The organism is Micromonospora sp. DSM 45708, assembly GCF_039566955.1.
Taxonomy (GTDB): Bacteria; Actinomycetota; Actinomycetes; order Mycobacteriales; family Micromonosporaceae; genus Micromonospora.
In genome coordinates this window covers 3360493-3475835 of sequence record NZ_CP154796.1, presented here as the reverse complement: position 1 = coordinate 3475835, position 115343 = coordinate 3360493, and the positions used below count along the sequence as shown (strand labels likewise).

Genomic DNA, 115343 nt, shown 5'->3' with positions numbered 1-115343 from the left:
ACGGCGCCTGGGAGGGGCAGCCGCTGAAGAAGCTGGCGAAGGAGCCGCTCTGGCCGGTGGTCCAGCAGCATCCCAGCGCCGCCGCCTTCCCCGAGGGGGAGTCGATGGCGGCGATGTCCGCGCGGGCGGTCGCGGCGGTGCGGGCGTGGGACGCGCGGGTCACCGCCGAGCACGGGCCCGAGGCGGTGTGGCTGGCGTGCAGCCACGGCGACGTGATCAAGGCCATCGTGGCCGACGCGCTCGGCGTACACCTGGATCTGTTTCAGCGGATCGTGGCCGACCCGGCGTCGGTGACGGCGATCCGCTACACCCCGCTGCGGCCGTTCCTGGTGCGGCTCAACGACACCGGCGGCGACCTGTCGACGCTGGTCCCGCCGCCGCGCAAGCGGCGCCGGCGGGCGGTCCGGGCCACCGAGTCGGACGCGGCGGTGGGTGGCGGCGCGGGGGCGACACGGTGAGCCGGGCGGTCCAAACCGCGGCCGGACGGCGCGGCGCGGCGCGTTGCGCTCTGGGCGGATTCGGCGTCGGTGGGCTGCGCGGTGCTTCCGCGCTCCGGATAGGGTCGTGGGTATGACGCACCAGGTGCACGCGTTCGAGCCGCCGGAGCGGTTCGTCGCCGGAACGGTCGGCCCGCCGGGGGAGCGCACCTTCTTCCTCCAGGCGCGTGGCGGCGGCCGGCTGGTCAGCGTCGCGCTGGAGAAGGTCCAGGTGTCGCTGCTCGCCGAGAAGCTGGAGGAGCTGCTCTCCGAGGCGCAACGCCGGTTCGGGGTGAAGCTGCCGGAGGCCGCTCCGGTGGTGTTGGGTGACAACGAACCCCTCGACACCCCGGTCGACGAGGAGTTCCGGGTCGGCACGCTCGGCCTGGCCTTCGACGTGGACACCGCCACCGTGGTGATCGAGGCGATCGCCGTGGGCGAGGCGGAGGCCGAGGTCGGGCTGAGCGACGCGGACGACGACGAGGTCGAGATCGACGAGGAGCCGGACGAGCCCGACGACGACCTCGACCGGCTCCGGGTGCGGCTGACCCCCGAGGCGACCCGCGAGTTCATCGAGCGTGCCAAGCGGGTGGTCAACGCCGGCCGGCCACCCTGCCCGCTCTGTGGGCAGCCGCTCGACCCGGCCGGTCACCTCTGCCCCCGGCACAACGGCTATCACCGGTGACCTCGTCGGAACTGCAACCGCGACAGGACGGCGCGGAGGCGTTGCGGCTGCTCGCCGACGGCGAGCTGACCCTGGAGGGGCGGCTGGTCGACGCCTCCAACGCCACGCTGCGCGGGGTCGTCGCGCTCGGTGAGGTCACCGCGCACTGTGTCTACAAGCCGGTCCGCGGTGAGCGCCCGCTCTGGGACTTCCCGGACGGCACGTTGGCCGGCCGGGAGGTGGCCGCCTATCTGGTCTCCCGGGCCACCGGGTGGGACCTGGTGCCGCCGACCGTGCTGCGCGACGGCCCGTTCGGTCCCGGCTCCTGTCAACTCTGGATCGACGAGCCGGCGGACGCCGAGCCGCTTGTCGGCTTCGTCCCGGCCGAGTCGGTGCCGCCGCGCTGGTTCCCGATCGCCGCGGCCCGCGACGACGACGGGGCGGCGTACGCGCTGGCGCACGCCGACGACCCGCGGCTGGCCCGGTTGGCCGTGCTCGACGCGGTGATCAACAACGCCGACCGCAAGGGCGGGCACGTGCTCGTCGGCGCGGACGACCGCATCTACGGCGTGGACCACGGCGTCAGCTTCCACGTGGAGGAGAAGCTGCGCACGGTGCTCTGGGGCTGGGCGGGCCGGCTGCTCCCGGCGGACGCGGTGGAGATGCTCGACGCGCTGGTCGGCCCGCTCGCCGGCGCGCTCGGCGAGGAGCTGGCCGAGCACCTCACGCTCGGCGAGGTCGCGGCGGTCGCCGCCCGGGTGGAGCGCCTGCGGGACACCGGCCGGTTCCCGCTGCCGCCGGAGGAGTGGCCGGCCATGCCGTGGCCGCCCATGTGAACCGGTGTCGCGTTGATCACCCGAGGGGCGGCACCCGAGCGCCTGACGGATCGTTAGGCTGGCGGTCATGGAGTCTTGGACGGGACATGAGGTGCCACGGCTGCCCGGTGAAGGCGCACCGCTGAGGTTGTACGACTCGGCGCGGCAGGGCGTCCACCCCTCCCGGCCCGACGGCGTCGCCTCCCTGTACGTCTGCGGCATCACCCCGTACGACGCCACCCACCTGGGGCACGCCGCCACCATGATCACATTCGATCTGGTGCAGCGGATGTGGCGCGACGCCGGCCTGACCGTGCGGTACGTGCAGAACGTCACCGACATCGACGACCCGCTGCTGGAGCGCGCCGAGCGCGACGGCGAGGACTGGAAGGTCCTGGCCATGCGGGAGACGGCGCTGTTCCGCGAGGACATGGAGTCGCTGCGGATGATCCCGCCGGCGCACTACGTCGGCGCGGTCGAGTCGATCCCGGACATCGCCGACAAGGTGCTCGCCCTGGTCAAGGACGGTGCCGCGTACCGGCTCGACGACGGCACCGGTGACGTCTACTTCGACATCGCCGCCGCCCCCGCGTTCGGCTACGAGTCCAACCTGTCGCGGGCGCAGATGCGGGAGATCTTCCCGGAGCGTGGCGGCGACCCGGACCGCGCCGGCAAGCGGGACCCGCTCGACCCGCTGCTGTGGCGCGGCGCCCGCGAGGGTGAGCCGTCCTGGCCCGGCGGCGACCTGGGCCCCGGCCGTCCCGGCTGGCACATCGAGTGCGCGGTCATCGCGCTGAACCTGCTCGGCGACCGGGTCTCCGTGCAGGGCGGCGGCAACGACCTGATCTTCCCGCACCACGAGTGCTCCGCGGCGCACGCCGAGCGGCTGACCGGCGCGGCGCCGTTCGCCGACCACTACGTGCACGCCGGCATGATCGGCCTGGACGGCGAGAAGATGTCGAAGTCCAAGGGCAACCTGGTCTTCGTGTCCCGGCTGCGCGCCGACCGGGTCGACCCGATGGCGGTGCGGCTGGCGTTGCTCGCCGGCCACTACCGCAGTGACCGGTCCTGGACCGACGAGCTGCTCGCCGAGGCGTACGAGCGGCTGGACCGGTGGCGGCGGGCCGCCGCCGCGCCGTCCGGGCCGTCGGGTGAGGCGTTCCTGGCGGAGGTACGCGACCGCCTCGCCGACGATCTCGACACGCCGGGCGCGCTGGCCGCGGCCGACACCTGGGCCGCCGCGACGCTGGCCGGCGACGGCACCGACCCGGCCGCCCCCACCCTGTTCGCCCGCACCGTGGACGCCCTCCTCGGCATCGCCCTGTAACCCGCCGCGCTGATCTTGCACTTGGTGCCCCGGAGATGCCGGACATGTTCCGTCCGTCCGGGCCGAAGGTGCAAGATCGCGGGGAGCGGGGTCAGCCGAGGACGAGGCCCGGGTCGGGGTCCGGCTCGGGGGCCGGGGCGGGGATCCGGTACTCCTCGGTGAGCGTGGTCATCGGGCCCGGCCAGGTGGCCTGGGCGACCTCGATCGGTTTGCGCCGCTCGTCGTACGCGACGTGCAGCAGGTGCAGCACGGGGGTGTCCGGGCGGATCTGGAGGATCTCCGCCTCCTCCCGGCTGGGCTGGCGGGCGCTGATGGTGTCGGTGGCGGTGGCGTACCGACGGCCGGTGGCCTCCTCGGCCTCCTGGTAGAGCGGCCGGCCGAACGCCTCGGCCCGTTCCAGTGAGCTGCCGGCGGTGTCGGCGGGCAGGAACCAGGACGCGCCGACCTCGACCGGGGAGTCGTCGGTGCGGACCAGGTGCCGCCGGCAGAGCAGCTCGGTGCCGTCGGCCACGCCGAACGCGTCGGCGACCTCCGGCGGCGCGGCGACGCGACCGACGGAGACGAGTTGTTGGCGGTACCGGGCGGCCAGGTCGGTGTGGTAGCCGCGGAAGCCGCCGTACCGGCCCCGGGCCAGGCGGTTGAGCCGGCGCCGGGTGCCCCGGACGTACGTGCCGGATCCCGGTTTGGTGATCAGGACGCCCTCGACCCGGAGCTGGTCGACGGCGCGCTGGACGGTCTGCTTGGCCACGCCGAACATCTCGGCGATGGCCGGGATGGACGGCAGCCGCTCGCCCGGCCCCCAGTCGCCGCGACGCACCCGGTCCTTGAGCTGCGCGGCGATCTGCCGATGCGGGAACTCGGCCGCGCCGGGATTGATCTGCATGTCCGCCTCCTCAGAACAGCTAGGTTCCTAGGATGCCGTAGCGAACGTGACGCCGCCACCCCGGACACGAAGAAGCCGGGCCCACCCCGGACCCGGCCTTCGGACGAACGAGCTACCAGGAACCCGCGGTGGGCCCGGCGGAGCCGCCACGGCGGCGCAGGTACTTCTCGAACTCCTGCGCGATCTCGTCACCGGTCAACGGCGTGATGCCGGCGTCGCCGACGCGTTCCTCCAACTCCCGCACGTACTCGCCGAGCTCGGCGTCCTGCTCGGCGGCGCTGCGCACCCGCTGCTCCCACTCGGCGGCCTCCTCGGCCAGGTCGGCCATCGGCACCGGCAGGTCGAGCACCTCCTCGACGCGGTGCAGCAGCGCCAGCGTCGCCTTCGGGCAGGGCGGGTTGTTGGCGTAGTGCGGCACGTGCACCCAGAACGACACCGCGTCCACCTCGGCGCGGGTGCAGGCGTCGTGCAGCACCCCGACGATGCCGGTCGGCCCGTCGTAGCGGGTGGGGGTGAGCTGGTAGCGCTTGGCCGCGTCGGCGTCGGACGCGCTGCCGCTGATCGGCAGCGGCCGGGTGTAGGGCACGTCGGCCAGCAACGCGCCGAGCAGCACCACCCGCTCGACCTCCAGGCTGTGGCAGATCTCCAGCACCTGCTCGCAGAACGTGCGCCAGCGCATGCTCGGCTCGATGCCGCGGATCAGCACCACGTCCCGCTCGGTGCCCTCCGGGCTGGCCACCATGAAGCGGGTGGTGGGCCACTCGACCCGCCGGGTCTCCCCGTCGGCCATGGTGATGGTCGGCCGGCTCACCTGGAAGTCGTAGAAGTCCTCCGGGTCCAACTCGGTCACCTGCCGGGCCTGCCAGACCTGTTCGAGGTGCTCCACGGCGGCGGTGGAGGCGTCCGCGGCGTCGTTCCAGCCCTCGAAGGCCGCGATCGCGACCGGTGAGCGCAGTACCGGCAGCCCGTCGAACTCGGTCACGCCGTCACCCCACCCTGCTCGTCGGGAGCGGTCCCGCCCGGTCGCACGGTCGCGTCCCTGATGTCCTTCACGTCCGTCAGCCTACGTGTCGCCGCCGGAGCCGGCCCGTCGGCCGCGCCGGTCGCCCGGCGGGACCACCCGGACGAAACGGATGAAGGGTACGCGGTGATCCCGCCGACACTATGTGGGATGGCGTGATGGGAGTGACCGTTGCGTCGCTCGGCGCACTAACCTGACCATGTGGCTACTTCGTTGCGCGACCTGCTGGCGGACCGGATCCTCATCGCCGACGGGGCCATGGGGACGATGCTCCAGGCCGCTGATCTCACGATCGACGACTTCGACGGCCTCGAGGGCTGCAACGAGATTCTCAACGTCACCCGGCCGGACGTGGTCCGCGGCGTGCACGACGCCTACCTGGCCGCCGGCGCGGACTGCGTGGAGACCAACACGTTCGGCGCCAACCTGCCGAACCTCGCCGAGTACGGCATCGCCGAGCGCATCCGGGAGCTGTCCGAGGCCGCCGCGCGGATCGCCCGTGAGGCCGCCGACGCGCACGCGACGCCGGAGCGGCCCCGGTTCGTGCTCGGCTCGATGGGGCCGGGCACCAAGCTGCCCACGCTGGGCCACGCGAGCTACGCCTCGCTGCGCGACGCGTACCAGGAGAACGCCGCCGGCCTCATCGCCGGCGGGGCGGACGCGCTGATCATCGAAACCTGCCAGGACCTGCTCCAGGTCAAGGCCGCGGTGGTCGGCTCGAAGCGGGCCCGTGACGCCGCCGGCCGGGACGTGCCGATCATCTGCCAGGTGGCCGTGGAGACCACCGGCACCATGCTGCTGGGCAGCGAGATCGGCGCGGCGCTGACCGCGATCGAGCCGCTCGGCGTCGACCTGATCGGGCTCAACTGCTCCACCGGCCCGGCCGAGATGGGTGAGCACCTGCGCTACCTGTCCCGGCACTCACGCATCCCGGTGTCCGTGATGCCGAACGCCGGCCTGCCGGTGCTGACCGCCGACGGGGCGTACTTCCCGCTCGGCCCGCAGGAGATGGCCGACGCGCTGGAGCAGTTCGTCGACGACTACGGCGTGGGCCTGATCGGCGGCTGCTGCGGCACCACGCCGGAGCACATCCGGGTGCTGGTGGAACGGCTCGGCGGACGGCGTCCGTCGGCCCGGGAGCCCGAGCCGGAGGCGGGCGTCTCCTCGATCTACCACCACGTGCCGTTCGCCCAGGACGCCAGCGTCCTGATGGTGGGGGAGCGGACCAACGCCAACGGCTCGAAGGCGTTCCGCGAGGCGATGCTCGCCGGCGACTGGCAGGCCTGTGTGGAGATCGCCCGCAACCAGGCCCGGGACGGCTCGCACCTGCTCGACCTCTGCGTCGACTACGTCGGCCGCAACGGCACGCAGGACATGCGGGAGCTGGCCGGCCGGTTCGCCACCGCGTCCACGCTGCCGATCGTGCTGGACTCCACCGAGCCGGCGGTGATCGAGGCGGGCCTGGAGATGCTCGGCGGCCGGTGCGTGGTCAACTCCGTCAACTTCGAGGACGGCGACGGCCCCGACTCCCGCTACGCGCGGGTCATGCCGGTGGTGAAGGAGCACGGCGCCGCCGTGGTGGCGCTGCTCATCGACGAGGAGGGCCAGGCGCGCACCCGGGAGTGGAAGGTCCGGGTGGCCAGCCGGCTGATCGACGACCTGACCAGCCGCTGGGGGATGCGCCGGGAGGACATCCTCATCGACGCGTTGACGTTCCCGATCGCCACCGGGCAGGAGGAGACGCGCCGCGACGGCATCGAGACGATCGAGGCGATCCGGGAGATCGTCGCCCGCTATCCGGGGGTGAACTTCACCGCCGGCATCTCGAACGTCTCGTTCGGGCTCAACCCGGCGGCCCGGCAGGTGCTCAACTCGGTGTTCCTGCACGAGTGCGTCCAGGCCGGTCTGACCTCGGCCATCGTGCACGCCAGCAAGATCCTGCCGATGTCGAGGATCCCGGACGCGCAGCGCGAGGTGGCGCTCGACCTGGTCTACGACCGCCGCCGCGAGGGCTACGACCCGGTGCAGCGGTTCATCGAGGCGTTCGAGGGCGTCGACGCGGCGTCGGCGCGCGCCACCCGGGCCGAGGAGCTGGCCGCGCTGCCGTTGGAGGAGCGGCTCAAGCGGCGGATCATCGACGGCGAGCGCAACGGCCTGGAGGCCGACCTGGACACCGCGATGGCCGAGGGCCGCACGCCGCTGTCCATCATCAACGACCTGCTGCTGGACGGCATGAAGGTGGTCGGCGAGCTGTTCGGCTCGGGTCAGATGCAGCTGCCGTTCGTGCTCCAGTCCGCCGAGGTGATGAAGACCGCGGTGGCCTACCTGGAACCGCACATGGAGAAGGCCGACGACGACGGCAAGGGCCGGATCGTGCTCGCCACCGTCAAGGGCGACGTGCACGACATCGGCAAGAACCTGGTCGACATCATCCTGTCCAACAACGGCTACGACGTGGTCAACATCGGCATCAAGCAGCCGATCAACGCGATCCTCGACGCGGCCGAGGAGCACCGGGCCGACGCCATCGGCATGTCCGGGCTGCTGGTGAAGAGCACGGTCATCATGAAGGAGAACCTGGCCGAGATGGCGTCGCGCGGCGTCGCCGAACGGTGGCCGGTGCTGCTCGGCGGGGCGGCACTGACCCGGGCGTACGTCGAGGACGACCTGCGGGCGATCTACCCGGGGCAGGTGCACTACGCCCGGGACGCGTTTGAGGGCCTGTCGCTGATGGACCGGGTGATGACGGCCAAGCGGGCCGGCGCGCCGGTGGTGGACCCGGAGCGGGAGGCCGCGCTGGCGGCCCGCCGGGAGCGTCGGGAGCGGCAGCGCGCGCAGGTCCGCGAGGCGCTGCCCGAGCTGGACGACGCCTCGGTGCGCTCCGACGTGGCGGTGCAGCAGGCGGTGCCCACGCCGCCGTTTCTCGGCACCCGGGTGGTCAAGGGTGTGCCGCTGGCCGACTACGCGGCGCTGCTCGACGAGCGGGCCACGTTCCTGGGGCAGTGGGGGCTGCGCGGCGCCCGGGGCGGCACGGGTCCGACCTACGAGGAGCTGGTGGAGACCGAGGGCCGGCCCCGGCTGCGTTACTGGCTGGACCGGCTGATCGCCGACCAGGTGTTGGAGGCGGCCGTGGTGTACGGCTACTTCCCGGCGTACTCCGAGGGCAACGACCTGGTGGTGCTGGACGAGAACGGGCACAGCGAGCGCGCCCGGTTCTCCTTCCCCCGGCAGCGGCAGGAACGCCGGCTGTGCCTGGCGGACTTCTTCCGCCCCAAGGGCGACCAGTTGGACGTGGTGGCGTTGCAGCTCGTCACCGTGGGGCAGCCGATCAGCGAGTACACGGCGAAGATGTTCGCCGCGAACGAGTACCGCGACTACCTGGAGGTGCACGGCCTGTCGGTGCAGCTCACCGAGGCGCTGGCGGAGTACTGGCACCGGCGCATCCGGTCGGAGCTGGTGCTGCCGGGCGGCGGCACGGTCGCCGACGACGACCCGGCCGACCTGGCGGGCCTGCTGCGCACCGACTACCGCGGCTGCCGGTACGCGTTCGGCTATCCGGCCTGCCCGGACCTGGAGGACCGGGCGAAGATCGTGCAGTTGCTCGGCGCGGCGCGGATCGGCGTGCAGTTGTCGGAGGAGTTCCAGCTCGTGCCGGAGCAGGCCACCGACGCGATCGTGGTGCACCACCCGGAGGCGAACTACTTCAACGCCAAGTAGCCCGATCTCGGCGCTTGATCCACTCCACTTCGTCGAAGTGGCGGTATCCCGCTGTCCCGCATATCACCACCTCCCCGAGCCGGTGCGCATCAAGCGGTGGTCAGGTCACGCCGAGGGTCGCGGCGAGCTGGATGACGGTGACCGGGGCGTGGGGACTGCGGACCACCTCCGAGAGCACCGCGCGGGCGTGTGGCCGATGACGCAGTTCGTCCGGTGCGAGGTGAGCGGCGTCGGCCAGAGCGCGGCCCGCGCGGGCCGGTTGGTCGATCTGAAGGTACGCCCGGGCGGCCTGCACGAGGTGGCCGGCGCGGTGCTCAGCGGCCAGCCACCGCCAGCCGTCACGGGTGCAGGCCTTCTCGTGCCAGGCGACCGCGTCATGGCCGGCTCCCAGGTCGAGGGCCGTGTGTGCCCGAGCCAGCATGACGGTTGTCGGCCCGAAGCCGGGCCCGGTCGTCATGTCGGCGTACCAGAGAGCGTCGGATGTCGGTGACTCCTCGAAGGGGAACTCCGCCATGAGGTCAGGCTTCATCCCTCTCACCTCGGCCTCGTACGACGCGCAGGAGTGATGAGCGACCAGGCCCGCCAGACGCGGGGGGAAGCCCTGGCGGAGCAGCCATCGGGCACCGTCGAGCGCGTGGAAGCCGGTGTCCGCGACGGCCGGGGCATAGCCGACGTCATGCAGCCACCCGGCGGCGGCGAGCAGTTGCGCGTCCTCCCCGACCAGCCGGCCAAGGCGCTCAGCCTTCAGACCGACGGCGCGCACATGCTTCCACCTGCGCGGGAGCGCCACGGCCAGGCATCGCCCCGCAAGCTGCGCGGCGTGGTCAGCCAGAGGGGTCACGGTGCCAGGCTACGGGCCCGTGGAACACGTTGTCGGGATTGGGTTCGACCGCCTGAGTGGACATGATCGGCCCGGGTGGGCACCATGCGTGCGTGGCGGTGGAGGTGTGGGCGGCGGTGACGTCGTTGGGCGGCGTGGCCATCGGTGGCGGGCTCTCCTATCTGGTGCAGCATTCGACCCAGCGGATGGCGGCCCGGACCGAGGAGCGTAAACAGGATCTCGCCCGGGCGGAGGCCCGGCGGGCCGAGCGGCTGGCGCTGGTGGAACGGTTCGTCACGGTGGGGGCCGACGCCGAGCGCTGCGCGTTCACCCGCCCCGACTGGTGGGAGGACGGCGAGGAGTGGCCGACGCAGACGCAGTCGGTGATGAACCAGTTCTGGGTCGCGGAGCGGATGATCCGCCTACTGTTCCCGATCCCGGTGCACGACGCCGCCCGGGCGTACTTCCTGGTGCTCAACGGCGCCGTGTGGGAGGGAGTGCCGGACGGGCAGGACGCGCGGGACCTGTTCGAGCAGCCGCGTCTGGCCTTCCTGGACCCGGTGCGCGAGGCGCTCGGCGCCTGACGGGAGCCGCTCGTCCGCTTCGTCCAACGGTCGACGCTTCTGCGTCACTCGGAAGGGTTCTCACATACTGTTCCGGTTATCCGCGCGGGTGTCCGGTCCTAGCGTGAGGTCGCACGCCAACGGAGGGGCGTGACCCGATCGAGAGGCCACGACCATGCATGACATTTCGCGCCGCAAGCTGCTCCAGGCGACGGCCGCCGTGGGTGCCGGGGCGGTCGTCGCGCCGGCCGTGTTCGGCGGCCCCGCCCAGGCGGTCACCGGTACCGACGGCTCCGGGGCGCCCATCTGGGCCGAGTGCCCGCCGGCGCAGCTGACCGGCCGCATCGTGCGGTTCGGCGACCCCGACTATCCGACCGCGAGCCTCGGCTGGGACGAGTTGTTCGTCCGCAACCCGCTGGTCATCGTGTTCGCGCAGAACACCCAGGACGTGGTGAACGCCCTCGCCTGGTCGCGGCAGAACGACGTCGCGCTGCGGGTACGCAGCGGCCGGCACAGCCTTGAGGGCTGGTCGAACGTGGACAACGGCATCGTGATCGACGTCAGCGAGCTGAAGTCGGCCGACATCAACCGGCCCGCGCTCACCGCGCGCGTCGGCGCCGGGCTCAACCAGTTGGAGGCGGTCACCGCGCTCGCCCAGCAGGGTCTGGCGGTGACGACCGGCACGGAGGGCAGCGTGGGCCTGTCCGGGGCGACCCTGGGCGGGGGTTTCGGCTTCCTCACCCGGTGGCTCGGTATGGCCTGCGACAACCTGATCGGGGCGGAGATCGTCGTCGCGTCCGGGGCGAACGGCGCCAAGGCGATCGAGGTGGATCTGCGGAACCGCCGGGACCTGCTCTGGGCGTTGCGCGGGGCGGGTAACGGCAACTTCGGCATCGTCACCTCGCTGACCTACCGGGTGGCTCCGCTGCGCGGCGTCGCCTACCTTCAGGCGACCTGGTCGGGCCTGGACGACCTGCGGGAGGTCTTCGACCGGTGGCAGCGCACCGCGCCGTTCACCGACGTCCGCCTCGGCTCCCAGTTGGAGATCCACAAGTCGCAGCTCCTGCTGTTCGGCGTGCTCGCCGAGGGCACCGAGGCGGAGGTGCGGAGGCTGCTGGAGCCGGTCCTGTCGGTCGGCGCCCCGCAGGTCACCGTGCAGATCGGCGGGTGGGGCGACATCTACGCCGGGTTCCAGGTCCCGACTCAGGACGAGCCCGCGAACTGGAAGTTCTTCTCCCAGTTCACCCGCCAACCGTTCCCGCCCGAGGCGATCGAGATCATCCGCTCGTTCATGGCGGTCGCGCCCACCGATGCCAGCAACTTCTTCACCCAGGCGTTCGGTGTCGGCGCGCAGGCGCAGCAGCCGGTCGGCGGCTCGGCGTTCCCGCACCGCGACGCGATCTTCTACTCCGAGCCCGGCGCCGGCTGGGGGACCCGCGGCGTGCCGGACAGCGGCGACGCCCTCACCCCGGCCGCCCAGGCGTGGATCGCCGAGTTCAGCCAGGCGCTGCGTCCGTACGTGGACGGCGCCTACGTCAACGTGCCGAACATCGGCATGCAGGAGTGGGAGACCGCGTACTGGGGGCCGAACGTCGAGCGCCTCCGCAGGATCAAGGCGATGTACGACCCGCACAACGTCTTCCAGTACGAGCAGAGCATCCCGCCCGCGTCCTGCTGAGCCAGGGCCGTGCCTTGCCGGCTCGCCGCCCGGACTCCGCCTCGGCTCGACCACCCGTATGGAACGGGCTCTAGTCGCGCGCGGGCTCACCGTCCGGCATGTCGTCCCCGGGCGCCCGGGGAGCGGTGCGGAGGATGTCGCGGGCCTGTGCGGCGGCGCGGGTGATGTTCTCGCTGATGAAGTCGAGGAAGCGGGCGATGTTCTCCAGCCGGGCGGCGGCCGGGGTGTCGGGTCCGAGCAGGGCGACGCCCTGGCGGGCGACGGCGACGAGCTGGTCGTTGGCCCGTGCGCTGGCGATCGTCGCCTGGTAGAAGAGGTCGTCGTCGACGACGTAGCGCTCCCGGCGACTGTCGTCGCGTTCCCGGCGGACCAGGCTCTGCCCCGCGAGGAAGGCGATCGCCTTGGAGACGGAGGCGGGGCTGACCTGGAGGTGCCGGGTGAGGTCGGCCGCGGTGAGGCTGCCCTCGTCGCTGGTGAACAGGCAGGTCAGGACCCGGGCCGCCATCGTCGGCAGGCCCGAGGCCAGGAGGACGGTGGTCAGCGTCTCCTCGTACTCGGTCAAGGCCTCGGCGTCGCGCCCTCGCGGCTGGGAGAGTGACGCCGACCCCCGCGGGGCGGCGGTCGTGCGCCGCCGGGCGCGACGTTCGGTGGCGCGGTGGGCCAGCTCGGCGCGGTAGGCGGTGGGGCCGCCGTTGCGCATCACCTCCCGGGTGATCGTGGAGGTCGGACGGTCGAGTCGTCGGGCGATCTCCGCGTAGGCGAGGCTCTCGGCGAGCCCCGACGCGATCCGCTGGCGTTCCTGCTGGGTGAGTCTGCCTCCCGGCACGCCGATCTCCTCCCGTCCGACCTCGTCCGGTGGGCAGCATAGCGTTCACCACCAGGCTGTTGCAACGGAACCTGGCGGCATTGTTGCATTGCCTGGCGGGTCGTTGCAATGATTGAACTGGCGTGACCTGCATAAACGCCTCGTGAGTGCAACGATCTCGTTGCCTTGGCGCGGAAAGCAACGTAGCGTTTCCGGTGTTGGAAACAAGCACCGAAACCCTGGGAGAGCACCGTGCCGACGTTCGCCACCCCCGCCCCCATCTCCGCCGTCCTGGACGTCCCCGCCGGGCGTATCCAGGTCATCGCCGCGGACCGCGCCGACACCAGCGTCGAGGTCCGACCCGCGGACGCCGCCCGCAGCCGTGACGCCCGCAGCGCGGAGCAGGCGGTCGTCAGCTACGCCGACGGCGTCCTGCGGATCCACGTCCCCGAGCCCGCCAACCGGATCATCGGTGCCCCCGGGTCCGTCGAGGTCACCGTGCAGATGCCCGCCGGCTCCGACCTCCAGGCCACCTCCGGCGCCGTCGAGGTACGCGGCGTCGGCCGCCTCGGCGACGTCACCGTCGACGGCGCGTACCGGCAGGTCAAGATCGACGAGGCCGCGAGCGTGCACCTGACGGCGACCGACGGCGACGTCGAGGTCGGCCGGCTCACCGGCGCGGCGGAGATCAGCACCGCGCGGGGTGACATCCGGATCGCCGAGGCGGTACGCGGCACGGTCGTGCTCCGCACCCGCTCCGGCGACATCACCGTCGCCGCCGCCAGCGGTGTCCCGGCCACCCTGGACGCCGGCACCGACCACGGCCGCGTCAGCAACGCCCTGCGCAACGACGGCGCCGCCGTGCTCGACATCCGGGCCACCACCTCGCACGGCGACATCACCGCCCGCAGCCTCTGACACACCCCCACTCAACAGCAGGAGCAGGATCATGATGAAGAACGCGTGGACCGGGAACGTGTCCGTCGAGGACACCGCCCTGGCGGTCACCGACACCGGCGGCGCCGGCGTCCCCGTGCTGTACCTCAACGGCCAGTTCGCCACCCAGGGCTACTGGCGGCGGGTCATCGCCGACCTGGGCGACGGCTGGCGGCACATCACCTACGACGAACGGGCCCGCGGCCGGTCGCAGCGGTCGGCGGACTACTCCTTCGCCGCCGCCGTCCGCGACGTCGACGCCGTGCTCGCGGCGCGGGGCGTGGACCGGGCGCTGCTGGTGGGCTGGTCCTACGGCGCCGTCGTCGGCGCGCACTGGGCCGAGCGCAACCCCGACCGTACGGTGGGCGCGGTCCTGGTCGACGGCGCGTTTCCCTACGACTGGCTCGACGAGGCCATGGAACTGCGGATTCGAAAGCTGTTCAAGCGGATGGGCTGGTTCACGCCGCTGCTGCGCCCCACCGGCCTGACCCCGCGGATGAGCGCCGCGCAACAGGCCGAGAGCAACATCGAGCTCGGCCGGCTGTCCCGGGAACGCGAACTGGGCCCGGTGCTCGACCGGATCACCGTCCCGGTGCGGTACGTGGTCGCCTCGGGCACGTCTCTCGGCAGCCGCGGCGACGAGCAGGAACGGATCCGCGCCGGGCTCGACGCGGTGACCGCCCGCAACCCGAACATCCGGATCAGCGCGAAGGTCGCCAGCAACCACGGCGCGCTGCTCAAGAAGGACGCCCCGGCCATCGTCGCGGCCGTCCGCGAGGTCGCCGCCCTCGACGACGTGGCGACGACCGACCGGTGACGGGCGATCATGACGGTGGCGGTGGCGAGTCGGACGGCGGTCACCGCCACCGTCATGATCAGCGGTCAGGCGCGAAGTTGTCGCGGCGGTGGGGAGAGCCGGTGCTGGAGCCAGGTCACGACCAACTCGTCGAAGCCGGGCGCCCGCACGCCCCGTACCCGGATGCCGTGGTCGGCGCCCGGGAACACCACGATCGTGTGGTCGGTGTGCCGGGCGTCGACGAGGATCCGGTCGAGGGCGCGCACGCTGGCCTCGACCGGGACCTGCACGTCGTCGGCGCCGAAGATCGCCAGCAACGGGCAGCGCAGGGCGGCGAGCGCCGGCTCCGGGTCGTGGTCGGCGATGCCGGCGAGGAAGGCGATCGAGGCGGGCGAGGTGCCGGCGAGCAACGCGTACCAGGGCGCCTCGTGCCATCGAGCCTGCGCGGCGTGCACAGCGGCCGGGTCGTCGCCGGCCCGAACCCGATCGATCTGCTCCTGGAACAGGGCCAGCGCCTGACGGGCGTCGTCGGCGGTGAAGCCCGTCGCGGTGAGTTGGCGACCCAGCCGGTACTCCTCCTGCGCCACCACGCCGACGCCGGGACCGGACACGCTCACCACCGCGGCGACGGCGGCCGGGGAGCGGGACGCGGCGAGCGGCGCCACCCATCCACCCTGGCTGCCGCCGATCAGCGCGACCGCGTCCGCGCGCACGTCCGACCGTGCCCGCAGCGCGTTCACCCCGGCCAGGGTCTCGTCGGCCCGGTCGGTCAGCCGCTGCCGGGTCCAGTTGCCGGTGGACGCTCCGGAACCCGGCTTGTCGTAGGCGAGGCTGGCGAAGCCGGCGGCGGCCAGCCGGGTCTGCCAGTCCCGCTGGTCACGCCCGCCGGGCCCGGAGCCCTCGACGAAGACCACCGCCGGGTACGGCCCCGGCCAGGGTGGCCGGACCAGGTCGCCGACGAGCACGTCGTCGCCGTGCCGGAACGACAGCTCCCCGGTCTGTGGAAGGAACAGCATCGTGGTCAGCTCGCGCGCGGCGCGTACATGATGACCGCGACGCCGACCAGGCAGATGGCCGCGCCGACCAGGTCGTAGCGGTCGGGCCGGAACTTGTCGACGACCATGCCCCAGGCCAGCGACCCGGCGACGAAGACGCCGCCGTAGGCGGCCAGGATGCGCCCGAAGTTCGGGTCGGGCTGGAACGTGGCCACGAAGCCGTAGACGCCCAGCGCGATGATCCCGCCCGCGATCCAGAGCAGCCCACGGTTCTCCCGCCAGCCCTGCCAGACCAGCCAGGCGCCGCCGATCTCGGCCAGCGCGGCGACCAGGAACAGCAGGATCGAACGGGCGACGGTCATGGCTCCGACCGTACCGTCACGATCTTGCCGCCGGGTCGGCAGGCGCAGTCGCCGCCCGCGCAACCGGCGCGGTGGCCGCGCCGTGCGGCCCACCACCAGGACAGGGCGGCGAGCCCGGACAGGGCGACGGCGCGGCGAAGCGACAGCCGCGCGGTGGTGAACTCCTCGTGCTGCGCCATCGCCGGCCATCATCCCAGCGTCCCCGGGCCGCCTCCGGCCCGGGGCGCCGGAGGCGGTCAGTACGCGTAGGTGACCGAGATGGTGGCCGCCGGGCAGTTGTTCGCCCAACTGGACAGCGCGCTCTTCTCCGCGCTGTCCACGGTGAGCCGCCAGCGGATCTTGACCGCCACCCACTCGCCGACGTAGCGGCAGCGGGCCGAGGCGTACGGCGGCAGCCAGGTGGCCGGGTCCTGGTCGCCCTTGGCCTGGTTGACGTTGTCGGTCACCGCGGCCAGGGCGCGCGCGTCACCCAGGTCGTTCGCGTACGCCTGGCGGCGGCTGGTGGACCAGTTGCGGGCGCCGGAGTCCCAGGCTTCGGCGAGCGGGACCACGTGGTCGATGTCCAGGTCGCCGGTGGCCGTCCAGGTGGCGTCGTCGTAGTAGGAGTACCACCGGCCGCCGGAGAGCGTGCAGGTGCCGCTGATGGTGGGCTTCGTGGTGGCCTCGGTGTAGAGCACCTCGTTGCGGGTGTGGCAGCCGTCGCCGTCGGCGTCGATCCAGTGCGGGAACAGGTCACGGCTGTAGCCGGTGCGGACCTCGGTGGCGACCGGCAGGCTGGCGACCGCGGTGGTGAGCGACGCGGAGTAACCGGCGGCGGGGGCGGGCTGGGCGAGGCCGAGGGTGGTGGCCACGATCGCGGCGAGGCTGATGGCCGTGGCGCGCAGGGTGCGGGACATGGGACTCCGTCCGTACGGGAATGGCGACTGTCCCCACCCATATAGACAGATGTGGACGTCATGGTCCAGGTCGATCTCCGTGAACATCGCCTGACCATCGACGCTCGGCCCGATGACGACACGAATTCGGCTGTGCCGGCCGGCCCGGCGGGCTACCTTCGCAGAAGGGGCGGCAGTGCCGCGTCCACGCCCGCGCCGTCCGGTTGACGCGGCCGAGACGGCCGGTGACGAGCATGGGTACGACGAAAGGGGCGCCAGATGGCCGACGAGGTGACGTCGAAGGTGCCGCCCGATCCGGGCCCCGTGCTGGCCGCGCCGGTCGGGTCGGCAACGGTCGGCCCGCCGAGCAGCCTCGACCTGTGGGCCCGCGCCCAGGTCCTGCACCGCTGCTTCGGCGACGACGACGGCGAGCCGCACATCATGCGCGGCCTGGACTAGACGCCCGTCCCACGGCCCCGCACGACGGGGCCGGGCGAGGCCGGTCAGCGCACCGTCGCGCCCGCGCGGGCCAACGCGTCCCGCCAGGACCGGGTGTGGAACGCGGCAGCCCCGTTGAACGCCAGGTCGAGGAAGCCCGGCCCGTCACCGGCGGGCGGCGTCCGGTGCGCCCAGAACTCGTCCAGCCCGCGCCGCTGGTCCGGGCTGGGCGACGGCGAGATGTCCGACCCCCGCCCGACCACGTCGTACCGCCGGCCGTCGATGGTCAGCAGCAGCGTGCCCAGCCGGGTCAGCCGCCCCCGCACCTGGCCGACGGGCACCGCGAACACCTCCGCGCCGTGCCGGTCCCGGGCGCGCAGCAGACCCTGGTCGAGCGTCATCAGCACCGGCACGCACCGCCGACCGTTCCAGATGCTGCGCCGCCAGTAGACGACGCTGGCGAGCGTCACGTCGGGATCCACGGCCGGGACTGTACCGGGGGCGGTCCACGGTGGCCGGCGGTGGCTACCCTGCCGACGTGACCCGACGATCATGGTTCCTCGCGCTCGCCGCCGCGCTCGGCGTCGTGGTGCTGGCCGCCTGCGGCGGCGTGATCTGGCTGGCCCGGGCCGGTGACGGCGAGGAGCGCAACTGCGCGACGCGGGTCGCCGCCGAGGAGGCGAAGGTCCGCACCGACCGGCGGTGGACCGACGCCGACGTGCCGGGCATCGGCGCGTACCAGGAGATCCACTGGCAGGTCGACTACCCGAGCTTCGCCTGTTCCCGCGCGCCCGGCCCGACCGACCGGCGCTACCAGGCGGTGGTGCGGATGACGCCGGCCGACGCCCGCGCGCTGGCCGCCGCGTACACCTGGACGCCGGTGACCGGCGCGGCGCCCGAGGTGTGGCCGGCGCTGGCCGGGTACGTGCCGGACGGCGTGCGCTGGCACCGCGGCGCCGACCACGACGCGGGTGGCGCCGAGGTGCGCTTCGACCCCGGCGCGGCGCTGCTGCTGGTCACCGACGTCGACACCTGATGAACGTTCGCTGCCGCCGATACGTGAGAGCCGGTGGACGCCGGGGTACTGCGCAGGACACAGGGTTCGACAGCCGGGAGGAAACCGTGGGGGACAGGACGGGACATCGGCGGCTCGGACCGCTCGCCGGGCTGGTGGTGGCCGTGGTGGTGGCGGCCGGCTGCATGGGCGGCGGGCTCGACCAGGGCGAGCCGCAGCAGCCCGCCCCCGAGCGCAGCGGACGAGCGGCGTCCCCCGGCGCGGATACCACCCGGGCGGACGGCACCACCAGCGTCGCCGAGTTCAAGCAGGACTTCTCCGACGCGGTGGCCGGCGCCGAGCAGTACTGGACCGCGCAGTTCCGCTCCTCCGGGGAACGGTTCCAGCCGATCCGGCGGGTGGTGGCGTACACCCGGGCCGGTGAGGTGTCCTGCGGCGGGCAGCCGCTGCCGCGCAACAACGCCGTCTACTGCTCCGCCGGCGACTTCATCGCCTACGACGTGAACTGGTCGGTGTCGGCGTTCCGGCAGATCGGCGACGCGTTCCTGTTCTACCTGCTCGGCCACGAGTACGCGCACGGCGTGCAGACCCGGCTCGGCATCCGCTACACCTACACCATCCAGCAGGAGTTGCAGGCCGACTGCATGGCCGGGGCGTACCTCGGCGACAGCGTGCGCGCCGGGTCACTGAAGCTGGCCGACGGCGACCTGGACGAGTTCCGGGAAGGGCTGCTCGCGGTCGGCGACGACCCCGACCAGCCGTGGTTCGCCGAAGGCGCGCACGGCACCGCCGAGCAGCGCAGCGAGAAGTTCTTCGCCGGCTACGAGAACTCGCTGAAGGCGTGCGACCTCGGCTGATGCCGCACGTCACCCCGGCCGGCGGCGACGCCGGCCGGGCCGGGTCCGGCTGGCAGGATCGGCGGGGTACGCACATCGAAGGAGGCCCCCGCTGAGCAGCACACAACCCGCCGCCGTGCTCTTCGACATGGACGGCACGCTCGTCGACAGCGAGAAACTGTGGGACGTCGCGTTGCAGGAACTGGCCGCCGTCTACGGCGGCACCCTGTCCGACGACGCCCGCCAGGCCATCATCGGCACCGCGATGGCCGACTCCATGCGGATCGTGCACGACGACCTGGGCCAGCCGGAACGCGACCCGCAGGCCAGCGCCGACTGGATCAGCGCGCGGATCCTCGACCTGTTCCGCACCGGGCTGCGCTGGCGGCCCGGCGCGCTGGCGCTGCTGCGGGCGGTACGCGCCGCCGGCATCCCCACCGCGCTGGTCACCTCCAGCGGCCGGTCGCTGGTCGAGGTCGCCCTCGACACGCTGGGCCGCGACAGCTTCGACGCGGTGGTCTGCGGCGACGAGGTGGGCGAGGCCAAGCCGCACCCCGAGCCGTACCTGACCGCCGCGCGGCTGCTGGGCGTGCCGATCGCGCGGTGCGTGGCGATCGAGGACTCACCCACCGGCGTGGCGAGCGCGTTGGCCGCCGGCGCGGCGGTGCTGGCCGTACCGGCCGAGGTGCCGCTGCCACCGACCGACGGCGTACACCAGCTGGAGAGCCTGACCGCGGCGGACCTGGAACTGCTCGCCGCGCTGCTGAACCGGTAGGCGAAGGGGCCCCTCCCGACGGGAGGGGCCCCACCGTGCGCCTCAGTCGTGGGCGATGGCGCCGAGCACGTTGATCCGCGCGGCGCGGATCGCCGGCAGCACCGCCGCGACCACGCCGATGATCGCGGCCAGCACCAGGAACGTCACCATCTGGCCCCAGGGCAGGACCAGGTCGGTGATGCCCTCGTCCTTGAGCGCCCGGACCACGGCCGCGCCGAGACCGGTGCCGACCACCACGCCGAGCAGCGCGCCGAAGATCGAGATCACCACCGCCTCGACCGTGATCATGCGCATGGTCTGTGCCCGGCGCAGACCGATCGCCCGCAGCAGGCCCAGCTCACGGGTGCGCTCCAGCACCGACAGCGCGAGCGTGTTGATGATGCCCAGCACCGCGATCACGATGGCCAACGCCAACAGGATCTGGATCATCCGCAGCGGCGTGTCGAGCTGGCTGGTCTGCTGCTTGATGAACGCCGCCCGGTCCGCCACCGACACCTCCGGGCTGTCCGCCAGCAGCCGCTCGACCTGCGGCTGCACCGCGCCCACCGGGGTCCCCGGGGCGAGCTGCACGAAGCCCTGGATGGGCTGCGGGATGGCGAAGTCGGCGGTCGCCTGCGGCGGCAGCACCACCGGGTTGGTGAGCTGCGAACTGGAGTAGATGCCGCTGACCGTGTAGGTGCGCGCCTCACCCCGGGACAACTGCACCGGCACGGTCGAGCCGACCGACAGGTTGCGGGCCTTCGCGGTGTCCGAGCTGAGCAACATCTGGTCGGGGGCCAACCGGCTGATGTCACCGGCCGTGGCCGTCGCCCCGAAGATCCGCTCCAGCGCGGTCACGTCGCTCGACGCCGCCACCCAGGTCCGCTCGCCGCCCACCGTGGCCATGTCGCCGTACTCGCCGTCGACCAGCCGCACGCCCGGGATCGCGGCGGTCTTCGCCAGCACCGCCGGGTCGAAACTTGCCGGACGCGGCCCGGACGAGGCGCCGGAGATCACCAGCTCGGCCTTGATGGTGTCCTCGGCGAGCGCGCTGATGCTGCCCTTCGCCGAATCCAGGATCACCGTCACGCCGGTCACCAGCGCGATGCCCACCATCAGCGCGGCAGCGGTGATCGCGGTCCGGCGCGGGTTGCGGCCCGAGTTCAGCCGGCCCAGCTTGCCCGGCACCGACCAGGAGAAGATCGCGCCGAGCAGCGACACCACCGGCCGACTGATCAGCGGCGTCAACAGCGCCACCCCGATGAACGCGAACAGCACACCGCCGAGGATGGTCGCGAGGGTGTTGCCGCCGGCGTTGCCGCTGAGCCCGACGAAGAGCAGCACCGCGCCGATCCCGGTGACCACCGCGCCGCCCACCGTCACCTTGGTCAGCGGCCGGTCCGGCGTGGCCACGTCCTGCATCGCGGCGATCGGGGGAATGCGCGCCGCCCGCAACGCCGGCAGCAGCGCCGCGACCACCGTGATCAGCAGACCCACCGCGAACGCGCCGATCACCGCCGCCGGCGGCACCCCCAGCCCGGCCAGCGTGAGACCACCGGCCAGCTTCCCGAACAGGTACGCCAGCAGCGCGCCCACCCCGATGCCGGCGGCCAGGCCGAGCACCGAGGCGATCAGGCCGACCGCGACCGCCTCCAGCACCACCGATCCGATCACCTGCCGGCCGCTGGCGCCGATGGCCCGCATCAGGGCCAACTCGCGGGTGCGCTGAGCCACGATGATCGAGAAGGTGTTGAGGATCAGGAACGTGCCGACCAGCAGCGCCACCGCGGCGAAACCGAGCAGGATCTTGTTGAAGAACGACAGCCCCTCCTTCAGCCCGGCCGAGGCGTCGTCGGCGAGCTGGTCACCGGTCTTCACGTCGTACGCGCCGCCCAGCGCGCGGGACACCTCGTCGCGCAGCGCCTCCGGCGTGGTGCCGTCCGCCCGCGCGGTGACGGTGGAGAACACGTCCGGCTTGCCGAGCATCAACCGCTGCGCGACCGGCGTGGTGAAAGCGACCTCGTTCGCGCCACCGACGGAGTCCCGGCCACCGCTGTAACCGAACACGCCGACCAGCGTGAACTCCTGCTTCGGCGACAGCGTCAGCACGCCGACCCGGTCCCCGACCTTCACGTTGGCGGCCTTCGCCAGCGCGGCGTTGACCACGATCTCGTCGTCGGCCCGCGGCTCCCGCCCCTCGCGCAGCCTCACCAGGTCGCCCTCGCCCAGCCAGTTCTCGCCCAGCTGCGGCGGCCCGAACGAGGTGACCACCTTGCCGTTGCTGCCGATCAGCCGCGCGCCGTCGGCGGCGACCACGCCCCGCACGTCCGCGGCGCCCGGCACCGCCCGCACGCGCTCGACGAGCGACGCCGGCACCGGGGCGGCGACCTGCTCACCCTCGGTCTCGGAAACCTCCACCTTCGGCTTCGCCGCCACGTTCACGTCCACGTCGGCGTAGGCGTCGGCGAAGACCGCGTCGAACGAGCGGCCCAGCGTGTCGGTGAGCACGAACGCGCCCGAGACGAACATGACGCCGAGCACCACCGCCAGCCCGGACAGCAGCAGGCGCAGCTTGCGCGCCAGCAGGCTCTTCAGCGTTGCCCGGAACATCAGTTGCCCACCTCGACCGGCGCGTCCAGCTTCTTCATCGTGTCCAGCACCGTGTCGGCGGTCGGCTCGATCAGCTCCGAGACGATCTGCCCGTCGGCCAGGAAGACCACCCGGTCGGCGTACGCGGCGGCGGTCGGATCGTGGGTCACCATGACGATGGTCTGGCCGTGCTCGCGTACCGAGCTGCGCAGGAAGTTCAACACCTCGGCGCCGGACCGGGAGTCCAGGTTGCCGGTCGGCTCGTCGGCGAAGATGACCTCGGGCCGGGCGACAAGCGCCCGCGCGCACGCCACCCGCTGCTGCTGGCCGCCGGAGAGCTGCGCCGGGCGGTGCCCGAGCCGGTCCCGTAGCCCGACCGTGTCGATCACCGTGTCGTACCAGGCCGGGTCCGGCTTGCGGCCGGCGATCGACAGCGGCAGCAGGATGTTCTCCTGCGCGGTGAGCGTGGGCAGCAGGTTGAACTGCTGGAAGATGAAGCCGACCTTGTCCCGGCGCAGCTTCGTCAGGCCCGAGTCGTTCAGCCCGGTCACCGTCGTCTCGCCGATCGCCACCGTGCCCCGGGTCACCGAGTCCAGGCCGGCGAGGCAGTGCATCAACGTCGACTTGCCGGAACCCGACGGCCCCATGATCGCGGTGAACCGGCCGCGTTCGAACTCGGCGCTCACCCCCCGCAGCGCGATGACCTGCGCCTCGCCGCTGCCGTACACCTTCCACACGTCGCTCGCCCGGGCCGCGGCCTGCGCCTGCTGGCCTACCGTCGCGGTCACGTCATCTACCTCTTCCGTCTGGCTTGCTGATCCGCACCGCCCCCGCTGGTCGGTGCGGCAGTTCCATCCTCGGTGCCGCCGGCCACGGATCCGTCCGACCCCGGGCGGAATCCGTGCCGAATTTCCGGTGAGGGTCGCCCCCCAGACCGGCTCAGGGTGATCCCTGACCGACCGGCGGCGCCGACGGTAGGACCTCACGTCGCGTCATGGTCAACCATGCGCCGCCGCCGTTGGTCACGGTACGTGAGCGTCGCCACCTATTTCCCCGGCCGCACCAGCCCCGTCTCGTACGCCAGCACCACCGCCTGCACCCGGTCCCGCAGCCGCAGCTTGGTCAGCACGTGCCCGACGTGCGTCTTGACCGTGGTCTCGCTGACCGACAGCGCCCGGGCGATCTCGGCGTTGGACAGCCCACGCGCCACCTGCACCAGCACCTCCCGCTCCCGGTCGGTCAGCGGGTCCAGCACCCGCGGCGGGACGGCCGCCGGGTCCGGCAGCACGTCGGCGAAGCGGTCCAGCAGCCGGCGCAGGATCCGCGGCGCCACCACCGCCTCCCCGGCCGCCACCGTGCGGATCGCGGTCACCAGATCCTCCGCCGGGACGTCCTTGGCCAGGAAGCCGCTCGCCCCGGCGCGCAACGCGCCGACCACGTACTCGTCCAGCTCGAACGTGGTCAGCACCAGCACCCGCACCGGCAGCCGGGCGTCCACGATCGCCCGGGTCGCGGCCACCCCGTCCATCCGCGGCATCCGGATGTCCATCAACACCACGTCGGGCAGCAGCCGGCGGGACAGCTCCACCGCCTCCACGCCGTCGCCGGCCTCACCCACGATGTCCAGGTCGTCCTCGACCCCCAGCACCATCCGGAACCCGGTCCGCAGCAGCGGCTGGTCGTCGGCGAGCAGAACCCGAACCGGTCGGGGCGCGGCGGCGTCGGTCATCATGTCCCTCGTCGTGCTGGACGGCGGTCGGCCCGGGACCGGGCCGACCGGGTCCGGCGGGTGCCGGGCGGACACCCGGAAGCCGCCTCCCGGCGTCGGCCGGTCCGCAGGACCCCACCGTAGAGGGCGACCGGTCGCCGCACCCCGACCAGGCCGACCCGATCCGATCACCCACCCACCCCCGTCACCCACCACCCACCCACCCACCCCCGTCACCCCGCCACCCACCCGCATTCCCGGAAAGCGTGCCCATCGGGGCTCGCGTGCGCCCGCTTTCCCGGAAAGCGTGCTCATCGGCGTTCCCATGCGCCCGCTTCCCCGGAAAGTGCGCCCATCGGGTCTGCCTGCCCCTGCCCTGCGGGCGGAGCGTGCCCACCTCCGGTCCCGAGGGGCGACACTTTCACGGAAAGAGTGGCTAACGGCGCCTGCATGGCCCCGCTTTCCGTGAAAGTGGGCGGTGGCCGAGGGGGAGGAGGCGGCGAGCGGGCGGCGTGGGGTGGGGACGTGTGGGGCGTGGGGTTTGTGTTACTCCTGGCGGATCGGGGGCGCGGGCGGAACCGAAGCGGGGCTCACCCGGCGGGGACGAGCCTCACTCGTCGGCCCCGGGGGCGGCCGGCCGGGAACGGGCGTCCACCAGCGGGTCGGGCGCGGCGGCGGCCACCGGGAACGGCGGCGGCGTGCCGCCGAAGGTCGGGCAGAGCGCCTGGTGGCTGCACCAGTCGCAGAGCCGGCTCGGCCGGGGCCGGAAATCCTGCCGCGCGGTCGCCTGCTCGATCGCCCGCCACAGCGCCACCACCGTGCGCTCGAAGCGCACCAGCTCGTCGGCGTCGGGCGCGTAGTCGCAGACCTCGGCGTCCTTGAGGTAGAGCAGGCGCAGCACCCGCGGCACCACGCCCCGGGTGCGCCACAGCACCAGCGCGTAGAACTTGAGCTGGAACAGCGCCCGCGCCTCGAACGCCTCGCGCGGCGCGCCGCCGGTCTTGTAGTCGACCACCCGCAACGCGCCGTCCGGAGCCACGTCGAGCCGGTCGAGATAACCCCGGATGAGCAGCTCGTCGTCGACCACCGCGGAGATCAACGCCTCCCGCTCGGCCGGCTCCAGCCGGCGCGGGTCCTCCACCGCGAAGTAGCCCTCCAGCAGCCCCGCCGCCGAGTGGAGGAACCCCTGCACGCCGGCCGTGTCGCCGTCGGGGAACAGCGTCGCCAGCTCCGGCTCCTCGGTGACCAGCCGGTCCCACTGCGGGGCGACCAGGTCGCCGGCCGACTCCGGGGTGCGCGCCGGGGCCGGCAGGTCGAACAGCCGCTCCAGCACGGCGTGCACCAGCGTGCCCCGGGCCTGCTCGACCGTCGGGCGCTCCGGCAGCCGGTCGATGCTGCGGAACCGGTAGAGCAGCGGGCAGGTCTTGAAGTCGGCCGCCCGTGACGGCGACAGCGAGGCCCGCACCGTGACCGGCGCCGGCTCGGTCGTCGGGTCACCCTGCGTGTCGATCACCGGTTCCGCCGTCATGTCCGGAAGGTTAGGCCACCGGTGTGACACCTCCGCCGTCGCCGCACCGGACCATGATCAGGGCCGCGTAGCATCGCCGGGGTGGAGCAGCGCACCCGACCGCCGCGCCGGCCCGGGCTGAGCCTCGGCCGGGTCTTCGGGGTGCCGCTGCGCGCGAACGCCTCGATGCTGCTGCTCACCGTCGTGGTCACCGTGCTCTACGCGGCGCTGGCCCGCCGCCAGCTCGACCTCGGTCCGCTCGGCGGCTACCTGGTCGGCTTCGGCTTCGTCGTCTCGCTGCTCGGCTCCGTGCTGCTGCACGAGCTGGGGCACGCGCTCACCGCCCGCCGGTTCGGCATCGGTGTGCGGGGAATCACGCTCGAACTGCTCGGCGGCTACACCGAGATGGACTCCGACGCCCCCGACCCCCGGACCGAGCTGCTGATCTCCCTGGCCGGCCCGGCCGTGTCCGCCGTGCTCGGCGCCGGCGCGGTCGCCGCCACGCTCACGCTGCCGGCCGGCACGCTCGGCCACCAGCTCGCCTTCCAGCTCGCGGTCAGCAACGTGGTGGTGGCGATCTTCAACAGCCTGCCCGGGCTGCCGCTGGACGGCGGGCGCGCGCTGCGCGCCGCGGTCTGGGCGCTCACCCGGGACCGGCACCGGGGCACCGAGGTGGCCGGCTGGGTCGGCCGGGCCGTGGCGCTGGGCACGGTGGCCCTGGTGGTGGCGTTCACGCTGCGCCGGGCGCTCGCCCCGCTGGCGTTGCCGCTGCTCCTGCTGGTCGCGCTGACGCTGTGGCGCGGCGCCGGGCAGTCCATCCGGCTGGCCCGCATCGGCCGCCGGCTGCACCTGGTCGACCTGGCCCGGCTGGCCCGCCCACTGCTGCCGGTGCCCACCGGCACCCCGCTGGCGGAGGCGCAGCGCCGCCGTGCCGAGGCGGGCACGCCGGACGCCGTGCTCGCGGTGGTCGACTCCGCCGGCCGGACCGTGGCGCTGGTCGACCCGGCCCGCGCCGCCGCCGTACCCCCGGAACGGCGGCCGTGGCTCGCGGTGGACGAGGTGGCGCGCGGCCTGGCCGCGCTGCCCGCCCTGCCGGTCGCCGCGGACGGCGAGCGGGTGCTGGAGACCGTCCGCACCCACCCGGGCGCGCAGTACCTGGTGACGGCAGGCGAAGATGTGGTCGGCGTGCTCCACGTCGCGGACCTCGCCCAGCTCCTCGAACCGAAACGGAAGACGAACACGTGACCGCACAGAACCCCACCGTCCCGGCGCTGCCCCCGGTCCACCGCGGGCCGTTCCGGGTCGGCGACCGGGTCCAGCTCACCGACCCGAAGGGCCGGATGCACACCGTGACGCTGGAGCCCGGCAAGGAGTTCCACACCCACCGCGGCATTCTCAGGCACGACACGCTGATCGGCCTGCCCGACGGCAGCGTGGTCACCACCGCCGGTGGCGGCACCGCCTTCCTGGCGCTGCGACCGCTGCTCTCCGACTACGTGCTCTCCATGCCACGCGGCGCGCAGGTGATCTACCCGAAGGACTCGGCGCAGATCGTCGCGATGGGCGACATCTTCCCCGGCGCCAAGGTGCTGGAGGCCGGCGCCGGCTCCGGCGCGCTGTCCTGCTCGCTGCTGCGCGCCGTCGGCACCGAGGGGGAGCTGCACTCCTTCGAGCTGCGCGACGACTTCGCCCAGATCGCCCGGCGCAACGTCGAGGCGTTCTTCAACGGCCCGCACCCGGCCTGGCGGCTGCACGTCGGCGACGTCGCCGGGTGCGCCGAGACCGGTTTCGACCGGATCATCCTCGACATGCTGACCCCGTGGGAGATGCTCGACATGGTCGAGCGGGCGCTGGTCCCCGGCGGTGTGCTGATCGGCTACGTGGCCACCACGCCGCAGCTCTCCGAGCTGGTCGAGGCGCTGCGCGAACGGGGCGGCTGGACCGAGCCGCGCGCCTGGGAGTCGATGGTCCGCGACTGGCACGCCGAGGGCCTCGCGGTCCGGCCGGACCACCGCATGATCGCGCACACCGCGTTCCTGGTCTCCGCGCGCAAGCTGGCCCCCGGGGTCACCGCGCCGCCGCGCCGGCGCAAGCCCAGCAAGGGCGCCGAGGCGTATGCGCAGCGCCGCGACGCCCTGCGCGCCGCGGCGGCGGCGCGGCCGGTGGAGGAGCCCGAACAGTCCTGACCCCCGCCGCGCGAACCGCCACGGGCGGGCGGATCATGTGTGCCCGTGGGGACGACGACACCGGAGACGGTAAGCATGACAGAGCGGACCGGGGCGCGCGGCGGGCGCGTCCGTCCCGGCCCCGGCGGTACCGGTCGACGGGAGGTGGCGTGAGCAGTCCCGGCTACGGCAACGGCGAGATGCCCGCCGTCTTCCCCGACTGGTCGCCCTACGCCGACCTGGAATCGGCCGCCCGGGCCTACCTGCGGGACCCCGACATCGCCCTGGAGGCGCTCGGCGGGGTGCTGCGCGGCGCCTCCGTGCTCGGCTTCACGCTGGAACGCTTCGTCAACGAGGTGAACGGGGTGTGGCAGGAGGTCGTCGTCTGCGACGGCAGCCGGCTGGTGCTCTGGCACGGCGAGGACGTCCCGCCCGGGGAGGGGCCACCCGGCGCGATGACCTCGTCGCTGCGGGTGGTGCCGGTCTCCACGGTCACCGAGGTCGGCTGCCGGCGCCGGCTCACCCGCGCCGAGGACGGCACGGTCCGGGTCGACAGCATCGACGTGTACCTGCTGCTCAGCTCGCTGGACGAGGCGCCGCCGAGTGACGAGGCGGCCGGCACCCCGCGGCACGACGCGCTGCGTTTCGGCAAGACCCTCGACGACGGCGGCGCGGGGCAGATCACCCGGCTGGAGGAGTTCGCCCGGCTGGTGGCCTCGGTGGTCGGCCGACCCATGCTCTGAGCCGACGGGGGCACGGCGGCACGACGCGGGCCGGGGACGCCGTCCCCGGCCCGCGTCGTGCGTGCGTCAGTCCTCGGCCTCCGGGCCGGCCACCTCGACGCCGTCGCTGGCCCGCGTCACGTGGATGCACTCGCCCGGGCACTCCTTCGCCGAGTCGATCACCTCGAGGCGCAGGTGCTCCGGCACGTCCACCCGGGCGCCCGGGGCCTGTCGCAGCTCGCCGTCGGGGCCCTTGACGTACGCCAGGCCGTCGACGTCGAACTCGAAGACCTCCGGTGCGTACTGCACGCACAGCCCGTCACCCGTGCAGAGGTCCTGGTCGACCCAGACCTGCAACTGGTCGGTCGCGACGTCGGTCACGAAGCACCCCCCATGTTCTCCCGTCCCGGACTCCGACGGTACCCGAACGCCCGTACCCGCCCGTCGACCAGCCCTTGGCGATCAAGCTTCGGTGACGAGCGCGTTGCGGAGGACCGAATCGGGCTCATAGCGGCTAGTGTTAGCTCAGAACGTTCAAGCCCCCCGGGGAGGTGGGACGTGGCACGCAGCGACGACGCGGACTCGCGCGCCGCACGGTGGGAAAAGGAAGCCCACGATCTCTCCACGCAGGTCGCGTTCCTGCAAGAGGAACTCGCTCTGGTGCGGCGCAAGTTGACCGAAAGCCCCCGACACGTCCGGCAGCTCGAAGAGCGGCTGGCGGCCACCCAGGCGCAGTTGGCGCGGCTGACCGAGAACAACGAGCGACTCGTGAGCACCCTCAAGGAGGCTCGCGCGCAGATCGTGACGCTCAAGGAGGAGATCGACCGGCTCGCCCAGCCACCCAGTGGCTACGGCGTCTTCCTGGCGAAGCACGACGACGGCACGGTGGATGTGTTCACCGGCGGGCGCAAGCTCCGCGTCGCCGTCTCGCCCTCGCTGGAGGCCGACGAGCTGCGCCGTGGGCAGGAGGTGCTGCTCAACGACGCGCTCAACATCGTCGACGCGTTCGGCTTCGAGCGGGTCGGCGAGGTGGTGATGCTCAAGGAGATCCTGGTCGGTCCGGACGGCGCGCCGGGTGACCGCGCGCTGGTGGTCTCCCACTCGGACGAGGAGCGCATCGTGCACCTCGCCGAGACGCTGATCGGCAGCCCGATCCGGGCCGGCGACTCACTCATGATCGAGCCCCGCTCGGCGTACGCCTACGAGCGGATCCCGAAGAGCGAGGTCGAGGAGCTGGTCCTGGAGGAGGTGCCCGATGTCGACTACGAGGACATCGGTGGCCTCCAGGCGCAGATCGAGCAGATCCGCGACGCGGTGGAGCTGCCGTTCCTGCACGCCGACCTGTTCCGCGAGCACCAGCTCCGGCCGCCGAAGGGCATCCTGCTCTACGGTCCGCCCGGCTGTGGCAAGACGCTGATCGCCAAGGCGGTGGCCAACTCGCTCGCCAAGAAGATCGCCGAGCGGTTGGGTCAGGAGCGGCACACCAGCTTCTTCCTCAACATCAAGGGTCCCGAGCTGCTCAACAAGTACGTCGGGGAGACCGAGCGGCACATCCGGCTGATCTTCCAGCGCGCCCGGGAGAAGGCCGGCGAGGGCACCCCGGTGATCGTGTTCTTCGACGAGATGGACTCGATCTTCCGCACCCGCGGCTCCGGTGTCTCCTCCGACGTGGAGAACACCATCGTCCCCCAGCTGCTCAGCGAGATCGACGGCGTGGAGGGGCTGGAGAACGTCATCGTCATCGGCGCCTCCAACCGGGAAGACATGATCGACCCGGCGATCCTGCGCCCCGGCCGGCTCGATGTGAAGATCAAGATCGAGCGGCCGGACGCCGAGGCGGCCAAGGACATCTTTACGAAGTACGTCCTGGCCGACCTGCCGTTGCACGCGGATGACCTGGCCGAGCACGGCAGCGACCCGCAGGCCACCGTCGCCGCGATGATCGACGCCGTCGTCCTGCGGATGTACTCCGAGACCGAGGAGAACCGCTTCCTCGAGGTCACCTACGCCAACGGCGACAAGGAAGTCCTCTACTTCAAGGACTTCAACTCCGGCGCGATGATCCAGAACATCGTCGACCGGGGCAAGAAGATGGCCATCAAGGAGTTCCTCACCTCCGGGCGCAAGGGGCTGCGGTTGCAGCACCTGCTCGACGCGTGCGTCGACGAGTTCCGGGAGAACGAGGACCTGCCCAACACCACCAACCCGGACGACTGGGCCCGCATCTCCGGCAAGAAGGGCGAGCGGATCGTCTACATCCGCACGCTCGTCTCCGGCGGCAAGGGCACCGAGGCCGGCCGGTCCATCGAGACCGCCAGCAACACCGGCCAGTACCTCTGAGTTCGACCCCGACCGGGGCGGCGCCACACCGGCGCCGCCCCGGTCGGTCGTGTCCCGGGCACCCGGAGCGGGCGCGCCCCTTGAGGAACTGCTTCGGCCGGTCGTGACGGGGCCGCCGGACGGAGAAACCCCTGCTCCGGCCGTCCCGCCCGCCACGCCACCCCGCCCGCCGGGAGCCCGGCACGCCACCTGGCGTCGATGTGCCGACTACGCTCGACGTGACGGGGACCGGGACGGCGAGCGGAGCGGGCAGGTCGATGAGCGTCAGACGGATCATGGGCACCGAGGTCGAGTACGGCATCTCCGTGCCCGGCCAGGCCGGAGCCAACCCGATGGTCACCTCCTCGCAGGTGGTCAACGCCTACGGGGCGCGACCGGAACTCAACCGGGGCGGACGCGCCCGCTGGGACTACGAGGAGGAGTCGCCGCTGCGCGACGCCCGGGGATTCACCTACTCCGGGGCGGCGTACGACCCGGCCGAGGCGCTCGCCGACGAGGACCTCGGGCTGGCCAACGTGATACTCACCAACGGCGCCCGGCTCTACGTCGACCACGCCCACCCCGAATACTCCACCCCGGAGGTGACCACCCCGCTCGACGTGGTCCGCTGGGACAAGGCGGGCGAGCGGGTGATGGCCGAGGCGGCCCGGCGGGCCGCCACCATCCCGGGCACCCAACCGATCCACCTCTACAAGAACAACACCGACAACAAGGGCGCCAGCTACGGCGCGCACGAGAACTACCTGATGCGCCGGCAGACGCCGTTCGCCGACATCGTGGCGTACCTGACGCCGTTCTTCGTGACCCGGCAGATCGTCTGCGGCGCCGGCCGCGTGGGCATCGGCCAGGACGGCGGCCAGAGCGGCTTCCAGATCTCCCAACGTGCTGACTTCTTCGAGGTCGAGGTCGGACTGGAGACCACGCTCAAGCGGCCCATCATCAACACCCGCGACGAGCCGCACGCGGACGCCGACAAGTACCGCCGCCTGCACGTCATCATCGGCGACGCCAATCTCTCCGAGATCTCCACGTTCCTCAAGGTCGGCACCACGTCGCTGATCCTCGCGATGATCGAGGAGAAGGCGCTCGGCGCCGACCTGGGCATCGCGGACCCGGTGGGCGAGCTGCGCGCGGTCAGCCACGATCCGTCGCTGAAGCACCTGATGCGGATGCGCGACGGTCGCCGGCTCACCGCGCTGGACGTGCAGTGGGCCTACCTGGAACGGGTCCGTTCCTTCGTGGACGCCCGGTACGGCCCCGACGTGGACGCGCAGACCGCCGACGTCCTGGACCGCTGGGAGAGCGTGCTGGACCGGCTCGGCCGTGACGCCTTCGAGTGCGCCGACGAGTTGGACTGGGTGGCCAAGCTGCGGGTGCTGGAGGGCTACCGGGAGCGGGAGAAGCTCGGCTGGGGCTCGCACAAGCTGCAACTGGTCGACCTGCAGTACTCCGACGTCCGGCCGGAGAAGGGCCTCTACCACCGGCTGGTCCAGCGCGGCTCGATGAAGACGCTGCTCACCGAAGAGCAGACCCGCACCGCGATGACCGAGCCGCCGGAGGACACCCGGGCCTACTTCCGCGGCCGGTGCCTGGCCCAGTACGCCTCCGAGGTGGTCGCCGCGAGTTGGGACTCGGTCATCTTCGACGTGGGTCGGGAGTCGCTGGTCCGGGTGCCGATGATGGAGCCCGAGCGGGGCACCCGCGCGCACGTCGGCCAGCTCTTCGACAGGTGCGAGAGCGCCAAGGATCTGCTGGAGCTGCTGACCGGCGGCTGAGCCGGGTGCCGGAAGGCCCGTTGCGTGCCGAACCCGGCGCGCGGCGGGCTTTTCGTCGCCCGCGCGAGGTAAGTTGATCGCAGGCGATCGTGGAGGAGGCACCACCATGGCGACGCAAGAGGGTGGGCAGACCCAGTCCGGCAAGTCCCACGAGGAGGTCGAGGAGGTCACCGCGCAGGCCAATCCCGAGGTGGCCGAGCGGCACGCCGAGATCACCGAGGACGTCGACGACCTGCTCGACGAGATCGACTCCGTCCTGGAGGAGAACGCGGAGGAATTCGTGAGAGGCTATGTCCAAAAGGGCGGCGAGTAGGGCATAGTTGGGCAAATCAGACATGTCTGGGGTGCTCGACGAGTTCCGTGCCGACAGTCGGCGGCCCGATGGGTGCGGTAGCTACCGCCAACCGTGCTTCAACCTTCGTGCGAAGGCGAGCTGTGCCAAGCGCCTGAAGGAGAAGCACGGCCGAGAGGCGCGCGAGCTTCCGGCTGTTCGGGACGGCCACCGCCGTTGCCGGACGAGCGGCGAATGGAAACACGGCTGCGCCTGTACGGCGGCAGTCGCGAGTGCCACCTGCGTCGTCGCTACGGCGTCGGGGAGAAGGAGTTCCAGGAACTCCTGGCCGAGCCGGGCGGCGTGTGCGCGATCCGTCCGCGTCCCGATCCGGAACATCTGGACCACGATCATCGCACCGGATGGGTCCGCGGGATACTCTGCTTCAACTGCAACGGTGGCCTTGGTCAGTCCCGGGACAGTCCCGACAGCCTGGCCAGGGCGATCACGTACCTGAGAGGAACCACGTGGCAGCGGGTTTTGATCCATCCGGGCGTCTTCCAGATGTGTTCACCAACGCGGGGACGTCCTCCTTCACCACGTTCCTGAGCAAGGTGGCCCCCGAGATGCTGCCGGGTCGTCGGCCGCTGCCGCCCGGCATGGCCGCCGACATGGCGCCGCACGCGACCACCATCGTGGCGATCGCGGCCGCGAACGGCGTGGTCATGGCCGGCGACCGCCGCGCCACGATGGGCAACCTGATCGCCCAGCGCGACATCGAGAAGGTGCACCCGGCCGACGCGTACTCGCTGGTCGGCATCGCGGGCACCGCGGGCATCGGCATCGAGCTGATGCGACTGTTCCAGGTGGAGCTGGAGCACTACGAGAAGATCGAGGGCGCGATGCTCTCGCTCGACGGCAAGGCCAACCGGCTGGCCTCGATGATCCGGGGCAACCTGGGCGCGGCCATGCAGGGCCTGGCCGTGGTCCCGCTGTTCGCCGGCTTCGACCTGGCCGCGAGCGACCCGGCGCGGGCCGGCCGGATCTTCAGCTTCGACGTGACCGGCGGCCCCTACGAGGAGACCGGTTACGACGCGATCGGCTCCGGTTCGCTGTTCGCCAAGTCCGCGCTGAAGAAGCGCTTCCGGGCCGGCCTGTCGGTCGACGACGCGACGCGGTTGGCCGTCGAGGCGCTCTACGACGCCGCGGACGACGACACCGCCACCGGCGGCCCCGACCTCACCCGGCGGATCTACCCGGTCGTGATGACCGCGACGGCCGAGGGCACCCACCGGCTCACCGACGCCGAGACGGCGGCGATCGCGGAGGGCGTGGTGTCCGGCCGGATGGAGAACCCCGGCGGCTGACCCCGCTCGCACGTCCACCGAGTCAGCAGTCCCGCACCACAGGTACGAAGGAGAACCGCCGCCGTGGCCATGCAGTTCTACGCCTCGCCCGAGCAGATCATGCGCGACCGCTCCGAGCTGGCCCGCAAGGGCATCGCCCGGGGCCGCAGCGCGGTGGTCCTGAGCTACGCCGGCGGGGTGCTCTTCGTCGCCGAGAACCTGTCCAGCACGCTGCACAAGGTCAGCGAGATCTACGACCGGATCGGCTTCGCCGCGGTCGGCCGGTACAACGAGTTCGAGAACCTGCGGCGTGCCGGGGTGCGGATGGCCGACCTCAACGGCCTGAGCTACGACCGGCGGGACGTGACCGGGCTGGCGCTGGCGAACGCGTACGCGCAGACGCTGGGAGCCATCTTCACCGAGCAGTCGAAGCCGTTCGAGGTGGAGATCTGCGTGGCCGAGGTGGCCGCGTCGCCGGACGACGACTCGCTCTACCGGGTGACCTACGACGGCTCGGTCAACGACGAGCCGGGCCGGATGGCGATGGGCGGCCAGTCCGAGGCGATCGCCGGTGTGCTGAAGAACGAGCACCGGCCGGAGATGTCGCTGTCGGAGGCGGTACGCGCCGCGATGAAGGCGCTGAGCAGCGTCGGCGGTGAGGGCGGGGCGGCCCGGACGATCGCGGCGAACCAGTTGGAGGTGGCGGTCCTGGACCGGCGCCGGGTGGGCCGTACGTTCCGGCGGATCACCGGTGCGGCGCTGACCGCGTTGCTGGACGGCGACGCGGAGGGGGACGTCGCGCCGGCGCCGGGCCGGGCGAAGACCCCGACGGTGCCGACGGAGGAGGCGAGGAAGCCGACCACGTCGGCGGGCTCGGCCGACCTGGAGGGCCACCGGGAGGACGAGCCCGGCGAGTGACACCTGTTTCCGGGCCCCGCCACTTCCGCGAAGTGGCGGGGCCCGCTGGTGTCCGGCGCCGGTGTCCCGCCGATCGGGCGGCTTCGGCGTAGGCCGCTGAACGTGGGCGCTGCCCATCGAGGGCTCCGGGCGGCTAATGTCTCATCATGGAGCGGCGAATCTTCGGCCTCGAGACCGAGTACGGCGTCACCTGCACCTATCGCGGGCAGCGCCGGCTTTCCCCCGACGAGGTCGCGCGGTACCTGTTCCGGCGGGTGGTGTCGTGGGGCCGGTCGAGCAACGTTTTCCTGCGTAACGGGGCTCGCCTCTATCTGGACGTGGGCTCACATCCGGAATACGCGACGCCGGAGTGCGACTCGGTGACCGATCTGGTGGCGCACGACCGGGCCGGCGAGCGGATCCTGGAGGGGCTGCTCGTCGACGCGGAGAAGCGGCTGCACGACGAGGGCATCGCGGGCGAGATCTACCTGTTCAAGAACAACACCGACTCGGCCGGCAACTCGTACGGCTGCCACGAGAACTACCTGGTGTCCCGGCACGGGGAGTTCGGCCGGCTGGCCGACGTGCTGATCCCGTTCCTGGTCACCCGGCAGTTGATCTGCGGTGCGGGCAAGGTGTTGCAGACGCCGCGCGGCGCGGTCTACTGCCTGTCGCAGCGGGCGGAGCACATCTGGGAGGGTGTCTCCTCGGCGACCACCCGGAGCCGGCCGATCATCAACACCCGCGACGAGCCGCACGCGGACGCGGAGCGCTACCGCCGGCTGCACGTGATCGTCGGCGACTCCAACATGAACGAGGTCACCACGCTGTTGAAGGTCGGCACGGCCGACATCGTGCTGCGGATGATCGAGGCCGGCGTGGTGATGCGGGACCTGACGCTGGAGAACCCGATCCGGGCCATCCGGGAGGTGTCGCACGACATCACCGGCCGGCGCAAGGTCCGGCTGTCCTCCGGCAAGGAGGTCTCGGCCCTGGAGATCCAGCAGGAATACCTGGCGAAGGCGACGGAGTTCGTGGAGCGCCGGGGCGGTGACCAGACCGCGAAGCGGGTGGTGGACCTGTGGGCGCGGGTGCTGCGGGCGGTGGAGACCGGTGACCTGGACCCGGTGGCACGCGAGATCGACTGGGTGAGCAAGCTCAAGCTGATCGAGCGTTACCAGCGCAAGCACGACCTGCCGCTGTCGCATCCGCGGGTGGCGCAGATGGATCTGGCCTATCACGACCTGCGTCGTGGTCGGGGGCTGTACGGGTTGTTGGAGCGTCGGGGCGAGGTAGACCGGGTGGCCAACGACCCGGAGATCTTCGAGGCGAAGGAGACGCCGCCGCAGACCACCCGGGCGCGGCTGCGTGGAGAGTTCATCCGGCACGCGCAGGAGAAGCGGCGTGACTTCACCGTCGACTGGGTGCACCTGAAGCTGAACGACCAGGCGCAGCGCACGGTGCTGTGCAAGGACCCGTTCCGGGCGTACGACGAGCGGGTGGAGCGGCTGATCGCCAGCATGTGAGGCCGACGGCGGCCGGTGCCTGCGCGCCGGCCGCCGCGGCCCCGGTAGGCTGGCGTCGCCATGGACACTTCCGAACCGCAGGGCCGCGAGCGCGGCCAGACCTCCGGCCGCGCGCGGGCCGGCGGCGCCGAGAAGCTCAACTGGATCGACCGGCGGCGGGAGAAGATCCGCACCGAGATCGAGCGCAACCGTCGCGGTGACCACAAGGTGCCGACGTGGGTGCTGGCGGCGGCGCTGGTGCTGATCGTGGTGGCCTGGGTGGGGCTGATCCTCTACTTCGGCTGAGGCCGGGCCCTTCGGCGCTGAGGCCGGGCCCTTCGGCCGGGGTCGGGCCGGCGAGGGTGGCTCAGTGGAGCAGGCCGGCGGCGTACCGGCCGGCGGCGGCCGAGGCCAGGAAGTAGGCGTGGTCGGCGTCGAGGCCCCGGCCCATCGTCGACAGCCCGACCGGGCTGGCGCGCAGCGCCGCGTCGAGGCCGTCGGTGGGCACGGTGACGACGCGGTGCCGGTCCGCGAGCGGGGCCAGCGCCGTCGTCACGACCGCGGCCAGTTCCGGGTCGAGGCCGTCCGGCACGACCAGCTCCGCGGTGGCCAGCGCGACCCGGCCGTACGCGGTGAGGCTGTGGTGGGAGACGCCGCGGTGCCGGGGGCGGGGGTCGGCGTCGGAGATGCGCAGCGCGCCGACCGGGCGTCCGCCCAGCGTGGCGACCGCGTTGACGGCTTCGCCGACGGCCACGCCGGAGAAGCCCCATCGGGTGCCGGTGCCCAGGTTGCCCGGCCCCTGGGCGACGATCGCCAGGTCGGCGTGGAGCACGTGCCGGGCGGCGAGCAGGCCGCTGTGCAGTGTGCTGGCCTCCAGGTCGCCGCCGAACGCCTGGCCCACGCTGACGGTGCCGGCGAGGTGGCCGGCGAGCCCGGCGAGGGTGCGGGAGAACCAGGCGGGCAGCGCGCCACCGTCGGTGAGCAGGTACGCGACCCGGGCGTGCGGGGCGTCGGCGTGCACGCCGGCCAGGATCGCCGGCAGGGCGGAGTGCAGGTCGGCGGTGACCACCGGCATGCCGTCGACGGATTCGGCGGCGGCCAGCCGGGCGTGGTGCGGCGAGGCTTCCTCGTCCACGCCGAGCAGGATCGGTTGCAGCGGCGTGTAGCGGGCCTTGACCAGGTGCCCGGCGTCGCGGCTGTCGCCGGGCCGGGGCGGGTCGGCGGGCAGCCGGTCGGGCAGCGCGACGACCAGGGCGTACCCGCCGGTGCCGAGGCCCATCAGCAGGGCGCCGGCGTTGAGCAGCACGCGGTCGCCGGGCTCCGGGTCGCCGACCAGCGCCGGGTAGGCCAGGGCGCGCATCCGGGCGCCGTCGGGCAGGTCGACGTCGAGTTCCACGGCGCCGGCCCATCGTCGTCGTACCGTCGTGACCGTGCCGGACCGCCATCGCACCATGACCGGCAACCTATCGGCCGGCGGGCGGGCGGGCGACGGCCGGGTCAGGCCTCCTGGTCGACCGGTCGATTGGGCTCGTCCTGGGTGGTCCGGGCACGCCGGCCGGTGGCGCGGGACCGGGTCGGGTCGAGGAAGACGTAGGCGATCTCCGGGAACCGTCCGGTGAGCCTGCGTTCCGCCTCGTCGGCGGCGGTCTCGATCTCGGCGCCGGTGGCGTCGTCGCGGAAGTCGACCTTGGCGGCGACCAGGATGTCCTCGGGGCCGAGGAACATGGTCATCAGGGTGTCTATCCGGTCCACCGTCGGCAGCGCGGCCAGCTCCTGTTCGATCTGCCGGTGCGTGCGCTCGGACACGGCGCGGCCGACCAGCAGCGAGATGTTGCTGTGGGCCAGGATCGCGGCGACCACCAGCAGCAGCACGCCGATGAGGATGGAGGCGACGCCGTCGTAGAGCTCGTCGCCGGTGAGGTGCGACAGGGTGAGTCCGGCGGCGGCGATGAGCAGGCCGATCAGCGCGGCGCTGTCCTCCAGGAAGACGGCCTTGACCGTGGTGTCGGCGGTGAGTCGCAGGTAGCGGCGGGGGGTGGTGCGCCAGCGCCGGGACTCGCCGCGCACCTGCCGCACGGCGCGGGCCAGCGACACCGACTCGATGGCGAACGAGATCGCCAGCACGACGTACGCGACGAGGTAGTCGCCGGTGTGTTCGTGCACGAGGATCGTGGTGACGCCGTGGGTGATGGCGAAGCCGGCGCCGGCCACGAACGTGAACAGCGCGGCGAGGAACGCCCAGACGTAGCTCTCCTTGCCGTACCCGAACGGGTGCCGGGGGTCGGCGGGCCGTGCGCCGCGGCGCAGCGCGAGGTAGAGCAGCACCTCGGTGGTGGTGTCGGCGACCGAGTGGGCGGCTTCGGAGAGCATCGCCGCGGAGCCGGAGAGCAGGCCCGCGACCAGCTTGGCGATGGCGATGGCGAGGTTCGCCGCGCCGGCCACCACGACGGTGCCGACGCTCTCGGTCTTGACTTCCGGTTCCGCCATGGGCTCACCCTATGGCTGGTCCGGACGGGCCGCCCGGCGAGGCGGACGGGTCCGCTCGGGTGGTGACCGCGCGCCGCGCCCGCGCGGGTGCCCGCGTCGGACGCGCGGGCTGCTAGCGTTCGGTACGTGTCCCGGACCCGTACCGAACGCCTGGTCAACCTGGTGATCTGCCTGTTGTCGACGCGGCGTTTCCTGACCGCCGCCCAGATCGCCGCGACCGTGCCCGGCTACGAGCACGACCCGGACGACGCCAAGGACCACGAGGCGTTCCAGCGCAAGTTCGAGCGGGACAAGGCCGAGCTGCGGGAGCTGGGCGTGCCGCTGGAGACGGGCACGGCCAGCGTGTTCGACGCCGAGCCGGGCTACCGGATCGCCCACCGGGAGTACGCGCTGCCCGACATTCCGCTCGAACCGGACGAGGCCGCGGCGGTGGGCATCGCGGCCCGGCTGTGGCAGCACGCCGGCCTGGCCGCCGCCGCGTCGTCGGGGTTGGCGAAGCTGCGCGCCGCCGGCATCGACGTGGACCCGCAGGCGACCCTGGGTCTGGAGCCGATGGTGACGGTCGACCCGGCGTTCGCCCCACTGACCGCCGCCGCGCGGGACCGGCGGGAGGTCGCCTTCGACTACCGGGTGCCGGACCGGGACGCGCCGACCCGCCGCCGGGTGCAGCCGTGGGGCGTGGTCTGCTGGCGCGGCCGGTGGTACGTGGTCGGTCACGACCTGGACCGGGCGGCGACCCGCTGCTTCCGGCTCTCGCGGGTCGTCGGCGCGGTCCGGGCGGCCGGTGAGCCGGGGGCCTACCAGCCGCCCGCCGGGGTGGACCTGATCAGCCACGTGGCCCGCTGGTCGGGGCCGGCGGAGCGCACCGGCCGGGCGACCGTGCTGGTCGCGCCGGGCCGTGCCGCCGGGCTGCGCCGCTGGGCGGTGGAGAGCCACGCCGGGCCGGACGGCGACCGGTTGGTGCTGCCGTACGCCGACGCCGAGTTCCTGGCCGGGCAGATCGTCGGGTACGGCCCGGACGTGCGGGTGCTGGAGCCACCGGAGGTGCGGGAGGCGGTCATCCAGCGGTTGAAGGAGGTCGTGGTCCGGCACGACGAGCTGGCGGTGGCCGGGGGTGCCCGGTGACCCGGCCGGCGGCGGCCCGTGCCGGCCGCGCCTCGGCCGACCGGTTGGCCCGGCTGCTCAACCTGGTGCCCTACCTGCTGGCCCGGCCCGGCATCGAGATCGCCGAGGCAGCGCACGACCTGGGCGTGACCGAGAAACAGCTCCGGGAGGATCTGGAGCTGCTCTGGGTGTGCGGGCTGCCGGGTTACGGCCCCGGTGACCTGATCGACATGGCGTTCGACGGCGACCGGGTGACCATCACCTACGACGCCGGCATCGACCGGCCGCTGCGACTCACGCCGGACGAGGCGCTGGCCCTGGTGGTGGCGCTGCGGATGCTCGCCGAGACGCCGGGCGTGGCCAACCGGGAGGCGGTGGAGCGGGCCCTCGCCAAGATCGAGAACGCGGCCGGTGACCTCGTCGGCGCGCCGGTGGAGGTGCTGCTGCCCGGCGACACCGCCCGGGTGCGGGAGCTGCGCGCCGCGGTCGAGCGGGGCCGGGCGCTGCGGATCACCTACTACACCCCGGCGCGGGACGAGACCACCGAGCGCACCATCGACCCGTTGCGGATGCTGTCGGTCGGCGGCCGGGCGTACGTGGAGGCGTGGTGCCGCCGCGCCGAGGCGGTCCGGCTGTTCCGGGCGGACCGGATCGACGCGGTCACCGAGCTGCCGGAGCGGGCCGTCGTGCCGCCGCAGGCCCGCCCGCACGATCTGCGTGACGGCGTGTTCCGGCCCTCGGCCGACCTGCCGCTGATCACGTTGCGGATCGGTCGGGGCGAGCGGTGGATCACCGAATACTATCCGTGCGAGCGGGTTGAGGCCGACGGCGAGCAGTGGCTGGTGTCGCTGCGGGTCACCGACCTCGGGTGGGCCCGCCGGTTCGTGCTCGGGCTGGGCCCGGAGGCGACCGTGGTGGCCCCGGCCGAGCTGGCCGAGCAGGTCCGCGCCCAGGCGGTCGCCGCGCTGGACGCGTACGCGGTCCCGACCGGCAGCGCCGATCCGGCGGCCACCGGCGTCACCCGATAGGGTGATCGCGTGGTGATGTGGATCGTGCTCGGGGTCGTGCTGTTCGCGCTGGTCGTGCTGGCGCTGGCGGTCCGCCCGGTGGTGGCCCGGCTGCCCCGGCTGCGCCGCGCGGCGGTGGCGTTGCAGCGCCGGGCGGCCGACGCGGAGTCGCTGCGCTCGACCGCGGAGGCGTTGCAGGCGCGGGCCGAGGCGCTCCAGGAGCGGGCGACCGTCACGCAGGAGCGGATCGCGTTGATCAAGGCCAAGCGCGGGGAGTGATCGACGCCCGCCGTTTCCCATCCCGAATGCGCCGTGACGGGTGGTTGACGGGACACTTCGGGTTGGCCGAGACTTCACCGACCGGGCCGGCACCAGCAGACCCGGCGGGGGTGGCAAGCCGCTGCGACGCACGTACGATGGGCGGCGACACACCCCACCACCGACACAGAGCGACTGGAGCTTCCCATGGGTGCCCTCAAGCCGTGGCACATCGCCGTACTCGTGGTCGTGCTGATCCTGCTCTTCGGCGCGAAGCGGCTCCCGGACGCGGCCCGTTCGCTGGGCCGTTCGCTGCGGATCATCAAGGCCGAGACGAAGAGCCTGCACGACGACGACCGTGACCTGGCCGAGAAGGCCGACGCGCAGGCCGCCTACCAGCCTCTCCCGCCGCAGCAGCCCGTCCAGGGCCAGCCGCAGTACGCGCAGCCGCAGCAGCAGCAGTACGCTCCGCAGCCGCAGCAGCCGGTCGCCCCGCCGGTCGACCCGGTGCAGCGCGTCCGCGAGAACTGATCCGAAGGGGCCTCATCACCGTGGCCTTCGGGTTGAAGAAGCGCGGGCCGAGCACGTTCGCGCGCGCCGCCGACGGCTCGATGACGCTCATCGAGCACATCCGCGAGCTGCGTAACCGACTGTTCCGGGCCTCACTGGCGATCCTGTTCGGCTTCGGCTTCGGCGTCTGGCTCTCCGGGCCGGTGATGCACCTGTTGCAGAAGCCCTACTGCGACCTGCCCAAGGCGCGGCTGATCAACGGCGACTGCAACTTCGTCCAGCTCGGCCCCGCCGACCTGTTCCTGCTGCAGATGAAGGTCTCCCTCTGGGTCGGCCTGATCATTGCCGCGCCGATCTGGCTCTACCAGCTCTGGGCGTTCATCGCGCCGGGCCTGCACCGGCACGAGCGGCGCTACGCCTATTTCTTCACCGCCCTCGCCGCGCCGCTGTTCGCGGCCGGCGCGGTGCTGGCGTTCTTCGTGACGGCCAAGGGCCTGGAGTTCCTGCTCGACGTCTCCGGCGGCGGCGACGTGACGACCACGCTCGACATCACCCGCTACATCGGGTTCGTCACCAACCTGATCCTGCTGTTCGGGGTGGCGTTCGAGTTCCCGCTGATCGTGCTGATGCTCAACTTCGTCGGCCTGGCCAGCGCCAAGCGGCTGCTGAGCTGGTGGCGGGTGGCGATCTTCGTGTTCTTCGCGTTCTCCGCGGTGGTCACGCCGACGCCCGACCCGTTCGGCATGACGGCGCTGGCGTTCTGCCTCTCCGCGCTCTACTTCGGCGCGGTCGGGTTGGCGTTCCTCAACGACAAGCGGCGCGGGCGGGGCCGGGAGGTCTACGCCGGCATCGCCGACGACGAGGTGTCGCCGCTGGACCTGTCGGGCGAGCCGGTGCCGACCGGCGCCCGGATCGAGGCGTCCGCCCCGGTCTCGGCGCCCGAGCCGGTCGCCGCGCCGGCGCCGATCGAACGCCGCTACGACGACATGACCTGACCGTCACCGTCCGACCCGAACGCCGTCCCCGCTGCCCGGGGGCGGCGTTCGCCGTTGCGCCGGTGGGCGGCTCGGTGACGCCGGCCCGCCGAGACGCGACAGCACCGCGCCGTCCGTCACCACCGCGCCGTCCGTCACCCGTCGTGCCGGCGTGGCGGGGAGGATCAGGGTCAGGCCACCCGGCGGGCGGCGGTGGGGGACAGCGGCGCGACGGCGTCGGGGTGCAGGATCGCGGCGATCGCCTCGGCGCCGTCGACCAGGCGGGGGCCGGCCCGCACGATGAGGGCGTCCGCGTCCACCGCCCAGACCTCCGCGCCCGGGAAGTGCCCGGCCACCGCGCCCGCCTGGGCGGCGGCGCCGTCCAGCCGGAAGCCGCACGGCGCGACCAGCACCACCTCCGGCTCGGCCGCGCGCAGCTCCGCCCAGGTCGTCGGCGTGGACCGGGCCCCCGGACGGGTCGCCACCGGCTCGCCGCCGGCGACGTCGACCAGGTCCGGGATCCAGTGCCCGGCGCCGAACGGCGGGTCCACCCACTCGACCACGGCGACCCGCCGCCGGGGCCGGCCGGCCACCGCCGCGCGGATCGCCGCCAGCCGGGCGCGCAGGCCGTCCAGCACGGCCTCGGCCCGGTCCGGCACCCGGGCGGCCGTGCCCACCGCGCGGATCGTGCCCAGCACGTCGTCGAGCGTGTACGGGTCGAGCGACAGCACCTTCGCCCGCGCGCCGAGATGGTCGACGGCGTCGGCCACCCGGCCGGACGGCAGCGCGCAGACCCGGCACAGGTCCTGGGTGAGGATCAGGTCCGGGTCCAGCCCGGCCAGCGCGCCGGCGTGCAGCGTGTAGAGGTCGTCGCCGGCCGCGACCCGCTCCCGCACGTACGCGTCGATCTCGCCCGGGCTCATGCCGCGGGTGTCCCGGCCACCCACCACCACCGTGACACCGGCCCGGTACGACGGCGGCACCTCGCACTCGAACGTCACCCCGACCAGGTCGTCGCCGAGGCCCAGCGCGTAGACGATCTCGGTGGCGGACGGGAGCAGGGAGACCAGACGCATGCCGCCCATCATGCCCGGCCGGTGCGCGGGTGGACATTCGAGTCGCCCTCGGGCCTTGCCGGGACCGCCGGCCCGCTTAGACTCTGCTGACTTTGCCGAGTCCCACCCCGTCCCGGTCAGCGCGCTGACCTCCGCTCCGGAGAGCCCGATGAAGAGCCGTACCGCCGCCGTCCTGACCGTCCTCTGTGCCGCCACCGCGCTCACCGGCTGTGGTGACGACGAGCCCGCGCCGAAGGGCGAGCAGGTCCCGGTGACCGCCACCGACACCAGTTGCGAGGTCACCACCACGCTGTTCACCCCCGGCACGGTGACGTTCACCGTGACCAACCGGGGCCAGCAGGCCACCGGGGTCTACGTCTACGGCCGGGAGGGCGACGGCTTCACCAAGGTGGTCGCCGAGGTGGCCGACGTGCCGGCGGGCCGCACCGGCGACCTGCGCGCCACGCTCGCCACCGGCTCCTACGAGGTGGCCTGCAAGCCCGGCCGGCAGGGCGACGGGGTACGGACCCGGATCACCGTCTCCGACGACGGCAACGTGGCCAGCGCCGCGGCCGAGACCGCGTACGACCGGGCGGTCGCCATCGAGCTGACCGGTGACACGCTCACCGGTGCGGACGGGCTGATCGCCGAGCCGGGCGAGAAGCTCTCGTTGAAGGTGACGAACAAGACCGCTGGCGCCCGGACGCTGTACGTGCTCAACCCGGACGGCAAGCGGATCGCCGAGCTGAAGGCGGAGCCGAACGGCACCGCCGAGACTGTGGTGGCGTTGGGCGCGGCCGGGAACTGGACGCTCAAGGTCAAGGGCGACGGGGTGGCGTCGGTGAGCAAGCGACTGGTGGTGCGCTGATCGGACGAGTCCCGAGGCGGGTGCATCCATCGGGGACGGTCCGGGCGAAGCATGGGTCGTGACGACAGTCACGGACCTGGTCGCCTCGACGAAAGGCTCCCCGATGAACATCGCTCGTCTCGCCGCCCGACTGGCCGTGGGCGCCACGGCGGCGGCGGTGGCCACCACCGCCGTCGCCGCGCCCGCCCAGGCCGGCGCCAGGCAGCCCGGTACGCGTTCGCTGGCCGCGGTGCTCACCGCCGACAAGAGCGGCTTCGACCGCAACGCGCGGGACTTCGACGTGCTCACCAAGGCGGTCCTGACCGTGTTGGCGGCCAAGCCGGACTCGCCGGTGAAGGTGCTCACCGACGGCACGGTGGCGCTGACCGCGTTCGTGCCGAATGACTACGCGTTCCGCGAGCTGGTCCGCGACATCACCGCCGCCAAGAAGCTGCCCGGGGAGAAGGCCGCGTTCGACGCGGTCGCCGGCCTGGGCGTGGACACCGTGGAGGACGTGCTGCTCTACCACGTGGTGCCGGGCGCGACGATCGACCGGAAGGCGGCGCTCAGGGCCGACGGCGCGGAGCTGTCCACCGCGCTCGGCGCCGCCGTCGAGGTCGACGTGCGGCACTGCTGGTACGGCCGGCAGGTGCGCCTGGTCGACGCGGACACCAACGACCGCGACGCGCAGGTGGTCCGCTACGACATCAACAAGGGCAACAAGCAGATCGCCCACGCGGTCGACCGGGTGCTACGCCCGATCGACCTGCCCTGACGCGGGTCGTCGACACCGGTCAGGGACGGGTCCCGGGGGACCGGCAGCGGGTCGCCGGCGGGGCAGTCGATGTCGTCGTCGCGGTCGTCCCGCTCGGGGCCGAGGTTCAGCCGGAAGCAGACCGGCTCGGTGCCCTCGACCCGCTCGCCCCAGTCGTTGACGCCGGTCCCGTGCCCGGTCACCCGCAGCACCAACGTCACCCCGGTCTGCCAGTGCGTCTCGCCGCGCACCTGGAGCACCTGCACCGCCTCCTCCTGCCCGGCGGCGTGCACGAACTCCTCGGCCTGGTAGAGGTGGTCGACGTCGAACCGCGTCTCGAGCCGGTCGACCGTCCCGGTCGCGTCGGCGACCGCGCTGTCGTGCCAGGGCGTCTCGCCCGGCCGGTGCGCCCACCACAGCCCGGCGGCCAGCACGAACGGGGCGAGCGCGAGCGGGGCGAGGACGGCGACCAGCGTGCGGGAACGCATGGCGCGGAGTATGCCGTACGGTCGTCCGCGCCGTGGCCCCGTCGATCCGAGGCGCCGGTGTCTCCCTGGTGGCTGGCGCGCCCGGTGTCGTACCGTGCTCGCCGTGACCGCGCACGATCATGTCCCGTCCGGCCCGGTGGCCGTGCTCGCCAACCCGACCGCCGGCCGGGGACGGCACCGGGGCCTGCTGCCGGAGGTCCTGGCGCGCCTCGGTGCCGCCGGCCGCCCGGTGGAGCTGCTGCGTGCGCGTACCCCCGGGGAGGCGGAGGCGGCGTGCCACGCCGCGGTGGCCGGCGGCGCCGGGGCGCTGGTCGCGGTCGGCGGCGACGGCACCGTGCACCGTGCGGTGCAGGCGGTCGCCGGCACGGCGGTGCCGTTCGGGCCGGTCCCGGCCGGCACCGGCAACGACTTCGCGGTGGACACCGGTTACCCGGCGGACCCGCTCGCCGCGGTCGACGTGATCGCCGCCGCGTTGGCCGCCGGCCGGACCCGCCCGGTGGACCTGGCCCGGCTGTCCCGGCCCGGCGACGACGACCGCTGGTACGGCGCGGTGCTCGCGGCCGGCTTCGACGCGATCGTCAACGAGCGGGCCAACCGGATGCGTTGGCCGCGCGGCCGTCGCCGGTACGACCTGGCGATCCTGGTCGAGCTGGCCCGGCTACGTCCCCGACGCTACCGGCTCACCCTCGACGGCGTGCCGCACGAGGTGGACGCGGTGCTGGTCGCGGTCGGCAACGCGGCCAGCTACGGCGGCGGCATGCGGATCTGCCCGGACGCCGACCCGACCGACGGGCTGCTGGACGTGGTGGTGGGTGGCCGTTTCGACCGGCGCACGCTGATGCGGGTCAAGCCCCGCATCTACCGGGGCACCCACGTCGCGCACCCGCTGGTGCGGACCTACCGGGCGCGGACGGTGGAACTGGCCGCCGAGGGCATCACCACGTACGTGGACGGGGAGCGGGCGTTCCCGCTGCCGGTGACCGTCACCGCCGTGCCGGCGGCGCTGCGGCTGCTGCGCTGACCATGGCCGGCGGCGGAGGCGGCGGTGGGGCGGCGGCCCGGACCGCGCCCACGCTCGCGGCCACCACCAGCGCGACGGCGAGCACCTCGACCGGACGCAGCGACTGGCCGAGCACCAGCCAGCCGGCCAGCGCGGCGATCGCCGGCCCGAGGCTCATCAGCACCGCGAACGTGGCGGTGGGCAGCCGCCGCAACGCCGCCAGTTCCAGGCTGTAGGGCAGCACCGAGGCGAGCAGCGCCAACCCGGCACCGAGGCCCAGCACCGCCGGATGGGCCAGCCGGCCGCCCGCGTCGGCCACCCCGATCGGCAGCGTGACAAGCGCCGCCACGGCGAGGGACAGGGCCAGCCCGTCGGCCCGGGGGAACCGCGCGCCGACCCGGGCCGAGCAGACGATGTACGCCGCCCACATCGCGCCCGCCGCCAGCGCCAGCGCGGCGCCGACCGGGTCCAGCCGGTCGAAGCCGCCCTGCCCGAGCAGGACGACTCCGGCCAGCGCCAGTCCGGCCCAGCACCAGGCCGCCACCCGGCGTGCCCCGACCACGGAGAGCGCCAGCGGGCCGAGCACCTCCAGCGTCACGGCCGGCCCGAGCGGGACCCGTTCGATCGCCTGGTAGAAGATCGAGTTCATGCCGGCCAGGGCCAGCCCGAACGCGACCACCGCCGCCCAGTCACCGCGCCGGTGCCCGCGCAGCCGGGGCCGGCACACCGCGAGCATCAGCAGCGCGCCGAGGGCGAGCCGCAGGGTGACCGCCCCGGCCACCCCGGTACGCGGGAACAACGACGCGGCCAGCGCGGAGCCGAACTGCACGGACAGCGCCCCACCGAGCACCAGCGCCACCCCGCCGAGCCGGCCCGGCGCACGCGGCGGTACGGGGTGGTCGGCGGTCACGCCCCTGACGTTAGCCGGCCCGTCGTTCGTCGCGTCGAGCGCGTCGGCCGCGACGACCCGCCACGCGGCCGGTCAGTCGACACCGGCCAGGTCGAGCACCGCGCCCAACCCGTTCGGCCGGCCGGGGTCGGCGCACGGCAGCACCAGCACGCCGCAGCCGGCCGCCACCGCGCCGGCGTCGGCCGGGGTGTCGCCCACCATCAGCGTGTGCTCCGGGTCGACGCCGAGCATCCCGCAGGCCCGCAGGAAGATGCCGGGGTCCGGCTTGCGGCGCCCCACCTCGTAGGAGAGCGCGTACGCGTCGACCAGCGCGTCGAGACCCCAGGCGGTGAAGAGCGGCCGGAGGTCGAAGCCGATGTTGCTGACCACCGCCACCTTGACCCCGGCGGCCCGCAGCGCGCCGAGCACCGGCGCGGTGTCCGGGTACGGCAACCAGCCGTCGGGGACCAGCAGCCGCTCGTAGAGCGCGTCGGCGAACCCGTCGATGCCGGCGTCGACGGTCTCGGCCAGCCCGGTGTAGGCACCCCGGTGGGCGTACGGGTAGAGGTCACGGTCGGCCCACAGCTCGGCCAGCCGGGGCGGCACCCGGGCCGGCAGCGGCCCGCCGGCGCGACCGGCGGTGAGCAGGCGGTCGGCGAGCGAGGTGGCCCGGATCCGGTCCAGTTCGACCCCGCAGGCGGCTGCGGCGGCACGCACCCAGGCCAGCGGCTCCTCCACCTGGGCGAGGGTGCCGTGGAAGTCGAAGAGCACCGCCTCCACGGGCCGGCGGGACGGGCCCGGGCGGACGGCGTCGTCGGCGCCGCTCGAGGCGTGGGGCAGTTCGGTACGGTCCGGCACGTCGTGCACCCTACCGACCCGCCCCGACCGTCCTGCCGGACGGCCTTGACCGGTGGTCGTCGGCGGTAAGGATTAATCTTGGATACATGTCGAGCCCCGCCGAGCGGTACGCCGCGGCGCGCCGCCGGGCCGCGCAGGCCTCCGCCTTCCCGGCCCTGGACGAATTCTCCCGTGATCTCGGGTTCGACCTCGACGACTTCCAGCGGGAGGCGTGCGAGGCCCTGGAGCGGGGCAGCGGGGTGCTGGTCTGCGCGCCCACCGGTGCCGGCAAGACGGTGGTGGGCGAGTTCGCGGTGCACCTGGCGTTGCGGGGCACGCCCGGCGCGCCGGCGGGCGGTGACGGCCCGGCCGTGCGGCGCAAGTGCTTCTACACCACGCCGATCAAGGCGCTGTCCAACCAGAAGTACCACGACCTGGTCGACCGCTACGGCGTCGAGCAGGTCGGCCTGCTCACCGGCGACAACGCGATCAACGGCGACGCGCCCGTGGTGGTGATGACCACCGAGGTGCTGCGCAACATGCTCTACGCCGGCTCGGCCACGCTCGAGGGCCTCGCCTACGTGGTGATGGACGAGGTGCACTACCTGGCCGACCGGTTCCGGGGCGGCGTGTGGGAAGAGGTGATCATCCACCTGCCCGCCTCGGTGACCCTGGTCTCGCTGTCGGCCACCGTCTCCAACGCCGAGGAGTTCGCCGACTGGCTGGTCACCGTGCGCGGCGAGACCGCGGTGGTGGTCTCCGAGCACCGGCCGGTGCCGCTCTGGCAGCACATGCTCGTCGGCAAGCGCATGTTCGACCTGTTCCACGACGCCGACGCGGCCCGCAAGCACGACGTGCATCCCGAGCTGCTGCGCCACACCCGCGACACGGTGCGCCGGCTGGAGCTGGGCGAGGGACGCAGCGCCGGCCCCGGCGGCGGGCGGCGCGGTCCGCGCTGGCGGGGCCCGATGCGCCCGGACATCGTCGACCGGCTCGACCGCGAGGGGCTGCTCCCGGCGATCCTGTTCATCTTCAGCCGGGCCGGCTGCGACGCCGCGGTGCAGCAGTGCCTCGCCGCCGGGTTGCGGCTGACCTCGCCCGACGAGCGCGCCGAGATCCGCCGCGTGGTCGAGTCCAGGATCACCGCGATCCCGGGTGAGGACCTGTCCGTGCTGGGCTACTGGGAGTGGCTCGACGGGCTGGAGCGCGGGCTGGCCGCCCACCACGCCGGCATGCTGCCCGCGTTCAAGGAGGTCGTCGAGGAGCTGTTCGTCCGCGGCCTGGTCAAGGCCGTCTTCGCCACCGAGACGCTCGCGCTGGGCATCAACATGCCGGCCCGCTGCGTGGTGCTGGAGCGGCTGGTGAAGTTCAACGGCGAGGCCCACGTCGACCTCACCCCGGGCGAGTACACCCAGCTCACCGGCCGGGCCGGCCGGCGGGGCATCGACGTGGAGGGGCACGCGGTGGTGGTCTGGTCGCCGGAGACCGACCCCCGGCACGTGGCCGGCCTCGCCTCCACCCGCACCTACCCGCTGCGGTCCAGCTTCCGGCCGTCCTACAACATGGCCGTCAACCTGGTCGGCAGCGTCGGCGCGGCGCCGGCCCGGGAGCTGCTGGAGTCCTCGTTCGCGCAGTTCCAGGCGGACCGCTCGGTGGTCGGCCTGGCGCGGCAGGTGCAGCGCAACACCGAGACGATCGAGGCGTACGGCGCGGAGGCCGCCTGCCACCAGGGCGACTTCGACGAGTACTTCGCGCTGCGGGTGGCGATCGCCGACCGCGAGCGGGCCATCGCCCGGCAGGGGCAGACCCAGCGCAAGGCGGCGGCCGTCGCGTCGCTGGAACGGCTGCGGGTCGGTGACGTCATCCGGGTGCCGTCCGGGCGGCGGGCCGGCCTGGCCGTAGTGCTCGACCCGGCCACCGGCGGCTTCGGGGAGCCGCGCCCGTTGGTGCTCACCCAGGACCGCTGGGCCGGCCGGGTCAGCCCCGGCGACTTCACCACCCCGGCCGAGGTGCTCACCCGGATCCGGGTCCCGAAGCACTTCAACCACCGGTCCCCGGCGGCGCGGCGCGATCTGGCCGCGGCGGTCAGCGGCACCGGGCTGGACCGGCACGGCGGCCGGCGCGGCGGCCGGTCCCGCCAGCCGGTGGGGGAGGACCACCGGCTCAGCCAGCTCCGTGTCGAGTTGCGCGGGCACCCCTGCCACGCCTGCCCGGACCGGGAGGAGCACGCCCGCTGGGCGGAGCGCCGCCGCCGGCTGGAGCGCGACACCGAGGAGCTGCGGCAGCGGGTCAGCGGGCGGACCGGGTCGCTGGCCCGCACGTTCGACCGGATCGTCGCGCTGCTGACCGCGCGCGGCTACCTGGCCCCCGACGGTGAGGTCACCGACGCCGGCCGGATGCTGGCCCGGATCTGGACGGAGGCCGACCTGCTGGTCGCCGAGTGCCTGCGCCGCCGGGTATGGGACGGGCTCTCCCCGGCCGAGTTGGCCGCCGCCGTGTCGGTGGTGGTCTTCGAGGCCCGGCGGGACGTCGACGAGCGGGCGTCGCTGCCGCGCGGCGCGGTCGGCGACGCGGTCGACGAGACGCTGAAGCTGTGGGGCGACATCGAGGCGGACGAGGCGGCACGCGGCCTGGCCGTCACCCGCGAGCCGGATCTCGGCTTCGCCTGGCCGATCTACCGCTGGGCGCGTGGGGAGGCGCTGGCCAAGGTGCTCGCCAGCGGGCACCAGATCGACGGCGAGATGCCGGCCGGTGACTTCGTCCGGTGGGCCCGTCAGGTGGTCGACCTGCTCGGCCAGCTCGCCGACTCGGGCGGCGCCTCGACCGAGCTGCGGGCCACCGCGCGGCAGGCGATCTCGGCCGTGAACCGGGGCGTCCTGGCCTACCACGCCTCCGCCTGACGATCACTTCCGGTCACCACGGGCGGGCAATCGACGCATCGTTCCGTCATCGCGACGGCACCCCCCGAACATCCGGGGGGTGCCGTCGTGCCTGGTCACGCGCTACCGGATCATTGCCGGGACGCGCTTGTTACGCGTCGGTAGCGGATCGGGGAAAATCACCGTGGGCGAGATCAATCACTTTGAGTACGGGTGGATCACACCCGCGCTCAGCTACGCGCTGTCCGTGCTCGGCTCCGTACTCGGACTGGTCTGCGCCGGGCGGATCCGGACCGCCACCGGGACCGGCCAGCGGGCCTGGTGGGGCCTGCTCGCGGCCTGGGCGTTGGGCGGCACCGCCATCTGGGCGATGCACTTCATGGCCATGCTCGGCTTCGCGGTCGCCGGCACCCGGATCCGGTACGACGTGCCGCTGACCGCCGCCAGCACGGCGATCGCGATGGGTGCGGTCGGCATCGGCCTGGCCGTCGTGGGCACCGGACGGCTCACCGCGACCCGGCTGCTCGCCGGTGGCTTCTTCACCGGCGCCGGGGTGGCCGCCATGCACTACACCGGCATGGCCGCGATGCGGCTGGACGGCACGTTGGGCTACGACCCGCTGCGGGTGACGCTCTCCGTCGTCGTCGCGCTGGTGGCCGCCACGGTCGCGCTCTGGCTGGCGATGACCGTCCGGCGCGGCATCGCCATCGTCGCTTCCGCGCTGGTCATGGGCGTCGCCGTGAACGGCATGCACTTCACCGGGATGAGCGCCCTGTCGGTGCACCTGCACGAGGGCCGGGACGCGACCACCGGCGGCACCGAGGTCAGCGGCCTGCTGGTGCCGATCGTGCTCGCGGTGGTCTTCGGCGTGGTCGGGCTGGTCTACGCGCTGCTCGCCGCGCCGTCCGACGACGACCGCGCCGGTGCCGCGTACGTGGCGGCGCGGCTGGACGGCACGCCGCCGGTGGCCGAGGCCGAGCCGGCGCCGGACCCGGTGGGCCTGCGCGCCCGGTCGGCACCGGCCTCCTCGGCACCGGCCTCCTCGGCACCGGCCTCCTCGGCACCGGACCCGGTCGGCCTGCGCGCCCGGTCGACGCTGGCGCAGCCCGGTGCGCAGTTCCCCTCCCGCCGGAGCATCGACCCGCGTCCCTGACGTGTTTCCCCCGGGCACACATTCACGGAAAGAGTGGCTATCCGGCCCGGAATGGCCACTCTTTCCGTGAAACAGGCGGCGCGGTGCCTGGGCGGGGCGGCGCGGGGCGAGGCGCGGGGGCGGCGTGGGGCGAGGCGCGCCGCGCCCCGCGTCCCTGACGTGCCCGGCACACATTCACGGAAAGAGTGGCTATCCCGCTCGGAATGGCCACTCTTTCCGTGAAACAGAGGCGCGGCGCGTGGGGTGGGGCGGCGCGTGGGGCACGGGCGGCGCGGCGCGTGGGCGTGGGGCGGGGCGGGAGGGTGGTCAGGGTCGGGGGGCGGCCAGGGCGTCGACCAGGCGTCGGCAGGAGCCGGCCAGGTTCCAGCGCTGCGCCAGGTCGAGCAGCCGGTCCGGGTCGGCCGGGGACGTCGGCAGCGTCGGGTCGAGCTCCGGCAGTGGCACGTCGGTGGCGACCCGGACGACCTTGGGCGCCACGGCCAGGTAGTCGCGGGCGGCGTCGAGTTTGCCGCGCAGCCCGGGAGCGAAGCCGGAGCCGGGGTCGTCGAGCGCGGCGAGGATGCCGTCGAGGCCGCCGTAGCGGTCGATCAGCCGGGCGGCGGTCTTCTCGCCCACGCCGGGGACGCCGGGCAGGCCGTCGCTCGGGTCGCCGCGCAGCGCGGCGAAGTCGGCGTACCGGTCGGCGGGCACGCCGTAGCGGGCACGCACCGCGGCGTCGTCGCAGTCGTCCAGCTTGGCCACGCCCCGGCCGATGTAGAGCAGGCGCACCGGGTGGGTGTCGTCGACGAGCTGGAACAGGTCGCGGTCGCCGGAGACCACCTCGACCGGCCCGGGCTGGGTCACCGAGAGCGTGCCCAGCACGTCGTCGGCTTCGTAGCCGGTGGCGCCGACGGCCGGGATGCCGAGCGCGTCGAGCACCTCCAGGATCATCGGCACCTGCGGGGACAGCGTGTCCGGCACGACCTCGCCGCCCGCCGGCGCCACCCGGTGCGCCTTGTACGACGGCAGCAGCTCCACCCGCCAGGCCGGCCGCCAGTCGTGGTCCAGCGTGCAGATCATCCGGTCGGGCCGGCGGGTGCGCACCAACTGGGCGAGCATGTCGAGGAAGCCGCGTACGGCGTTGACCGGCTGGCCGTCGCCCGTCTTCGCGGCCGACTCGGGGATGCCGAAGTAGGCGCGGAAGTAGAGGCTGGGGGAGTCGATCAGCAGGATCGGGGGTCGGTGTGCCACGCCGACCAGGGTGGCACAGCCCACCGACGAGATGGGGGACGCGCCCGCGACCGCGTGCGGACGCCCCGGAGGCGCTTTGTTCCGGACTTTTCACAAGGCGCGAAAAAAGGAGGGTGGCGCGCTCCGGGGAATTGACATGCGCCACTGCGTGCGGGGAGGGTCCAGCGCACGGGCGGCCACCCCGGCACGCCCGTGACCCGTTCCCCGCACTCCACCCGTCCCGGAGCTGCCCATGTCATCCCTACCGTCCGTCCGCCGCCGGCCGGTCCGCCGGCTGCTCGCCGCGCTGACCGCGCTGCTCGCCGCCGGAGCGCTGACCGCCCCGGCGGGGCCGGCCCGCGCCGCCGACCCGCTGCTGTCCCAGGGCCGGCCCACCACCGCCTCCTCGACCGAGAACGCCGGCACCCCGGCGTCCAACGCCACCGACGGCAACACCGGCACCCGCTGGTCCAGCGCGTTCGCCGATCCCCAGTGGATCCAGGTCGACCTCGGCGCGACCGCCACCGTCTCCCGGGTCAGCCTGACCTGGGAGGGGGCGTACGCGCGGGCCTACCAGGTGCAGACCTCGACCGACGGCACCACCTGGAGCACCGTGTTCAGCACCACGAACGGTGACGGCGGCACCGACGACCTGACCGTCGACGGCACCGGCCGCTACGTGCGGGTGTACGGCACCGCGCGGGCCACCGCCTACGGGTACTCGCTCTGGGAGTTCCAGGTCTACGGCACCACCGGCGGCGGCAGCGGCTGCGACACCGCGACGAACGCGGCCCAGGGCCGGCCGGCCACCGCCTCGTCGACCGAGAGCGCCGGCACCCCCGCCTCGGCGGCGGTCGACGGCAACCCGGGCACCCGCTGGGCCAGCGCCGCCGCCGACCCGCAGTGGCTCCGGGTCGACCTGGGCAGCGTGCGCACCGTCTGCCGGGTGGTGCTCACCTGGGAGGCCGCGTACGCGCGGGCGTACCAGATCCAGACCTCGACCGACGGCACCACCTGGACCTCGCTCTACGGCACGACCAGCGGCGACGGCGGCACCGACGCGGTGACCGTCAGCGGTACGGGCCGCTACCTGCGGGTGTACGGCACCGCGCGGGCCACCGCCTACGGCTACTCGCTCTGGGAACTCGTCGTCAACACCACCGGCGGCGGCACCGTGCCCGGCGGCGGGCCGCTCGGGCCCAACGTCATCACGTTCGACCCGTCGATGTCCGCCGCCACCATCCAGGCCCAGCTCGACGCCGTCTTCCGCACCCAGGAGTCGAACCAGTTCGGCACCCAGCGGTACGCGCTGCTGTTCAAGCCGGGCGACTACTCCGGCATCAACGCGCAGATCGGCTTCTACACGTCGATCATGGGGCTCGGCCGGAACCCGGGCGACGTGCGCATCCACGGCGACGTCACGGTGGACGCCGGCTGGTTCGGCGGCAACGCCACCCAGAACTTCTGGCGCTCGGCGTCGAACATGCAGGTCTTCCCGTCCGCCGGGTTCACCCGCTGGGCGGTGTCGCAGGCCGCGCCGTTCCGCCGGATGGACATCCAGGGCGACCTCAACCTGGCCCCGAACGGCTACGGCTGGGCCAGCGGCGGCTACATCGCGGACAGCCGGGTGACCGGCGTGGTCCAGCCGTACTCGCAGCAGCAGTGGTACACCCGGGACAGCAACGTGGGCGGGTACCTCAACGCGGTCTGGAACGTGACCAACTCCGGGGTGGTCGGCGCGCCCGCGACCAGCTTCCCGAACCCGCCGTACACCACGCTGGCGCAGACCCCGGTCAGCCGCGACGTGCCCTACCTCTATCTCGACGGGAACGGCGCCTACCAGGTGTTCGTGCCGTCCACCCGGACCAACGCGGTCGGCGCGTCCTGGCTGGGCGGCGCCACGCCCGGCACGTCGATCCCGCTGAGCCAGTTCTACGTGGCGAAGCCCGGTGACTCGGCGGCCACCATCAACGCCGCGCTGGCCCAGGGGCTGAATCTGCTGTTCACGCCCGGCGTCTACGCGGTCGACCAGACCATCGCGGTCAACCGGCCGGGCACGGTCGTGCTCGGCATCGGCTACCCGACGCTGGTGCCGCAGAACGGGGTGGTGCCGATGACGGTCGCCGACGTCGACGGGGTCCGGCTCGCCGGGTTGCTGTTCGACGCCGGCGCGGTGAACTCGCCGGTGTTGTTGCAGGTCGGCCCGGCCGGGGCGGGCGCCCGGCACGCCGCCGACCCCACCTCCGTGCAGGACGTCTTCTTCCGCATCGGCGGCGCACACGCCGGGAAGGCGACCACCAGCCTGGTGGTCAACCAGGACGACGCGCTGATCGACCACATCTGGGCGTGGCGGGGTGACCACGGCACCGGCATCGGCTGGACCGTGAACACCGCCGACACCGGCCTGATCGTCAACGGCGACAACGTCACCGCGCTCGGGCTCTTCGTCGAGCACTACCAGAAGCACGAGGTGATCTGGAACGGCGAGAACGGGCGCACCATCTTCTTCCAGAACGAGCTGCCGTACGACCCGCCGAACGCCGCCGCCTGGACGAACGGTTCCCGGGTCGGGTACGCGGCGTTCAAGGTCGCCGACGCGGTCACCTCGTTCGAAGGCTGGGGGATGGGCAGCTACTGCTACTTCAACGTGGACCCGACCATCGCCGCGTACCACGCCTTCGAGGCCCCGACCCGGGCCGGGGTGCGGTTCCACGACCTGCTCACCGTCTCGCTGGGCGGCAACGGGTCGATCACCCACGTCATCAACGACACCGGCGGCCCGGCACAGGGCACGAACACCGTGCCGGTCAACGTGGTGAGCTATCCCTGAACCGGGCCCGGGCCCGGGGGCGGCCGGCACGTGCCGGCCGCCCCCGGCTCAGGGCCTCCGGGCGGGTGCCGGGTGGGCCGTCGCGGCGCGCGCGCCGGGCGCGTCGGCCCCGACCGGCGCGAGGGAGAGTGCCCGGGCGGCGGCGAAGCCGACCAGCGGGCGGTAGATCCGCACCGAGTCGGCCAGCGCGGAGAAGTGCGAGCCCGAGTTGCCGGCGTGGTAGCGGGTGGCGATGTCGACCTGCTCGATCGGCAACCCGGCCCGCACGGCGTCCAGCAGCACGTTCATCTCGTACTCGAAGCGGTCGCCGGGGATCGTGGTGAGCCGGTGCAGCAGCCCGGCCGGGTAGGCGCGCAGCCCGGTCTGCGTGTCGCGCACGTCCCGGCCGGTGGCCAGCCGGAACGCGGCCCGGGTCGCGGCGTTGCCGAACCGGCTGCGGGCCGGGACCTCGCCGTCGAACCGGCGCACCCCCAGCGTCTGGGCGTCGGTGTCGCGCATCCGGTCGACGACCCGGACCACGTCGGAGACCCGGTGCTGGCCGTCGGCGTCCACACAGACCACGTCGTGGTCCGGGTGATGCGTCACGGCGTACCGGAAACCGGTGCGCAGCACCACGCCCTTGCCCCGGTTGACCCGGCGGCGCAGCACGGTCGCGCCCCGGCTGCGGGCCTCGGCGAGGACCGCGGCGGCGGTCGGGCCGCTGCCGTCGTCGACGACCAGCACGGACGCCCCGGGCAGCGCGGCGGTCAGGTCGGTGACGAGCGGCGGCAGCCGGTCACCCGGCCGGTACACCGGCACCAGCACGATCACGGAACCTCCCGGGGTGGCGTCGCCCGGCGGCACGGCCCGCCGGGTCGATCGCGGACCGTCGTACCCCCGGTGCCGCGTCACGAATCCATCCTGGTCAACGACCGCCGAGGAGGCGTTCGACCCGGTGCGCGGCGCGGGTCAGCCGGCGCTCGCGGCGCAACAGCGCCTCCGGGGTACGCAGGCCCAGGTAGCCGATCCGGCAGGCCGCCCGGGCCGCCCGCTCACGTCGGGCCGGCACCGCGTCCGGCCCGGTCACCGGCACGTCCAGCAACTGCCCGCCGCGCAGCCCGAGCGCCCGCGCGGCGAGCAGCCGGATCCGGGGCAGGTGCCACGGGTGGGAGACCAGCCCGAGCGGGTGCTCGGGGGTGAACCCGGTGGTGCCGAGCAGTCCGTCCTGGACGGTGAGCGCGAGGTTCTGGAGCGTGGTGCGGGAGCGTGTCTCGGCGTCGAGCCGGGCGTACGCGTCGAGGCCGGCGTCGCGGGCGAGCGCCCGCATCAGCTCACCCTCCCGGCAGCCCGCCGGCGGGTCCGGCGCCCCGGCCGGCCCGTGCGGCCAGCCGCCGGTGAACACCACCCGCGCGCCGGGCGCGGCCCGGAACCCGGCGGCGTGGGCGCGGACGTACGCGACGGCGGCCCGGGTGCGGGCGACGCCCTCGGCGGTGAGCCGGTAACCGTGGTCGCCGACCACCACCCCCCGGCCGAAGACCAGGAGCACGGTCGCGATCGGCGTCATGCCCTCACGGTACGTCCCGCCCGACGGGCGAGGCGGCGGCCCCGCTCGACATCCGGGTGTCGGGCGGGGGCGGGCCGGCGGCGACCCGAAGGGGGGAGGGCCGCCGCCGGCCGCCCGGTCAGGAGGTGGGGAAGTTGTCCGGGGTACGGATCCGGTTGCGCATGTACGCGCCGGACTCGGTCAGCACCGACGTGCCGGTGAAGTTCCCCGCCGCGCAGGTCCCCGGCCGCAGCGCCGCGCTGCCCTCGGACGCGTCCGAGAACGTCCAGTTGGCGTAGCTGATCTTCAGTCGGTCGAGCAGGTCGAGCCAGGCGTTGCTGCTGGCCGTGTCGACCGCGCCGTCACCGGTGTAGGTCACCGTGCCGAACTCGGTGACGAACAGCGGCAGCCGGGCGGCGGCCCGCTGCACCTCGTTGCGGTAGTTGTCCTTGTGCGACGCCGCGTAGAAGTGGAACGTGTACATGATGTTCTCCGCCCGGACCGGGTTGTTGACGATCTCGTCGGAGTTGCCGCCGTCGGACACGCCCAGCGAGGACCAGCCCCGCGTGCCGACGATGACCACGGCGTCCGGGTCGTTCGCCCGGATCACGGGGATGACCTGCTCGGCGTAGGCGCGGATGGTCGACCAGCTCACCCCGTTGGGCTCGTTGGTGATCTCGTAGATCACGTTCTTCTTGGCCGCGTTGCGCGCCGACACGTTGGCGAAGAACGTCTTGGCCCGGTCCAGGTTGTACGTCGGGTCGCCGGGGGTCAACGTGTGGAAGTCGATGAGCGCGTACATGCCCCGGGCCTCGGCCTTGTCGACGAGCGTGTTCACCTGGTTGGTGAAGCCGGCCGGGTTCGTCTCGTAGCCCTGCTCCTGCACGTACATCGAGATGCGCAGCAGGTCGGCCTGCCAGTCGTTGGCGAGCGCGTTGAGCGAGGTGTCGGTGTAGCAGTTGGCGAACCACTGCAACCCGTGCGTGCTCATGCCGCGGAGCTGGACCGGGCGTCCGTACTGGTTGCAGAGGTTGACGCCACAGACCCGCAGTTGTCCGTTGATCGCGACCGGCGTGGTGCCCGTGGGCGGCGGGGTGGTCGGCGGGGGAGTGGTCGGCGGCGGTGGCGGCGTGACGGTGGGGGGCGGCGTGCTGGTGCCGCCGGTGCAGACCGTGCCGTTGAGCGTGAACGAGGTCGGGTTCGGGTTCGACCCGGTCCAGGAGCCGTTGAAGCCGACGGTGGTGCTGGCGCCGGTGCCGAGCGCGCCGTTGTAGTCCAGGCTGCGCGCGGTCACCGCGGCGCCGCTCTGCTGCCAGGTGGCCGACCAGCCCTGCACCACCCGCTGGCCGCCGTCGGGGAAGGTGAAGCCCAGCGTCCAGTTGCTCACCGGGTCGCCGAGGTTCTTCACGCTCACGTTGGCGGTGAAGCCGCCCTGCCAGGAGTTGGTGGTGTAGGTGACGGCGCAGCCGGTCGCCGCCATCGCGTCCGTCGTCGGCAGGACGGCGGTCGCCGTCAGGGCGAGCGCGCCGACCGCGCCGCCGACGAGCAGATGCCGCCGGGACGGGCGGGGAATCGAGAACATGCGGGAAGGTCCCATCTGGTGGGTGATGATCGGACGGTGCCCGTCGTCGACCTGCCCGGAAAGCCCGACGTGGCGGCCTGTGGAGCGCTCCCACGCCGAGGGTAGAGGCGTACGCCGATACGTGCAACCGCCGGATCAGCGCCGGGAGCGTCGCCCGCCGTAGAGCCGCAGCGCGTTGCAGACGTCGAACACGCCGGGCACGTCCCAGGCCAGCTCGACGGCGACCCGGCGGGTCTCCGGGTCGGCGACCAGGCCGGCGAGGATGACCACCCGGTTCTGCACGGTGACCGTGATCTGCTGCCGCCGGGTGGTCCAGTCGGCGCTGAGTCGTTGGGCGACCAGGGAGGCGAGCCGCACGTCCGCGCCGGCGGGCTCCGGTCCGTCGCCGGCGGACGGGAACTCGGGGTACGGCCAGGGCATCATCACTGCGGAGGGCTCCTTCTGCTCGCTCATGACCTCGGGCCGGGTGCGGCACCCGAGGTCGGGGCGCGGTCGTCGACGACGGTGAAGACACGGTCGAGCCGCATGGTGTGCAACACGGTGAGCACGAACCGCGACGGCGCCACCAGGCACAGCCGTCGGCCGTCCCGCCGGGCCTCCTGGTGTGCGCGGACCAGCAGGCCCAGACCGACGGAGTCGATCACCTCCAACCCGGCGAGGTCGACCAGCACCCGGTCGTCCCGGACGAGGCGGTCGGTCAGCGCCCGGCGTACCGCCTCGGCGGAGTCGGCCTCCGGCGCGGCCGGCTGCCCCGCGACCTGCTCCAGGTCGTCCAGGCCCAGGCCGTCGTCGGCGACCGCGCCGCGGACGCTGCACCGGGGGCAGTGGTGCGGCCCGGAGGCGAAGGGCGAACCGACCCAGTCGTGCTCGAAGACCAGCGTCCACACCACCTCGGCGTCCGGCAGGGTGGTGCCCGTGCCGGTGACGCTGTCGCCGCAGCCGTCGCAGATCAGCATCATCAGGTGTTCCGCGGGTACGACCGTCACACCTCCTCCTTCCGCCGGGCGCCCCGGTCGGGTGACGTCGCCCGTCCCGCCCCGGGCCGGCCGGCGGCCAGCACCGCCAGGATGACGGCGAGGGCGGCGAAGCCGGCCTGCACCAGCAGGGACAGCAGCACCGTGCCGCCGGGCCGCCGGTCGACCAACCCGGTCACGATCGCGCCGAGCAACGCGGCGGCCACGCCGAGCGCGAGGGTCAGCCAGACCGGGACGGCCTTGCGTCCCGGGACGGCCAACCGGCCCACCCCGCCGATCGCGAGCCCCACGGCGAGCGCCCCGACGAGCGTGCTGACGGTCACCACTCCTCCTCAGCGCGGCGCGGACGCGACCCGGGCCCGGCCGCGTGCGGCCGGGCGGGGCGTGTCGACGATGGGGACGGTCGCGCCGAGCCCGGCCGTGGCCAGGATGCGCCTGATCCGGGGATGCGGGTTGCTCAGCGTGAGGGACGCGTCGCGCCGGGTCAGTCGACGGTGCACGTCCAGCAGCAGCGCGATGGCGGCGGCGTCCACGTGCCGGCACTCCGCCAGGTCGATCGTCACCTCGCGGGGCCGCAGCGCGAGGATCTGGTCCAGCACGTGCGCGACCTCGGGCAGCCCGGCCAGGTCCAGCTCCTCGGTGATCTCCACGCGGACGTGCGGCACGGTGGACTCCGGCGGGGAGGGTGGCAGGGTGGTGGTCATCAGGTCGCTTCCGTGACGGGGTTCCGGTCCGCTCCCACTCTGGGCGGCGATCTTGGAGGTCACCGGACGGTTGGATGACGGTTCGATGACAAAAACCACGAACGGCCGACGCGATTGGGCGACCCGTGCCGGGCCGGTCATGATGCCCCTATGACGGCCGTACTGGTGATCGAGGACGACGACCGTATCCGGCTCGCGCTCCAGCTCGCGTTGGAGGAGGAGGGCTACCGGGCCGACGGGGCGGCGACCGCGGAGGAGGGGCTGCGTCGGCAGCGGGAGAACCCGGCCGACTACGTGCTGGTCGACCTGATGCTGCCCGGCATCGACGGTTTCGACTGCATCCGCCAGTTGCGCCGCGACGACGACGTCCCGGTCGTCGTGATCAGCGCCCGCGACGACACCCACGACATCGTCGCCGCGCTCGAGGCCGGCGCCGACGACTACGTGGTCAAGCCGGTAGCGGTCAAGGAGCTGTCGGCCCGGCTGCGAGCGCTGCGGCGACGGGTCCGGACCGTGGGCGGCCCCGCGCCCGCCCAGTTCTTCGGCGACCTGGAGATCAGTGCGGAGGCCGGCGAGGTGCGCCGCTCGGGCCACCCGGTGCCGGTGACGCGGACCGAGTTCCGGCTGCTCTGCGAGCTGGCCGAGCACGCCGGCCGGGTGCTGTCCCGCCAGCAGTTGCTCAGCCGCGTCTGGGGCTACGAGACCGGCGACGAGCGGCTGGTCGATGTGCACGTGGGGCGGCTGCGGCAGAAGATCGAGTCGGATCCGGCCAACCCCCGCCACCTGGTCACGCTCCGGGGCCTCGGCTACAAGCTGCAACGATGAGCCGACCCGGACTGCGTGCCCGGGTCACCGCCGCGTTCGCCGTCGGGGCCCTGCTGCTCGCCGCGCTGATGGCCCTCTTCTCGTACGACCTGACCCGCCGTTCGCTGCTCGACGAGCGTGAGCGCACCGCGGTCCGGGCCGCGTACTACGACGCCGCGGTGGTCCGGTCGGGGCTGGACACCGGCACGCCGGACGTGGTGGCCGTGTTGCGCTCGCTGGACACCGGCAGCGCGCGACGTCCGCTACTGCACCTGCGCACCGGCTGGTACGCCCGCACCGCCGACGTGGGCGCCAGCTCGGTGCCGGTGGAGCTGCAACGCGTGGTCGCCGAGGGGCAGCCCGCCGTGCAGCGGATCCGCCTCGACGGGCAGCCGACGCTGCTGGTCGGCGTGCCGCTCCCGGGCGAGTTGGGCTACTACGAGCTGACCTCGCTGCGCGAGGTGGAGGACACGTTCCAGGTGGTCGGGCTGGCGCTGACCGCGGTGGCCATCATGATCGCCGGGGCCGGCGCGGCGCTGGGCTGGTACGCCACCCGCAACAGCCTCCGCCCGCTCACCGCGGTCGCCGACGCCGCCGAGCGGATCGCGGCCGGCGACTTCGCCACCCGACTGGACCCGACCACCGACCCGGACCTCACGCGCCTGTCCAGCTCGTTCAACGAGATGGTCGACAAGCTGGTGCAGCGGATCGACCGGGACCGGCGGTTCGCCGCGGACGTCAGCCACGAGCTGCGCTCCCCGCTCCAGACGCTGGCCGCGGCGGCGAGCGTGCTGAACCGCCGCAGGGAGCACCAGGACGAGCGCACCGCCACCGCGGCCGGCCTGGTCGCCGACGAGGTGGCCCGGTTCCAGCGGCTGGTCGACGACCTCATCCAGCTCGCCCGCACCGAGCAGCCCGCGCACCGCCAGACCGTCGACGTGGCCGAGCTGGCCCGGGCCGCCTGCCGGGAACGGTCGCTGCCGGAGAGCCTGGTGGAGGTGGCCGACGGCGTGCCGCACCAGTGGTGGATCGACCGTCGCCGGTTCGCCCAGGTCCTGCTGAACCTGCTGGAGAACGCCGAGCGGTACGGCGGCGGCCCGGTCGCGGTCCGCCTGGGCGCGGCGGACGGGGTGGGCGTCCTGGAGGTCGACGACGACGGGCCGGGCGTGCCGCCGGCGGACCGGGAAGCCATCTTCGACCGGTTCGTCCGGGGCCGGGCCGCGCACGCCCGCGCCGGCACCGACGGCACCGGCCTCGGGCTGGCCCTGGTGGCCCAGCACGCCGCCGCGCACGGCGGCACGGCGACCGTGCGGGACCGGCACCGGGGCGCCCGGTTCCGGGTCGAGCTGCCGGGGGCGGTCCGATGACGCGCCGGTTGGTTCCGGCGCTGCTCGCGGCCGTGCTGCTGGCCGGCTGCGGCGTGCCGGTCGACGACGAGCCCCGGCTGGTGCAGTCACCGCCCGGGCGGTTCCCGACACCGGCGGGCACCACGAGGGTCGACCCGGACGGACGGGTGGACGAGCCGTTCTGCTTCGTACGCGACGACGGGCTGGCGGTGGTCACCCGCCGGGTGGACGGCCTGCCCGGGGTGGACGCCCACCTCCAGCACCTGCTGGCCGGACCGGACCAGGCGGAGCGTGGGCGGGGGCTGGCGACCGCGTTGCCGGGCACGGTGGCGGTGGCCGGCGCGGCGCTGGCCGGCACCGTCGCCACGGTCGAGGTGCGGCAGGCCGGCGAGGAGACCGGCCGTAACGACGAGGTGCTGGCGTTCGGGCAGATCGTGTGCAGCCTGACCCAGCGGCCGGACGTGGACAGCGTCGCGTTCCGCCGGGACGGCCAGCCGCTGGAGGTGCCGCGCGCGGACGGCAGCGTGTCGGCGTTGCCGCTGACCGCCGCCGATTACCGTCCGCTGCTGTCCCGCTGATCCTTTGTCCAGTTATGAGGCAAATATCCATCGTCCGTTCGGTTGATTTGCTGGTGAACTTTGGTCTAGTGTTGCTCCCACGACCGGTGTGGGAGTCCCACCCGTTCTCCGAGGACAGGAAGGGCAGCATGACCACGATGACCAAGGCACCGTCCGTCACCGAGGTGCACCGCGCGCCGCAGACCGGTGAGGAGACCCGCGCCAGCGAGCTGATCGCGGCGCTCGCCGAACTGCCGGCGGACCACCCGAAGCGGGCCGCCCTGCGTAATCAGGTCATCGAGGCGTGGCTGCCGCTGGCCAACCACCTGGCCGCCCGCTACAGCGGTCGCGGCGAGCCGGCCGGCGACCTCGCGCAGACGGCGGCGCTGGGCCTGATCAAGGCGGTGGACCGGTTCGACGCCTCCCGCGGCGTCGACTTCGCCGGGTTCGCCATCCCGACCATCCTCGGTGAGATCAAGCGGCACTTCCGCGACCGCACCTGGAACATCCGGGTGCCCCGCCGCCTCCAGGAGCTGCGGCTGCGCATCTCCGAGGCGAACAGCTCGCTGACCCAGACGCTCAACCGGGCGCCGACCGTCGCCGACATCGCCGCGCACCTCGACGTGACCGAGGAAGAGGTCCTGGAGGGCCTGGAGGGCGCTCGCGCCTACAACGCGGTCTCGCTCTCGACCCCGATCGGCGACGGTGACAGCGCGACCGAGCTGGGCGACACGCTCGGCGTCCAGGACAACGAGTACGAGCTGGCCGACCTGCGCGCCTCGCTCGGCCCGGCGCTGGCCACGCTCGACGAGCGGGAGCAGAAGATCCTGACGCTGCGCTTCTACGGCAACCTGACCCAGAGCGAGATCGCCGCCAAGGTCGGCGTCTCCCAGATGCACGTGTCGCGGCTGCTCGCCCGCGCCCTGACCAAGCTGCGGGGCCAGCTCACCGAGGCCTGATCCACAGACGTTGATGCCGCCACCTCGCCGAGGTGGCGGCATCACGCATGTCCTGACCCGACCGAGCGCCAATCGGCCCGCCGGGCCGCCGCCATTTCGGGGAGGTGGTGGCATCAGGCCGGTGCTGATCCCGCCATGTCGGGGAACTGGTGTCGATCAAGCTTGGGTTGGTCGACCGGGTGGCGGTCGGGCTGGGACCGGTCCGGTCCGGTCCGGGCCGCCCGGCCGCCGGTCACCAGGTCGACGGCGGGGGCGGCGGCACCACCGGGGGGCGGTCGTCGCAGGTGATGGTGTTGGGCAGCAGCCACGGGGCGAGCCAGCCGCCGTCGTTGCCGCCGAGGTCGGTCAGGGTGAACTCCGACCCGGCCGGGGTGAAGTGGAACGAGCCGCAGTTGTTCACCCCGACCGCGCCCACGTTGCGCGCGTCCACACCGGCGAAGCTCGCCCCGCCGGCGGTTCGGGCGCTCACCACCGACGTGCCGGTGCCGTCGACGCGGACGTCGCGGAAGACGACGCCGTCGATGCGGACCCGGTCCTTCACCGGCCAGTCGCTGACCAGCATGATCGCGTTGTAGGTGCTGTCCAGGTAGGCGTCGCCGGTCACCTGGATGTCGGCGTCGATGCTGCGGTCCAGCGCGTAGAACCAGATCGCGCCGAGGCCGATGTTCCAGTTCAGGTCGTAGGTGCCGGCCCGGACCGTGGTGTTGCCGGTGATCCGGATCCGGCCGGCGAACGGCTCGGCCCCGAACCGGGAGCCCACGTGGATCGCGCTGCCCTCGCGGACCGGGTCGGCGACCAGGTTGTGCGCCACGGTCAGGTCGGCGCCGCCGTACAGCGCGATGCCGTTGGCCAGCACGGGGGACTGCACCGTGTTGTACGCGAACGTGTTGGCCGCGTTCGGGGTCCCTTCCGACCACATGGCCAGCGCGTCGTCGCCGCTGTTGCGGACCACCGAGTTGGTCACCGAGGAGTGCGTGACGCCGGTGTGGAAGTTGAGGCCGTCGGCGATCTGGTCGGCGATGACCGTGTTCGTGACGCGCAGCCCGGTCATCGGCCCGTCGAACCACATGCCGACCTTGGTGTGGTGCAGGTAGAGGCCGTCGATCGTGCTGTGGTTGAGCGCGCCGCCGAGCGCGTTGACCTGGTCGGTGTCGATCCGTTCGCGGACGTCGCCCTCGATGGTGAAGCCGGAGAGGTGGACGTCGCGGCTGCCGCCGTCGGCGGCGTCGCGTCCGTAGAAACCGACGCCGGTGTGCCGGGAGCCGTCGGGCGCCGGCGGGTCCAGGGCCACCTCGCGTCCCGTCACGACGGTGTACCAGCTTCCGGCGCCCACGATCGTCACGTCGTCGACGATCACGTGCCGGTTGACCTGGAACCGACCCGGCGGCAGGTAGAGCGGACGGTCCACCCGCCGGGCGTACGCGACGGCCCGGTCGAACGCGTCGGCGGACTCCCGCCGCCCGGTCGGGTCGGCGCCGAAGGCGAGCACGTCGACCGCACGGGGCACCACCCGGGGCGGCGCGATCAGGTGTGCGTCCAGCAGGTCGATCACGGTCCAGGCGGCGGCCGTCCCGGTCGGCGCGGTCAGTCGGACCACCTCGCCGGCCCGGTGGGTGCGCCCGAGCAGCAGCCGCTGCTCGTCGTAGAAGTGGTGCGGCCGGAACGGCTTTGTGATCGCCGGAGCGGGTGTGGTGGCCGCCGGCACGCAGGAGCACTCGGTGATCCACCAGTCCGGGTGCAGCAGGTCGGCGGCGGGGTCGTTGGTGAACGGGTACTGGTTGTAGAGCCAGGCGTACTCCGAGGTGAGCCGCATGGTGCGTGCGGGCCCGCGCCCGACGTCGACCCGCAGCGGCGCGGTGATGCCGCCGCCGCCCGGCGCGTCCGGGATGCTGTACCGCACGGTCAGCGCGTTGGTGGCCCGGGGCAGCGTGAACTCGACGTGCTGGCCGGGGAGCAGGCGGACGGCGCGGCGGCCGGACGCCTCGCCGGCGAGCGTGTAGGCGGAGCGGTCGGGACCGATCACCGTGCCGGTGGTCCGCGCGTTCTCCGCCTCCTGCTCGACGTAGTCCACGGTGGCGCCGCGCGTGGCGGTCAGCGCCGGGTCGAGGGCGGCCCGCGTCACCACCGGGGCCGGGCCGGGTGAGGTGGTCGCCGCGGTGGCGGCACCCGGCGGTACGACGAGGGCGGCGGCGGTGACCGCCACCGCGAGGATTCTCGGCAGGGACGGGCGGCGGCCCGACCTGCTCTGCACGCTCCGCTGCATCGGAGCACCCACTTTCGCGAGGAGGGACGGGGCCTCGACGGAGGCGAGGGGTGCCGGCCGACAAGGTGCCTCATGTTATTCCGGCAACTTGTCGCCTTTCAAGCATGGATATGCTCGGATCTTTCGACTCCTGAGCGGCGGCGGCGGGTCGTGAGGATGCCAAGTTGCTGTTCATTTTTTGCAAGAATCTGACGTACGATGCCGCGGTGACGAAGCGCTTGACGGAGGTGGCCCGCAAGGCGGGCGTCAGCGAGGCGACCGTGAGTCGGGTGCTCAACGGTCGGGGCGGCGTGTCCGAGGCGACCCGGACGGCCGTGCTGACCGCGCTCGACGTGCTCGGCTACGAGCGCCCGACGAAGCTGCGCGGGGAGCGGGCCCGACTGGTCGGGCTGGTCCTGCCGGAACTCCAGAACCCGATCTTCCCGGCGCTGGCCGAGGTGGTCACCGGCTCCCTCGCCCAACGCGGCTTCACCCCGGCGCTCTGCGCCCGCACCATCGGCGGCGTGCCGGAGTCCGGCTACGTCGAGATGCTCCTCGACCACCAGGTCAGCGGCGTCATCTTCGCCGGCGGCTCGTACGCGCTCGCCGACGCCTCGCACGAGCACTACCGGCGGCTGACCGACCGGGGCCTGCCCGTGGTGCTGGTCAATGCCGGCGTCGAGGAGCTGGGCTTCCCGCGCGTGTCCACCGACGACGCGGTAGCGGTCGAGCAGGCGTACGGGCACCTGCGCTCGCTCGGGCACGAGCGGATCGGCATGGTGCTCGGCCCGGAGGACCACGTGCCCTCGCGGCGCAAGCTGGACGCCATGGTCCGGGCCGCCGGCTGGGGCGCGGACCGCCGCTTCGTCGAACGGTCCAGCTTCTCCATGGAGGGGGCGCGGGTCGCGGCGACCAAACTGATCGAGCGTGGGGTGACCGGCGTCGTCTGTGCCAGCGACGTGCTGGCCCTCGGCACCATCCGGGCGGCCCGCCGGCTCGGCCGCGCGGTGCCGGCCGACGTGTCGGTGGTCGGCTTCGACGACTCCGCGTTCATGACCTGCACCGATCCGCCGCTGACCACGGTCCGGCAGCCGATCGAGACGATGGGGCAGGCCGCGGTGGACCTGCTGGTCACACAGATCGAGGGTGCCGGCGTCCTGCACGACGAGCTGCTCTTCGAGCCCGAGCTGGTGGTACGCGGCTCCACCGCCCCCGCCCCCCGGAGAGACGCTTCCTAGCCGTCGTTCCGGCCCCAGTTGCCGAGCGCGACGATCGCCGCGCGCAGGGCCAACCCGCGATCGGTCAGCGCGTAGGCCCGGGTGTTGTGTCGAAGCGGCAGGCGGACCAGCACGCCAGCCGCTTCGAGTTCGCGCAGGCGTGTCGCGAGCATGTTCGTCGGCACGCCGAGTTCGCGCTGTAGATCGCCGTAGCGTTGTGGCCCGTCGAGCAGCCGTTCCACGATGAGCAGGGCCCACCGTGCTCCGACGATGTCGAGGGCCGCGGCGAGGTCGCTCACGAGGTCGGATCGGCGTCCGTCTTCATCCAGAACGGTGAGTAGTGGTAGCCGTCGGGGTCGTCGAACTGGCGCTGGTACATGAAGGGGTAGTCGTCGGTGTCACCGATCCGCCCGCCGGCGGCGCCGGCGCGGTCGATGAGCTCGTCGACCGCCTCGCGGCTGCCCAGGTCGAACGAGACCGTGACCTTCGAGGGCGTCTGAACTCCGCCGACCAGCTCTTCGACTCCACCGACGCTCGCGTACATCTCGCGGCTGCCGAGCATGACGTACTGCTCGGGGGCGATCGCGAAGCACGACACGTTGTGGTCGGACATCTCGGCGTTGAGGGTCCAGCCGAGGGCGGTGTAGAAGGCGGTCGCGCGCTCGACACTCTCGACCGGGCAGGTGATGAAGAGGCTCATGGGGTCATGCTTGCAAAATGAAAGTAGCCCGTCAAGCGCCCCGCGCCGGGCTCGGCTGCCGTGGTCGTCCCGATCATCCGTCATCAAGTCGTATTCTTTCGTCATCACGTTGAAACCTTGCCGTGAAGAGTCGGCGTCGCTACATTGACTCCACTCACCGGGGGTCACCCACACCAGTGCAGGTCATCGATATAACCGTTCCCGAAGGGATGGACAGATGTCCGTACCGCAATATCGGAAGGTCGCGGCGGCGGCGCTCGCGGCCGGCCTCGGGCTCAGCCTCGCGGCGTGCTCCACCAAGAGTGACGACTCCGCCGACGCCGGCGGCAAGGTCACCATCACTGTCGACTGCCAGCCGGTCGGCGCGCAGAAGGAGCTGCTGAAGAACTGGAACGACGACGTCGTCGAGTTCCAGCGGCAGAACCCGAACATCGTGGTCAAGAGCGTCAGCGTCGGCGAGCAGTGCAACAACCCGCCGGACTTCACCGCCCGCCTCGCCGGCGGCACCGTCACCGACGTCTTCTACGGCTACATGACCGACCTCCAGCAGGTGCTGGACTCCGGCCAGGCGATGGACATCACCGAGTACGCCACCAAGGACACGATCCCGACCTGGGACAGCGTGGACCCGGCGCTCAAGGAGGTCTTCACCGACGGCGGCAAGCTCTACGGCGTACCGGTGAAGAACTACTCGATGGGCCTGATCTACAACAAGGCGCTGTTCCAGCGCGCCGGGCTCGACGCGGCCAACCCGCCGAAGACGTGGCCGGAGGTGCGGACCGCGGCCAAGAAGATCTCCGCGCTCGGCGGCGGCGTCGCCGGATACTCCGAGTACAGCGCCGGCAACACCGGCGGCTGGCACTTCACCTCGCTGCTCTACTCCCAGGGCGGCCAGGTGCTCAGCGCCGACGGCAAGAAGGCCGACTTCAACAACCCGACGGGCAAGCAGGTCCTGCAGAACCTCAAGGACATGCGCTACGGCGACAACAGCATGGGCAGCCGGCAACTGCTCCAGTGGGGTGACCTGCTCACCAACGCCGGGGCCGGCAAGGTCGGCATGTTCATCGGCGCGCCCGACGCCACCCAGGCGATCGTCAGCCAGTTCCAGGGCAAGTACCAGGACTGGGCGATGGGCCCGCTGCCCGGCCAGGACGGGCCGGCCAAGGCGACGCTCGGCGGCGGTGAGGGTTACTTCTTCAAGAAGGGCCTGAGCCCGGAGCAGGTCAAGGCCGGTCTGAAGTGGATCGCCTACCAGAAGCTCACGCCCGGCAAGGGCCAGTTCGACTACGTCCGGGCCAAGCCGCAGAACTACCCGGTGGGCCTGCCCCAGCCGCTGTTGTTCACCAACGGCAGCGACGCGCAGAAGCAGGAGCTGGAGCTCCGCAAGGCCAACGCCAACGTGGACACCACCAACTTCACGGCCTTCGAGACGAACCCGGTGCCGATCAAGGGGGAGCCGCGCAACGCCCAGGCCATCTACGCGGTGCTCGACGCCGCGATGTCCGGGGTGCTGACCAACCCGAACGCGAACATCGACGCCCTGCTCAAGACCGCCGAGGACAAGGTCAACCAGCTCCTCGCCGCCGGTAGCTGACCCGACCGGGGTGGGGGCCGGCCGCACCCGGCCCCCACCCACTACCGCAGGAGTTGCCTTGGCGCTCACCACCGCCCCGGGTGCCACCCGCCGGCCCGGCCGTCCCGCACCGCCGCCGCGGCAGACCGCCGCGCGCCGCGCCGGGCTCGGCCGGAAGGTACGGGACAACCTGACCGGGCACACGTTCCTCATCGGCGCGGTCGCCTGCTTCGCCGTCTTCTCCTGGTACCCGATGGTCCGTGGCGTGGTGATGAGCTTCCAGCGCACCCGGCGCGGCGAGACCACCTGGGTCGGCTGGGACAACTACACCCGGATCATCGCCGACCCGAGCTTCTGGACCGCCTGGAAGAACACGTTCGTCTTCACCGGCCTCGCGCTCGTGCTCGGCTACGCGGTGCCGTTCTTCGTGGCGATCCTGCTCAACGAGCTGCGCCACGCGAAGGGCTACCTGCGGGCGCTGGTCTACCTGCCGGTGATGCTGCCGCCGGCGTCCGCGCTGTTCCTGTTCAAGTTCTACGCGTACGACCCGAGCGAGGCGGGACTGTTCAACGCGGTCCTCACCGCGCTGGGGCTGCCCACCTCGGAGTGGATGCAGTCGCCGACGATGACGATGCCGGCCATGGTGCTGGCGTCGACCTGGATGAACATGGGCGGCGCGGTGCTGATCTACCTGGCCGCGTTGCAGAACATCCCCGGCGAGCTGTACGAGGCCGCCGAGATCGACGGCGCGGGCGTGTGGCGGCGGATCGTGCACGTGACGATCCCGCAGACCCGGCTGATCCTGGCGCTGCTGGCGATGCTCCAGATCGTGGCGACCATGCAGCTCTTCATCGAGCCGCTGATCCTCGCCAACGGCGCCGGCACCCAGGACTCGGCGACGTCGGTGGCGTACCTGATCTATCAGCACGGCTTCTTCCAGAACGACCTCAACGGCGCCGCCGCGCTCGGTGTGATCATGCTGGTGGTGCTGGCCGGGTTCTCCGCCGTCTACGTGCGACTGACCGCGAGACAGGACTAGGACATGGCAGTCGACTCCACCACCCGTACCCTCATCTCCCCGGCCCAACTGCGGCGCGGACGCGGCCGGGTCCTCTACTGGGCCGTGCTCGCCGTCGTGGTGGCGGCGTTCACGCTGGTCTTCCTCGGCCCGCTGTACTGGATGGTCACCGGCGCGCTCAAGAGCGGCCAGGAGATCGCGCAGACGCCGCCGTCGCTGTTCCCGCGCGACCCGCAGCCGCAGAACTACGTCGACGCGTGGACCAACCTCGACCTGGCGAAGCTGCTGTTCAACACGTTCTACTACGCCACCGGCGCGGTGCTGTTCCAGCTCGTGTTCGACACCGCCGCGGCGTACGCGTTGTCGAAGCTGCGCCCGGTGCTGGGTGGCGTGATCCTCGGCCTGATGCTGGCGACCTTGATGATCCCGGCGATGGTGCTGATCGTCCCGCAGTACGTGACCGTGATCGACCTGCCGATCGTGCACGTCAACCTGCTCGACTCACCGTTCGCGATCTGGCTGCCGCTGGTCGCCAACGCGTTCAACATCTTCCTGCTCAAGCGGTTCTTCGATTCGATCCCGGAGGATCTGATGTCGGCCGCCGTGATGGACGGCGCGTCGCCGCTGCGCACGCTCTGGTCGATCGTGCTGCCGATGTCCCGTCCGATCCTCGGCGTGGTCGCGATCTTCGCGGTGACCGCGGTCTGGAAGGACTTCCTCTGGCCGAAGCTGGTCATGCCGTCACCGGAGACGCGCACGGTCAGCGTCGGCATCTACGCCTTCGCCGGCGGCACCCCGATGAACGTGGTGATCGCCGCGTCGGTGATCGCCGCGATCCCGACCGTCGTGCTGTTCCTGATCTTCCAACGGAACATCATGTCCGGCCTGACCACCGGCGGTCTCAAGGGCTGACCGGGCACCGCCGCCCGTCGCATCAGAACCGACCCGCAGAAAGCAGGTGACCGTGTCCATGGTCGACACTAGCCCGTGGTGGCGCTCCGCGGTGATCTACCAGGTCTATCCGCGTAGCTTCGCCGACGGCAACGGCGACGGGATCGGTGACGTCGCCGGCATCCGGTCCCGCCTGGACCACCTCGCCGCGCTCGGCATCGACGCGATCTGGTTCAGCCCCTGGTACCCGTCGCCGATGGCCGACGCCGGCTACGACGTGTCCGACTACCGCGACATCGACCCGGTCTTCGGCACGCTCGCCGAGGTCGAGGCGCTGATCGACGAGGCGCACGCGCGGGGCATCCGGACCATCGTCGACGTGGTGCCGAACCACTGCTCGGACGCGCATCCGTGGTTCCAGGCGGCGCTGGCCGGCGGCCCGGACGCGCCCGAGCGGGACCTGTTCTGGTTCCGGGCCGGCCGGGGCCCGGACGGCTCCCGGCCGCCGACCGACTGGACCGGCGAGTTCGGCGGCCCGACCTGGACCCGCACCACCGACCCGGACGGCTCGCCCGGCGACTGGTACCTGCACCTGTTCGCGCCGCAGCAACCGGACTTCAACTGGGACCACCCCCGGGTGCGCGCCGAGTTCGAGGACGTCCTGCGGTTCTGGTTCGACCGGGGCGTGGACGGCATCCGCATCGACTCGGCCGGCCTGCTGGTCAAGGACGGCACGCTGCCCGAGGTCCACCCGGACCGGCCGCACCCGTTCCGCGACCAGGACGGCGTGCACGACGTCTACCGCGCCTGGCGGCGGATCGCCGACAGCTACCCGGGCGAGCGGGCGCTGGTCGGTGAGGTGTGGCTGCCGGACCGGCAGCGGTTCGCGAACTACCTGCGCCCGGACGAGCTGCACACCGCGTTCAACTTCGACTTCCTCGGCTGCGCCTGGGACGCCGCCGCGATGCGGGACAGCATCGACGGCACGCTGGCCGCACACGCGCCGGTCGGCGCGCCGGCCACCTGGGTGCTGTCCAACCACGACGTCACCCGGCACGTCACCCGCTACGGCCGGGCGGACACCACGTTCAGCTTCGCCGCCAAGCGTGAGGGCATCCCCACCGACCTGGAACTCGGCACCCGCCGGGCCCGCGCCGCCGCGCTGCTCAGCCTCGCGCTGCCCGGTGCCGCCTACGTCTACCAGGGCGAGGAGCTGGGGCTCTGGGAGGTCGAGGACATCCCGTACGAGCTGCGGCAGGACCCGATGTGGGAACGCTCCGGACGGGTCGACCCGGGCCGTGACGGCTGCCGGGTGCCGCTGCCCTGGCAGGGCGACACGCCGCCGTTCGGGTTCAGCCCCGACGACGCCACCGCCGCGCCGTGGCTGCCGCAGCCGGCGGACTGGAAGGACCGTACCGCCCGCGTCCAGACCGGCGACCCGCACTCGATGCTGGAGCTGTACCGGACGGCGCTGGGCCTGCGCCGGGCCGAACCGGCGCTCGGCGACGGCGCGTTGCGCTGGCTGCCCGCGCCGGAGGGGGTGCTCGCGTTCGCCCGCGAACCGGGCTTCGCCTGCCTGGTCAACCTGGGCCGGGAGGCCGTGCCGCTGCCCGCACACGACCGGCTGCTGCTGGCCAGCGGTCCACTCGACGACGACCGGCTGCCACCGGACACCGCGGTCTGGCTGCGTACCGGATCGCGCTGAACCGCGGTGGCGCCGGGGGCTCCGTCCCGCCGCCGGCGTCACCGCGCCGCACCACGACCGGCGGCCCGTCCCGGCCGCCACCGCACCTGGGGAGGAAGGACAGCACCGCCGCAACGGGGGACCTGGCCACCGACGAAAGGGAGCACACCCCGCATGGCCGAGCACCGCACCGCGCACCGCCACCGCACCACCGGGCTGGCGGCCCTGGCCGCCGCCGCGCTCGCCGCCTCGACACTCACCGTCGTGGCGTTGACCTCCACCGCCACCCCGGCGCAGGCCGCCGGGCTGTCCCCGTTCGACATCGCCGGCCGCGGCGCCACCGTCCCGTTCCGGGAGCAGGAGGCGGAGCAGGTCGCGCACAACGGCACGAAGATCGGCCCGGACCGACGCTACGGCACGCTGCCGTCCGAGGCGTCCGGCCGGGAGGCGGTCACGCTCGACGCGGTCGGGGAGTACGTCGAGTTCACGCTCGCCGCTCCCGCGAACGCGGTCACGTTCCGCTACAGCCTGCCGGACAACGCCGCCGGCACCGGCCGGGACGCCGCCATCGACCTGCGTGCGAACGGCACGCTGGTCAAGGCCGTGCCGGTCACCTCCCGGTACGGCTGGTACTACGGCGGTTACCCGTTCAACAACAACCCGGGTGACACCAACCCGCACCACTTCTACGACGAGACCCGGGCGATGTTCGGCACCACCTACCCGGCCGGCACGAAGATCCGCCTCCAGGTCTCCTCGACCGCGCAGTCGCCCACGTTCACCATCGACCTGGCCGACTTCGAGCTGGTCGCCGCGCCCATCAGCAAGCCGTCCGGCGTGCTGGACGTGGTCACCGACTTCGGCGCGGACCCGACCGGCGCCACCGACTCCACCGCGAAGTTCCAGGCCGCGGTGGACGCCGGCAAGGCGCAGGGGAAGGCGGTGTGGATCCCGTCCGGCACGTTCACGCTCTGGGACCACGTGGTGGTCGACGGCGTGACGCTGCGCGGCGCGGGGCCGTGGTACTCGGTGCTCGGCGGCCGGCACCCCACCGACCGCAAGCGCGCCGCCGGCATCTACGGCAAGTACGTGCCCGGCGGCGGCTACTCCGGTGAGATCCGCTCGCACGAGGCCGGTGGACCGAGCCGCAACGTCACGCTGCGGGACTTCGCCATCATCGGCGACATCCGGGAGCGGGTCGACGAGGACCAGGTCAACGCGCTCGGCGGCGCGATGACCGACTCGGTGGTGGACAACCTCTGGTTGCAGCACACCAAGGTCGGCGCCTGGATGGACGGGCCGATGGACAACTTCACCATCCGCAACAGCCGCATCCTGGACCAGACCGCCGACGGGGTGAACTTCCACTGGGGCGTCACCAACTCCACGGTGACCAACACGTTCGTCCGCAACACCGGTGACGACGCGCTGGCCATGTGGGCGCAGAGCGTGCCGAACGTCGGCAACTCGTTCACCCACAACACCATCGGCGTGACGATCCTGGCGAACCACCTCGTCACGTACGGCGGGCGGAACATCACCATCGCCGACAACGTGACCGCCGACTCGGTGACCAACGGCGGTGGCATCCACGTCGCGAACCGCTATCCCGGCGTCACCGGGCCGACGGCGGTGGCCGGCACCATCACGGTGGCCCGCAACACGCTGATCCGTAACGGCAACTCCGACTACAACTGGAACTTCGGGGTCGGCGCGATCTGGTTCTCCGCGCTCAACGAGCCGATCCAGGGCGCGGCCATCACCGTCACCGACACCGACATCCTGGACAGCTCGTACGCGGCGCTGCACTGGATCGAGGGGCAGACCAGCGGCATCTCGTTCAGCAACGTGCGCATCGACGGCGCGGGCACGTACGCGCTCCAGGTGCAGGCGCCCAGCCAGGTCAGTTTCACCAACGTGCGGGCCACCAACATCGCGCAGGCCAACCCGATGCACAACTGCGTGGGCAGCGGCTTCCAGATCACCCAGGGCAGCGGCAACTCCGGCTGGTACACGGCCACCCCGTACTGCGGGCCGTGGCCGCAGCCGCAGTGGGGCAACGGCCCGTCCAGCCCGCCGCCCACCAGCGTGCCGCCGACCACCGCGCCCCCGACCACGGCCCCGCCGACCACCGCGCCGCCGACCACGCCGCCGCCGACCGGCGGGAACCTGGCCCTCGGCCGGCCGGCGACCGCCACCAGCGTCAACCAGACGTACGCGGCCGGCAACGCGGTCGACGGCAACGCGACCAGTTACTGGGAGAGCGCCAACAACGCGTTCCCGCAGTCGGTGACCGTCGACCTCGGCGCGTCGCGCACGGTCGACCGGGTGGTGCTCAAGCTCCCCGCCGGCTGGGAGCGCCGCACCGAGACGCTCTCCGTGCTCGGCTCCACCGACGGCTCCTCCTACAGCACGCTCGCCGCGTCGGCGGGCCGCGTGTTCGACCCGGCGGCCGGCAACAGCGTGTCGATCGCGCTGCCGTCCGGCGCCCGCCGCTACGTCCGGGTCACCGTCACCGGCAACACCGGCTGGCCGGCGGCCCAGCTCAGTGAGCTGGAGGTGTACGGCGGCGGCACGACCACCCCGCCGCCGACCACCACCCCGCCGTCGACCCCGCCGCCGACCACCGCGCCGCCGACCGGCAACCTGGCCGCCGGCCGGCCGGTCGCGGAGACCAGCCACGCCGACGTCTACGGCGCCGGCAACACGGTCGACGGCAACGTGAACACCTACTGGGAGAGCGCCAACAACGCGTTCCCGCAGTCGGTGACCGTCGACCTGGGCAGCGCCCGGCCGGTGGCCCGGGTGGTGCTCAAGCTGCCGCCGTCGGCGGCCTGGCAGACCCGCACCCAGACGGTGGCCGTGCTCGGCTCCACCGACGGCGCGTCGTTCACCACGCTCAAGTCGGCGGCCGGCTACACGTTCGACCCGGCAGGCGGCAACACCGTGTCGGTCGCGCTGCCCGCCGGTGACCGCCGCTTCGTGCGGCTGACCTTCACCGGCAACACCGGCTGGCCGGCCGGCCAGCTCTCCGAGTTCGAGGTCTACGCCTCCTGACCCGGCGCGGCGGGGACCCGCCCGGGTCCCCGCCGCACCACATCCCCCACCCCCGTCAACGCCTCTCCACGTCCCCCGGGAAGAAGGTGTCCGTCCACCATGTCCAGATTCCGTACCCGAATGGTCGCGGTGCTCGCCGCGGTCGGCCTGGCCGTCACCGCGGCGCCGGCCCCGCCGGCCCTGGCCGCCGGCGGCCCGAACCTCGCCGCCGGCCGGCCCGCCAGCGCCAGCAGCGTCAACGGCTCGTTCGTGGCCGCCAACCTGACCGACGGCAACCAGGGCAGCTACTGGGAGAGCAGCGGCGCGCTACCCCAGTGGGCGCAGGTCGACCTCGGCACCAGCCGCGCCGTCGACCAGGTCGTGCTCAAGCTCCCGGCCGCCTGGGAGGCCCGCAACCAGACGCTGTCCGTGCAGGCCAGCGCCGACGGCAGCGGCTTCACCACGGTCGTCGCGTCCGCCGCCCGCGCGTTCAGCCCGGCCGCCGGCAACACCGTGACGCTCGGCTTCTCCGCCACCAACGCCCGCTACCTGCGCGTGGCCGTCAGCGCGAACACCGGCTGGGCCGCCGCCCAACTCGCCGAGCTGGAGGTCTACGGCACCGCCAGCTCCTCGACCAACCTGGCGCTCGGCAAGACCATGACCGAGAGCGGCCACTCCGACGTGTACGGGGCCGGCAACGCCAACGACGGCAACGCGGCCACCTACTGGGAGAGCCCGAACAACGCGTTCCCGCAGTGGATCCAGGCCGACCTGGGCACCGCCACCAGCGTCAACCGGCTGGTGCTGCGGCTGCCCACCGGCTGGGGCGCGCGCAACCAGACGCTGACGGTGCAGGGCAGCACCAACGGCTCCACGTTCGGCACGCTCGTCGCGTCCGCGTCGTACGCGTTCGACCCGGCCGGCGGCAACACGGTCACCGTCACCGTGCCCACCGCGTCCACCCGCTACCTGCGGCTGCTGTTCACCGCGAACAGCGCCTGGCCGGCCGGGCAGCTCTCCGAGCTGGAGATCTACGGCCCGGCGACCGGCGACACCCAGGCGCCCAGCGCGCCGGGCAGTCTCGCGTTCACCGAGCCGGCCACCGACCAGGTGCGGCTGACCTGGACCGCGTCGACCGACAACGTCGGCGTCACCGGCTACGACGTGTACGCCAACGGCGTGCTGCGCACCAGCGTCGGCGGCACCACGCTGACCTTCACCGACACCCAGCCGGCCGGCACCACCGTCGCCTACTACGTGCGGGCCCGCGACGCGGCCGGGAACGTGTCGGCGAACAGCAACACGGTGACCCGCACCGGCAACACCGGCGACACCACCGCGCCGACCGCGCCCGGCAACCTCGCCTACACCCAGCCGGCCAGCGGGCAGATCCGGTTGACCTGGACGGCGTCCACCGACAACGTGGGCGTCACCGGCTACGAGGTGTGGGCCAACGGCGTGCTGCGCACCAGCGTCGGCGGCTCCACGCTGACGTTCACCGACAGCCAGCCGGACAGCGCCACCGTCTCCTACCAGGTGCGGGCCCGCGACGCGGCCGGGAACGTGTCGGCGAACAGCAACACGGTGACCCGCACCGGCAGCACCACCGGCGGCACCAACCTGGCGGTCGGCAAGCCGGCCACCGCCTCCTCCGTGGTGCACGTGTTCAACGCCGCCAACGCGGTCGACAACGACGTCGCCACCTACTGGGAGGGCGCGCCGGGCGCGTACCCGAGCACGCTGACCGTGGCGCTGGGCGCGAACGCCAGCATCAGCGCGGTGGTGGTGAAGCTCAACCCGGACCCGGCGTGGGGCGCGCGTACCCAGACGTTCCAGGTGCTCGGGCGGGAGCAGTCCGCGTCCGGGTTCACCAGCCTGGTCGGCTCCGCGACGTACTCCTTCAACCCGAACACCGGCAACACGGTGACCGTCCCGGTCTCCGCGACCACCGCGGACGTCCGGTTGCAGTTCACCGCGAACTCCGGCTCCTCCAACGGCCAGGTCGCGGAGTTCCAGGTCATCGGCGTGCCGGCGGCCAACCCGGACCTGACCGTCACCGCCCTGACCGCCTCGCCCGCCGCGCCGGTCGAGACCGACGCGATCACGCTGTCCGCCACCGTGCGCAACGCCGGCACCGCCGCGTCCGCCGCCACCACCGTCAACCTCTACCTGGGTACGACGAAGGTCGGCACCGCCGCCGTCGGCGCGCTCGCGGCCGGCGCGTCCACCACCGTCTCGGCGAGCATCGGCGCGCGCGACGCCGGCAGCTACCAGCTCACCGCCAAGGTCGACGAGTCGAACACGGTGATCGAGCAGAACGAGGCGAACAACTCCTACACCAACCCGACCGCGTTGACGGTCAGCCCGGTGGCCAGCTCCGACCTGGTGGCCTCCGCGGTGACCTGGTCGCCCGGCACGCCGGCCGCCGGCGCCACGGTCAGCTTCGCGGTGACGCTGCGCAACCAGGGCACGATCGCGTCGGCGAGCGGCGCGCACGGCATCACGCTCACCGTGCTCAACGACGCCGGCACGGTGGTCCGCACGCTGACCGGCGCGTACTCCGGCACGATCGCCGCCGGGGCCACCGCCGGCCCGGTGTCGCTCGGCACCTGGACCGCCGCCAACGGCCGCTACACGGTGCGGGTGGTGCTCGCCGACGACGCCAACGAGCTGCCGGTGAAGCGGCAGAACAACACAAGTGACCGGCCGCTGTTCGTCGGGCGCGGCGCGAACCTGGGGTACGACGCGTACGAGGCCGAGGACGGCTCGGTCGGCGGCGGCGCGCAGGTGATCGGCCCGAACCGCACCATCGGCGACCTGGCCGGCGAGGCGTCCGGCCGGCGCGCGGTCACGCTCAACACCACCGGCGCGTACGTCGAGTGGACCACCAAGTCGGCCGCGAACGCACTGGTCACCCGCTTCTCCATCCCGGACGCACCGGGCGGCGGCGGGATCGACTCGACGCTCAACGTCTACGTCAACGGCGTGCTGCACAAGCCGATCAGCCTCACCTCCAAGCACATCTGGCTCTACGGCGCGGAGGCCGCCCCCAGCGACTCGCCCAGCGCGGGCGCGCCCCGGCACCTCTACGACGAGGCGAACGTGCTGCTCAACGCCACCGTCCCGGCGGGCAGCCGGATCCGGCTCCAGAAGGACCCGGCCAACAGCACCACGTACGCGATCGACTTCGTCAACACCGAGCTGGTGTCGCCGCGCGCCAACCCGGACCCGACCCGGTACAAGGTGCCCACCGGCTTCAGCCACGCCGACGTGCAGAACGCGCTGGACGCGGTGCGGATGGACACCACCGGCACGCTTGTCGGCGTCTACCTGCCCGCCGGCACCTACGAGACCGCGCAGAAGCTCCAGGTGTACGGCAAGGCGGTGAAGGTCGTCGGCGCGGGCATGTGGTACACCCGCTTCCAGACGCCGACGAACCAGCAGAACACCGACGCCGGGTTCCGGGTCGAGTCCTCGGCCAGCGGGTCGACCTTCGCCCACCTGGCGTTCTTCGGCAACTACACCAACCGGATCGACGGTCCGGGCAAGGTGTGGGGCGAGTTGAAGGACGTGGACAACCTGACGCTGGACAGCGTCTGGGTGGAGCACACCGTCTGCGCGTACTGGGGGGTGAGCGTGGACGGGCTGACCATCCGGGACAGCCGGTTCCGCAACACGTTCGCCGACGCGGTGAACATGACCAACGGCAGCACCAACGCGTTGGTCACCAACTCGGAGGGACGCTCCAACGGTGACGACGCGTTCGCGTTGTTCTCCGCCACCGACCAGGGCGGCTCCGGCGGAAACCACGGCAACGTGTTCGAGAACCTGACCGCCACGCTGACCTGGCGGGCGGCCGGCATCGCCGTGTACGGCGGCTACGACAACATCTTCCGCAACCTCTACATCGCCGACCAGTTGACGTACTCGGGCATCACCATCAGCTCGCTGGACTTCGGCTACCCGTTCGTCGGGTTCGGCGCGAGCCCGCCCACCCGGTTCGAGAACATCTCGCTGATCCGCTCGGGCGGGCATTTCTGGGGCGCGCAGACGTTCCCCGCGATGTGGTTGTTCTCCGCGTCCAAGGAGTTCCGCGGCATCCGGGTGACCGACGTGGACATCGTGGACCCGACGTACTCCGGAATCATGTTCCAGACCAAGTACACCGGCAGCCAGCCGGAGAACCCGATCACCGACACGGTGCTCACCAACGTGTCGATCTCCGGGGCGCGGCGCAGCGGTGACGCGTTCGACGCGAAGTCCGGCTTCGGCATCTGGGTCAACGAGATGCCCGAGGCGGGCCAGGGCCCGGCCGTCGGCTCGGCCACGTTCACGAACCTGCGCCTGACCGACAACTACCAGGACATCAAGAACACGACCAGCACGTTCACCATCGTCCGCAACTGATCCGCCGATCGTCGGGGCCGCCGGGAGAGGAGTCTCCCGGCGGCCCCCGAATGCGGCGGCTGCGTCACCGGGCCGGTCGACGTGGTGACGCCCCGCTCACGGCGGTCCGGATGTACTCCACGGATGCTCCTCCGTACCCGGCCCGTTCCGTCCCGGACCACCGGGACCCCCCGCGCCCTGCTCGCCGCGATCCTCAGCGCGGTCGTGGTCGGTGCCGCCCTGACCGTCGGCTCGCCGGCCGAGGCGGCCATCACGACCCATGTCTTCGCCGCCACCAACGACAGTTACGTCAACGCCGCCGCCCCCACCACGAACTACGACACGTCGTCGACGCTGGCGGTGGCCGCGGGTCCGGCCCGGATCTCGTACGTGAGTTTCGCGGTCACCGGCCTGACCGCACCCGTGGTGCATGCCCGGTTGGTGATGCACACCAGCAGCGCGAGCTTTGCGGGCAGCCTCACGGGTGGCACGATCGAGCGCACCGGCACGAACTGGGTCGAGACGACCTTGACCTATGCCAACCGACCGTCCCGAATCGGCTCGCCGTTGTCCCGGTTCGGCATCGTGAAGCCCGATCGCTGGTATCAGGCCGACGTGACCGCCGCGGTGACCGGCAACATGGTGGTCAGCTTCGCCATCTCCTCCAGCGACCCGGACGGCGCCTACTACGACGCCCGGGAGAGCGCCGAGAACTGGCCTCGACTCGCTGTCGACACCGGTGTGCCCCCCAGCCCCGACAACATCCTGCTGGCCGCCGGGGACATCGCGGGCTGCACCACCGACCGGGACGAGGAGACCGCGCGGATCCTGGACAGCCAGCCGGGCACCGTGGCCACGATCGGCGACTCCGTCTACGAGTCCGGCACCACCGCCGAGTTCGCCAACTGCTACCAGCCGACCTGGGGGCGACACAAGGCCCGCACCCGTCCCGCGGTCGGCAACCACGAGTACCTCACCGCCAACGCCGCCCCCTACTTCGCCTACTTCGGGGCGGCGGCCGGGCCCGCCGGACTCGGCTACTACTCGTACGACCTGCCCGGCTCCTCCGACTGGCACATCGTCGTGCTGAACTCCAACTGCGCCAAGGTGGGTGGCTGCCAGGCGGGCTCGGCCCAGGAGCGGTGGCTGCGTGCCGACCTCGCGGCCCACCCCAGCCGCTGCACCCTGGCCTACTGGCACCATCCCCTGTTCAGCTCCGGCGAGCGGCAGGCGCCCGACGTGTTACCGCTGTTCCAGGCGCTCTACGACGCCGGCGCCGAGATCGTGCTGAACGGGCACGCCCACCAGTACGAACGGTTCGCCCCCCAGTCCCCGGACCGGACCGCCGACCCCGCCCGGGGCATCCGCGAGTTCGTGGTGGGCACCGGCGGTCGTTCCCTCCAGTCAAACTTCGGCACCGTGGTGCCCAACAGCGAGGTACGCAACGGCACCACCTACGGCGTCCTGAGGCTCACCCTCTACACCGGCGGATACGACTGGCGCTTTCTGCCGGTCGTCGGGCAGACCTTCACCGACGGCGGCAGCGGCACCTGCCACTGAACCCGGCTGACTGAAGGGCGCGGCGCCCGCTCGGGCGCGAGTACTCCGGGGTGGCCCGGCCCGGACCGGGCCACCCCGGAGAATCACTCGGGGATGACGAACTGGGCGGTGCTGGTGGTGTCGTAGGTGACGCCGTTCTTCTCGGCGTGGTGGGTGCAGTTGACCGTGACCGTCCGGGACTGGGCGGGGACGCCACTGACCGGGACGGTCGGCGACCAGAAGGTCACGTCGACGAGCGCGCCGTTGTTCTCCGAGTCGTAGTCGTTGGTGGAGTAGCTGAGCACGGTGGCCGAGCACCGGACGTTGATGTAGTTGGCGTCCACCCGGTCGTTGCTCCAGGTGGCGAGCCGAGAGTAGCCACGGACCTTGATGCCGCCGACGCGGAACGGCCAGGCTCCTTCGTGGCCGACGCTCTCCAACTGGATCACGCCTTGCAGGTTGTACGCCGGTGGCGACGGAGGCGGCGGCGTGCCGGGGTCGCCGGTGCCACCCCCGCCCCCGCCGTCACAATTGAGAGAACAGTCGGGTTCCGAGGCGTGCGCCGGCATTGCCACCGCTCCGGTGGCCGCGAGGCAGGCCAACAGGGCGATTCCGGCGGTTGCAAAGCGTCTGAGCACGTTGTCTCCTGTCAGTGGACGCCCGAGAATTGAACCCCCGTGGCGCGTGATCGGGGACGTAGGCTATCGCTGCGATTTTCGAAAGCGCAATAGATACTGGTCGGTACGACCGTGCCAGAAATCCCGCCCTACCCGGCTCGACGGCAATCATTGGATATCTCTGCTGCTCAGGGATGCCTACAAATTCCCTGACCGTTGTTCGGCTGGCAAAAAGGAGCCATTTCGGGGAGTGCTATTTGGTCTCATAGTGTTGGTTGGATCGGCGTGCGGCAGACTGATGGCAATTGTCTGGGCTGGCGGGATAATTCGGCCTTAACTGCACGTTGGCGGCAAGAGTCTGCTGTCGGCCATCAATGTTGCTGCCGAGCGGCCCGCTCGACTTCCCGAAGAACAAGTTCGAGCGTCTGGGAGCGGCGGTCTGCTGGTAATGCAGCCCATGCGCGCCGGGCGTGGGTCGGTCCGGGCGCACGAATCGGCGTCCCTGCGTGAGGGTCGGGGGCGCACTCCGTTGAGCGCCTCGATGTCATCGTGTGCTGCACCGGCTGTCGCGTTTCGAACGCTCACCGTCACCATCGAGTCGGCGGCTCGGTGTACCGTCCGAAGTGGTGGCCCGTCGGACGGCCGGCGGGTTCGGGGCACAGTCCGCTGCCGGGGAGGCTGCCATGCTCACGACCATTGGTGATCACCTGCGCAAGCTGCGCACCGAGTCCACCTTGACGCAGGAACGTCTGGCCGAGAAGGCTGGTGTGAGCGTGGAGACCATCCGCAAGCTGGAGCAGAACGAACGCACCAGTGCCCGCATGTCGACGCTGAACAAGCTGGCCACCGCGCTCGGCGTCCCCACCACTGCCCTGATGGGCTCTGCCGCACAGGCGCAGGCGATGCGCGAGCCCAACGCCGAGCCACTCGGCCTCGTGGCCGTCCGCCGGGCGCTGACGCCGGTGTCCGGCCTCGACGGGCGTTCGGTGCTCGACGAGCCCGAGATCGGCCCACCGACCGCCGCTGACGTGCGCCGCTCGATCCTCGCGGCCAACACGATCTATCACGCCAACGACTACGCTGCCGCGCTCACATTGATCCCTGGCCTGCTGGACGAGGCGCGAACCTTCGTCGATATCGCCGACGGCGACGAGCGATTGGCCGCGCATGCGCTCGCGTCCCAGGCGCACCAGTTGGCCGGTCGGCTGCTCATCCAGCTTCGCCGGGTCGACCTGGCGCATGTCGCGCTCACCGCAGCACTCGATCATGCCCGGCCTAGCGGTGACCCGACGGTCGGTCCTGCGGCGGTCGCGGCGATGTGCTGGCTGCTGCTGCGGCAGGCCCGGTTCGGGGAGGCGGAAGTCCTCGCGGTGCGCACCGCCGATCAGGTCGAGCCGAAGCTGTCCACGGCGTCCCCGGCCGACTTGGCGGCGTGGGGGTTCTTGCTGATCAAGGCAGCCTCGGCAGCGGTGCGGGATGCGCGGCACGATGACGCCCGCGACATGCTGGACTTGGCGGCGGCCGGCGCACATCGGCTCGGCGACCGGCGCTACCCGGACGCCGATCTCATCGGGAACGATTACTCGACCGAGGGCGTGCACCTGATGCGCGTGGAGGCGGCGGTGATCGCGGGGCGCCCGGACGAGGCGCTTGCGCTGGCACGGCAGGTGCACCGATCCCCGCAGGTGACACCCTCGTCTCGTCAGCGGCACTTTCTGGACGTCGCCTGGTCGCATGTGCAGACCGGCACCTACTCGGACGCGACCGGAGTGCTCATGGACCTGCGGGACCGGGCACCGGCCTGGCTTCGGCAGCAGCGGTACGCCCGGGACATCGTGAAATCGATCGCTGAACGGCGGCGGCGCACGATGACCAAGGAGTTGGCCGAGTTGGCATCACTGGTCGGCGCATAGTCGTACGCGACGTACGACCATTTTTGCGGACTATTTGCCCTGGTCTGTTCTGCACCTGGCTGCGGAAATCTCGCTGGGTGAACCTCTGGATACGGGCCGCGATCGTTGAGATGACGGGACGTCACCTCAGTCGCGAGTCGCGCCCCTGAACAGCGCGGTGATGCCGTTCCCCGAGGGCATCACCGCCGCGTCTTCCAGGAGGTCGCACATGAGCGGTAGCCAGCGCGAGCCGGAACAGAGCCCAGGTGAACAGGCGGAAGCCGCCGAGCAGGAGGCGGCCCGGCAGCGGATCATCGCGCAGGCCGAGGCGGAACGAACACCCGTCGAGGACACCACCCGCGCGGTGCCGGACCGGCGGTGGCGTCGTGACCGGTGAGCGGGTGCCGATCGGCCGGCGCGTTGCCTACCTGCGGGTGCGCCGCAAGCTGTCGCAGCAGACGTTCGCCGACCGGCTGGGCAAGTCGAAGAGCTGGGTGGACAAGGTGGAACGCGGCGTACGCTCGCTGGAGCGGGTGTCGACGATCCGGGAGATCGCGGCGGTGCTGCGGGTCGACGCCGCGATGCTGCTCGGTGACGATGTCCGGCCCGCCGAGGTGGCCGAGCGCGGCGAGGGCGTCGCGCGCATCCGGGCGGCCCTGTCCACGTACGGGATGACGGCCGGGCGGGAGACGCCGCCGGACCGGTGGGGTCGGGCCGTGGCGCACGCCTGGGACACCTACCGGCATGCCCGCTATCCGCAGGTGGTCGAGCAGCTTCCGGCGTTGCTGACCGATGTCCAACGCTGGCAGGCGCGGGACCCGCAGGCAGGCCGGGCGGTGGTGGTGGACGCGTACCGGGTGGCGGCGGCGCTGCTGACCAAGTTGGACGAGGCGAGTCTCGCCTGGCTGGCCGCCGACCGGGCGATGTCGGCCGCGACCGGGGACCGGACGTTGCTGGCCTGCGCGGCGGTGCAGCTCGGGCCGGTGCTGCGGGCGTCGGCGCGGGCGCGGTCGGTGCTGTTGGCCGCCGCGTACCGGGTCGCGCCGCGCGACCCCGATTCGGGTACGCCGGAAGAGTTGTCGCTGTGCGGGACGCTGCTGGCGCAGGCGGCGTTGACGGCGGCGCGGGCCGGCGACGGGCGTGCGGCCGGTGAGTTGTTGGACGAGGCGGCGGAGATGGCCGTCCGGGTGGGTGACGGGCACGACCATTGTCGGACCGCGTTCGGGCCGGCGGCGGTGGACGTGGCCCGGGTGGTCGCCGCCGTGGAACGGGGCGACGGTGCGGAGGCGGTCGCCCGGCACGAGGCGGCGATCGCGGTGCAGGGGTGGCGGTGGCTGCCGCTGGAGCATCGCGCCGCGCATCTGGTGGACGCCGCGCGGGCGTACCTGATGGTGGGTGACGCCGAGCGCGCGGCGAAGGCCCTGGTCCGGGCGGAGCGCCTCGCGCCGGCCGAGATCCGCCACCGTCCGACGGCGCGCGCCCTGGTCGCCCAGCTCTCGACCGAAGCGCCGATGCTGGAGTGGTGGCACCTCCGATAAGGAGCGAAACCGGCATACCGTGGCACCACAAGCCCAAGATCGGCGAGGACTGGCGAGGTGGGCGTGCTCCGGGACTGGTCACGGGGTATTCACGATTTCAAACTCCGCTGTTGTCACGACTTCGGGGGGTGAAACTCATCGGTCGGTCATGACTTGTCGCACTGGGCCCACGCCTCCGCCATCCGCAGGATTGACGTCAACCGATCAGCCGGTGGAGGCAACCGACATGGACGAACGGTACGACTCGTACTGCGCGGTCGATCCGCTCTTCTACGACTCGCTGGCCGGCACCACGGCCGAGGCGGACGCCTACCCGACCGGCACGGTGCCGGACGGCTGGGAGTGCGAGGTCAAGGACGACTGGCTGATCCACGGCCCGGTCGGCGGGACCCTCCCCGCGCAGGGCTGGAAGATCCACGTGTCGGCCCGGCTCGACAACGCGGAGCGCGTGCTGGCCCGCGTGGTGGAGTACTGCCGGCCCCGCGGCATCGCGTTCAAGCACCTGCGCGGCCCGCGGCTGCTGCTCATGCGCAACAGCAAGTACGCCCGGCGCGGCGCCAGCGGGAAGTTCGTCACCGTCTACCCGCGTGACGACGCCGAGTTGGAGCTGACCGCCAAGGAACTCGCCGACCTGCTCGACGGCGAGACCGGGCCGTACATCCTCAGCGACCTGCGCTACGGCGACGGCCCGGTGCACCTGCGCTACGGCGGCTTCGCGGCCCGCTACTGCGTCTCCGACGACGGGCAGACCGTGCCGGCGATCGAGACTCCGGACGGCACGCTCGTGCCGGACCGGCGGGACCCGGTGTTCCACGTGCCGGAGTGGGTGACGCTGCCCGACTTCCTCGCCCCGCACCTGGCCGCCCGGAACGCGGCCAGCACCACCGACCTGCCGTACCGGATCGAGAAGGTGATCCACTTCTCGAACGGCGGCGGCCTCTACGTGGCCCGTGACACGCGGACCGACCAGCGGGTGGTGCTCAAGGAGGCCCGGCCGCACGCCGGACTGGACGCCACCGGCACCGACGCGGTCACCCGGCTGCGCCGCGAGGCGCAGACGCTGCGCCGGCTGGCCGACGTGCCGCACCTGGTCCGGGTGCACGACGAGTTCAGCTTCGGCGGGCACGAGTTCCTCGCCCTGGCCTTCGTCGAGGGCCGGCCGCTCAACCAGGTGGTGGTCGAGCGGTACCCGCTGGTGCACCTCGACGCCGACCGGGCCGACTACACCCGCTGGGCGCTCGACGTGCACCGCCAGGTCACCGAGGCGGTCGCCGCGATCCACGCGCACGGCATCGTCTACGGCGACCTCCACATGTTCAACATCATGGTCGGCGACGACGGCGCGGTGACGCTCATCGACTTCGAGGTGGCCGCCGACGTCGCCGAGGCGACCCGCCCCGCGCTGCGCAACCAGGCGTTCGCCGCGCCCCGCGACCGCACCGGCGTCGACGTCGACCGCTACGCGCTGGCCTGCCTGCGGCTCGCCCTGTTCCTGCCGCTGACCGCGATGCTGCGGCTGGCCCCGGCCAAGGCGGCGCACCTGGCCGACGTGATCGCCGAGAACTTCCCGGTGCCGCGCGAGTTGCTGGACGAGGCGGTCGAGGTGATCGTCGGCAGTCGCCCGACGGACCTGCGACGTGCCGTCACGATCGACCCGGACGACTGGCCGGGCCTGCGCGACCGGCTCGCCGAGGCGATCACCGCCAGCGCCACCCCGGACCGCGACGACCGGCTCTTCCCCGGCGACATCCGCCAGTTCGCCGGCGCCGACGGCGGGCTCAACCTGGCGTACGGCGCGGCCGGGGTGCTCTGGGCGCTGCACGAAAGCGGCGCCGGCACCGACCCCGCGCACGAGCAGTGGCTGATCGACCGGGTACGCCAACCCGCCTCCGGCAGCCGGCTCGGCCTCTACGACGGGCTGAACGGCATCGCGTACGTGCTCGACCTGCTCGGGCACCGGGACGAGGCGCTGCGCCTGCTCGACCTCTGCCTCGACCAGCCCTGGACGGAGTTGCGCGACGACCTCACCGGCGGGCTGTCCGGCATCGCGCTCAACCTCGCCCACTTCGGCGCGCTCACCGGCGAGCGGCGCTACGCCGACGCGGCCCGGCAGGCCGTCGACGTGGTGGTCGGCCGGCTCGGCGACGTCGACTCGGTCGCCGAGATCAGCGGCGGACGACACCCGTACGCCGGGCTGACCCGGGGCGGGGCCGGCGTGGCGCTGATGCTGCTCCGGATGTACGAGCGGCACGGCGACGACGAGCTGCTCGACCACGCGCGCACCGCGCTGCGCCAGGACCTGCGCCGCTGCGTCCGCCGCGACGCCGGGCACCTGGAGGTCAACGAGGGCTGGCGGACCATGCCCTACCTGGCCGAGGGCAGTGTCGGCATCGGACTGGTGCTCGACCGGTACCTGCGTCACCGGCCCGACGACGAGCTGCGCGACGAGGCCACCGCGATCCGCCGATGCGCCGACTTCCCGTTCTACGCGCAGTCCGGCCTCTTCGCCGGCCGCGCCGGGATCGTCGCGTACCTCGCCGAGCGGGGGGAGCGGGACGCGGCCCGGGAACAGGCCCGGCTGCTCGGCTGGCACGCGTTGCCGTACCGGGACCGGACCGCGTTCCCCGGCGACCAGCTGCTGCGACTCTCCATGGACCTGGCCACCGGCACCGCCGGCGTGCTCGCCGCGCTCGCCGCCACCCGGCCGGACGGCGCGCTCCAACTGCCGTTCCTCACCCCGCTGCCCGGCGCGACGCGCGTCGCGGGCGCGGACTGAGCGGCCCACCGACCCCCCGGTTCCCCCGGGGCGACCCGAACCGACGTGATGGAGAGGAGGTGAATCGACATGGCTCTGCTCGACCTCCAGGGGATGGAACTGCCGGCCGCCGAGCGTACCGGCGGTGGCAGCCAGGCCAGCCTGCTGCTCTGCGGCGACAGCTCGCTGAGCGTCACCACCTGTAAGTGACCCACCCGACCATCGACGTCACGAGAGAAAGAGGAATCGACATGGCTCTGCTCGACCTTCAGGGGATGGAACTGCCGGCCGCCGAGCGTACCGGCGGTGGCAGCAACGCCAGCCTGCTGCTCTGCGGCGACAGCTCGCTGAGCGTCACCACCTGCCACTGACGATCAGTCGCTTGGCCCCGGGCCGGCTCACGCCGGTCCGGGGCCCGCGCCCGTGGGAGGACCGATGACCCCCGCTGACCGGCTCGCACTGCGCGCCGTGGCGTTCGCCGGCTGGTGGACGCCGGTGTTGGCGGTGCTCGCCGTGGTGGAGGCGGCGGCCCAGTTGGCGCTTCCCGCCGTGCTGGGCCGGGCGGTGGACGCCGCCGTCGGCGTCGCGCCGCGGTCGTCGTCCGACCGGTGGCTCGCCGTGGTCGTCGCCCTGGTGCTGGTGCTGATCGGCGCGCGGGCGGCCCACGACTACGGCACCGGCGCGGCCGGCGCCCGCTCGGTCGCCGCGCTGCGGCACGCCCTGGTCCACCACCTCTTCGCCCTCGATCCGCGCACCGCGGGCCGCCGGCCGGTGGGCGACCTGGTCGGCCGCATGGTGGGACAGGTCGCCGACGCCGGGCAGGCCGCCCCGACCGTCGTCCTGGTCGGCAGCGTGCTGCTGCCACCGCTGGGCAGCCTGGTCGCGCTCACCCTGATCGATCCCTGGCTCGGCCTGACGTTCGTGGTCGGGCTGGTGCTCCTGGCCGTGCTGCTGCGGCGGTTCGTCAGCGAGGCGTCCGGCGCGGTCGCCGGCTACCAGCGGGCCCAGGGAGACCTGGCCGGGCGGCTGGTCGAGGCGCTCGCCGGCGCCCGGACGATCGCCGCCGCCGGCACCGCCGGGCACGAGGTCGAGCGGGTGCTCGCGCCGCTGCCCGAGCTGCGCCGGCACGGCCTGCGTACCTGGCGGGTGCTCGCCGGGGCGGCGGCCCGGGGCGCCCTGCTGAACCCGCTGCTGCAACTGGCGGTCGTCGCCGTCGGCGGCTGGTCGCTGTCGGCCGGCCGGCTGACCCCGGGGGAGCTGCTCGCCGCCCTCCAGTACGCCACGATCGGCGCGGGACTGGGTGCCGCGATCGCCGCCGTCAACACCGCCGTGCGGGTACGCGCCGGCTGCGGTCGTGCCGCCGAGATCCTCGACGAGCCACTCCGCCCGCACGGCGACCGGGACCTGCCGCCCGGGTCGGGCCGGCTGGAGCTGAGCGGGGTGGAGGTCCGCGACGACGACGGGCGTCCGCTGCTCGACCGGGTCGACCTGCGGGTGCCGGGTGGCACGCTCCTCGCCGTGGTCGGGCCGTCCGGAGCCGGCAAGTCACTGCTCGCGGCCGTCGCGGGCCGGCTGCGTGACCCGGACGCCGGCGAGGTACGCCTGGACGGCGTGCCGCTGCGGGAGTTGACGCCGACGGCGCTGGGCCGGGCGGTCGGCTACGGTTTCGAGCGGCCGGTGCTGGTCGGTGACACGGTCGGCGCGGCGGTCGGCTGCGGCGGTGACCCGGTGCCGCTGGCCCGCGCCGCCGAGGTCGACGACGTGGTGCAGCGGCTGCCCGAGCGCTACCGCACCCCGCTGGCCGGGCTCGCCCTCTCCGGCGGCGAGCGGCAGCGGCTCGGGTTGGCCCGCGCGCTGCGCGCCGAACGGCTGCTGATCCTCGACGACGCCACGTCCAGCCTGGACACGGTGACCGAGCACCGGGTGGTGGACACGCTCACCGGCCGCGACGACAGGCGTACCCGGGTGGTGGTGAGCCACCGGGTGGGCACCGCGGCCCGCGCCGACCTGGTGGCCTGGGTGGACGGTGGTCGGGTACGCGCGGTCGCCCCGCACCGGGCGTTGTGGGACGACCCGGCGTACCGGGCGGTGTTCCGGTCGTGACCACCGTCGGCGCGGTGGTCCGCGCGGAGCTGTCGACGCGACGCCGTCCGCTGCTGCGGCTGGCCGGCTGGTCGCTGGCCGAGGCGCTGCCGGCGGCGTTGACCGGCCTGCTGACCGCGCGCGCCGTGGACGGCGGGTTCCTGGCCGGTCGGCCCGGCGTCGGGCTGCTCTGGCTGGGCCTGCTGGCGCTCGCCGTGCTGGTCGGCGCGCTCGGCACCCGGCAGGCGTACGGGCTGCTGGGCGACGTGGTGGAACCGTTCCGCGACGACCTGCTGCGGCGGGTCGTCGCGGGCACGCTGGCCGGCGCGAGCGACGGGCGGGTCGACGACGCGGCGGTGACCCGGCTGACCCACCAGGTGGAGATCGTCCGGGACACCTGGGCCGGCCTGCTGATGGTGGTCCGGGGCTTCGTGTTCGCCGCCGGCGCGGCCGTCGTCGGCCTCTGTTCCCTGGCCGCCCCGGTCGCGCTGCTGGTGACCGTGCCGGTCCTCGCCGGTCTGCTGCTCTTCGCCGCCGCCCTGCCGGCGATGGTGGCCCGGCAACGCGAGTACGTCCGGGCCGGTGAGCGGCTCGGCCGGGACGCGGTGGTCGCGGTGACCGGCCATCGTGACGTCACGGTCAGCGGGACCGGGGACCGGGTCGTCGGCTGGCTCGGCGGCCACGTCGACGCGCAGGCGCGGGTGGAGCGACGGCTGGCCACCATGGCCGCCGCGCGCAGCCTGAGCCTGGCCGTCGGCGGGTGGCTGCCGGTGCCGGTGCTGCTGCTGACCGCGCCGTGGCTGCTCGGGCGCGGCCTCGGGCCGGGCGCGCTGCTCGGCGCGCTGGTCTACGTCGTGCACGGCATCCAGCCGGCGCTGCACACGCTGTTCCAGGGCGTGGCGGCCGGCGGCCTGCGCTTCGTGGTCACCCTCGACCGGCTGCTGCGCACCTGCGTACCCCCGGGGGAGCCCGGCGGCGCGACGGCGGCGCCGCCGCCCGACCCGGCCGCGCCCGCGCTGTCGCTGCGGGCGGTGACCTTCCGGTACGGGCCGCACGCCGCGCCGGTGCTCGACGGCTTCGACCTGACCGTGCCGGCCGGTGACCACCTGGCGATCGTCGGCGCGAGCGGGATCGGCAAGTCCACGTTGGCAGGGCTGATGGCCGGCGTGCTGTGCCCCGGGTCGGGCACGGTCCACGTCGCGGGCACGCCGACCGGCGCGGCGACCCCGGCCGAGCTGGCCGCCCGCCGGGTGCTGATCCCGCAGGAGGCGTACGTGTTCACCGGCACGGTCCGGGACAACGTCCGCTACCTGCGGCCGGACCTGGACGACCCGACGATCATCCGGGCGACGGACCGGCTCGGCCTGGCCGGTCTGGTGGCCCGGCTCGGTGGCCTCGACGCGACGCTGCGACCGGCGGCGCTGTCCGCGGGGGAGCGCCAGCAGGTGGCGCTGCTGCGGGCCTGGCTGTCGCCGGCGCCGCTGCTCATCCTCGACGAGGCGACCTGCCACCTGGACCCGGCCACCGAGGCGCGCCTGGAGTTGGCGTTCGCCGCCCGGCCCGGCACCCTCGTGGTGATCGCGCACCGGATCAGCTCGGCGGTGCGGGCCCGGCGGGTGCTCCTGCTCGACGGCGGGCAGGCCCACCTGGACAGCCACCAGGGGCTGCTGGCCGGCTCGGCGGCGTACCGGGAGATGGTGGGCTACTGGGAGGGCGCCGGGGACCGGGTCAGATCCAGCAGGCGTCCCGAGCGGTCCGCACCGCTTCCCAGCGGGTCCGGGCGCCGGTCTTCGCCATGATGTGCGACAGGTGGTTGCGGACCGTCCCCGGTGAGACGCCCAGCTTCTGCGCGATCTCGCGGACCGGCAGGCCCTCGGCGACCACGTCCAGCACCTCCCGCTCCCGGGGGGTCAACGGATTGTCGGCCATCTCGAGCGCGGCGACGACCAGGTCCGGGTCGAGCACGACCTGACCGTCGGCGACCTGCCGGACCCCCTCGGCGATCCGGTCGGGCGGCACGTCGCGGTTGAGGAAGCCGATCCACCCGCGATGCTCGGCGAACATCGCGCGCAGCCGCCCGGCCCGATGCTGGTCCACCAGCACCAGCAGCCGGCCGCCGTGGCTGCCGTCGGCCGCGGCGGCGAGCCGGGTGAGCTGGTTCACCGGTACGACGTCGATGTCGACCACTGTCACGTCGGGGCGTTCGCTGAGCAGCGCGGCCCGGACGGCGTGGGGGGTGTCCGCCTCGGCGACCACGTCGATGTCGCCCTGGGCGGCCAGCAGGTGGGCGAGTGCGCCCCGGACCAGCCGTCCCTTGAACGCGAGCAACGTGCGGACCATGTCGACTCCCTGCCATGACCCCCGTCTTCCTGACCTATCGTGAACAACTGATAACCAGCCGTCAGGAATCTTATTTAAGACAGTGTGCCGACGACACCAGGTGTCGGCCTGTTGTCAGATCCAGCCGGCCTCCTGGGCGCGTTGCACCGCCTCCCAGCGGTTCCGTCCGCCGGTCTTGCGCAGCAGGCTGGACAGATGGTTGCGGACCGTCCCGGGAGCGAGGTGCAGCAACGCGGCGATCTCCCGGCTGGGCAGACCCTTCGCGGCGGTGGCGGCCACCTGCCGCTCCCGTTCGCTGAGCGGGTTGACGGCGGTGTCCAGGGCGGCGGCGGCGGTCAGCGGGTCGATGGCGCGCCGCCCCTGGGCGACGGCCCGCAACTGGGCGAGCATCTCCTCCGGCGGCACGTCCTTGGCGACCACCCCACGCACGCACAGGTGCAGCACCAGTCGCAGCACCCGGGCGCTCGGCCGGTTCGTCAACACCACCACCGCGCAGGCCGGTGCGGCGGCGCGCAGCGCCGCGACCACGGTCGCCGGCTCGTCCTCCGGGTGGAGGTCGAGCAGCGCCAGGTCGGCGAGGCGGCACAGGTCGCCGGCGTCCGTGTCGCCCTCGGCCACCACCTCGAAGTCGGCCGCCGCCGCGACCACCCCGGCCACGAGCGTCCGGCACAGGCCGGGTGCGCCGAGCACGGCGACCCGGATCGCCGGTGTCGGACCGGCTGGTGACTGGCTACGAGTATCACTCACGGGACTACTGTGCCCGACCGGGGCGTGACGGGTCACCCCCTGCCGGGCCCGTTCACCGGACGATCCCGCCATGTGGTTGCCCGTCGGGGCGCGGCGGGACCGGGCCGTCAGCGTCCCAGTGCGACGGCCAGCCGGCGGACCGCCTCGTCCATCGCCTCCGGCCGGGCGGCGGCGTAGGTGAGGCGCAGGTGCGGCGCCGGCGGTTCGGCGGCGAACCAGGGCCGTCCGGGGAACACGGTGACCCCCTCGGCGGCGGCCGTCGCGGTCACCGCGACGTCGTCGGTGCCGTCCGGCAACCGGACCCACAGGTGCAGGCCGCCGCGGGGAACGTCGGGCGGGGTCAGTTCCGGCAGGTGGCGGTCCAGCGCCGCGAGCAGCGCGTCCCGGCGGGCCCGCAGCTCCTTGCGCAGCGTACGGCGGTGCCGGTCCCGGGCCGGCGCGGCGAGGAACTCCAGCGCGGCCTGTTGCAGCGGCCCGGCCACGAAGAAGTCGTCGAGCAGCCGCGCGGCGCGCAGGCGCTCCCCGGCCGGTCCCCGCGCGCCCAGCGCGGCGATCCGCAGGCCGGGCGCGGCGGGCTTGGTCAGCGACCGCAGGTAGACCACGTGCCCGTCCGGGTCGTCGGCGGCCAAAGGCGGCGGCGCCTCGCCGTCGATGGTCAGGTCACGGGCGTAGTCGTCCTCGACCAGGAACGCGCCCGCCTCGCGGATCGCGGTCGCCACCTCGGCCCGCCGCGCGGGGCTGAGCGTCGCGCCGTGCGGGTTGGCGTGCAGCGGCTGGCAGTAGAACAACCGGGCGCCGGTGCGGGCGAACGCGGCGGCGAGCTGGTCGGGGCGTACCCCGTCGGCGTCGGCGGGCACCGGCACCACCCGCAGCCCGGCGGCGCGCGCGGTGGCCAGCGCGCCCAGGTAGGTGGGGGACTCGACCAGCAGCGTGTCGCCGGGGACGGTGAGCGCCCGCAGGGTGGACGCGAGCGCGGCCTGCCCGCCCGGGCAGATCACCATGTCCTCGGCGCGCAGGCCGCCGCCGGTTTCGCGGGCGAAGAAGGAGCGCAGGTCCGCCCGCCCCTCCACCGGACCGCGCTGCCACGCCGCCGGGTGGCGGGCCGCGCGGGCGAGCGCCGCGCCGAGCGCGGCGGCCGGCTGGAGGTCCGCGTCCAGGTAGCCGCCGGTCAACGGGATGGCCCCGGCCGGCGGCAACGCCAGGAGCGCCTGCATCTCCTCCCCGCCGGACCGCCGGGGGCCCAACGCGACGGTCTGCCAGGACAGGTCCGGGCGGGGCGGTTCGGCGCGCCGGGCCGCCACGAACGCGCCCCGACCCGATCGCGTCTCGACCAGGCCCTCGGCGACGAGCCGCCGGGTCGCCTCGGCGACGGTCACCGGGGAGGTGTGATGGTGGGCGGTCAGCTCCCGCACCGACGGCAGCCGCGTGCCGGGCGCGGCGGCCAACGCCAGCCGGCGCAGGTGGTGGACAACCCGGTCGATAGCGCTACCATCATTCATGACGGCCCAGAGTAGCGCTACTGACCCCACGACGGTAACGGCCCGGCCGGGCGCCGGCATCGCGCTCGGCGCGCTGGGCGTGCTGGCGTTCAGCATGTCGCTCCCGGCCACCCGCGTCGCCGTGCACACGCTCGACCCGTGGTTCGTCGCGTTCGGACGGGCCGTCGGCGCGGCGCTGCTCGCGGCGGCGTACCTGCGAGCGACCCGGGCCCCGCGCCCCACCCCGGGCCAGTGGCGGCGGCTGGCCGTCGTCGCGCTCGGCGTGGTCGTCGGCTTCCCGCTGTTCACGTCGCTCGCGCTCACCACGCAGACCTCCGCGCACGGCGCGGTCGTCGTCACCGTGCTGCCCGCCATGACGGCGGTCTTCGCGGTGCTCCGGGCCGGCGAACGACCGCCACCGCTGTTCTGGTACGCCAGCGCCGCCGGGCTGGCGCTGGTGCTCGCGTTCCTCGCCACCGGCGGTTCGATGCGCGGCACGCTCTCCCTGGCGGACCTGTTCCTGCTCGCCGCCGTCGTGCTGTGCGGCCTCGGGTACGCCGAGGGCGGGGTCCTGGCCCGTCAGCTCGGTGGCGCCCGGACGATCTGCTGGGCGTTGCTGCTCTCGCTGCCCGTCACGATCCCGATCGCGGCGGTGGCCGCGGTCGCCCACCACCCACGGGCGGGCGCCGCCGGCTGGACCGCGTTCGGCTACCTCACGCTGGTCTCGATGTTCCTCGGCTTCTTCGCCTGGTACGCCGGGCTGGCCCGGGGCGGCATCGCCAAGGTGAGCCAGATCCAGCTCGTCCAGCCGGTGCTCACGCTGGTCTGGTCGGCGCTGCTGCTCGGTGAGGCGATCACCCCGGCCGCCGTCGTCGTGGCGGGGGCGCTGCTGGCCTGCGTGGTGCTCATCCAACGCACCCGGGGCGTCGCCCGCCCGCGCGGCCACGCCCGGCCCCACCCGCAACGCGCCGGCCAACGGTAGTGCCCGCGCGCGTGGCGCCGGCTAGGCCGGACCGTCGAGCGTGCTGATCAGGTGCGCCACCCGGCCCCTGATCTCGTCCCGGACCTGGCGGACGACGTCCAGGGACTGCCCGGCCGGGTCGGTGAGCTGCCAGTCCTCGTAGCGTTTTCCGGGGAAGACCGGGCAGGCGTCGCCGCAGCCCATGGTGACGATGACGTCGCTGGCCTCGGCGGCGTCCCAGGTGAGCCGCGCCGGCGTCCGGTCGGTGATGTCGATGCCGACCTCGCGCATGGCCTCGACGGCGACGGGGTTGATCCGGTCGGCGGGCTCGCTGCCGGCGGAGCGCACCTCGACGGCGTCCCCGGCGAGGTGACGCAGCCAGCCGGCGGCCATCTGGGAGCGGCCGGCGTTGTGGACGCAGACGAACAGGACGGTGGGTTTGCGGCTCATCGCGTTTCGGTCTCCGGGGTGAGGTGGGGAACGACCACGGCGTCGGCGGCGTCGCCGGCGTGGGGGTACCAGAGGGCGAGCGCGGCGACGGCGACCAGGCCGCCGACGAGCTGGGCGACCAGGAAGCCGGGCACCGAGGCCGGGGCGATGCCGGCGAACGTGTCCGAAAATGCCCGGCCGACGGTGACGGCCGGGTTGGCGAACGAGGTCGACGAGGTGAACCAGTAGGCCGCGCCGATGTACGCCCCCACGGCGGGCGGCGCGGTGGAGGTGCGGCCGGAGCGGGCCAGGGCGAAGACCAGGAGGACCAGCCCGGCGGTGGCGACCACCTCGGCCAGCCACAGGTGCCCGCCGGCCCGGTCGGTGCGGGACCGGGTCACGGCCGGCAGGCCGAACATCAGGTGCGCGAGGACGGCGCCGGTGATCGCGCCGCCGGTCTGGGCGGCGGCGTAGGCGACCAGGTCGCGCCCGGTCAGGCCGGTGCCGGCGCGACGGCCGAGCCACCAGTCGACGGCGGAGACGACCGGGTTGAGGTGCGCGCCGGAGACCGGGCCGAACGTCAGGATGAGCGCGCCCAGGGCGAGGGCGGTGGCGATCGCGTTCTCCAGCAGTTGCAGCCCGGTGTCGGTGGGGGAGAGCCGGGTGGCGGCGATGCCCGAGCCGACGACGGCGGTGACCAGCAGGGCGGTGCCGGCGAACTCCGCCGATGCCCGCCGGGCCAGGGCGAGGCTCACGCGGGGTGCCCGTCGCGGGGGGCGGCGGTGACCTCCAGCAGCGCGCCGAGCTGCCGGAACACCTCGGGCCGGACCCGGTACCAGACCCAGGTCCCGCGCCGGTCGGAGTCGACCAGGCCGGCTTCGCGCAGGACCTTGAGGTGGTGGGAGATGGTCGGCCCGGACAGGTCGAAGGCCGGGGTGAGATCGCAGACGCAGATCTCCGGCACCGAGGCGATCATCGACATCAGCCGCAGGCGGATCGGGTCACCCAGCGCCTTGAACAGCGGCGCGACCGCCGCGGCCTGATCGGGTGCCAGGGGACGGGCCGTGATCGGGGAGCAGCAGGCGACCGCGTCCGGGGCCGCTTGTTTTGACATGCGTCTAGCTTGACAGATTTCGAAACAGCAGGCAACGTGGGTGCTGCTTCGACAGTCATCTAGACAAGAACCGGTTGTCAGGAGGAGTCACCATGTCCCGAGTCCAGCTCGCGCTGCGCGTGTCCGACCTCGAAGGCTCCGTCGCGTTCTACGCCAAGCTGTTCGGCGTCGAGCCGGCCAAGCGCCGCCCCGGCTATGCCAACTTCGCCATCGAGAACCCGCCGCTGAAGCTCGTGCTCCTTGAGGGTGAGGCCGACCGGCCGACCGTTCTGGATCACCTGGGCGTCGAGGTGTCCAGCACCGACGAGGTCGACGCCGCCACCCGGCGCCTGACCGACTCCGGCCTCATCACGCTGGCGGAGAACGACACCGAGTGCTGTTACGCGCTTCAGGACAAGGTGTGGGTGCGCGGCCCCGGCGACGAGCGCTGGGAGGTCTACACCGTCAAGGCCGACTCACCGCGGCTGGCGAAGCCCGCCGAGAGCACCTGCTGCGCCCCCGCCGCCTAGGGGCGGCGTCCGGCCGCCGGGACGGTTCCTGACCTGACCCGACAGGTCGGGTCGGAACGGCGGCCCCGCCCCGACCCGGCGTGGTCCACCACGACGCTGTTCGCACCGTCCCGCCGCAACCCGGCGCCGACACGTCCCGCCCGGCCCTCGCGCCCCGCGGTGACCGTCGGCGCCGGGTCGCGCTGCGTCCCGTGGCGCTGCTCCCGCCGAACGCGCGGGGCGACGGCCCGAGCCCCTGCAAAAAACCTGCAAACGCCAGCCCTTGCCCTGGGCGAAAGCGCTTTCTTACGATTGCGTCACATCGATGTTTCATTTGCGGGCCGGGCACCGCGAATGGATGAACGCCGCTGGCGGCGCGCCTGATCGCGTCGCGGCAATTCACCTCTTCCTGTTCGGCGACAGCCGGTCGATCCGGCATGCGCGAAAACGAATCGAGGCGTCAATGAGACGACCAGTCGCACTGCGACTTCAGGCCACCCTGGCCACGGCGGTGGTGGGGGTCGCGGTCGCCGTGGCCATGCCGACCCCGCAGGCGTCGGCCGCGGTCGGGACCGCCACCGGGTACGCGAGCCAGAACGGCGGGACCACCGGCGGCGCGGGCGGCCAGACCGTGCGCGCCACCACCGGGACCGCGATCCACACCGCCCTGTGCAACCGGGCCAGCAGCAGCACTCCGATCGTCATCGAGGTCTCCGGCACCATCAACCACGGCAACACCGCCAAGGTGTCCGGTTCGAGCTGCAACACCGCGGCCGGCGTGATCGAGCTGAAGGAGATCAGCAACGTCACCATCATCGGGGTGGGCGGCGGCGCGGTCTTCGACCAGCTCGGCATCCACATCCGCGACTCCCGCAACATCATCATCCAGAACGTCACGGTGCGGAACGTCAAGAAGTCGGGCTCGCCCACCTCCAACGGCGGCGACGCCATCGGCATGGAGAGCACGGTCCGCAACATCTGGGTCGACCACGTCACGCTGGAGGCGTCGGGCGGCGAGGCGGAGGGCTTCGACGGCCTCTTCGACATGAAGGACGACACCCAGTACGTCACGTTGTCCTACAGCATCCTGCGCAACTCCGGCCGCGGCGGTCTCATCGGCTCCAGTGAGAGCGACCGGTCGAACAGCTTCATCACGTTCGACCACAACCTCTACGAGAACATCGACTCCCGTACGCCGCTGCTGCGCGGTGGCGTCGCCCACATGTACAACAACCACTACTCGGGGCTGCACGAGTCCGGCATCAACTCCCGGGCCGGCGCCCGGGCCAAGGTGGAGAACAACTACTTCCGCAACTCCAAGGACGTGCTCGGCACCTTCTACACCAACGAGCGCGGCACCTGGCAGGTCGGCGGCAACATCTTCGACAACGTGACCTGGTCGGCCCCGGGCAACGAGAACTACCCGGCCGGGCCGAACCCGACGTCCACCACCACGGTCGCCATCCCCTACTCGTACCGGCTGGACGGGGCGAGCTGCGTGCCGGACATCGTCCGGCAGACGGCGGGCGCCAACACCGGCCTGCGGACGTCGGACGGCAACTGCGCGCCGCAGTCCCCGCCGCCCACCACGCCGACGCCGACCACGCCCGCGCCGACCACCCCGCCGCCGACGACCACCAGCCCGCCGCCGCCCAGCGGGACCAACCTGAGCCTCGCGTCCGGCGCCGGCGCCGACGGTTCCAGCAAGGCCGACGGCACCAGCTACGGCAACGTGCGTGACGCCAGCCTCGGCACCTGGTGGTCGCCGTCCGGTTCGACCGGCACCATCTCGATCAAGTGGGGCTCCGCCACCCGGGTGTCCCGGGTGGTCATCCGGGAGCCGTCCGGCACTCAGGGCTCGATCGGGTCGTGGCAGCTCGTCAACAACGACACCGGCGCGGTCCTCGCCTCGGGGAGCGGGGCGGGCTCGATCACCTTCGCCGCAACGTCGCTACAGAAGATCAACTTCAAGATCAACAGCTCGAACGGTACGCCGAGGGTCGGCGAGTTCGAGACGTACGCGAGCTGACGGCCGGCACGGGGCGGGGGCGGCGGACCCGGCCGTCCCCGTCCCGCGTGGGTGGTGGGCCGCTCACCGGGCGGCGCCGCTGGTCGGGCAGGACCGGGCGGGCGGATGGGCGTCCCATCCGCCCGCCCGGCACGGTCAGAGGGTCAGCACCACCGTGGAGATGCTGCGGGCACCGACGTTGACGGAGACCTGGTTCCCGTTCACGCCGGCCGGCTGGCTCGCCGCGCTCGCGTTCTGCGAGGTGGCGACGTACTCCGCCTTCGACACGTTCTGCGGCGCCTGGATGACGGCGTTGTTCACCGCGCTGGTCGAGCGGTTCAGGATCACCAGCGTGACCTTGCCGTCGCCCTGGTAGGCGGTCACCTCCAGCGGCGAGGCCTTGCTGCTCTTCGTCAGGCCGATCCGCTGGTAGCCGGGGCGGACGTACTTGGCGTACTGGGAGAACGCGTAACCGCGCTTCAGCGGCGCGCCCGCCGTCGTGCCGTACGCGGCCTCGCCGTCACCGATGAACGAGTAGTAGCGCTTGCCGTACCACCAGACGTAGGCGCTCCAGTTGGACTCCATCGACTTGTGCACGGTGCGCATGATGTCGTCCAGCGTCTCGTTCCACACCGTCGCGTTGCTGGGGTTGCCCCAGATGTTGGAGCCACTGCCGTCGGCCTCGTGCAGGTTCCACTCGGTCATCCACACCGGCTTGTTGTACTGCTGGGCCAGTGGGTACGGCTTCAGCCGGCCGGACGCCTCGGTGCCGTAGAGGTGCCCGCCGATGTAGCCGATGTTGTTGCGGGCCGCCGCGTCGTTCAGCGTCGGGTCGGTGTAGCTGTAGTTCAGGTTCACCGCCTCGGCGACCATAAGCTTGGTGTTCTGCACCTTCGCGCCCTGCTCGCGCACGAAGGTCTGCAACTCGGTGCCGCTCCAGTCCATCGAGTCGTAGTCGGGGTGCCAGTCCGGCTCGTTCTGCACGGAGGTGACGTCGATGGTCACGCCCTGGTTGCGCATGTACTGGACGTAGCTGTTGAGGTGGTTGGCGTAGTCGTCGTAGTAGTCGGTCCTCAGCTTGCCGCCGTTGGTGCGGCTGTTGTTCGTCTTCCAGGCCGCCGGCGCCGTCCAGGGCGACGCCATGATCTTCACGTTCGACCCGTACGACTTCGCCGTCTTCAGCGCGCTGACCTGCGTTCCCCACTCGCTCGACACCGGCGAGAGGCCGGTGCGCACGATGGACAGGCCGAGCTGGTTGGGGCCCAACCCGACGAGTGTCTGCGTCTCCGCCGTCGACCACGCGCCACCCCAGATCGACACCGCCGCGCCGAACCCGTCCACGGTCTGGTACTTCGTGGCGGTGTTCACCGTGATGTCCGCCGGCCCGTTCGGGGGCGGGGTGGACGGCGACGACGTCGGCGTCGGCGTGGGGGTGGGCGAGCTGGTCGGCGACGTGGTCGGGGTGGTGCCGCCGGTGCAGGTGACCCCGTTCAGCGCGAAGCTGGTGGGCGCCGGGTTGCTGCTGGTCCACGAGCCGTTGAAACCGAACGACGCGGTGCCGTTGGTGGGGATGGCGGCGTTGTAGTCGACGTTCCTGGCGGTGACGTTCGCGCCGCTCTGGGTGACCGTGGCGCTCCAGGCCTGGGTGACGGTCTGGCCGGCGCCGTAGGACCAGGTGAGCGTCCAGCCCGAGACCGGGTCGCCGAGGTTGGTGATGGTGACGTTGGCGCCGAAGCCGCCCTGCCACTGCGACGCCACCGCGTAGTTCACCGAACAGCCGGCGGCTGCGGCCCCGGCCGGCATCGCCACGGCAGCCGCCGCCGAGGCGAGCAGCACCGTGCCGGCCGTCACCAGCGCGGTACGGGGCAGTCTGAGTCTCCTCATCGAATCTCTCCTCGTCCGACTAGCGCTGGAGGGTCAGCAGGCCCGGTCGGTACGGCAGGAGGCCGTAGTCGCCGCCGGAGTTGGTGGCCCGGCCCTGGTAGAGCAGTTGGAGGTTGCACGGGTCGACGGTGAAGGTCTGGTCGGCGGTGGTGCGGACCAGTTCTCCGTGGCTGATGTCGTTGGTCCAGGTGGCGCCGCTGTTGGCCTTGCCGGCGAACGGGTTGCTCTCGGTGGCCGCGTTCGGCGTCCACGTGCCGTTCAGGCTGGTGGCGGTGAAGGAGCGGAAGTAGCGGCCCTGCGCGCCGATCGCCTCGACGATCATCAGGTAGCGGGTCTGGCCCTGGAGCTTGTAGACCTGCACGGCCTCGAACAGGTTGTTCGTGGTGTCGCTCATGATGGTGGTGTAGTTCGCGCCGAAGTTGCCGGGGAAGTTCCCGATCGGCATGCTCGCCCGGTAGATCTTGCCGTTGTCACCGGCGAAGAACAGGTACATGTTCTGGTCGTCGGCGATGAGCGTCTGGTCGATCGGGCCGGTGCCGGAGCCGGAGATGCTGCCGGTGAACAGCGGCTGCGCCGACGACCACCCGTTCGGGTTGCTCGGGTCGGACGACGTCTTGTAGGAGAACGCGGTGCCACCCCACTGGTAGGCGAGCACCCAGATGTTACGCGGGGCGAAGTAGAACAGCGTCGGCGCGACGGTGCCCTGCGACATGCCGTTCTGGCTGGCCGAGGCCATGTCGGACCAGTTGGTGAACGGGCTGAAGTTCATCGAACCCCACGACGAGCCGAAGTCGTGCGTGGTCGCGTACACCAGGTGCTTGCCGTTGTAGGGCACGACGGTGAAGTCCTTCAGCGACGCCCAACCCGACTTCGGCTGCGCCAGGGCCCCGGTCGAGGACCACCGGTAACTCGACGGCAACGCGCAGGTGCCACCCGGCGGCGGCGTCGTGGGCGGCGTCGTGGGCGAGCTGGTGGGTGACGTCGTGGGGGACACGGTGGGCGAGGTGGTCGGCGTGGTGGTGCCGCCGGTGCAGCTGACGCCGTTCAGCGCGAAGCTGGTGGGGGCGGGGTTGCTGCTGGTCCAGGCGCCGTTGAAGCCGAACGAGGTGGTGCCGTTGGTGGGGATGGCACCGTTGTAGCTGACGTTCTTGGCGGTGACGTTCGCGCCGCTCTGGGTGACGGTGGCGTTCCAGGCCTGGGTGACGGTCTGGCCGGCGCCGTAGGACCAGGTGAGCGTCCAGCCCGAAACCGGGTCGCCGAGGTTGGTGATGGCGACCTCGGCGCCGAAGCCGCCGCCCCACTGCGACGACACGGTGTATTTCACCGAACAACCGGCGGCTGCCGCGCCGGCCGGCAGCGCCGCGACGACGCCGGCCGAGGCCAGCAACGCGACACCGGCCGACACCAGGCCGACATTGGCCGCTCTGGATCTGGACATGGGGCTTCCTCCTGTGGTGGTGGCGGCTCGCGCATTCGCGGGGGCGATGTTTTGTGAGCGTTAACAGCCGCGCCAGGTATGTTACGGGAGCGCTCCCATGACCTCAACGATAGAAATGTGTGGATGGCAGGCGGGGGGTCAGGGCGTGGTGCAGGGAGTGTTGTCGGCGGCGCAGGACTCCGGGGCGTCGTGCAGGGGGTCCGGGTCCCGGACGTCGAAGCGGATGGTGACCGAGCCCTCGGGCGGCAACTCGGTGCCGGTGAACGTGACCACGGTGCCGTCCTGTGCCGCCTCGGCGCCGTTGACCGAGCCCACGGTGGCGCCGTCGCCGAGCGTCACGGTCACCGTCCAATCCGGGCGGGGAGCCGGGCCGGGATTGCGGAGCACCACCTCGCCCCGGTAGCCGAAGACCCGGTCGGTGACCGTCTGGTACGTCGCGGTCAGCCCGACGGCGGCGACCGACGGCGTCGGGCTCGGCGTAGGGCTGGGGGAGCGGGACGGCGACGGCGAGGGGGAGGCGCTGCGGCGGCTGGCGCTCGGCGTGGGTCGGGCGGTGGTGGGCCGTGGCGACGCGGCGGGGGTGGTGGTGGGCAGGACCAGCGCCGGCGGCGACGGCGGGGCGGCCGGCGACGGCGGGGTGTCCCGGGTCGCCCACAACGCCGCCCCGGTGCCGCCGGCGAGCAGCAGCACCGCGCCGGCGGCCAGCAGGAGCCGCCGTCGGGGGCGACCGCGCTCGTCGCCGAGCAGGCGGACCACCGGCAGCTCCGCGGTCAGCCCACCCTCGGCGCGGCGCAGGTCCACCTCCTGGAACGCGAGCCAGTCGAGGATCGCCGGCAGCCGCCCGGTCAGCGCCCGCTCGTGCTGCCCGGCGCGGGCGTCGGCGTCCCAGTCGCCCTCCTCCAGCACCTCGCGGACGGACAGGCGGGTGCCGTGCCCGCTGGGTGTCAGGTCGCAGGCGAGCCGGGTGGCCCGCTCGTCCCCCTCCCGGCACCGCACCACCAGCCGTCGGGGGGCGCGCAGCTCGACCAGCTCCACCTCGGTGTCGGCGTCGTAGCCGGGCAGCGCCGCGGTCGCCAGCAACCAGCGGTCGTCCCGCGGTGTGCTGTCGGCGAACCACTTGGCCAGCAGCGCCCGTTCGGTCAACGCCCGCCAGATCCGGGCGGGCTGATGGAACAGGTCGACCTCGGTGGCGATCTCGATCACCCGGAGACTCTACGGCCCGCGCCGATCGGCGGACCGGCGCGGTCGGGTCACTCCGACCCGACGTCGTGCCACCGGGACCGCCAGGCGGCCTCGTTCTCCTCGGCGCTGGCCCGCTCCTCGTGCACCGCCCGGCGCAGGGCCACGCGGGCGTCCGCGAAGGTCACCAGCTCGACCGCGACCAGCGCCAGGCAGATCGCGGTGAGCAGACCGAGCGCGCCGAGCGCGGACAGGTGGCGGCCGACCGGCAGTGTGACCGCCAGCACGACCAGCGTGCCGACCCGGCTCCACGACAGCGTGCGGAGCGTGCGCCACTGGAACGCCATGTTGGCGGCCAGGTAGACCATCACGCCGCCGAAGAGCAGCGGCACCGCCGGCCCGTGGCCCCGCTCCGCCGCGCCGCCCACCGGGTCGGTGACGGTCCGGACCAGCTCCTCCGCGCCGAGCGCGAACAGGATCACCCCGGCGATCATGGGCAGGTAGAGATAGGCGTACGCGTCGCGCGCCATCGCCACCCGCGGATGGCCCTTGGCGGCGTGCAACGCGATCCGGGCGGCCGGCCCGATCATGTCGAAGTGGGTCCACCAGAGCGCGGCGGTGAACAGGATGCCGAAGATCGCCGCCGGGATGGCCGGCCAGGTCACCGGCTTGCCGAGCAGGTTGCCGCCGACGCCGACCGAGATGACCGACTCGCCCAGCGCGATGATCAGGATCAGGTCGTAGCGTTCGGTCCAGTGCTCCGCCGAGGTGATCTTCCAGCCGTCGGTGCCGGCCAGCAGTCCGCTGCTGTACTGGATCACCACCACCGCGATCCACAGCGCGTCGCGCAGCCACGGCCCGGCCTCCGGGTCCACGTGGGGCGGCAGCAACGCGGCCACCAGCAGCAGGCAGGTCGAGAGCAGCACCTCGGGCAGGAACAGCCACACCTTGCGCCTGCCCGCCGGGTCGCCGCGGGTGGCGTACCAGTAGAGCGAGGTGTGCACGATCCGGATGACCACGTAGCTGACCGTGACCAGGATCGGGCCGGCGGTGCCCTGGCGCAGGTCGCCGAACGTCTGCGGCAGGGCCAGCGCGAACGTGAACAACGCGACCATGCCGACCACCATCAGGATCGGCACGAGGCCCTCGCCCAGCCGCAGCCGGGCGGCCACCGCGATGTGCACCACCCAGCACCACCAGAGCACGGCGAGCACCAGCAGCGCGTGCAGCAGCTCCCGTCCGGTCACGTTGGCGGCGGTGGCCCGCGTGATGATGAAGAACGACACCACGAAGACGAGGTCGAAGAAGATCTCGAACTTGTCGACCCGGGTGGCCGGGGCGACCCGCGCCGGCGGTCCGAGCCCCTTGCGCCACCTGTCGCCGCCCACCGGCCGAGTGTGTCAGCCCAGCTCAGCCGTCATGGGGGATTCACCGGGCCGTCCCCCGGCCATGGGGGTGGCGTGGGCGAGCACGTCGTGCAGCACGTCGCGCAGGGGCGCGTCCGGGTGCTCGATCCACTGCTGGGCGGCGACGCGGAGCGAGGCCAGGAACGTGGCGGCCAGGACGCGCGCCCGCAGCGGCCCGTCGGCGCCGGTGAGGCGGCGGGCGATCTCGGCGGACAGCTCCCGCTCGATGGTCGTGTACGCGCCGACCTGGTGGGCCGCCAGGCTGGGGTGGCCGTGCAGCCGGCGGCGTCGGCTCAGCCAGGGCTCGGCCGGGTCGTCGTAACCCTCGTCGGCCTGGGCCAGCGCGGCCCGGGTCAGCGCGGCCCAGGGCGGCAGGCCGGTGGGCTGCTCCGCGACCAGTTCCAGCATCCGGCGCAGCCGCATCGTGTCGCCGTGGAAGAGCGCCTCCTCCTTGCCGGAGAAGTAGTTGGAGAACGTGCGCCGGGAGACGTTGGCGGCGTCGGCGATGGCCTCGACGGTGACCCGGTCCGGGCCGTGCTCGACGGCCAGCCGCAGGGCCGCCTCGTGCAGCGCCAGGCGGGTCGCCGCCTTTTTCCGCTCCCGCAGGCCGGTGCACTCGTCCATGCCGGCCAGGTTACGTGATCCTTTTCTCAACGGGCAAAGTTGCCTGCTGGGCAAGATTTGTTGATGATTGCTTGAGGCAACCAAGCGGCCACCCCCATCCGACACCTCTGGAGGACGCGCGATGAGCGCACCCACCGCGACGGCCGAGGCCGCGCCCATGAGCCGGCGGCAGACGCTGGAAGCACTCAGCGGCCTGCTGCTGGTGCTCTTCGTGGCCATGCTGAGCAGCACCGTCGTCTCGACGGCCCTGCCGAAGATCATCGGCGCGCTCAACGGCTCGCAGACGCAGTACACCTGGGTGGTCACCGCCACCCTGCTCACCGCCACGGCCACCACCCCGATCTGGGGCAAGCTGGCCGACCTGTTCAGCAAGAAGCTGCTGATCCAGGTCGCCATCGTGGTCTTCCTGGTCGGCTCCGTGGCGGCCGGCTTCTCGCAGAGCGCCGGCCAGCTCATCGCCGCCCGGGCCTTCCAGGGCATCGGCGTCGGCGGCCTCCAGGCGCTGGTCCAGGTGGCCATCGCGGCGATGATCCCGCCGCGCGAGCGCGGTCGCTACAACGGCTACCTGGGCGGCGTCATGGCGCTCGCCACGGTCGGCGGCCCGCTGCTCGGCGGCCTCATCGTCGACACCTCCTGGCTCGGCTGGCGCTGGTGCTTCTTCGTCGGCGTGCCGGTCGCGATCATCGCGCTGTTCCTGCTCCAGGTCACGCTGAACCTGCCCACCGTGCGCCGGCGGAACGTCAAGATCGATTACCTGGGCGCCACGCTGATCGCCGCCGGGGTCAGCGTGCTGCTGATCTGGATCTCCTTCGTCGACGACTCGTTCGCCTGGCTCTCCTGGCAGACCGGGGCCATGGTCGGCGGCGCGGTGCTGCTGCTGGCGCTCGCCGTCCGGGTCGAGTCGCGGGCCGCCGAGCCGGTGGTGCCGCTGCACATCGTCCGCGAGCGCACCACCGCACTGGCCATCCTGGGCAGCCTCGCGGTCGGCATGGCCATGTTCGGCGGCGCGGTCTTCCTCGGCCAGTACTTCCAGATCGGGCGCGGCTACAGCCCGACCGAGGCCGGCCTGCTCACCATCCCGATGATGGCCGGCGTGCTGATCTCCTCGATCGTCGCCGGCCGGATGATCACCACCAGCGGGAAGATCAAGCCGTACATCGTGTTCGGGGCGATCGTGCTGGTCGCCGGCTTCGCGCTGCTCGGCACCATCGACCACGAGACCTCGCTGGTCATCGTCGGCGTGGCCATGTTCATCGTCGGCGTCGGCGTCGGCATGACCATGCAGAACCTGGTGCTCGCGGTGCAGAACACCGTCGCGCTCAAGGACATCGGCGCGGCCAGCGCCAGCGTGGCCTTCTTCCGGTCGCTCGGCGGCACCATCGGCGTGTCGGTGCTCGGCGCGGTGCTGGCCCGGCGGGTCACCGACCGGATCACCCACGACCTCGCCGCCGCCGGCATCCCCACCACCGGCGGCGGAGGCGGCAGCACGCTGAACCTCGACGCGTTGCCCGAGCCGGTACGGCAGATCGTCCGCGCCGCGTACGGGGACGCGACCGGGCACATCTTCCTCATCTCGGCCGCGATCGCGGTCGTCGGTGTGGTGGCGGCGCTCTTGCTGCGGCCGGTTACCCTGCGCTCCAGCCTCGACCTGCCGGACCCCGGCCGGGCGGTGGCGGTGGGTGCCGACGCGATCGACGGAGCGCCCGCGTTCGACGGGGTGGGCACCGACCCGGCCGGCCGGGAGGAATCCGCCCGCCGCTGAGTCCGTACCCCAGGGCCGTCGCCGACCCCGGCGGCGGCCCTGGTCCGTGCCGGCTCGCCGGTGGCGGACCCAGGCGAAGGAGGAGCGTTGGACACCAGGCGGAGCGCGTCCACGTCCGGCGGCGCGCTGCGCCGGGCGGCCCGCGAGCTGACGCTCGTCGCGGTGCTCTTCCTCGCCTACAAGGCGGGCCGGCAACTGGTCGCCGGGCGGGCCGGCACCGCGCGGGCCAACGGGGAACGGATCTGGTGGCTGGAACGGCTGCTGCACCTGCCCGACGAGGCGCTCGTGCAGGCGCCACTGCTGGCGCACGAACTGCCGGTGCGGCTGGCCAACAGCTACTACGCGTACGTGCACTTCCCGGCCACCGTGCTCTGCCTGGTCTGGCTCTACCTGCGCCAGCCGGCCCACTACCTCCGGCTCCGGCGGGCGCTGGCGGCGCTGACCGGCGCGGCGATGGTGCTGCACGTCTGCGTCCCGCTCGCGCCGCCACGGCTGACCACGCTCACCGGGCTGGTCGACACCGGCCGCCGGTACGGCCCCAGCGTCTACGGACCGCCCGACGCCGACCAGCTCAGCAACCAGTACGCGGCCATGCCCTCGCTGCACGTGGGCTGGGCGCTGGCGGTGGCGCTGGCCCTGGTGGCGGTCACCGCCGGGCGGTGGCGCTGGCTCTGGCTGGCGCACCCGCTGATCACCATGGTCGTGGTCGTCGGCACCGGCAACCACTACTGGCTCGACGGGGTCGTCGCGGTGGCGCTGCTCGGACTGATCCTGGCCGCGCTGCCCCGACCCGCCGCGTCGGACCGGCGTCCCGTCCCGCCGGCGGTGGGACCGTCGCGCCCGCACGTGGTGCCACCGCCGCGCCGCGCCGGCCGCCGCCGGGCCACGAAGGTCCCGACGACGGCCGACGTCCGGCTCCGGCCGCCCGGCCGGGGTTGACCGCCCGGCTCAGGGGCCGATCACCGGCTCAGGGCCGGACGGTGCAGACCGTGCCGTTGAGCCGGAACACGCCGGGCGGCACGTTCGGCCCGCCGTACGCGCCGACGAACCCGACGCTGGTGCTCCCACCGGCGGCGGCCAGCCGGCGGTTGTCGGCGGTCGGGGTCACCCGGACCTCCGCGCCGGTCTGGGTCCAGGTGCCGTTCCAGCCGCTGCTCACCTGCTGCCAGCCGGTCGGCCAGGTCCAGGTCAGCGTCCAGCCGTCGACCGCGTCCGGGCCGGTGTTGACCACGTCGACGGTCGCCACGTACCCGTTGCCCCAGTCGGTGTCGTTGTGGAAGCGGACCGCGCAGCCGCTGTCGGCCGGGCTGCCGGTGGCGAACGTCAGCGGCGGGGACGACCAGGACACCCGGCCGGCGGTGTCGCGGGCCAGCACGTTGACCGTGTAGCGGGCGCCCGGTTCCAGGTTGCCCACCGTGAACGAGGTGCCGGCGGTCTCGCCGAGCTGCTCGCTGACGGCGCCGTGCTGCCGGTACACCTCGTACTTCGCGATCGGCGCGGCGCCCGCGGCGGCGGCCGGCCAGGAGATGGTCGCGGCGCGGTCGGTCACCGCGCCCGCGGTCGGCCGGCCCGGGGCGCCCGGGCGCCCCGCGGAGCTGCCGGCCGGTCGGAGCACGAGCGTGGTCAGCGAGTACGGCGGCAGCGTGCGGGTGGTGGCGCTGCCGGAGCGGCCGGTGGTGACGGCGCCCGCCCCGTTCGTCAGCGTGTGCACGGTCGGCGCCTCGTCCGCCGGGGTGAAGCCGGCGTAGTCGACCGCGACCGGGTACGCGGTGTCCGGGTCCTTGTTGAGCAGCAGCACCGCGAGACTGCCGTCCGGCCGGCGCACCGCGTGCGCGGTGACCAGCGGCTGGTCGGTGCCGGCGCGGACGAACTGGTCGCCGGGGCGGGCGAACGTGTTCATCATGGACAGCGCGTGGTACGGCGCGAACGGCGTGTTGAACGGCGGCTCGCACACCTCGCCGTCGCCGGTGCAGCCGCCGCTGGACAGCAGCCCGAAGTCGCCGTAGTCGGTCTGCCCGGCGACCTCGGAGACGGTGCCGATGCCGTTGTGCACGTTCCACCACTGCACCGTGAAGACGCCCTGCTCCAGCAGGCCGCTGTAGGCGTCGGCGAGGAACAGCGCGCCGGGCTGGGTGGTGCGGCCGGCGTCGACGTTCAGCTCGGTGAGGCTGATCCCGATCCGGTCGGCGTTCGGGCCGGCGTACCTGTCGATCTGCTGGCGCAGTAGCCAGGTGGCGTCCGGGAGCTGGTTGGTCCGGGTCAGCGACTCGGCGGCGGTGCCGCCCGGGTACCAGTGCACGTCCACGAAGTCGATCTTCGGGCCGGCGAGCGAGAGCACGGTCCGGTTCCACGGACCCGGGTCGCCGCCGGCGGTGATGCCGTCCGGCCAGTTGCCGGGCATGGTGAGCACCGCGCCGACCTTGACGCTCGGGTCGACCGCCTTCATCGCGTCGGCGTACTCGATCACCAGCTTGGCGTACTGGGTGGCGCTCTTGTCGGCGTGGTCGTCGGCCTCCCAGGCCGAACCGTAGAGGCCGTTGCCGTAGTTCTCGTTGCCGACGGTCCACCACTTCGCGCCGTAGCCCTTGGTGACGTTGGCGTACCGCACCCACTCGGCGGCCTCGGCCGGCGTGCCGGTGCCGTAGTTGGCGATGATCATCGGTTGCGCGCCGACCCGGCGGGCCGCCGCCATGAACGTGTCGAAGTCGGTGTCCGGCGCGACGTAGCCGCCGGGCGCGGTGTGCGTCTTCCAGTGGTAGATGTCGGCGTACGAGCCGCCGGGGTAGCGCAGCATCCGCACGCCGGCGGCCTTGAGCAGGTCGGACGTCTCGGTGCTGCCGAGCTTCGCGTCCCAGATGGCGTGGTTGACGCCGAGGGCGGTGTCCGGCACGGTGGCCAGCCCGGCGCGGGCGTTCACGGTCACCGCGACCGGGTCGGCGGCGGCGCCGGCCGGGGGCGGTTCGACGGTGGCGAGCGCGGTGGTGGCGAGCAGCAGGCTCGCCGCGTACGCGGTCCACCGGCGGGGGCGGGGCAGGGATCTCCTCATGCGGGTGTCCTTCGGAGAGGCGGGTTCCCGGAATCGGTGCCGCCGTCCTCCCGGGAGCCTGCCGGCGCCCCGGGTGCCCCGGATCGGCGATCGGCTCCGCGCGCTGAGCCATCGACGTATCAGGATCACACGCGCGTCCCGGCGGGCTCAAGGCTTAATTTATAGATAGGAGTCTTTACTGTTAACAAGGTTTAATTTATGTTCATGACACCTTCCGATCCCCCCGAAGGAGTTGCCACCATGCGCCGAAGAATCACCCTTCCACTGCTCAGCGCCGGTGCCGTCGCTGCGACCCTGGCGCTCGCCGCGCCCGCCCAGGCCCACGGCTACGTCTCCTCGCCGCCCAGCCGGCAGGCGCTCTGCGCGCAGAACCGGGTGCCCGACTGCGGGCAGATCCGGTACGAGCCGCAGAGCGTCGAGGGGCCCAAGGGCCTGAAGAGCTGCCACGCCGGCATCGCCCAGTTCGCGGTGCTCAACGACGACAGCCGCAACTGGCCGGCCACCACCGTCGGCAGCACGGCCACGTTCACCTGGATCAACACCGCCCGGCACGCCACCGCCAACTGGGAGTACTGGATCGGCAACACCCGCGTCGCGGTGGTCGACGGCGGTGGCCGGCAACCCGACGCCACCGTGTCGCACACCGTCAACCTGGGCGGCTTCTCCGGCCGGCAGAAGCTGCTCGCGGTCTGGAACATCGCCGACACCGCGAACGCGTTCTACGCCTGCGTGGACCTCCAGATCGGCGGCGGCGGCAACCCGACCCCCACGCCGTCGCCGACCCCGTCGCCCACCCGGACCGCCGCGCCGTCACCGACGCCCGGCCCGACCGGCTCGCCGGTGCCGGGCGGCACCTGGACCGCCGGCCGGGCGTACCAGGCCGGTGACACGGTGACCTACGGCGGCCTCAGCTACCGCTGCCGCCAGGCGCACACCGCGATCGCCGGCTGGGAGCCCCCGAACGTCCCCGCCCTCTGGCAGCAGCTCTGACCCACCCCGCCCCGCCCCCTCGCCCCGCCCCCCACCCCCGCTGCGGCTCGCGCTTTCCCGGAAAGAGTGGCCATGGCCGGTGGAATGACCACTCTTTCCGTGAATCAGCGGCGTGGGGGGCGGGGTGCTCGGGGTGGTCGATTGGAGGAATGGATGCTTCGGCGTGTGGTTGTGGTCGTGGTGCTGGCCGGATTGCTGGGTGTCGGCGGTTGTGGCGGGGGGCCGGCGACCCCGGCCGCGTCCCGGCCCGCGCCGGCCGTCGACGACGCCACCAGCGGCATCGACGCGCTCTTCCTGGCCATGATGGTGGCGCACACCGAGCAGACGCTGGAGATCGTCGGCGTCGGCCTCGACCGCGTCGCCGACGCGCGGGTGCGGACGCTGATCGCCGCGATCCGGGCCACCGAGACCGACGAGTTGGCCACCATGCGCCGGTGGCTGCGCGAGGCCGGCCCCTCGGCCGAGGCCGCCGTCGCCCGGCACGACCACTCCGGGCACAGCGACGCCGCCGCCGGCCTGGCCCGGCTGCGGGGCGCCCGGGCCGCCGACGTCGACCGGGTGCTGCTCGACGTGCTCACCCGCCACCAGCGCACCGCCGCCGCCCTGGCCCACGCCCAGGTCACCGCCGGCACCAGCGAACGGGTACGCGACCTCGCCACCCGCATCGACCGTTCCCGCACGGCCGAGGTCGCCCTGATGGCGGACCTGTCCCCGGCGTGACGCACCCGTCGACAGCGGAGGGCCGGCGCTCTCCGCGGATGGGCGGATCTCCCACCGGCGACGCCGGACGGTAAACATGACGTTCATCACGGTGACCGGCGGTTCCCGGTCCGGTGGAGGAGTGTCGGCGCGGCGGCGGATCAGGGCGTAGCAGGCGCTTACCGTGCGGCTTCCCGCGAGCGGGTGGGGCGGAACCGCGGGGGCGCCCCGGGGCGACGGGCGGGTGACC

General features: G+C 72.9%; 106 protein-coding genes (1 of these 106 running past the window's edge). 62 read left to right on the top strand and 44 right to left on the bottom strand.

Annotation, left to right across the window (positions count from 1 at the left end):
- The 4 genes from VKK44_RS14815 to mshC all read left to right on the top strand — a co-directional run.
- Positions 1–458 carry the 3' portion of a histidine phosphatase family protein gene (locus VKK44_RS14815; RefSeq protein WP_343447574.1) on the top strand. 256 nt of this gene lie to the left of the window's left edge, so 458 of the gene's 714 nt are visible here — the last part of the coding sequence; its start codon lies off the left edge, out of view; the stop codon is at positions 456–458.
- Between the two features lie 112 nt (positions 459–570).
- A complete protein-coding gene (locus VKK44_RS14810; RefSeq protein ID WP_343447573.1) occupies positions 571–1161 on the top strand; it encodes a DUF3090 domain-containing protein in 591 nt (196 codons plus the stop codon).
- Positions 1158–1976 carry an SCO1664 family protein gene (locus VKK44_RS14805; RefSeq protein ID WP_343447572.1) on the top strand — a complete coding sequence of 273 codons (819 nt, stop codon included), beginning with the start codon at positions 1158–1160 and terminating at the stop codon, positions 1974–1976. The genes VKK44_RS14810 and VKK44_RS14805 overlap by 4 nt, the downstream gene beginning before the upstream one ends.
- Positions 1977–2043: 67 nt before the next feature.
- A complete protein-coding gene (mshC, locus tag VKK44_RS14800) occupies positions 2044–3282 on the top strand; it encodes a cysteine--1-D-myo-inosityl 2-amino-2-deoxy-alpha-D-glucopyranoside ligase (RefSeq protein WP_343447571.1) in 1239 nt (412 codons plus the stop codon).
- A gap of 91 nt (positions 3283–3373) precedes the next feature.
- On the opposite strand, the gene VKK44_RS14795 is transcribed toward mshC, so the two are convergent.
- Entirely contained in the window at positions 3374–4165 is a 792-nt protein-coding gene (locus tag VKK44_RS14795; protein ID WP_343447570.1) for a GntR family transcriptional regulator, read from the bottom strand.
- 112 nt (positions 4166–4277) lie between these two features.
- Positions 4278–5147, bottom strand: a complete 870-nt coding sequence (locus VKK44_RS14790) for a PAC2 family protein (protein ID WP_030504102.1) — start codon at positions 5145–5147, stop codon at positions 4278–4280.
- Positions 5148–5444: 297 nt separating this feature from the next.
- Here VKK44_RS14790 and metH point away from each other — a divergent pair, with 297 nt between their 5' ends.
- Positions 5445–8903 carry a methionine synthase gene (gene metH / locus VKK44_RS14785; RefSeq protein WP_458351666.1) on the top strand — a complete coding sequence of 1153 codons (3459 nt, stop codon included), beginning with the start codon at positions 5445–5447 and terminating at the stop codon, positions 8901–8903.
- A 100-nt stretch (positions 8904–9003) separates the two neighbouring features.
- Here metH and VKK44_RS14780 read toward each other — a convergent pair whose 3' ends face one another.
- Entirely contained in the window at positions 9004–9744 is a 741-nt protein-coding gene (locus tag VKK44_RS14780; protein ID WP_343447568.1) for an HD domain-containing protein, read from the bottom strand.
- 92 nt (positions 9745–9836) lie between these two features.
- On the opposite strand from VKK44_RS14780, the gene VKK44_RS14775 reads away from it, so the two are divergent.
- Together VKK44_RS14775 and VKK44_RS14770 are read left to right on the top strand one after the other, a co-directional pair.
- On the top strand, positions 9837–10307 hold the full coding sequence (locus VKK44_RS14775; RefSeq protein WP_343447567.1) for a hypothetical protein: 471 nt from the start codon (positions 9837–9839) through the stop codon (positions 10305–10307).
- Between the two features lie 154 nt (positions 10308–10461).
- On the top strand, positions 10462–11964 hold the full coding sequence (locus tag VKK44_RS14770) for an FAD-binding oxidoreductase (protein ID WP_343447566.1): 1503 nt from the start codon (positions 10462–10464) through the stop codon (positions 11962–11964).
- A 70-nt stretch (positions 11965–12034) separates the two neighbouring features.
- On the opposite strand, the gene VKK44_RS14765 is transcribed toward VKK44_RS14770, so the two are convergent.
- A complete protein-coding gene (locus tag VKK44_RS14765; RefSeq protein ID WP_343447565.1) occupies positions 12035–12790 on the bottom strand; it encodes a helix-turn-helix domain-containing protein in 756 nt (251 codons plus the stop codon).
- Between the two features lie 231 nt (positions 12791–13021).
- Here VKK44_RS14765 and VKK44_RS14760 point away from each other — a divergent pair, with 231 nt between their 5' ends.
- Positions 13022–13687 carry a DUF4097 family beta strand repeat-containing protein gene (locus VKK44_RS14760; protein ID WP_343447564.1) on the top strand — a complete coding sequence of 222 codons (666 nt, stop codon included), beginning with the start codon at positions 13022–13024 and terminating at the stop codon, positions 13685–13687.
- A gap of 31 nt (positions 13688–13718) precedes the next feature.
- Positions 13719–14522 carry an alpha/beta fold hydrolase gene (locus VKK44_RS14755; RefSeq protein ID WP_343447563.1) on the top strand — a complete coding sequence of 268 codons (804 nt, stop codon included), beginning with the start codon at positions 13719–13721 and terminating at the stop codon, positions 14520–14522.
- A 65-nt stretch (positions 14523–14587) separates the two neighbouring features.
- On the opposite strand, the gene VKK44_RS14750 is transcribed toward VKK44_RS14755, so the two are convergent.
- Genes VKK44_RS14750 through VKK44_RS14735 form a run of 4 tightly spaced genes read right to left on the bottom strand, consistent with a single transcriptional unit; the run spans position 14588 to position 16754 of the window.
- Positions 14588–15517, bottom strand: a complete 930-nt coding sequence (locus tag VKK44_RS14750; protein WP_343447562.1) for an alpha/beta hydrolase family protein — start codon at positions 15515–15517, stop codon at positions 14588–14590.
- Positions 15518–15522: 5 nt separating this feature from the next.
- A complete protein-coding gene (locus VKK44_RS14745; RefSeq protein WP_343447560.1) occupies positions 15523–15858 on the bottom strand; it encodes a YnfA family protein in 336 nt (111 codons plus the stop codon).
- Positions 15855–16037: a hypothetical protein gene (locus VKK44_RS14740; protein WP_343447559.1), complete on the bottom strand. Its 183-nt coding sequence runs from the start codon at positions 16035–16037 to the stop codon at positions 15855–15857. Before VKK44_RS14740 ends, VKK44_RS14745 begins: the two co-directional genes overlap by 4 nt.
- A 57-nt stretch (positions 16038–16094) precedes the next feature.
- Positions 16095–16754, bottom strand: coding sequence for an HNH endonuclease family protein (locus VKK44_RS14735; protein ID WP_343447558.1), 660 nt, complete (start codon positions 16752–16754; stop codon positions 16095–16097).
- A gap of 258 nt (positions 16755–17012) precedes the next feature.
- Between VKK44_RS14735 and VKK44_RS14730 the strand changes: the two genes are divergently transcribed.
- Complete coding sequence (locus VKK44_RS14730; RefSeq protein ID WP_343447557.1) at positions 17013–17192, top strand: hypothetical protein; 180 nt, start codon at positions 17013–17015, stop codon at positions 17190–17192.
- 44 nt (positions 17193–17236) lie between these two features.
- Here the strand turns inward: VKK44_RS14730 and VKK44_RS14725 are convergent, their stop codons facing one another.
- Positions 17237–17653 carry a hypothetical protein gene (locus VKK44_RS14725; RefSeq protein WP_343447556.1) on the bottom strand — a complete coding sequence of 139 codons (417 nt, stop codon included), beginning with the start codon at positions 17651–17653 and terminating at the stop codon, positions 17237–17239.
- Between the two features lie 56 nt (positions 17654–17709).
- Here VKK44_RS14725 and VKK44_RS14720 point away from each other — a divergent pair, with 56 nt between their 5' ends.
- The 3 genes from VKK44_RS14720 (at position 17710) to VKK44_RS14710 (ending at position 19797) form a co-directional block, all read left to right on the top strand.
- Positions 17710–18207: a hypothetical protein gene (locus VKK44_RS14720; protein ID WP_343447555.1), complete on the top strand. Its 498-nt coding sequence runs from the start codon at positions 17710–17712 to the stop codon at positions 18205–18207.
- Between the two features lie 86 nt (positions 18208–18293).
- Positions 18294–19043 (top strand): neutral zinc metallopeptidase, encoded by a 750-nt coding sequence (locus VKK44_RS14715; RefSeq protein ID WP_343447554.1) that lies wholly within the window; start codon positions 18294–18296, stop codon positions 19041–19043.
- A 115-nt stretch (positions 19044–19158) separates the two neighbouring features.
- Positions 19159–19797, top strand: coding sequence for an HAD family hydrolase (locus VKK44_RS14710; RefSeq protein WP_343447553.1), 639 nt, complete (start codon positions 19159–19161; stop codon positions 19795–19797).
- 42 nt (positions 19798–19839) lie between these two features.
- On the opposite strand, the gene VKK44_RS14705 is transcribed toward VKK44_RS14710, so the two are convergent.
- The 4 genes from VKK44_RS14705 to VKK44_RS14690 all read right to left on the bottom strand — a co-directional run bounded on the left by VKK44_RS14705 (position 19840) and on the right by VKK44_RS14690 (position 25601).
- Positions 19840–22386: an ABC transporter permease gene (locus VKK44_RS14705; protein ID WP_343447552.1), complete on the bottom strand. Its 2547-nt coding sequence runs from the start codon at positions 22384–22386 to the stop codon at positions 19840–19842.
- Positions 22386–23153: an ABC transporter ATP-binding protein gene (locus VKK44_RS14700; RefSeq protein WP_343447551.1), complete on the bottom strand. Its 768-nt coding sequence runs from the start codon at positions 23151–23153 to the stop codon at positions 22386–22388. Before VKK44_RS14700 ends, VKK44_RS14705 begins: the two co-directional genes overlap by 1 nt.
- Positions 23154–23410: 257 nt before the next feature.
- Entirely contained in the window at positions 23411–24094 is a 684-nt protein-coding gene (locus VKK44_RS14695) for a response regulator transcription factor (RefSeq protein ID WP_343447782.1), read from the bottom strand.
- A gap of 589 nt (positions 24095–24683) precedes the next feature.
- Positions 24684–25601: a RecB family exonuclease gene (locus VKK44_RS14690; protein WP_343447550.1), complete on the bottom strand. Its 918-nt coding sequence runs from the start codon at positions 25599–25601 to the stop codon at positions 24684–24686.
- 165 nt (positions 25602–25766) lie between these two features.
- Between VKK44_RS14690 and VKK44_RS14685 the strand changes: the two genes are divergently transcribed.
- From VKK44_RS14685 to VKK44_RS14675, 3 genes are all read left to right on the top strand, one after another.
- The gene (locus VKK44_RS14685; protein WP_343447781.1) at positions 25767–26825 is read left to right on the top strand and encodes a M50 family metallopeptidase; all 1059 of its coding nucleotides are present in this window, start codon (positions 25767–25769) and stop codon (positions 26823–26825) included.
- A complete protein-coding gene (locus VKK44_RS14680; protein WP_343447549.1) occupies positions 26822–27766 on the top strand; it encodes a tRNA (adenine-N1)-methyltransferase in 945 nt (314 codons plus the stop codon). The genes VKK44_RS14685 and VKK44_RS14680 overlap by 4 nt, the downstream gene beginning before the upstream one ends.
- Positions 27767–27915: 149 nt before the next feature.
- Positions 27916–28488 (top strand): hypothetical protein, encoded by a 573-nt coding sequence (locus tag VKK44_RS14675; RefSeq protein WP_343447548.1) that lies wholly within the window; start codon positions 27916–27918, stop codon positions 28486–28488.
- A 66-nt stretch (positions 28489–28554) separates the two neighbouring features.
- Here the strand turns inward: VKK44_RS14675 and VKK44_RS14670 are convergent, their stop codons facing one another.
- Positions 28555–28848 carry a ferredoxin gene (locus VKK44_RS14670; RefSeq protein WP_343447547.1) on the bottom strand — a complete coding sequence of 98 codons (294 nt, stop codon included), beginning with the start codon at positions 28846–28848 and terminating at the stop codon, positions 28555–28557.
- 177 nt (positions 28849–29025) lie between these two features.
- Between VKK44_RS14670 and arc the strand changes: the two genes are divergently transcribed.
- The 8 genes from arc to VKK44_RS14630 all read left to right on the top strand — a co-directional run bounded on the left by arc (position 29026) and on the right by VKK44_RS14630 (position 36907).
- Entirely contained in the window at positions 29026–30807 is a 1782-nt protein-coding gene (gene arc / locus VKK44_RS14665) for a proteasome ATPase (protein WP_343447545.1), read from the top strand.
- A gap of 257 nt (positions 30808–31064) precedes the next feature.
- Positions 31065–32582 (top strand): depupylase/deamidase Dop, encoded by a 1518-nt coding sequence (dop, locus tag VKK44_RS14660; RefSeq protein ID WP_343447544.1) that lies wholly within the window; start codon positions 31065–31067, stop codon positions 32580–32582.
- A 106-nt stretch (positions 32583–32688) separates the two neighbouring features.
- Positions 32689–32895: a ubiquitin-like protein Pup gene (locus tag VKK44_RS14655; RefSeq protein ID WP_046562769.1), complete on the top strand. Its 207-nt coding sequence runs from the start codon at positions 32689–32691 to the stop codon at positions 32893–32895.
- A 213-nt stretch (positions 32896–33108) separates the two neighbouring features.
- Positions 33109–33462, top strand: coding sequence for an endonuclease VII domain-containing protein (locus VKK44_RS14650; RefSeq protein ID WP_343447543.1), 354 nt, complete (start codon positions 33109–33111; stop codon positions 33460–33462).
- A complete protein-coding gene (prcB, locus tag VKK44_RS14645) occupies positions 33381–34220 on the top strand; it encodes a proteasome subunit beta (protein ID WP_343447542.1) in 840 nt (279 codons plus the stop codon). The genes VKK44_RS14650 and prcB overlap by 82 nt, the downstream gene beginning before the upstream one ends.
- 63 nt (positions 34221–34283) lie before the next feature.
- On the top strand, positions 34284–35117 hold the full coding sequence (gene prcA / locus VKK44_RS14640) for a proteasome subunit alpha (protein WP_458351646.1): 834 nt from the start codon (positions 34284–34286) through the stop codon (positions 35115–35117).
- A 146-nt stretch (positions 35118–35263) separates the two neighbouring features.
- The gene (gene pafA, locus VKK44_RS14635) at positions 35264–36622 is read left to right on the top strand and encodes a Pup--protein ligase (RefSeq protein ID WP_181568150.1); all 1359 of its coding nucleotides are present in this window, start codon (positions 35264–35266) and stop codon (positions 36620–36622) included.
- Positions 36623–36682: 60 nt separating this feature from the next.
- The gene (locus tag VKK44_RS14630) at positions 36683–36907 is read left to right on the top strand and encodes a hypothetical protein (protein ID WP_343447541.1); all 225 of its coding nucleotides are present in this window, start codon (positions 36683–36685) and stop codon (positions 36905–36907) included.
- 61 nt (positions 36908–36968) lie between these two features.
- On the opposite strand, the gene VKK44_RS14625 is transcribed toward VKK44_RS14630, so the two are convergent.
- Entirely contained in the window at positions 36969–38054 is a 1086-nt protein-coding gene (locus tag VKK44_RS14625) for a DUF3866 family protein (protein ID WP_343447540.1), read from the bottom strand.
- A 44-nt stretch (positions 38055–38098) separates the two neighbouring features.
- Positions 38099–39088, bottom strand: a complete 990-nt coding sequence (locus VKK44_RS14620; RefSeq protein WP_343447539.1) for a cation diffusion facilitator family transporter — start codon at positions 39086–39088, stop codon at positions 38099–38101.
- Positions 39089–39214: 126 nt separating this feature from the next.
- Between VKK44_RS14620 and VKK44_RS14615 the strand changes: the two genes are divergently transcribed.
- The 5 genes from VKK44_RS14615 (at position 39215) to tatC (ending at position 42962) form a co-directional block, all read left to right on the top strand.
- A complete protein-coding gene (locus tag VKK44_RS14615) occupies positions 39215–40213 on the top strand; it encodes a helix-turn-helix transcriptional regulator (protein ID WP_343447537.1) in 999 nt (332 codons plus the stop codon).
- Complete coding sequence (locus tag VKK44_RS14610) at positions 40210–41220, top strand: helix-turn-helix transcriptional regulator (protein ID WP_343447536.1); 1011 nt, start codon at positions 40210–40212, stop codon at positions 41218–41220. Before VKK44_RS14615 ends, VKK44_RS14610 begins: the two co-directional genes overlap by 4 nt.
- Before the next feature lie 9 nt (positions 41221–41229).
- Entirely contained in the window at positions 41230–41478 is a 249-nt protein-coding gene (locus VKK44_RS14605; protein ID WP_343447534.1) for a hypothetical protein, read from the top strand.
- Positions 41479–41664: 186 nt separating this feature from the next.
- A complete protein-coding gene (gene tatA / locus VKK44_RS14600) occupies positions 41665–41988 on the top strand; it encodes a Sec-independent protein translocase subunit TatA (protein WP_343447532.1) in 324 nt (107 codons plus the stop codon).
- Between the two features lie 20 nt (positions 41989–42008).
- Positions 42009–42962, top strand: coding sequence for a twin-arginine translocase subunit TatC (gene tatC, locus VKK44_RS14595; RefSeq protein WP_343447530.1), 954 nt, complete (start codon positions 42009–42011; stop codon positions 42960–42962).
- A gap of 170 nt (positions 42963–43132) precedes the next feature.
- On the opposite strand, the gene VKK44_RS14590 is transcribed toward tatC, so the two are convergent.
- Positions 43133–44017 (bottom strand): ABC transporter substrate-binding protein, encoded by an 885-nt coding sequence (locus VKK44_RS14590; RefSeq protein ID WP_343447529.1) that lies wholly within the window; start codon positions 44015–44017, stop codon positions 43133–43135.
- 148 nt (positions 44018–44165) lie between these two features.
- Between VKK44_RS14590 and VKK44_RS14585 the strand changes: the two genes are divergently transcribed.
- Complete coding sequence (locus tag VKK44_RS14585; RefSeq protein ID WP_343447527.1) at positions 44166–44864, top strand: hypothetical protein; 699 nt, start codon at positions 44166–44168, stop codon at positions 44862–44864.
- 103 nt (positions 44865–44967) lie between these two features.
- Positions 44968–45618, top strand: coding sequence for a fasciclin domain-containing protein (locus tag VKK44_RS14580; protein ID WP_343447779.1), 651 nt, complete (start codon positions 44968–44970; stop codon positions 45616–45618).
- On the opposite strand, the gene VKK44_RS14575 is transcribed toward VKK44_RS14580, so the two are convergent.
- Positions 45543–46085: a hypothetical protein gene (locus VKK44_RS14575; protein WP_343447525.1), complete on the bottom strand. Its 543-nt coding sequence runs from the start codon at positions 46083–46085 to the stop codon at positions 45543–45545. The two genes, VKK44_RS14580 and VKK44_RS14575, sit on opposite strands and share 76 nt — an antisense overlap.
- 94 nt (positions 46086–46179) lie before the next feature.
- On the opposite strand from VKK44_RS14575, the gene VKK44_RS14570 reads away from it, so the two are divergent.
- Complete coding sequence (locus VKK44_RS14570; protein ID WP_343447522.1) at positions 46180–47106, top strand: diacylglycerol kinase; 927 nt, start codon at positions 46180–46182, stop codon at positions 47104–47106.
- On the opposite strand, the gene VKK44_RS14565 is transcribed toward VKK44_RS14570, so the two are convergent.
- Positions 47069–47995, bottom strand: a complete 927-nt coding sequence (locus VKK44_RS14565; RefSeq protein ID WP_343447521.1) for an EamA family transporter — start codon at positions 47993–47995, stop codon at positions 47069–47071. The genes VKK44_RS14570 and VKK44_RS14565 overlap by 38 nt on opposite strands.
- 72 nt (positions 47996–48067) lie before the next feature.
- Entirely contained in the window at positions 48068–48832 is a 765-nt protein-coding gene (locus VKK44_RS14560) for an HAD family hydrolase (protein ID WP_458351645.1), read from the bottom strand.
- 86 nt (positions 48833–48918) lie between these two features.
- Between VKK44_RS14560 and VKK44_RS14555 the strand changes: the two genes are divergently transcribed.
- Together VKK44_RS14555 and VKK44_RS14550 are read left to right on the top strand one after the other, a co-directional pair.
- Positions 48919–51711 carry a DEAD/DEAH box helicase gene (locus VKK44_RS14555; protein ID WP_343447519.1) on the top strand — a complete coding sequence of 931 codons (2793 nt, stop codon included), beginning with the start codon at positions 48919–48921 and terminating at the stop codon, positions 51709–51711.
- A 163-nt stretch (positions 51712–51874) separates the two neighbouring features.
- A complete protein-coding gene (locus tag VKK44_RS14550) occupies positions 51875–52843 on the top strand; it encodes an MHYT domain-containing protein (RefSeq protein WP_343447517.1) in 969 nt (322 codons plus the stop codon).
- A gap of 306 nt (positions 52844–53149) precedes the next feature.
- Here the strand turns inward: VKK44_RS14550 and VKK44_RS14545 are convergent, their stop codons facing one another.
- Positions 53150–54073, bottom strand: coding sequence for a 5'-3' exonuclease (locus VKK44_RS14545; protein ID WP_343447515.1), 924 nt, complete (start codon positions 54071–54073; stop codon positions 53150–53152).
- A gap of 232 nt (positions 54074–54305) precedes the next feature.
- On the opposite strand from VKK44_RS14545, the gene VKK44_RS14540 reads away from it, so the two are divergent.
- A complete protein-coding gene (locus VKK44_RS14540) occupies positions 54306–56882 on the top strand; it encodes a discoidin domain-containing protein (protein WP_343447514.1) in 2577 nt (858 codons plus the stop codon).
- Between the two features lie 48 nt (positions 56883–56930).
- Here the strand turns inward: VKK44_RS14540 and VKK44_RS14535 are convergent, their stop codons facing one another.
- From VKK44_RS14535 to VKK44_RS14505, 7 genes are all read right to left on the bottom strand, one after another.
- A complete protein-coding gene (locus VKK44_RS14535; RefSeq protein WP_343447513.1) occupies positions 56931–57773 on the bottom strand; it encodes a glycosyltransferase family 2 protein in 843 nt (280 codons plus the stop codon).
- A gap of 13 nt (positions 57774–57786) precedes the next feature.
- Positions 57787–58425 (bottom strand): YdcF family protein, encoded by a 639-nt coding sequence (locus VKK44_RS14530; protein WP_343447511.1) that lies wholly within the window; start codon positions 58423–58425, stop codon positions 57787–57789.
- Positions 58426–58543: 118 nt separating this feature from the next.
- Positions 58544–59986 (bottom strand): cellulase family glycosylhydrolase, encoded by a 1443-nt coding sequence (locus VKK44_RS14525; protein ID WP_343447509.1) that lies wholly within the window; start codon positions 59984–59986, stop codon positions 58544–58546.
- Between the two features lie 135 nt (positions 59987–60121).
- Positions 60122–60412, bottom strand: a complete 291-nt coding sequence (locus tag VKK44_RS14520; protein ID WP_343447777.1) for a BON domain-containing protein — start codon at positions 60410–60412, stop codon at positions 60122–60124.
- A gap of 23 nt (positions 60413–60435) precedes the next feature.
- The gene (locus VKK44_RS14515; RefSeq protein ID WP_343447507.1) at positions 60436–60972 is read right to left on the bottom strand and encodes an STAS domain-containing protein; all 537 of its coding nucleotides are present in this window, start codon (positions 60970–60972) and stop codon (positions 60436–60438) included.
- The gene (locus tag VKK44_RS14510; RefSeq protein ID WP_343447506.1) at positions 60969–61283 is read right to left on the bottom strand and encodes a hypothetical protein; all 315 of its coding nucleotides are present in this window, start codon (positions 61281–61283) and stop codon (positions 60969–60971) included. The genes VKK44_RS14515 and VKK44_RS14510 overlap by 4 nt, the downstream gene beginning before the upstream one ends.
- Before the next feature lie 9 nt (positions 61284–61292).
- Positions 61293–61664, bottom strand: a complete 372-nt coding sequence (locus tag VKK44_RS14505) for an STAS domain-containing protein (protein ID WP_343447505.1) — start codon at positions 61662–61664, stop codon at positions 61293–61295.
- 150 nt (positions 61665–61814) lie between these two features.
- Between VKK44_RS14505 and VKK44_RS14500 the strand changes: the two genes are divergently transcribed.
- The 4 genes from VKK44_RS14500 (at position 61815) to VKK44_RS14485 (ending at position 65330) form a co-directional block, all read left to right on the top strand.
- Positions 61815–62489: a response regulator transcription factor gene (locus VKK44_RS14500; RefSeq protein WP_343447503.1), complete on the top strand. Its 675-nt coding sequence runs from the start codon at positions 61815–61817 to the stop codon at positions 62487–62489.
- Positions 62486–63835: a HAMP domain-containing sensor histidine kinase gene (locus VKK44_RS14495; protein WP_343447502.1), complete on the top strand. Its 1350-nt coding sequence runs from the start codon at positions 62486–62488 to the stop codon at positions 63833–63835. Before VKK44_RS14500 ends, VKK44_RS14495 begins: the two co-directional genes overlap by 4 nt.
- Complete coding sequence (locus VKK44_RS14490; RefSeq protein ID WP_343447501.1) at positions 63832–64392, top strand: GerMN domain-containing protein; 561 nt, start codon at positions 63832–63834, stop codon at positions 64390–64392. Before VKK44_RS14495 ends, VKK44_RS14490 begins: the two co-directional genes overlap by 4 nt.
- A gap of 128 nt (positions 64393–64520) precedes the next feature.
- Positions 64521–65330, top strand: coding sequence for a SigB/SigF/SigG family RNA polymerase sigma factor (locus VKK44_RS14485; RefSeq protein ID WP_343447500.1), 810 nt, complete (start codon positions 64521–64523; stop codon positions 65328–65330).
- Positions 65331–65562: 232 nt separating this feature from the next.
- On the opposite strand, the gene VKK44_RS14480 is transcribed toward VKK44_RS14485, so the two are convergent.
- On the bottom strand, positions 65563–67593 hold the full coding sequence (locus tag VKK44_RS14480; RefSeq protein ID WP_458351644.1) for a carbohydrate-binding protein: 2031 nt from the start codon (positions 67591–67593) through the stop codon (positions 65563–65565).
- Between the two features lie 206 nt (positions 67594–67799).
- Between VKK44_RS14480 and VKK44_RS14475 the strand changes: the two genes are divergently transcribed.
- Positions 67800–68810, top strand: coding sequence for a LacI family DNA-binding transcriptional regulator (locus VKK44_RS14475; protein WP_343447497.1), 1011 nt, complete (start codon positions 67800–67802; stop codon positions 68808–68810).
- Here VKK44_RS14475 and VKK44_RS14470 read toward each other — a convergent pair.
- Positions 68807–69088 carry a winged helix-turn-helix transcriptional regulator gene (locus VKK44_RS14470; RefSeq protein ID WP_343447495.1) on the bottom strand — a complete coding sequence of 94 codons (282 nt, stop codon included), beginning with the start codon at positions 69086–69088 and terminating at the stop codon, positions 68807–68809. The two genes, VKK44_RS14475 and VKK44_RS14470, sit on opposite strands and share 4 nt — an antisense overlap.
- Positions 69085–69594 (bottom strand): VOC family protein, encoded by a 510-nt coding sequence (locus VKK44_RS14465; RefSeq protein ID WP_343447776.1) that lies wholly within the window; start codon positions 69592–69594, stop codon positions 69085–69087. Before VKK44_RS14465 ends, VKK44_RS14470 begins: the two co-directional genes overlap by 4 nt.
- A 112-nt stretch (positions 69595–69706) precedes the next feature.
- Here VKK44_RS14465 and VKK44_RS14460 point away from each other — a divergent pair, with 112 nt between their 5' ends.
- The 7 genes from VKK44_RS14460 (at position 69707) to VKK44_RS14430 (ending at position 83637) form a co-directional block, all read left to right on the top strand.
- The gene (locus tag VKK44_RS14460; RefSeq protein WP_343447494.1) at positions 69707–71083 is read left to right on the top strand and encodes an ABC transporter substrate-binding protein; all 1377 of its coding nucleotides are present in this window, start codon (positions 69707–69709) and stop codon (positions 71081–71083) included.
- Positions 71084–71141: 58 nt separating this feature from the next.
- Entirely contained in the window at positions 71142–72101 is a 960-nt protein-coding gene (locus VKK44_RS14455) for a carbohydrate ABC transporter permease (RefSeq protein ID WP_343447493.1), read from the top strand.
- Between the two features lie 3 nt (positions 72102–72104).
- Complete coding sequence (locus VKK44_RS14450; RefSeq protein WP_343447491.1) at positions 72105–72992, top strand: carbohydrate ABC transporter permease; 888 nt, start codon at positions 72105–72107, stop codon at positions 72990–72992.
- A gap of 58 nt (positions 72993–73050) precedes the next feature.
- Positions 73051–74676: a glycoside hydrolase family 13 protein gene (locus VKK44_RS14445; RefSeq protein ID WP_343447775.1), complete on the top strand. Its 1626-nt coding sequence runs from the start codon at positions 73051–73053 to the stop codon at positions 74674–74676.
- A 153-nt stretch (positions 74677–74829) separates the two neighbouring features.
- A complete protein-coding gene (locus VKK44_RS14440; protein WP_343447490.1) occupies positions 74830–77712 on the top strand; it encodes a galactose-binding domain-containing protein in 2883 nt (960 codons plus the stop codon).
- 99 nt (positions 77713–77811) lie between these two features.
- Positions 77812–82098: a galactose-binding domain-containing protein gene (locus VKK44_RS14435; protein ID WP_343447489.1), complete on the top strand. Its 4287-nt coding sequence runs from the start codon at positions 77812–77814 to the stop codon at positions 82096–82098.
- A 123-nt stretch (positions 82099–82221) separates the two neighbouring features.
- Complete coding sequence (locus VKK44_RS14430) at positions 82222–83637, top strand: CBM96 family carbohydrate-binding protein (RefSeq protein WP_343447488.1); 1416 nt, start codon at positions 82222–82224, stop codon at positions 83635–83637.
- A gap of 83 nt (positions 83638–83720) precedes the next feature.
- On the opposite strand, the gene VKK44_RS14425 is transcribed toward VKK44_RS14430, so the two are convergent.
- Complete coding sequence (locus VKK44_RS14425) at positions 83721–84065, bottom strand: hypothetical protein (protein ID WP_343447487.1); 345 nt, start codon at positions 84063–84065, stop codon at positions 83721–83723.
- An 851-nt stretch (positions 84066–84916) separates the two neighbouring features.
- On the opposite strand from VKK44_RS14425, the gene VKK44_RS14415 reads away from it, so the two are divergent.
- The 8 genes from VKK44_RS14415 (at position 84917) to VKK44_RS14380 (ending at position 94299) form a co-directional block, all read left to right on the top strand.
- Positions 84917–86146 carry a helix-turn-helix domain-containing protein gene (locus VKK44_RS14415; RefSeq protein ID WP_343447485.1) on the top strand — a complete coding sequence of 410 codons (1230 nt, stop codon included), beginning with the start codon at positions 84917–84919 and terminating at the stop codon, positions 86144–86146.
- Between the two features lie 208 nt (positions 86147–86354).
- On the top strand, positions 86355–86522 hold the full coding sequence (locus VKK44_RS14410; protein WP_343447483.1) for a hypothetical protein: 168 nt from the start codon (positions 86355–86357) through the stop codon (positions 86520–86522).
- On the top strand, positions 86512–87663 hold the full coding sequence (locus VKK44_RS14405) for a helix-turn-helix domain-containing protein (protein ID WP_343447482.1): 1152 nt from the start codon (positions 86512–86514) through the stop codon (positions 87661–87663). Before VKK44_RS14410 ends, VKK44_RS14405 begins: the two co-directional genes overlap by 11 nt.
- Positions 87664–87889: 226 nt before the next feature.
- The gene (gene lanKC / locus VKK44_RS14400; protein ID WP_343447481.1) at positions 87890–90439 is read left to right on the top strand and encodes a class III lanthionine synthetase LanKC; all 2550 of its coding nucleotides are present in this window, start codon (positions 87890–87892) and stop codon (positions 90437–90439) included.
- Positions 90440–90508: 69 nt separating this feature from the next.
- On the top strand, positions 90509–90628 hold the full coding sequence (locus VKK44_RS14395; protein ID WP_088974649.1) for a SapB/AmfS family lanthipeptide: 120 nt from the start codon (positions 90509–90511) through the stop codon (positions 90626–90628).
- A gap of 41 nt (positions 90629–90669) precedes the next feature.
- A complete protein-coding gene (locus VKK44_RS14390) occupies positions 90670–90789 on the top strand; it encodes a SapB/AmfS family lanthipeptide (protein WP_343447480.1) in 120 nt (39 codons plus the stop codon).
- A gap of 64 nt (positions 90790–90853) precedes the next feature.
- Positions 90854–92521 (top strand): ABC transporter ATP-binding protein, encoded by a 1668-nt coding sequence (locus VKK44_RS14385; protein WP_343447479.1) that lies wholly within the window; start codon positions 90854–90856, stop codon positions 92519–92521.
- Positions 92518–94299, top strand: coding sequence for an ABC transporter ATP-binding protein (locus VKK44_RS14380; protein ID WP_343447478.1), 1782 nt, complete (start codon positions 92518–92520; stop codon positions 94297–94299). The genes VKK44_RS14385 and VKK44_RS14380 overlap by 4 nt, the downstream gene beginning before the upstream one ends.
- Here the strand turns inward: VKK44_RS14380 and VKK44_RS14375 are convergent.
- From VKK44_RS14375 to VKK44_RS14365, 3 genes are all read right to left on the bottom strand, one after another.
- The gene (locus VKK44_RS14375; RefSeq protein WP_343447477.1) at positions 94229–94840 is read right to left on the bottom strand and encodes a response regulator transcription factor; all 612 of its coding nucleotides are present in this window, start codon (positions 94838–94840) and stop codon (positions 94229–94231) included. The two genes, VKK44_RS14380 and VKK44_RS14375, sit on opposite strands and share 71 nt — an antisense overlap.
- A 114-nt stretch (positions 94841–94954) precedes the next feature.
- Positions 94955–95587, bottom strand: coding sequence for a helix-turn-helix transcriptional regulator (locus tag VKK44_RS14370; protein WP_343447476.1), 633 nt, complete (start codon positions 95585–95587; stop codon positions 94955–94957).
- Positions 95588–95694: 107 nt separating this feature from the next.
- On the bottom strand, positions 95695–97086 hold the full coding sequence (locus VKK44_RS14365) for an aminotransferase-like domain-containing protein (protein WP_343447475.1): 1392 nt from the start codon (positions 97084–97086) through the stop codon (positions 95695–95697).
- On the opposite strand from VKK44_RS14365, the gene VKK44_RS14360 reads away from it, so the two are divergent.
- On the top strand, positions 97085–98047 hold the full coding sequence (locus VKK44_RS14360; RefSeq protein ID WP_343447474.1) for a DMT family transporter: 963 nt from the start codon (positions 97085–97087) through the stop codon (positions 98045–98047). The genes VKK44_RS14365 and VKK44_RS14360 overlap by 2 nt on opposite strands.
- Positions 98048–98068: 21 nt before the next feature.
- On the opposite strand, the gene VKK44_RS14355 is transcribed toward VKK44_RS14360, so the two are convergent.
- Genes VKK44_RS14355 through VKK44_RS14345 form a run of 3 tightly spaced genes read right to left on the bottom strand, consistent with a single transcriptional unit; the run spans position 98069 to position 99569 of the window.
- Entirely contained in the window at positions 98069–98476 is a 408-nt protein-coding gene (locus VKK44_RS14355) for an arsenate reductase ArsC (protein WP_343447472.1), read from the bottom strand.
- Positions 98473–99210 carry an MIP/aquaporin family protein gene (locus tag VKK44_RS14350; protein ID WP_343447471.1) on the bottom strand — a complete coding sequence of 246 codons (738 nt, stop codon included), beginning with the start codon at positions 99208–99210 and terminating at the stop codon, positions 98473–98475. The genes VKK44_RS14355 and VKK44_RS14350 overlap by 4 nt, the downstream gene beginning before the upstream one ends.
- Positions 99207–99569 carry an ArsR/SmtB family transcription factor gene (locus VKK44_RS14345; RefSeq protein ID WP_343447470.1) on the bottom strand — a complete coding sequence of 121 codons (363 nt, stop codon included), beginning with the start codon at positions 99567–99569 and terminating at the stop codon, positions 99207–99209. The genes VKK44_RS14350 and VKK44_RS14345 overlap by 4 nt, the downstream gene beginning before the upstream one ends.
- Positions 99570–99661: 92 nt before the next feature.
- Between VKK44_RS14345 and VKK44_RS14340 the strand changes: the two genes are divergently transcribed.
- Together VKK44_RS14340 and VKK44_RS14335 are read left to right on the top strand one after the other, a co-directional pair.
- Positions 99662–100078, top strand: a complete 417-nt coding sequence (locus tag VKK44_RS14340; protein ID WP_343447469.1) for an ArsI/CadI family heavy metal resistance metalloenzyme — start codon at positions 99662–99664, stop codon at positions 100076–100078.
- Positions 100079–100520: 442 nt separating this feature from the next.
- Entirely contained in the window at positions 100521–102086 is a 1566-nt protein-coding gene (locus VKK44_RS14335) for a pectate lyase family protein (RefSeq protein ID WP_343447467.1), read from the top strand.
- Between the two features lie 135 nt (positions 102087–102221).
- Here the strand turns inward: VKK44_RS14335 and VKK44_RS14330 are convergent, their stop codons facing one another.
- The 5 genes from VKK44_RS14330 to VKK44_RS14310 form a co-directional block, all read right to left on the bottom strand.
- Positions 102222–103949 (bottom strand): cellulose binding domain-containing protein, encoded by a 1728-nt coding sequence (locus tag VKK44_RS14330; RefSeq protein WP_343447465.1) that lies wholly within the window; start codon positions 103947–103949, stop codon positions 102222–102224.
- Positions 103950–103968: 19 nt separating this feature from the next.
- Complete coding sequence (locus tag VKK44_RS14325) at positions 103969–105387, bottom strand: non-reducing end alpha-L-arabinofuranosidase family hydrolase (protein ID WP_343447464.1); 1419 nt, start codon at positions 105385–105387, stop codon at positions 103969–103971.
- 138 nt (positions 105388–105525) lie between these two features.
- A complete protein-coding gene (locus tag VKK44_RS14320; RefSeq protein ID WP_343447462.1) occupies positions 105526–106590 on the bottom strand; it encodes an SRPBCC domain-containing protein in 1065 nt (354 codons plus the stop codon).
- 47 nt (positions 106591–106637) lie between these two features.
- A complete protein-coding gene (locus tag VKK44_RS14315) occupies positions 106638–107954 on the bottom strand; it encodes a low temperature requirement protein A (RefSeq protein ID WP_343447461.1) in 1317 nt (438 codons plus the stop codon).
- Between the two features lie 12 nt (positions 107955–107966).
- Positions 107967–108596 carry a TetR/AcrR family transcriptional regulator gene (locus VKK44_RS14310; RefSeq protein WP_343447460.1) on the bottom strand — a complete coding sequence of 210 codons (630 nt, stop codon included), beginning with the start codon at positions 108594–108596 and terminating at the stop codon, positions 107967–107969.
- A 121-nt stretch (positions 108597–108717) separates the two neighbouring features.
- Between VKK44_RS14310 and VKK44_RS14305 the strand changes: the two genes are divergently transcribed.
- Positions 108718–110358, top strand: a complete 1641-nt coding sequence (locus VKK44_RS14305) for an MDR family MFS transporter (RefSeq protein ID WP_343447459.1) — start codon at positions 108718–108720, stop codon at positions 110356–110358.
- 87 nt (positions 110359–110445) lie between these two features.
- Positions 110446–111297, top strand: a complete 852-nt coding sequence (locus tag VKK44_RS14300; protein WP_343447457.1) for a phosphatase PAP2 family protein — start codon at positions 110446–110448, stop codon at positions 111295–111297.
- A 28-nt stretch (positions 111298–111325) separates the two neighbouring features.
- Here the strand turns inward: VKK44_RS14300 and VKK44_RS14295 are convergent, their stop codons facing one another.
- Complete coding sequence (locus tag VKK44_RS14295) at positions 111326–113404, bottom strand: cellulose binding domain-containing protein (RefSeq protein ID WP_343447456.1); 2079 nt, start codon at positions 113402–113404, stop codon at positions 111326–111328.
- Positions 113405–113644: 240 nt separating this feature from the next.
- On the opposite strand from VKK44_RS14295, the gene VKK44_RS14290 reads away from it, so the two are divergent.
- Positions 113645–114394, top strand: coding sequence for a lytic polysaccharide monooxygenase (locus tag VKK44_RS14290; RefSeq protein WP_343447455.1), 750 nt, complete (start codon positions 113645–113647; stop codon positions 114392–114394).
- 165 nt (positions 114395–114559) lie between these two features.
- Complete coding sequence (locus VKK44_RS14285) at positions 114560–115114, top strand: DUF305 domain-containing protein (RefSeq protein WP_343447454.1); 555 nt, start codon at positions 114560–114562, stop codon at positions 115112–115114.
- Positions 115115–115343: the final 229 nt, after the last annotated feature.

Bases quoted from the DNA above. Each gene is read 5' to 3' on its own strand.
- VKK44_RS14625 (WP_343447540.1), bottom strand. From the start codon at position 38,054: ATGGTGCGATGGCGGTCCGGCACGGTCACGACGGTACGACGACGATGG.
- VKK44_RS14435 (WP_343447489.1), top strand. From the start codon at position 77,812: ATGTCCAGATTCCGTACCCGAATGGTCGCGGTGCTCGCCGCGGTCGGC.
- VKK44_RS14505 (WP_343447505.1), bottom strand. From the start codon at position 61,664: ATGACCACCACCCTGCCACCCTCCCCGCCGGAGTCCACCGTGCCGCAC.
- VKK44_RS14585 (WP_343447527.1), top strand. From the start codon at position 44,166: ATGAAGAGCCGTACCGCCGCCGTCCTGACCGTCCTCTGTGCCGCCACC.
- pafA (WP_181568150.1), top strand. From the start codon at position 35,264: ATGGAGCGGCGAATCTTCGGCCTCGAGACCGAGTACGGCGTCACCTGC.
- VKK44_RS14795 (WP_343447570.1), bottom strand. From the start codon at position 4,165: ATGCAGATCAATCCCGGCGCGGCCGAGTTCCCGCATCGGCAGATCGCC.
- VKK44_RS14310 (WP_343447460.1), bottom strand. From the start codon at position 108,596: ATGGACGAGTGCACCGGCCTGCGGGAGCGGAAAAAGGCGGCGACCCGC.
- VKK44_RS14730 (WP_343447557.1), top strand. From the start codon at position 17,013: ATGGCCGACGAGGTGACGTCGAAGGTGCCGCCCGATCCGGGCCCCGTG.
- VKK44_RS14770 (WP_343447566.1), top strand. From the start codon at position 10,462: ATGCATGACATTTCGCGCCGCAAGCTGCTCCAGGCGACGGCCGCCGTG.
- VKK44_RS14750 (WP_343447562.1), bottom strand. From the start codon at position 15,517: ATGCTGTTCCTTCCACAGACCGGGGAGCTGTCGTTCCGGCACGGCGAC.
- VKK44_RS14490 (WP_343447501.1), top strand. From the start codon at position 63,832: ATGACGCGCCGGTTGGTTCCGGCGCTGCTCGCGGCCGTGCTGCTGGCC.
- VKK44_RS14375 (WP_343447477.1), bottom strand. From the start codon at position 94,840: ATGGTCCGCACGTTGCTCGCGTTCAAGGGACGGCTGGTCCGGGGCGCA.
- mshC (WP_343447571.1), top strand. From the start codon at position 2,044: ATGGAGTCTTGGACGGGACATGAGGTGCCACGGCTGCCCGGTGAAGGC.
- metH (WP_458351666.1), top strand. From the start codon at position 5,445: ATGGGGACGATGCTCCAGGCCGCTGATCTCACGATCGACGACTTCGAC.
- VKK44_RS14305 (WP_343447459.1), top strand. From the start codon at position 108,718: ATGAGCGCACCCACCGCGACGGCCGAGGCCGCGCCCATGAGCCGGCGG.
- VKK44_RS14555 (WP_343447519.1), top strand. From the start codon at position 48,919: ATGTCGAGCCCCGCCGAGCGGTACGCCGCGGCGCGCCGCCGGGCCGCG.
- VKK44_RS14340 (WP_343447469.1), top strand. From the start codon at position 99,662: ATGTCCCGAGTCCAGCTCGCGCTGCGCGTGTCCGACCTCGAAGGCTCC.
- VKK44_RS14450 (WP_343447491.1), top strand. From the start codon at position 72,105: ATGGCAGTCGACTCCACCACCCGTACCCTCATCTCCCCGGCCCAACTG.
- VKK44_RS14440 (WP_343447490.1), top strand. From the start codon at position 74,830: ATGGCCGAGCACCGCACCGCGCACCGCCACCGCACCACCGGGCTGGCG.
- VKK44_RS14390 (WP_343447480.1), top strand. From the start codon at position 90,670: ATGGCTCTGCTCGACCTTCAGGGGATGGAACTGCCGGCCGCCGAGCGT.
- VKK44_RS14540 (WP_343447514.1), top strand. From the start codon at position 54,306: ATGTCATCCCTACCGTCCGTCCGCCGCCGGCCGGTCCGCCGGCTGCTC.
- VKK44_RS14360 (WP_343447474.1), top strand. From the start codon at position 97,085: ATGACGGCCCAGAGTAGCGCTACTGACCCCACGACGGTAACGGCCCGG.
- VKK44_RS14335 (WP_343447467.1), top strand. From the start codon at position 100,521: ATGAGACGACCAGTCGCACTGCGACTTCAGGCCACCCTGGCCACGGCG.
- VKK44_RS14525 (WP_343447509.1), bottom strand. From the start codon at position 59,986: ATGTTCTCGATTCCCCGCCCGTCCCGGCGGCATCTGCTCGTCGGCGGC.
- VKK44_RS14385 (WP_343447479.1), top strand. From the start codon at position 90,854: ATGACCCCCGCTGACCGGCTCGCACTGCGCGCCGTGGCGTTCGCCGGC.
- VKK44_RS14685 (WP_343447781.1), top strand. From the start codon at position 25,767: ATGCTGCTGCTCACCGTCGTGGTCACCGTGCTCTACGCGGCGCTGGCC.
- VKK44_RS14395 (WP_088974649.1), top strand. From the start codon at position 90,509: ATGGCTCTGCTCGACCTCCAGGGGATGGAACTGCCGGCCGCCGAGCGT.
- tatA (WP_343447532.1), top strand. From the start codon at position 41,665: ATGGGTGCCCTCAAGCCGTGGCACATCGCCGTACTCGTGGTCGTGCTG.
- VKK44_RS14445 (WP_343447775.1), top strand. From the start codon at position 73,051: ATGGTCGACACTAGCCCGTGGTGGCGCTCCGCGGTGATCTACCAGGTC.
- VKK44_RS14495 (WP_343447502.1), top strand. From the start codon at position 62,486: ATGAGCCGACCCGGACTGCGTGCCCGGGTCACCGCCGCGTTCGCCGTC.
- VKK44_RS14325 (WP_343447464.1), bottom strand. From the start codon at position 105,387: ATGTCCAGATCCAGAGCGGCCAATGTCGGCCTGGTGTCGGCCGGTGTC.
- VKK44_RS14295 (WP_343447456.1), bottom strand. From the start codon at position 113,404: ATGAGGAGATCCCTGCCCCGCCCCCGCCGGTGGACCGCGTACGCGGCG.
- VKK44_RS14655 (WP_046562769.1), top strand. From the start codon at position 32,689: ATGGCGACGCAAGAGGGTGGGCAGACCCAGTCCGGCAAGTCCCACGAG.
- dop (WP_343447544.1), top strand. From the start codon at position 31,065: ATGAGCGTCAGACGGATCATGGGCACCGAGGTCGAGTACGGCATCTCC.
- VKK44_RS14345 (WP_343447470.1), bottom strand. From the start codon at position 99,569: ATGTCAAAACAAGCGGCCCCGGACGCGGTCGCCTGCTGCTCCCCGATC.
- VKK44_RS14620 (WP_343447539.1), bottom strand. From the start codon at position 39,088: ATGGCGGAACCGGAAGTCAAGACCGAGAGCGTCGGCACCGTCGTGGTG.
- VKK44_RS14580 (WP_343447779.1), top strand. From the start codon at position 44,968: ATGAACATCGCTCGTCTCGCCGCCCGACTGGCCGTGGGCGCCACGGCG.
- VKK44_RS14500 (WP_343447503.1), top strand. From the start codon at position 61,815: ATGACGGCCGTACTGGTGATCGAGGACGACGACCGTATCCGGCTCGCG.
- VKK44_RS14590 (WP_343447529.1), bottom strand. From the start codon at position 44,017: ATGCGTCTGGTCTCCCTGCTCCCGTCCGCCACCGAGATCGTCTACGCG.
- VKK44_RS14465 (WP_343447776.1), bottom strand. From the start codon at position 69,594: ATGACGAAAGAATACGACTTGATGACGGATGATCGGGACGACCACGGC.
- VKK44_RS14755 (WP_343447563.1), top strand. From the start codon at position 13,719: ATGATGAAGAACGCGTGGACCGGGAACGTGTCCGTCGAGGACACCGCC.
- VKK44_RS14430 (WP_343447488.1), top strand. From the start codon at position 82,222: ATGCTCCTCCGTACCCGGCCCGTTCCGTCCCGGACCACCGGGACCCCC.
- lanKC (WP_343447481.1), top strand. From the start codon at position 87,890: ATGGACGAACGGTACGACTCGTACTGCGCGGTCGATCCGCTCTTCTAC.
- VKK44_RS14695 (WP_343447782.1), bottom strand. From the start codon at position 24,094: ATGACCGACGCCGCCGCGCCCCGACCGGTTCGGGTTCTGCTCGCCGAC.
- VKK44_RS14810 (WP_343447573.1), top strand. From the start codon at position 571: ATGACGCACCAGGTGCACGCGTTCGAGCCGCCGGAGCGGTTCGTCGCC.
- VKK44_RS14290 (WP_343447455.1), top strand. From the start codon at position 113,645: ATGCGCCGAAGAATCACCCTTCCACTGCTCAGCGCCGGTGCCGTCGCT.
- VKK44_RS14460 (WP_343447494.1), top strand. From the start codon at position 69,707: ATGTCCGTACCGCAATATCGGAAGGTCGCGGCGGCGGCGCTCGCGGCC.
- VKK44_RS14410 (WP_343447483.1), top strand. From the start codon at position 86,355: ATGAGCGGTAGCCAGCGCGAGCCGGAACAGAGCCCAGGTGAACAGGCG.
- VKK44_RS14365 (WP_343447475.1), bottom strand. From the start codon at position 97,086: ATGAATGATGGTAGCGCTATCGACCGGGTTGTCCACCACCTGCGCCGG.
- VKK44_RS14485 (WP_343447500.1), top strand. From the start codon at position 64,521: ATGACCACGATGACCAAGGCACCGTCCGTCACCGAGGTGCACCGCGCG.
- VKK44_RS14745 (WP_343447560.1), bottom strand. From the start codon at position 15,858: ATGACCGTCGCCCGTTCGATCCTGCTGTTCCTGGTCGCCGCGCTGGCC.
- VKK44_RS14355 (WP_343447472.1), bottom strand. From the start codon at position 98,476: ATGAGCCGCAAACCCACCGTCCTGTTCGTCTGCGTCCACAACGCCGGC.
- VKK44_RS14575 (WP_343447525.1), bottom strand. From the start codon at position 46,085: ATGCGTTCCCGCACGCTGGTCGCCGTCCTCGCCCCGCTCGCGCTCGCC.
- VKK44_RS14330 (WP_343447465.1), bottom strand. From the start codon at position 103,949: ATGAGGAGACTCAGACTGCCCCGTACCGCGCTGGTGACGGCCGGCACG.
- VKK44_RS14735 (WP_343447558.1), bottom strand. From the start codon at position 16,754: ATGTCCCGCACCCTGCGCGCCACGGCCATCAGCCTCGCCGCGATCGTG.
- VKK44_RS14650 (WP_343447543.1), top strand. From the start codon at position 33,109: ATGGAAACACGGCTGCGCCTGTACGGCGGCAGTCGCGAGTGCCACCTG.
- VKK44_RS14690 (WP_343447550.1), bottom strand. From the start codon at position 25,601: ATGACGGCGGAACCGGTGATCGACACGCAGGGTGACCCGACGACCGAG.
- VKK44_RS14705 (WP_343447552.1), bottom strand. From the start codon at position 22,386: ATGTTCCGGGCAACGCTGAAGAGCCTGCTGGCGCGCAAGCTGCGCCTG.
- VKK44_RS14415 (WP_343447485.1), top strand. From the start codon at position 84,917: ATGCTCACGACCATTGGTGATCACCTGCGCAAGCTGCGCACCGAGTCC.
- VKK44_RS14480 (WP_458351644.1), bottom strand. From the start codon at position 67,593: ATGCAGCGGAGCGTGCAGAGCAGGTCGGGCCGCCGCCCGTCCCTGCCG.
- VKK44_RS14530 (WP_343447511.1), bottom strand. From the start codon at position 58,425: ATGACGCCGATCGCGACCGTGCTCCTGGTCTTCGGCCGGGGGGTGGTG.
- VKK44_RS14630 (WP_343447541.1), top strand. From the start codon at position 36,683: ATGGACACTTCCGAACCGCAGGGCCGCGAGCGCGGCCAGACCTCCGGC.
- VKK44_RS14740 (WP_343447559.1), bottom strand. From the start codon at position 16,037: ATGGCGCAGCACGAGGAGTTCACCACCGCGCGGCTGTCGCTTCGCCGC.